This is a genomic window from Hymenobacter edaphi (assembly GCF_003258365.1).
GTDB classification, from domain to species: domain Bacteria; phylum Bacteroidota; class Bacteroidia; order Cytophagales; family Hymenobacteraceae; genus Solirubrum; species Solirubrum edaphi.
Genome location: NZ_QHKM01000010.1, coordinates 57672 through 160713, shown reverse-complemented (window position 1 = coordinate 160713; position 103042 = coordinate 57672). Strand labels below are relative to the sequence as shown.

General features: G+C 64.4%; 80 protein-coding genes (1 of these 80 running past the window's edge). 29 read left to right on the top strand and 51 right to left on the bottom strand.

Features of this window, described 5'->3' with window-relative positions; genetic code table 11:
• Positions 1 to 168: 168 nt before the first annotated feature.
• From ribH to pdhA, 3 genes are all read right to left on the bottom strand, one after another.
• A complete protein-coding gene (ribH, locus tag DLM85_RS22015) occupies positions 169 to 645 on the bottom strand; it encodes a 6,7-dimethyl-8-ribityllumazine synthase (RefSeq protein WP_111480338.1) in 477 nt (158 codons plus the stop codon).
• 216 nt (positions 646 to 861) lie between these two features.
• Positions 862 to 1635: a tetratricopeptide repeat protein gene (locus tag DLM85_RS22010; protein ID WP_111480337.1), complete on the bottom strand. Its 774-nt coding sequence runs from the start codon at positions 1633 to 1635 to the stop codon at positions 862 to 864.
• A gap of 60 nt (positions 1636 to 1695) precedes the next feature.
• Entirely contained in the window at positions 1696 to 2658 is a 963-nt protein-coding gene (gene pdhA / locus DLM85_RS22005) for a pyruvate dehydrogenase (acetyl-transferring) E1 component subunit alpha (RefSeq protein WP_111480345.1), read from the bottom strand.
• A 306-nt stretch (positions 2659 to 2964) separates the two neighbouring features.
• Between pdhA and recF the strand changes: the two genes are divergently transcribed.
• Together recF and DLM85_RS21995 are read left to right on the top strand one after the other, a co-directional pair.
• On the top strand, positions 2965 to 4074 hold the full coding sequence (gene recF, locus DLM85_RS22000) for a DNA replication/repair protein RecF (RefSeq protein ID WP_111480336.1): 1110 nt from the start codon (positions 2965 to 2967) through the stop codon (positions 4072 to 4074).
• 116 nt (positions 4075 to 4190) lie between these two features.
• The gene (locus tag DLM85_RS21995; RefSeq protein ID WP_243636087.1) at positions 4191 to 4463 is read left to right on the top strand and encodes a DciA family protein; all 273 of its coding nucleotides are present in this window, start codon (positions 4191 to 4193) and stop codon (positions 4461 to 4463) included.
• A gap of 403 nt (positions 4464 to 4866) precedes the next feature.
• Here DLM85_RS21995 and DLM85_RS21990 read toward each other — a convergent pair whose 3' ends face one another.
• Both DLM85_RS21990 and DLM85_RS21985 read right to left on the bottom strand, forming a co-directional pair.
• Positions 4867 to 5262 carry a helix-turn-helix domain-containing protein gene (locus DLM85_RS21990; RefSeq protein WP_111480334.1) on the bottom strand — a complete coding sequence of 132 codons (396 nt, stop codon included), beginning with the start codon at positions 5260 to 5262 and terminating at the stop codon, positions 4867 to 4869.
• 326 nt (positions 5263 to 5588) lie between these two features.
• A complete protein-coding gene (locus tag DLM85_RS21985; RefSeq protein WP_111480333.1) occupies positions 5589 to 6446 on the bottom strand; it encodes a glycerophosphodiester phosphodiesterase family protein in 858 nt (285 codons plus the stop codon).
• A gap of 120 nt (positions 6447 to 6566) precedes the next feature.
• On the opposite strand from DLM85_RS21985, the gene DLM85_RS21980 reads away from it, so the two are divergent.
• Positions 6567 to 7196, top strand: a complete 630-nt coding sequence (locus tag DLM85_RS21980; RefSeq protein WP_111480332.1) for a hypothetical protein — start codon at positions 6567 to 6569, stop codon at positions 7194 to 7196.
• Between the two features lie 95 nt (positions 7197 to 7291).
• Here DLM85_RS21980 and DLM85_RS21975 read toward each other — a convergent pair whose 3' ends face one another.
• From DLM85_RS21975 to DLM85_RS21935, 11 genes are all read right to left on the bottom strand, one after another.
• A complete protein-coding gene (locus DLM85_RS21975) occupies positions 7292 to 7573 on the bottom strand; it encodes a PLD nuclease N-terminal domain-containing protein (protein WP_207891082.1) in 282 nt (93 codons plus the stop codon).
• Positions 7574 to 7679: 106 nt separating this feature from the next.
• Complete coding sequence (locus tag DLM85_RS21970) at positions 7680 to 8327, bottom strand: rhomboid family intramembrane serine protease (protein WP_111480330.1); 648 nt, start codon at positions 8325 to 8327, stop codon at positions 7680 to 7682.
• Positions 8328 to 8365: 38 nt separating this feature from the next.
• On the bottom strand, positions 8366 to 9343 hold the full coding sequence (locus tag DLM85_RS21965; RefSeq protein ID WP_111480329.1) for a polyprenyl synthetase family protein: 978 nt from the start codon (positions 9341 to 9343) through the stop codon (positions 8366 to 8368).
• 543 nt (positions 9344 to 9886) lie between these two features.
• Positions 9887 to 12628 (bottom strand): ribonuclease R, encoded by a 2742-nt coding sequence (rnr, locus tag DLM85_RS21960; protein ID WP_243636086.1) that lies wholly within the window; start codon positions 12626 to 12628, stop codon positions 9887 to 9889.
• 472 nt (positions 12629 to 13100) lie between these two features.
• A complete protein-coding gene (locus DLM85_RS21955) occupies positions 13101 to 15125 on the bottom strand; it encodes an ABC transporter ATP-binding protein (protein WP_111480328.1) in 2025 nt (674 codons plus the stop codon).
• Positions 15126 to 15198: 73 nt separating this feature from the next.
• Positions 15199 to 15438, bottom strand: a complete 240-nt coding sequence (locus tag DLM85_RS26405; protein ID WP_481249165.1) for a DUF7831 domain-containing protein — start codon at positions 15436 to 15438, stop codon at positions 15199 to 15201.
• Complete coding sequence (locus DLM85_RS26120; protein WP_243636085.1) at positions 15435 to 15587, bottom strand: DUF7831 domain-containing protein; 153 nt, start codon at positions 15585 to 15587, stop codon at positions 15435 to 15437. Before DLM85_RS26120 ends, DLM85_RS26405 begins: the two co-directional genes overlap by 4 nt.
• A 52-nt stretch (positions 15588 to 15639) precedes the next feature.
• Positions 15640 to 16152, bottom strand: a complete 513-nt coding sequence (locus DLM85_RS25185) for a hypothetical protein (RefSeq protein ID WP_133257199.1) — start codon at positions 16150 to 16152, stop codon at positions 15640 to 15642.
• Between the two features lie 13 nt (positions 16153 to 16165).
• Positions 16166 to 16804, bottom strand: coding sequence for a lipoprotein signal peptidase (locus DLM85_RS21945; RefSeq protein ID WP_111480327.1), 639 nt, complete (start codon positions 16802 to 16804; stop codon positions 16166 to 16168).
• A 225-nt stretch (positions 16805 to 17029) separates the two neighbouring features.
• Complete coding sequence (ileS, locus tag DLM85_RS21940) at positions 17030 to 20434, bottom strand: isoleucine--tRNA ligase (RefSeq protein ID WP_111480326.1); 3405 nt, start codon at positions 20432 to 20434, stop codon at positions 17030 to 17032.
• Positions 20435 to 20581: 147 nt separating this feature from the next.
• A complete protein-coding gene (locus DLM85_RS21935; RefSeq protein ID WP_111480325.1) occupies positions 20582 to 23122 on the bottom strand; it encodes an efflux RND transporter permease subunit in 2541 nt (846 codons plus the stop codon).
• Between the two features lie 210 nt (positions 23123 to 23332).
• On the opposite strand from DLM85_RS21935, the gene DLM85_RS21930 reads away from it, so the two are divergent.
• Positions 23333 to 23737, top strand: a complete 405-nt coding sequence (locus DLM85_RS21930; protein WP_133257198.1) for a hypothetical protein — start codon at positions 23333 to 23335, stop codon at positions 23735 to 23737.
• Positions 23738 to 23810: 73 nt separating this feature from the next.
• On the opposite strand, the gene DLM85_RS21925 is transcribed toward DLM85_RS21930, so the two are convergent.
• The gene (locus tag DLM85_RS21925) at positions 23811 to 27536 is read right to left on the bottom strand and encodes a DUF7948 domain-containing protein (RefSeq protein WP_111480323.1); all 3726 of its coding nucleotides are present in this window, start codon (positions 27534 to 27536) and stop codon (positions 23811 to 23813) included.
• A 262-nt stretch (positions 27537 to 27798) separates the two neighbouring features.
• A complete protein-coding gene (locus DLM85_RS21920) occupies positions 27799 to 29319 on the bottom strand; it encodes a glycine--tRNA ligase (RefSeq protein WP_111480322.1) in 1521 nt (506 codons plus the stop codon).
• Between the two features lie 354 nt (positions 29320 to 29673).
• Here DLM85_RS21920 and DLM85_RS21915 point away from each other — a divergent pair, with 354 nt between their 5' ends.
• Positions 29674 to 31074: an inorganic phosphate transporter gene (locus tag DLM85_RS21915; RefSeq protein ID WP_111480321.1), complete on the top strand. Its 1401-nt coding sequence runs from the start codon at positions 29674 to 29676 to the stop codon at positions 31072 to 31074.
• Positions 31075 to 31273: 199 nt separating this feature from the next.
• Here the strand turns inward: DLM85_RS21915 and DLM85_RS21910 are convergent, their stop codons facing one another.
• From DLM85_RS21910 to DLM85_RS21850, 15 genes are all read right to left on the bottom strand, one after another.
• Positions 31274 to 31753, bottom strand: coding sequence for a hypothetical protein (locus DLM85_RS21910; RefSeq protein ID WP_111480320.1), 480 nt, complete (start codon positions 31751 to 31753; stop codon positions 31274 to 31276).
• 168 nt (positions 31754 to 31921) lie between these two features.
• The gene (locus DLM85_RS21905; protein WP_111480319.1) at positions 31922 to 32413 is read right to left on the bottom strand and encodes a DUF4385 domain-containing protein; all 492 of its coding nucleotides are present in this window, start codon (positions 32411 to 32413) and stop codon (positions 31922 to 31924) included.
• Between the two features lie 1017 nt (positions 32414 to 33430).
• Positions 33431 to 35059, bottom strand: coding sequence for an Ig-like domain-containing domain (locus tag DLM85_RS21900; RefSeq protein WP_165822247.1), 1629 nt, complete (start codon positions 35057 to 35059; stop codon positions 33431 to 33433).
• A complete protein-coding gene (locus DLM85_RS25180) occupies positions 35043 to 35348 on the bottom strand; it encodes a hypothetical protein (RefSeq protein WP_133257197.1) in 306 nt (101 codons plus the stop codon). The genes DLM85_RS21900 and DLM85_RS25180 overlap by 17 nt, the downstream gene beginning before the upstream one ends.
• Before the next feature lie 96 nt (positions 35349 to 35444).
• The gene (locus tag DLM85_RS21895) at positions 35445 to 36284 is read right to left on the bottom strand and encodes a class I SAM-dependent methyltransferase (RefSeq protein WP_243636084.1); all 840 of its coding nucleotides are present in this window, start codon (positions 36282 to 36284) and stop codon (positions 35445 to 35447) included.
• 740 nt (positions 36285 to 37024) lie between these two features.
• Entirely contained in the window at positions 37025 to 37402 is a 378-nt protein-coding gene (locus tag DLM85_RS21890) for a hypothetical protein (RefSeq protein WP_111480317.1), read from the bottom strand.
• 4 nt (positions 37403 to 37406) lie between these two features.
• The gene (gene mnmG, locus DLM85_RS21885; RefSeq protein ID WP_111480343.1) at positions 37407 to 39269 is read right to left on the bottom strand and encodes a tRNA uridine-5-carboxymethylaminomethyl(34) synthesis enzyme MnmG; all 1863 of its coding nucleotides are present in this window, start codon (positions 39267 to 39269) and stop codon (positions 37407 to 37409) included.
• A gap of 71 nt (positions 39270 to 39340) precedes the next feature.
• Entirely contained in the window at positions 39341 to 39613 is a 273-nt protein-coding gene (locus DLM85_RS25175; protein WP_133257196.1) for a hypothetical protein, read from the bottom strand.
• A gap of 280 nt (positions 39614 to 39893) precedes the next feature.
• Positions 39894 to 40619: an arginyl-tRNA--protein transferase gene (locus DLM85_RS21880; protein WP_111480316.1), complete on the bottom strand. Its 726-nt coding sequence runs from the start codon at positions 40617 to 40619 to the stop codon at positions 39894 to 39896.
• 211 nt (positions 40620 to 40830) lie between these two features.
• The gene (ybeY, locus tag DLM85_RS21875) at positions 40831 to 41316 is read right to left on the bottom strand and encodes an rRNA maturation RNase YbeY (RefSeq protein WP_111480315.1); all 486 of its coding nucleotides are present in this window, start codon (positions 41314 to 41316) and stop codon (positions 40831 to 40833) included.
• A 30-nt stretch (positions 41317 to 41346) separates the two neighbouring features.
• Complete coding sequence (locus DLM85_RS21870) at positions 41347 to 41784, bottom strand: ATP-binding protein (RefSeq protein ID WP_111480314.1); 438 nt, start codon at positions 41782 to 41784, stop codon at positions 41347 to 41349.
• A 42-nt stretch (positions 41785 to 41826) separates the two neighbouring features.
• Complete coding sequence (locus tag DLM85_RS21865) at positions 41827 to 45255, bottom strand: DUF4175 family protein (protein ID WP_111480313.1); 3429 nt, start codon at positions 45253 to 45255, stop codon at positions 41827 to 41829.
• Positions 45256 to 45406: 151 nt separating this feature from the next.
• Positions 45407 to 46171, bottom strand: coding sequence for an exodeoxyribonuclease III (locus DLM85_RS21860; RefSeq protein WP_111480312.1), 765 nt, complete (start codon positions 46169 to 46171; stop codon positions 45407 to 45409).
• Positions 46172 to 46256: 85 nt separating this feature from the next.
• The gene (locus tag DLM85_RS21855) at positions 46257 to 46622 is read right to left on the bottom strand and encodes a hypothetical protein (protein WP_111480311.1); all 366 of its coding nucleotides are present in this window, start codon (positions 46620 to 46622) and stop codon (positions 46257 to 46259) included.
• 3 nt (positions 46623 to 46625) lie between these two features.
• The gene (locus DLM85_RS21850) at positions 46626 to 47009 is read right to left on the bottom strand and encodes a carboxymuconolactone decarboxylase family protein (protein WP_111480310.1); all 384 of its coding nucleotides are present in this window, start codon (positions 47007 to 47009) and stop codon (positions 46626 to 46628) included.
• Between the two features lie 181 nt (positions 47010 to 47190).
• Between DLM85_RS21850 and DLM85_RS21845 the strand changes: the two genes are divergently transcribed.
• Positions 47191 to 47892 carry a ComF family protein gene (locus tag DLM85_RS21845; protein ID WP_111480309.1) on the top strand — a complete coding sequence of 234 codons (702 nt, stop codon included), beginning with the start codon at positions 47191 to 47193 and terminating at the stop codon, positions 47890 to 47892.
• Between the two features lie 226 nt (positions 47893 to 48118).
• On the opposite strand, the gene DLM85_RS21840 is transcribed toward DLM85_RS21845, so the two are convergent.
• Together DLM85_RS21840 and DLM85_RS21835 are read right to left on the bottom strand one after the other, a co-directional pair.
• Positions 48119 to 49399, bottom strand: a complete 1281-nt coding sequence (locus DLM85_RS21840; protein ID WP_111480308.1) for an SUMF1/EgtB/PvdO family nonheme iron enzyme — start codon at positions 49397 to 49399, stop codon at positions 48119 to 48121.
• Positions 49400 to 49470: 71 nt separating this feature from the next.
• Positions 49471 to 50541, bottom strand: a complete 1071-nt coding sequence (locus DLM85_RS21835) for a PorP/SprF family type IX secretion system membrane protein (protein WP_111480307.1) — start codon at positions 50539 to 50541, stop codon at positions 49471 to 49473.
• A 154-nt stretch (positions 50542 to 50695) separates the two neighbouring features.
• Here DLM85_RS21835 and DLM85_RS21830 point away from each other — a divergent pair, with 154 nt between their 5' ends.
• On the top strand, positions 50696 to 53791 hold the full coding sequence (locus DLM85_RS21830) for an AsmA family protein (protein ID WP_111480306.1): 3096 nt from the start codon (positions 50696 to 50698) through the stop codon (positions 53789 to 53791).
• 78 nt (positions 53792 to 53869) lie between these two features.
• Here the strand turns inward: DLM85_RS21830 and DLM85_RS21825 are convergent, their stop codons facing one another.
• Entirely contained in the window at positions 53870 to 54502 is a 633-nt protein-coding gene (locus tag DLM85_RS21825) for a response regulator transcription factor (protein WP_111480305.1), read from the bottom strand.
• A 265-nt stretch (positions 54503 to 54767) separates the two neighbouring features.
• Here DLM85_RS21825 and DLM85_RS21820 point away from each other — a divergent pair, with 265 nt between their 5' ends.
• The 3 genes from DLM85_RS21820 to DLM85_RS21810 all read left to right on the top strand — a co-directional run bounded on the left by DLM85_RS21820 (position 54768) and on the right by DLM85_RS21810 (position 61349).
• Positions 54768 to 56561: a sensor histidine kinase gene (locus tag DLM85_RS21820; protein ID WP_133257195.1), complete on the top strand. Its 1794-nt coding sequence runs from the start codon at positions 54768 to 54770 to the stop codon at positions 56559 to 56561.
• Positions 56562 to 56801: 240 nt separating this feature from the next.
• Positions 56802 to 60230, top strand: coding sequence for a tail fiber domain-containing protein (locus DLM85_RS21815; RefSeq protein ID WP_111480303.1), 3429 nt, complete (start codon positions 56802 to 56804; stop codon positions 60228 to 60230).
• A gap of 267 nt (positions 60231 to 60497) precedes the next feature.
• A complete protein-coding gene (locus DLM85_RS21810; protein WP_111480302.1) occupies positions 60498 to 61349 on the top strand; it encodes a DUF4382 domain-containing protein in 852 nt (283 codons plus the stop codon).
• A gap of 282 nt (positions 61350 to 61631) precedes the next feature.
• On the opposite strand, the gene DLM85_RS21805 is transcribed toward DLM85_RS21810, so the two are convergent.
• The 4 genes from DLM85_RS21805 to rsmI all read right to left on the bottom strand — a co-directional run bounded on the left by DLM85_RS21805 (position 61632) and on the right by rsmI (position 65200).
• Positions 61632 to 62438: an inositol monophosphatase family protein gene (locus tag DLM85_RS21805; protein WP_111480301.1), complete on the bottom strand. Its 807-nt coding sequence runs from the start codon at positions 62436 to 62438 to the stop codon at positions 61632 to 61634.
• 1 nt (position 62439) lies between these two features.
• Positions 62440 to 62787 carry a hypothetical protein gene (locus DLM85_RS21800; protein ID WP_111480300.1) on the bottom strand — a complete coding sequence of 116 codons (348 nt, stop codon included), beginning with the start codon at positions 62785 to 62787 and terminating at the stop codon, positions 62440 to 62442.
• A gap of 78 nt (positions 62788 to 62865) precedes the next feature.
• Complete coding sequence (gene lnt / locus DLM85_RS21795) at positions 62866 to 64533, bottom strand: apolipoprotein N-acyltransferase (RefSeq protein ID WP_111480299.1); 1668 nt, start codon at positions 64531 to 64533, stop codon at positions 62866 to 62868.
• Entirely contained in the window at positions 64502 to 65200 is a 699-nt protein-coding gene (gene rsmI, locus DLM85_RS21790) for a 16S rRNA (cytidine(1402)-2'-O)-methyltransferase (RefSeq protein WP_111480298.1), read from the bottom strand. Before rsmI ends, lnt begins: the two co-directional genes overlap by 32 nt.
• Positions 65201 to 65383: 183 nt before the next feature.
• Here rsmI and DLM85_RS21785 point away from each other — a divergent pair, with 183 nt between their 5' ends.
• Positions 65384 to 67099 carry a T9SS type A sorting domain-containing protein gene (locus tag DLM85_RS21785; RefSeq protein ID WP_111480297.1) on the top strand — a complete coding sequence of 572 codons (1716 nt, stop codon included), beginning with the start codon at positions 65384 to 65386 and terminating at the stop codon, positions 67097 to 67099.
• A 13-nt stretch (positions 67100 to 67112) separates the two neighbouring features.
• Here the strand turns inward: DLM85_RS21785 and DLM85_RS21780 are convergent, their stop codons facing one another.
• Complete coding sequence (locus DLM85_RS21780; protein ID WP_111480296.1) at positions 67113 to 67370, bottom strand: 4a-hydroxytetrahydrobiopterin dehydratase; 258 nt, start codon at positions 67368 to 67370, stop codon at positions 67113 to 67115.
• Positions 67371 to 67394: 24 nt separating this feature from the next.
• The gene (locus DLM85_RS21775) at positions 67395 to 67976 is read right to left on the bottom strand and encodes an NADAR family protein (RefSeq protein WP_207891079.1); all 582 of its coding nucleotides are present in this window, start codon (positions 67974 to 67976) and stop codon (positions 67395 to 67397) included.
• Positions 67977 to 68113: 137 nt separating this feature from the next.
• On the opposite strand from DLM85_RS21775, the gene DLM85_RS21770 reads away from it, so the two are divergent.
• From DLM85_RS21770 to DLM85_RS21755, 4 genes are all read left to right on the top strand, one after another.
• Complete coding sequence (locus DLM85_RS21770) at positions 68114 to 68716, top strand: hypothetical protein (protein WP_111480294.1); 603 nt, start codon at positions 68114 to 68116, stop codon at positions 68714 to 68716.
• 60 nt (positions 68717 to 68776) lie between these two features.
• Complete coding sequence (locus DLM85_RS21765; RefSeq protein ID WP_111480293.1) at positions 68777 to 68998, top strand: hypothetical protein; 222 nt, start codon at positions 68777 to 68779, stop codon at positions 68996 to 68998.
• A 214-nt stretch (positions 68999 to 69212) separates the two neighbouring features.
• On the top strand, positions 69213 to 69914 hold the full coding sequence (locus tag DLM85_RS21760) for a metallophosphoesterase (protein ID WP_111480292.1): 702 nt from the start codon (positions 69213 to 69215) through the stop codon (positions 69912 to 69914).
• Positions 69915 to 70437: 523 nt separating this feature from the next.
• The gene (locus DLM85_RS21755) at positions 70438 to 72981 is read left to right on the top strand and encodes an autotransporter outer membrane beta-barrel domain-containing protein (RefSeq protein WP_111480291.1); all 2544 of its coding nucleotides are present in this window, start codon (positions 70438 to 70440) and stop codon (positions 72979 to 72981) included.
• A gap of 446 nt (positions 72982 to 73427) precedes the next feature.
• Here DLM85_RS21755 and DLM85_RS21750 read toward each other — a convergent pair whose 3' ends face one another.
• A complete protein-coding gene (locus DLM85_RS21750) occupies positions 73428 to 74717 on the bottom strand; it encodes a tetratricopeptide repeat protein (protein ID WP_111480290.1) in 1290 nt (429 codons plus the stop codon).
• Between the two features lie 232 nt (positions 74718 to 74949).
• Between DLM85_RS21750 and DLM85_RS21745 the strand changes: the two genes are divergently transcribed.
• The 3 genes from DLM85_RS21745 to rpiB all read left to right on the top strand — a co-directional run bounded on the left by DLM85_RS21745 (position 74950) and on the right by rpiB (position 77859).
• Positions 74950 to 76245 carry a serine hydroxymethyltransferase gene (locus DLM85_RS21745; protein WP_111480289.1) on the top strand — a complete coding sequence of 432 codons (1296 nt, stop codon included), beginning with the start codon at positions 74950 to 74952 and terminating at the stop codon, positions 76243 to 76245.
• Positions 76246 to 76404: 159 nt separating this feature from the next.
• Positions 76405 to 77280, top strand: a complete 876-nt coding sequence (gene tatC / locus DLM85_RS21740) for a twin-arginine translocase subunit TatC (protein WP_341537786.1) — start codon at positions 76405 to 76407, stop codon at positions 77278 to 77280.
• A 144-nt stretch (positions 77281 to 77424) separates the two neighbouring features.
• Entirely contained in the window at positions 77425 to 77859 is a 435-nt protein-coding gene (gene rpiB / locus DLM85_RS21735) for a ribose 5-phosphate isomerase B (protein ID WP_111480287.1), read from the top strand.
• A gap of 152 nt (positions 77860 to 78011) precedes the next feature.
• Here rpiB and DLM85_RS25615 read toward each other — a convergent pair whose 3' ends face one another.
• A complete protein-coding gene (locus tag DLM85_RS25615) occupies positions 78012 to 79436 on the bottom strand; it encodes a hypothetical protein (RefSeq protein ID WP_165822246.1) in 1425 nt (474 codons plus the stop codon).
• A 268-nt stretch (positions 79437 to 79704) separates the two neighbouring features.
• On the opposite strand from DLM85_RS25615, the gene DLM85_RS21725 reads away from it, so the two are divergent.
• The 6 genes from DLM85_RS21725 to DLM85_RS21700 all read left to right on the top strand — a co-directional run bounded on the left by DLM85_RS21725 (position 79705) and on the right by DLM85_RS21700 (position 86111).
• Positions 79705 to 80118 (top strand): ribosome-binding factor A, encoded by a 414-nt coding sequence (locus tag DLM85_RS21725; RefSeq protein ID WP_111480286.1) that lies wholly within the window; start codon positions 79705 to 79707, stop codon positions 80116 to 80118.
• A 123-nt stretch (positions 80119 to 80241) separates the two neighbouring features.
• On the top strand, positions 80242 to 81051 hold the full coding sequence (locus DLM85_RS21720; RefSeq protein WP_111480285.1) for a class I SAM-dependent methyltransferase: 810 nt from the start codon (positions 80242 to 80244) through the stop codon (positions 81049 to 81051).
• A gap of 46 nt (positions 81052 to 81097) precedes the next feature.
• The gene (locus DLM85_RS21715) at positions 81098 to 81415 is read left to right on the top strand and encodes a hypothetical protein (RefSeq protein WP_111480284.1); all 318 of its coding nucleotides are present in this window, start codon (positions 81098 to 81100) and stop codon (positions 81413 to 81415) included.
• Between the two features lie 63 nt (positions 81416 to 81478).
• Positions 81479 to 82711, top strand: coding sequence for an ABC transporter permease (locus tag DLM85_RS21710; RefSeq protein ID WP_111480283.1), 1233 nt, complete (start codon positions 81479 to 81481; stop codon positions 82709 to 82711).
• Positions 82712 to 82919: 208 nt separating this feature from the next.
• On the top strand, positions 82920 to 85850 hold the full coding sequence (locus tag DLM85_RS21705) for a DEAD/DEAH box helicase (protein WP_111480282.1): 2931 nt from the start codon (positions 82920 to 82922) through the stop codon (positions 85848 to 85850).
• Between the two features lie 48 nt (positions 85851 to 85898).
• On the top strand, positions 85899 to 86111 hold the full coding sequence (locus tag DLM85_RS21700) for a hypothetical protein (protein WP_111480281.1): 213 nt from the start codon (positions 85899 to 85901) through the stop codon (positions 86109 to 86111).
• 116 nt (positions 86112 to 86227) lie between these two features.
• Here the strand turns inward: DLM85_RS21700 and DLM85_RS21695 are convergent, their stop codons facing one another.
• Positions 86228 to 87295 (bottom strand): aminotransferase class I/II-fold pyridoxal phosphate-dependent enzyme, encoded by a 1068-nt coding sequence (locus DLM85_RS21695; RefSeq protein WP_111480280.1) that lies wholly within the window; start codon positions 87293 to 87295, stop codon positions 86228 to 86230.
• 78 nt (positions 87296 to 87373) lie between these two features.
• Between DLM85_RS21695 and DLM85_RS21690 the strand changes: the two genes are divergently transcribed.
• Positions 87374 to 88039, top strand: a complete 666-nt coding sequence (locus DLM85_RS21690) for a hypothetical protein (protein WP_111480279.1) — start codon at positions 87374 to 87376, stop codon at positions 88037 to 88039.
• A 56-nt stretch (positions 88040 to 88095) separates the two neighbouring features.
• Positions 88096 to 88548, top strand: coding sequence for an SRPBCC family protein (locus tag DLM85_RS21685; RefSeq protein ID WP_111480278.1), 453 nt, complete (start codon positions 88096 to 88098; stop codon positions 88546 to 88548).
• Positions 88549 to 88646: 98 nt separating this feature from the next.
• On the opposite strand, the gene DLM85_RS21680 is transcribed toward DLM85_RS21685, so the two are convergent.
• On the bottom strand, positions 88647 to 89129 hold the full coding sequence (locus tag DLM85_RS21680) for a GNAT family N-acetyltransferase (protein WP_111480277.1): 483 nt from the start codon (positions 89127 to 89129) through the stop codon (positions 88647 to 88649).
• A gap of 122 nt (positions 89130 to 89251) precedes the next feature.
• Complete coding sequence (locus DLM85_RS21675) at positions 89252 to 89581, bottom strand: winged helix-turn-helix transcriptional regulator (RefSeq protein WP_111480276.1); 330 nt, start codon at positions 89579 to 89581, stop codon at positions 89252 to 89254.
• Between the two features lie 254 nt (positions 89582 to 89835).
• On the opposite strand from DLM85_RS21675, the gene DLM85_RS21670 reads away from it, so the two are divergent.
• Positions 89836 to 91029 (top strand): class I SAM-dependent rRNA methyltransferase, encoded by a 1194-nt coding sequence (locus DLM85_RS21670; RefSeq protein ID WP_111480275.1) that lies wholly within the window; start codon positions 89836 to 89838, stop codon positions 91027 to 91029.
• Positions 91030 to 91284: 255 nt separating this feature from the next.
• Here DLM85_RS21670 and DLM85_RS21665 read toward each other — a convergent pair whose 3' ends face one another.
• Positions 91285 to 95742 carry a DUF7948 domain-containing protein gene (locus DLM85_RS21665; protein ID WP_133257194.1) on the bottom strand — a complete coding sequence of 1486 codons (4458 nt, stop codon included), beginning with the start codon at positions 95740 to 95742 and terminating at the stop codon, positions 91285 to 91287.
• Between the two features lie 255 nt (positions 95743 to 95997).
• Between DLM85_RS21665 and DLM85_RS21660 the strand changes: the two genes are divergently transcribed.
• Positions 95998 to 96585, top strand: coding sequence for a Riean_0653 family protein (locus tag DLM85_RS21660; protein WP_481249164.1), 588 nt, complete (start codon positions 95998 to 96000; stop codon positions 96583 to 96585).
• 85 nt (positions 96586 to 96670) lie between these two features.
• Here the strand turns inward: DLM85_RS21660 and DLM85_RS21655 are convergent, their stop codons facing one another.
• The gene (locus DLM85_RS21655) at positions 96671 to 99739 is read right to left on the bottom strand and encodes a M16 family metallopeptidase (RefSeq protein ID WP_111480272.1); all 3069 of its coding nucleotides are present in this window, start codon (positions 99737 to 99739) and stop codon (positions 96671 to 96673) included.
• 326 nt (positions 99740 to 100065) lie between these two features.
• Between DLM85_RS21655 and DLM85_RS21650 the strand changes: the two genes are divergently transcribed.
• Positions 100066 to 101784 carry a M28 family metallopeptidase gene (locus DLM85_RS21650; RefSeq protein WP_111480271.1) on the top strand — a complete coding sequence of 573 codons (1719 nt, stop codon included), beginning with the start codon at positions 100066 to 100068 and terminating at the stop codon, positions 101782 to 101784.
• Between the two features lie 118 nt (positions 101785 to 101902).
• Here DLM85_RS21650 and DLM85_RS21645 read toward each other — a convergent pair whose 3' ends face one another.
• Positions 101903 to 102349: a hypothetical protein gene (locus DLM85_RS21645; RefSeq protein ID WP_111480270.1), complete on the bottom strand. Its 447-nt coding sequence runs from the start codon at positions 102347 to 102349 to the stop codon at positions 101903 to 101905.
• A gap of 135 nt (positions 102350 to 102484) precedes the next feature.
• Positions 102485 to 103042, bottom strand: the final stretch of a protein-coding gene (locus DLM85_RS21640) for a family 10 glycosylhydrolase (RefSeq protein WP_165822245.1). 1299 nt of this gene lie beyond the right edge of the window; only the last 558 of its 1857 coding nucleotides appear in the window; its start codon lies off the right edge, out of view; it ends in the stop codon at positions 102485 to 102487.

Sequence of the window (103042 nt, the reverse complement as noted above, 5' to 3'; positions counted from 1 at the left end):
GTGCGTCTTCGCGTACCAGGGCCAAATACGGCGCGACAAACATCCATTCCGCATCTGATACATCGCTGGGGTAGCCTTTGCGTTGAGCCATCCCCCAAATTACGCTACCAGTCCATAACAGGCTCTACGGGTTTGGTGGCACTCTAACCACTATGGTTTATCTAAGGTTCAGAAACCGAGCATGTGAATGGCCGTCACCGCCGCTTCCACACCTTTGTTGCCGTGCTTGCCGCCGGCCCGGTCCCAGGCCTGCGCCTCGTCCTCGGTGGTCAGCACCCCGAAGATGACCGGCTTGTTGAACTTCAGGCCCACGTGCATAATACCCTGCGCCACAGCGTGGGCAATGAACTCGTCGTGCCGGGTTTCGCCCTTGATGATAACGCCCAGGCAGATGACCGCGTCGATTTCCTCGTGCTGGGCCAGTAGCTGCGCCCCCAAGCCCAGCTCGAAGCTGCCGGGCACGGTGTTGCGGTAAATATTGTCGGCCTTGGCGCCGTGCTGCACGAGCGTATCGTAGGCGCCCTGGGCCAGCGTATCCGTGATGGTGCGGTTCCATTCGGCCACCACCAGCCCGAAGCGCTTCTCGCTGATGTCGGGAAACTGGTCGGAGGTGTAGCTGCTCAGGTTTTTCAGGGAGGTGGCCATGGGGCGTTGGGGTCGGGTTCTGGATGAAGCCGCAAATATCCACTTCTGCGGGCAGATGCGCCTTATGCTACGGGTGCGCGGCGGTACTCGGAAACGTCGCGCCTGAGCCGGCCTGGGCTGGCCGAAGCCCGGAACCCTGACCGGCGGATTGCGCCAAAAACAGCAGCGCCGCCCCCTGGTTCAGGAAGCGGCGCTGCCGGGGTTTCTGCGGTGGGCTTATTTGCCCGTCATGGCTTTGTCGCGGGCCTGGTAGATTTTGGCCTCGTTGGCTTCCGCCGACAGCGGGTAATCGTTCACGATTTTGTCGTAGGCGGTACCGGCGGCGGCGTAGTCCTTCTGCATTTCCTTGGCCACGGCCAGCTTCATCAGGTAGCCGGGCGTGAAGTACTCGTTGGCCTTGTAATCGGCCGCCTTCTGGTAGTAGTCGGCGGCCTCCTTGTACTTCTTCAGCTCCATGTTGGCGTCGCCGATGAGGGCGTAGGCACGGGCTTGCAGCAGCAGGTCGTCGGAGCTGAAGTCCTCCAGGTAATCGATGGCCTGCTGAAACTTCCCGTCCTTCAGCGAAGCGGCGCCGGCGTAGAAGTTGGCCAGGTTGCCGGCCTTCGTGCCACCATACTCGCTGGCTACGGCTTCGAGGCCGGGCGCTTGCCCGTCGCCCTTCAGGGCTTTGCGCAGGGAGTCGGCCTCCCAGTAGTTCACGGCCTGGAACATCGTGGCCTGGGCTTTGTCGTCCTGCGACTGGCGCCAGGTGTAGTAGCCGAAGCCCCCTACCACGACCAGCACGATTGCGGCCAGCAACCCGAACACGATGTTCTTGTTGCGGCGCACGAATAGCTCCGAGTCTTCCAGCCGGTTGGCCAGGGCGTTGGGGTCCTCCAGCAGCGGGTGCTGGTAGGGCGCATTGGGGTCCGGCTGACCCTCCTGGGGCTGCTGGGGCGTCTCGTTCTGGCGCGCCTGCGGCGTATTGCGCGTGTAGGGAATCTTCGACATGGGAAGGGAAAAGGAGGGCGGTCGGACTGCGCCGGCCGCCCGGCTTAGCGTAATCGGTGGTTACTCGCGGATGAAGGGGTAATCCGCCTGCACGTACACGTCCTGGTACAGTTCTTCGGCGGGCGGGAAAGGCGACTTCTCGGCAAACTCCACCGATTCGGCTACTGCGGCTTTGATGCGGTCATCAATGGCCTGCAGCTCGTCTTCGGTGGCGTACTGACGCTCCAGAATCACGGCGCGTACGTTCTCGATGGAGTCGCGCTGGCGGTAGCCCTCCACTTCTTCCTTGGTGCGGTACTTGGCCGGGTCCGACATGGAGTGGCCTTTGTAGCGGTAGGTCTTGAACTCGAGGAAGCTCGGACCTTCACCGGCGCGGGCACGCTCAGCGGCGCGGGCCACGGCGTTGTGCACGTCTTCTACCTGCATGGCGTCCACCGGCTCCGAAGGCATGTCGTAGGCTTCACCGATGGTGTAGAGGTCCGTCACGTTGGAGGTACGCTGCACCGAGGTGCCCATGGCGTAGCCGTTGTTCTCTACCACGAAGATGACCGGCAGCTTCCACAGCATGGCCATGTTGAAGGCTTCGTGCAGGGCGCCCTGGCGCACGGCGCCGTCGCCCATGTAGCAGATGCAGAGCTTACCCGTCTTGTTGTACTTCTCGGCAAAGGCCAGACCGGCGCCCAGCGGCACCTGCCCGCCCACGATGCCGTGGCCGCCCACGAAGCCGACTTCCTTGTCGAACATGTGCATGGAACCGCCCTTGCCTTTCGAGCAGCCGGTTTCCTTGGCAAACAGTTCGGCCATCAGCGCGTTGGGCGAGGTGCCCAGCGCCAGCGGGTGGGCGTGGTCGCGGTAGGCGGTGATGAACTTGTCCCCCTTTTCCAGCGCCGATACGGCACCGGCTACACAAGCCTCCTGGCCGATGTAGAGGTGGCAGAAGCCTTTGATTTTTTGCTGACCATAGAGCTGGCCGGCTTTTTCCTCGAAGCGGCGCATGAGCATCATGCTCTCGAACCACTTCATGTACGTCTCCTTGTCGAAGGCGGGCTCGGCAGCAGCGCGCTGCTTTTTGGCCGCCTTGCCGTTCGAGGAAGCCGTTTTGGCTTGTTTCGCCTGCTCAGCCACGGGCTGGGCGGCATCGTCCTGGGGCGGGGTAGCTACTTGCTGCTCCTCGGCCGTTTGCGGGGCCTTCGTTTTCGCCTTGCTGGCCGAATTGGATGCCTTCGAGGCAGCCTTTACCTTCGTATCCGCCATTAGTTGCTCTTCTAGTTCGGGTTTTGGAATGCGAAAGTACGTAAAAGCATGGCAACTCCGAAACCTCTGCTACGCATGACGCTGGACTCGCTACAACTGCTTTTTTTCAAGAATTACGACGAAGCCACCCTCACGCTTTCGCCTCACATCAACTGCTTTATCGGGGAGAACGGCAGCGGTAAGACCAACCTGCTCGATGCTATCCATTACCTGTCGATGACCAAGAGCGCCTTTGCCGCTGCTGATGCCCAGTGCATGAAGCAGGGCGCCGATTTTTTCCTGGTGAAAGGCCGCTTCGACCTCCCCTCTTCCACTACGCCCGATACCATTCAGTGCAGCCTGCGGGCGGGCCAGAAAAAGCTGGTCACCCACAACAAGCAGCCCTACGAGCGGCTCTCCGACCACATCGGGCGCTACCCGGTGGTACTCATCTCCCCCTACGATACCGACCTTATACGACAGGGCAGTGAGGAACGACGGAAGTATTTCGATAGCCTTATCTCCCAGCTCGACCACTCCTACCTGGAACTGCTCATCCAGTACAGCTTCGTCCTCAAGCAACGTAATGCCCTACTGAAGCAGTTTGCCGAGCGCCATAGCTTCGACCGCGACTACCTGCAGGTGCTCGACGAGCAACTGGTGGAGGCCGGCAGTCAGCTGGTGGTTATCCGGCAGCGTTTCCTGGAGGAGTTTGTCCCGGTCTTTCAGCGACACTACCTCGACCTGGCCGACGGCCGCGAAACCGTTACTCTCGATTACAAGAGCCAGTTGTCCGGCGAGGATTTTGCGCAGTTACTACGACAGCAGGAGCGCAAGGATATTGCGTTGCAGCGCACCTCCGTGGGCCCCCACAAGGATGACTACGTATTTCTGATGGACGGGTCGCCGGTCAAGGGTTTTGGCTCGCAGGGCCAGCAAAAATCGTACGCAATTGCCTTGAAATTGGCCCAGTTTGAAATCATGGCGAGCAAGAAGCAGCACAAGCCCCTGCTCCTGCTCGACGACATTTTTGACCGTTTGGATGAGCGACGGATCAAACGCCTGCTGCAACTGGTGGCCAATCACACCTTCGGCCAAGTGTTCCTGACCGATACCCACTTGGACCGCACCGATCAGGCGCTGGCGGGCCTATCCGAACAGGTCTCCCGCTTTCGGGTAGAAAACGGGACCGTTCACCCCCTATAGGCTCACAAGCTTCGTACCTTTGAAGCACGCGGAAGCCTCTGTCCTTTCGCGATATTATAGCCTTTTTTGCCTTGAAATCCCGCCCTAAAAACGAGTTTTCCCGCCAAGCGGAGGTCGTGTCCCTCAAGGATGGCATTCAGGCGTTGCTGAAGGCTTACCGGCTGCAGGGCAAGATGAACGAAGTCTACGTGGTGTCTTCCTGGGAGCGAATCATGGGCCGGGCCGTAGCGCTCAAAACCCAGGAGGTATACTTCCGCAACGGGAAGCTTTTCGTGCGCCTTACCTCGGCCCCGCTCAAACACGAGTTGTTCATGGCCAAGACGCGCGTTGCGGAAATCATCAACGCCGAAGTCGGTGAAGCTCTCGTTCAGGAGGTGGTGTTTCTGTAGAACTCCGGGTGACTTCTCGACTTGGGTTTAGCTCGCCCCGAGTTGCTCGTTGCTTCTGTCTTTGCCTGATCAAGCCTCTCCTACCGAGAGGCTTTTTTATGCATCCCTGGCTGGGCACAGCTGGTCTGTATGCTACCGGCTTCCCGCCCACCGGCGGACATCTTCACCCACTGGTTTCACCGCCTTTGGGCAACTACTTACGGACGTTTTGCTGCTCGCTGTACTGCCTTGTTCCGTGGTCTAAAACCACCGGTCCTTATGCCTTTCGAAGCGGGCTGTTGTCCACCGCTCCCTCCTCGCATTTGATTGGTCCTTTCAGCGTGTAGGCCATAGTAGCTGAGGCTCTGCTTAACGCTCACCCGTATCGAGCGGACACATAATGTTCCACGTGAAACATTACTGTTCACTTAGGGCCATACACTTTTAACAGGAGCTCATTATAGGCTTCCAATAGGGCAATGTACTTGGCCTGGAGTGCCATCAGGGCCTTCATAGGGTCCTGATCTACAGCTTGTAACACATTCTCTCTAGCAGGCGCGTTACGTGTTACAGATACACTAACTGGTGTTACACCTTGACTTGTAAAGGGCAGCTGAGACTGTACAGCTGTATCAAAATCATTTGTAAAATCATGTTGTATCACCTCACCAACGCGCTTAACAAAGCTGTAATCAAGCGTTGTCTCTTTGAATTTACGGTAAATCGTCGGCCGTGTAATACCCAGCTCCTGCACGATGCGACTAATGGAAATACCACTGTTTTTGATGGCTTCCTGCAGGATTTCGCCTTGGTGGGTCATGAACGGGGGCTGTAACGGAACTAAAGTGTAAAGATGACAAATTTGTTAGAGGATGCAAAATTATAGTACAACACTTGACTGTTACACATGACAGATACAGCAACAAGTGATACAGTGTATCATTGTTACAATTGTCACTTTACACGTACATTATTATATACTCGTTACACCTACTTGTAACAAAAAAACTGTATCAGTGCTTAACAACAGCGCGGAATACCGCCGCTAAACCGCTTGTAACACGCAGCCTTGGTTAATAGGTGTACGAAACGCTTGCCTGAGCAGGCTATTGGGAGGCAGTAGCGGGCCCAAAGCTGAGGTCGGTGTTAAGCGCTGAGTAATGTCCTGGCTCGGTCAGGATAGTCCGTTGTGATACCGTGTACGCCTAGCTGTGCGACATACTTTATAGCTTCTGGCTCATTCACCGTCCAGGCCACGATGGGCAGCCGGGCTTCCCTGCAAAAGCGCAGCAGTTCCTCGTCGAGCAAGTGGTAATCGGGGCCGAGCACGTCGGGCACGAAGCCGAGCCGCCGGATGTGCTCGGCAATGGGTAAGGTGTCTTCGATCAGCAGGCAGACCGGGTGAGCCGATACGGCCCGGGCTACCTGCACCACGCGGTGGTCGAAGGACATCAGCAGCAGGCGAAGCGGGAGCGGCAGCAGACACTGGGCGTCGGCAATTACCTGCTCAACCAGCGCCACGAACTGCGGTGGCGCGGGCTGGTAAAGTCCGTCGGCCTCGGGGATACTTTTCAGCTCGATAGAGAAGCGCGGGACGGGCCGGCCCAGCGTCGCGCAGCGGGCAGCCACAGCCTCCAACACCTCCGCCAGTTTCGGCTTATAGGCCGGCTCGGGCTGCTGCTCGGGAAAGCCCGGGTGCCGCCGACGGCCACAGTCGCAGCGGCGGATGGTGGCGTAGGGCAGCCGGAACAGGTTGAATGCGCGGCCCGCCTCGGGCGTGAGCAGGGCGCCGTCGGGGGCGGTGCAGCAGGCGGCATTCAGCCAGGGCTCGTGCGACACGACCACTTCGTTGTCGGCGGAGACTATCACGTCGAGTTCGAGCCCGTCGACGCCCCATTCGAGCGCGTGCAGGAAGGCCGGCAAGGTGTTTTCGGGCCGCAGGCCGCGGCAGCCGCGGTGGCCGTAGATAAGCGGCCTTTGGAGTGATTCAGGAGCTGGTAGCATGGAGAAGCATACGCAGATTATCGGGCCGGCAGGCAAAGCGGCGGACAAACTGGCAGGAGCAGCGCAAAGCGGTATTTTTGGCGACACTTTGCCTTGAACTCATCTTTTTCTGACCCCTACATGAAACGTTTACTCCTGCTTCTGGTACTGGCCGTGCTGCTGATCGGAGGCTATCTGTATTACCGCGAGGTGACGACCGGTCCCAAATTCGCCCTAGGCCAGGCGGTGAAAGCCCTGCACGACCACGACGTGAGCAGCTTCGAGAAGTACGTGGACGTGGAAAGCGTGACGGGCAGCCTGGTGGATCAGGTGGCCGACCAGGGCAAGGCGCTGGGCTTTATGCTGCCCGGCGGCGGCCTGGTGGCCAAGGGCGTGCTGGGGCTGGCCAAGCCGCAGCTGGCCAAGGCTGCCCGCAAGGAGATGCAGCACTTCGTGGAGACGGGCTCGTTGGAAGCCGCGGCCAGCAGCCAGCCGCAGCGCCTGGTGAAGGTGTCGATGGCCGGGCTGGCCAGCAAGGTCATCAGCCCGGAGAGCAGCTTCAAGGGCGTGAAGTACGTCAACGAGCAGGGCGAGCAGGCGCTGGTCGGGCTGGAGTTTACGCAGCCCAAGTTCGACACGACGATGGTGCTGGAAGTGAAGATGCGCGACCGGGGCGACTACTGGCAGATTACGGAAATCACCAACCTGGGCCAGACGCTTGGCCACGTGGCACGCCTGGAAAAGCAGCGCCTGCTGGGCGGCAAGAAGTAAGCCGACCGGACCGTTCCGCCCGCCACATCACCCAAAAAAAAGAGGCCCGCTGCATTGTGCAGCGGGCCTCTTTTGACTTAGCGGAGCGGCTTAGCTTAAGCCTTGCCGCGGCCCGAAAGCAGGTAGTAGAGAATCAGCCCCAGCACGGGCAGGAAGTAGATGATGGCAATCCAGAGAATCTTCTTGCCGAGCGACCAGGGCTGGCGCAGGGCATCAATCATGGCTACCACATCCAGGATCAGGATCAGGGCGCCCCAGATGGTGTAGGAACCGTAGTCGTCGCGGCGGCTGCAGCTGGTGAGCGTGAGCGAGGCGAAGAAGGCCATCAGCGCGGCGAGGGGCCGGAAGGGCGCACGGAGAGAGGTTACGCGGTTCATTGGTGGTGCTTGGGTTGGAGTAAGGAGAAGGGGTTTGTGCGTCTTCTTACGCAAGCATCGGCCAATGGATATACATTCGCCGTTTTTATCGAATTAACTAACTGATTTATAGATACTTATTACTGATTTGCTGCCAGAAACCGAGGACAACGGTCGGGTACAGGACCATCGTGAGCAGCACGCCGTAGAGGGCGCCGTAGAAGTGGGCGTCGTGGTTGATGTTGTCGCCGGAGCGGCGGCCCTGGTAGTAGGAATAGCCCAGGTAAAGGAAGCCGAAGACAAAGGGCTGGATGCGGAAGGGAATCGGGAAGATCATGATGCCGCCGCCTTCGGGGGCGACGGGGTAGAACAGGATGGCGGCGAAGACCACGGCGGCCACGCCCCCAGAGGCCCCCAGGCTGCCGTAGCGGGCATCCTTCTGGTGGCGCAGATACGTGGGAATATCGGAGACGACGATGCCGCCGAGGTAGAGCAGCAGGAAGAGCAGAATGCCGGTGAGGGTACCGGATTCGGCCATGAGCTGGTTCTGCACAAGCTGCCCGAAGGAGTAGAAGGCAAACATGTTGAAGAACAGGTGCATGAAATCGGCGTGGAGGAAGCCGCTGCTCAGGAAGCGGTACCACTCGTGGTGGCGGCGCACGCGGTAGGGGCTGAAGATCCAGCGCTCCATCACGCTATGATTGTTCCAGCCGTAGAAAGAGAGGCCGACCGTCAGGGCAATGAGAAGGATGACGGAGTCGATGGGAAAGGGCATCGTGGGCAGAAGGAAAGGTGGGAAGGAACGACGGGGCGCTAGCTTTCTCGCTCCATCAGCTGCAGGGCCAGGCCGCGCAGCAGGGCTTTGCGCTCGGCGGGCGCCTGCACCAGGTCGAGGTGGGCCAGGGCGTCCTGGAAGTAGTCGTTGATGAGGGCTTCGGTGCGGGGACGGATCTGGAGCTGGTCGTAAATGGCCGTTACGGCCCGCACCTTGGCCTCGGCGGTTTCGGATGAGTTCAGCCCCAGCCAGTGGCCCAGCGTGACTCTCTGGGCCTCGTTGGCGCGTTCCAGGGCGGTGAGGAGCAGGTAGGTCTTCTTGTCCGACACGATGTCGCCGCCGACGCGCTTGCCAAAGGTGGCCGCGTCGCCGTAGACGTCGAGCAAATCGTCGCGCAGCTGGAAGGCCAGGCCGATGTCGACGCCGAAGCGGCGCAGGTGGTCGGCATCCTCGGCGCTGGCCCCGCCGAGGCGGGCGCCCAGCTCCAGCGCGAAGCCCAGGAGCACGGCGGTTTTCAGGCGGATCATGTCGAGGTACTCGGCAATGCTGACCTGGGGGCGCGTCTCAAAGTTCATGTCGAGCTGCTGGCCTTCGCAGACTTCGGCGGCCGTCTGGCTGAAGCGTTGCAGGGCCTCGCGCAGCAGGGCGGGCTCGATATCGAAGAGCAGCTCGTAGGCGCGCACCAGCATCACGTCGCCGGAGAGAATGGCCACGTTGGGGTTCCACTTGACGTGCACGGTGGGCTGGCCGCGGCGCAGCGGGGCCTGGTCCATGATGTCGTCGTGGAGCAGGGTGAAGTTGTGGAAGACCTCGACGGCCAGGGCCGGGTTCAGCGCCAGCTGCTGCCAGTGGTCGGAGTAGAGGTAGGCGCCGAGCAGGGTGAGCAGGGGGCGGATACGCTTGCCGCCCATGCTCATGCTGTAGCGGATGGGTTCGTAGAGTTCGAGCGGCTGGTCGCCGTAGTGGCGGGCGGCCAGGGCCTCGGTGATGGGGCTCAGAAAGCGGGAAAGGTCCACAGGTTTTGGAGCGGCGAATGATGCCTTGCAAGGTACGGAGGGCAGGCGGCACCGGGCCGGTGGCGCCGGTAGCCGACGGGGATACGGCGCGACGGTTGCGTGGGTGGGCGGCTTGTGGTTGTTCGGCGTCAATTCGCGGCAGGGCATACGATAGCGCACGGGCGCCAATCCGGAACCACCCTGCGCAAGACCGGGGCGTGGCTTGCGACGACCGGGGCAGGCATGCAAACCGCCGTGACCGACATACGGACGATTGAAACCGACATGCGCATGACCGAAGCCGGCCTGCAACTGGCTGCGACCGGCCTGCGAAGCACCGAGGCGGGCCTGCGAACGATTGAACCTAGTATGCGGACGCCTGCGTCTGGCCTGCGAATAACCGCGTCCAGGCTTGGGATGATCGGAACCGGGCTCCGAGATTTTGAAAACGAAATGGGGCGTAACGAAAAACAGCCCCGCCGGCGCAGTGCCGGCGGGGCTGTTTGGGGGTTCGTTCAACGATAGGGGTCCTATGACTTGGAGTCGTAGGACCACTTCACGCTGCTAGCCGTGGAAGCGGCTGCGGCCCTTCTTGCCGCCGCCGGACTTGCGCGGGCGACTACCGCCGCTACCGCCCGACTTACCGCCCCCGCGGCCATCGGAGCGGCCACCGCCACCCGAGCCCGAGCGGCCCCGGCCCCCGCCGCTGCCCCGCTCGTCGCGGGCGGCGTAGCCGTCGGATTTCGCGCGGCCGGCGCGGCGCTGATTGGTGCCGGTGGTGGACGTCACCAGGTCCAGGTCGATGGTGCGGTCGAGCAGGTTGGCGGCTTTGATGACCACCTGCACCGTATCGCCGAACTTGATGATGCGGCCGGTGCGCTTGCCCACCATCTGCATCCGCTCCTTGTCGTACTCGAAGTAGTCCTCGTCGATGTCGGAAACGCGCACCATGCCTTCGCTCTTGGTTTCGCCCATCTCCACGTACATGCCACGCTCGTTGAAGCCCGACACCACGCCGGTGAACTGCTCGCCCACGTGCTCGGCCATGAACTCGACCTGCTTGTACTTGATGCTGGCGCGCTCGGCCTGGGCGGCCCGCTTCTCGCGCTCCGAGGAGTGCTTGCAGTCGGCTTCCAGCTCCACTGCGTCGGCGCTCTTGGCCCCGTGCAGGTAGTCTTCGAGCAGGCGGTGGGCCATCATGTCGGGGTAGCGACGGATGGGCGAAGTGAAGTGGGAGTAGTGGTCGAAGGCCAGGCCGAAGTGGCCCAGCGGCTCGGTGGTGTAGATGGCCTTGGACATGGCCCGCACCGCCAGCGCCTGAATCACCGACTGCTCCGGCTTGCCTTCCACGGCGGCCGTCAGCTGGTTCAGCTCCTTGCTCACATTCGCGTTTTCGCCGAAGTTGATGGCGTGGCCGAACTGCCGGGCAAACTGCGCGAAGTTCTCCAGGCGGTCGGGGTCGGGCGCGTCGTGGGTGCGGTACACCATCGTCAGGCGCGGCTTGCGGGGCTTCAGGCGGAACACGAACTCGGCCACCTTGCGGTTGGCCAGCAGCATGAACTCCTCGATGAGCTTGTGCGCGTCCTTGCGCTCCTTGATGAACACGCCCACCGGCTTGCCGTCCGCGTCGAGCTTGAACTTCACCTCCGGCGCCTCGAAGCTGATGGCGCCTTTGCGGAACCGCTCGGCCTGCAGCTTCTTGGCAATCGAGTTGAGCAGATTGATGTCGGCGGCGTAGTCGCCCTCGCCCGTTTCGATGCGCTCCTGGGCCTCCTCGTAGGTGAAGCGGCGGTCGGAGTGAATGACGGTGCGGCCGTACCAGCTGTCGTAGAGCTTGCCCTTTTCGTCGAGCTCAAACACGGCCGAGAAGGTCAGCTTGTCCTCGTTGGGGCGCAGCGAGCAAAGCCCGTTCGACAGCCGCTCGGGCAGCATCGGGATGGTGCGGTCGACCAAGTACACCGAGGTAGCGCGGTGCTTGGCTTCCTTTTCCAGCCGGGTGCCGGGCACCACGTAGTGGCTCACGTCGGCGATGTGCACACCGATTTCCCAGTGGCCGTTTTCCAGCTGCCGGATCGAGAGGGCATCGTCGAAGTCCTTCGCGTCGACGGGGTCGATGGTGAAGGTGGTGACGGGGCGGAAGTCGCGGCGCTTGGCAATTTCCTCCTTGCTGATGCTGGCCGGAATAGCGTTGGCCTCGGCTTCCACTTCCTCCGGGAATTCGAAGGGCAGGCCGTACTCGGCCATGATGGCGTTAATCTCGGCCTCGTGGCCGCCGGCTTGGCCGAAGCTGCGCACCACCTCGCCCACGGGCTGGCGGCCGGCCTCGGTGGGCCACTCGGTTACGCGCACTACTACCTTGTCGCCGTCCACGGCGCCGTTGAGCGCGTGGCCGGGCACGAACACGTCGAAGTAGAGCTTCTTGTAGTCGGGGTGCACGAAGCCGAAGCCGCCCTGTACCTGCAGGCGCCCCACGACTTCCTCTTTCACCCGCTCGATGATTTCGACCACGTCGCCGGTGGGTTTCCCGTCGCGGTTCTGGCCGAGGCGCACGCGCACCGTGTCGCCGTCCATGGCGAAGGCCAGGCGGTCGGTGAAGATGCGCAGGTCCTCGGGCAGCTCCTCGCTCACGATGAAGGCGAACTTGGGCGTAGCCAGGTCCACGGTGCCGGTGATGGTGGGGCCAGCCTGGTAGCCCGATTCGCGCCGCTCCCGGAAACCCGGGCGGTGGCTGCGGTCGGTGGTACCGGGCATGTCGAAGCCGGCGGAGCGGCGGCGGTGCACGATGGGGCCTTCCTCTAGGCCTTCGCCGGGCGACTCCATCGGGCGCTGTCGGCGGGGCTGGTAGCCGCCTTCGGGCGTGACGGGCGGGGCGGGCTTGCCGCGGCGCGGGGTCCGCTCACGCTCGGCGGCCGGTTCAGCCTGGGCGGCCGGTTGCTCCTGCTCGGGACGCGCGGGGCGTCTGGCAGCGGGCTGTTCCGGCTCAGCGGGCTGGTCGTGGTCGGGGCGTTGCTCGGCCGAGCTTCGGCCGGGAATTTCCACCAGGCGGTAGTCATCGTTCTGGAGCAGGGCGATGTGGCCGCTTTTCCGGAGGGACTTGAGCGTGTCGAACAGTTCGTCGCGCTGGTCTTTATCGACCACGCCGAGGCGGCGGGCGAGCTGACGGTAGTTGAACACCTTGCCGGGGTTGTCGGCGAAGATGCGGAAGACCATGGTCTTGTTGATGGTAGCCGGCTGAGCGGCCTGGTCGCGGCGGCGGGCCGGGTCGCGCTGAGGGCGCGGGGCGTCCGAGTCGTTATTTCTCTTCATGGTGAAAAGGGTCGCCGCCGGGCTGCTTTTGGGTATCTCTGACGGGCGGCGAGTTAGCGGGAAAAACGCAGGCGAATCGGCGCTCCGAAATGGGCGGGCCTGCGGGATGAATATGCGCGTCGGGCAGATTTTGTTGCGTCCGGCGCGGGGTGGTCGGCCTAGTGTTCGAGGGCTGACCGGGTTAAGTTGTGCGAAAGAAAAGAACTTCTGAATATATCAGCAGTAAGCAAGGTGCTGCGGTAGTGGATACGCGGGGGTAACGACGGTTGTATTAAGCGGTTTTCAGGCGCTATACGCTACGCTTGGGGTTTTAGGCGCGGCGGAATCAGGGTAAATGAATTGATGGGCTTAAACGGGCGGTAATGATGCAGCGCGAGCTTTCCGTTCGCGTTTTGCAGAAGAATAACCCCGGAACCACCGGCAGAGCGTGCGTGCCCTGTGTCAGCAACAAAACGCGAACGGAAAGTTCGCGCTACATCCGCCTTGCCACGGCGGCGCGGATATCCTCGGGCGTATCCTTCGGAATGGCGGCCAGTAGGCGCTGGGTGTACTCGTGCCGGGGGTTGGCGTAGATGTCGGCGGCGTTGCCCTGCTCCACGATCTGGCCGGCACTCATCACCAGCAGGCGGTCGGACATAAAGCGGGCTACCGACAGGTCGTGGGTGATGAAGAGGTAGGTGATGCCGAAGTCGCGCTTGAGGTCATTGAGCAGGTTGAGCACCTGGGCCTGCACCGAGACATCCAGCGCCGAGACGGATTCGTCGCAGATGATGCACTTGGGCTGCAGAGCCAGCGCCCGGGCAATGCAGATGCGCTGCCGCTGCCCGCCGCTGAACTCGTGCGGGTAGCGCAGGTAGTGTTCCTCCTTCAGGCCCACGGTACGCAGCAGTTCCAGCACCCGCGCTTTTTGCTGGGCCCTGGTACCGCCGACGTTGTGCACGCGCATCGGTTCAAGAATAGCCTCGCCCACGGTCAGCATGGGGTTGAGCGCCGCGTAAGGGTCCTGGAAGACCATCTGAAAGTCGCGGCGGCGACGGCGCAGTTCCCCGGTTGAGAGCTTCGCCCAGTCGTTGCCCTCGAACAGAATCTTGCCGCTGGTTGGTTCCACCAGCCGCAGCAGCGTGCGGCCCAGCGTGGTCTTGCCGCAGCCCGATTCCCCTACCAGCCCCACGGTTTCGCCCCGGCGAATATCGAAGCTCACGCCGTCGACGGCGCGCACGTATTCCTTCTGCCGGCTCAGGAAGCCCTTGCGGACGGGATAGTACACGCGCAAGTCCTGCACGCTTAGCAGCACCTCGCCCAGAGGCGCAACCGGCGCGGCCGAGGTGGTAGTACGGCTCTGCGTCGTACTACCACTATCGTTGAACGACGGGGCCGACGAATCGGCTGGTTCCGCAATTACGGGCGCATCGGCAGTTGGCGGCACCTGCCCGGTTTCCAGCAGCGGCGCGGTTTCGAAGCCGGTGAGCGTACCGTCGGGCCGTGGAACAGTAGAATGTTCCACGGGAAACATCTTGTCAATGTCACTCCCGTTCTGAGGGGACTCGATGATTTGCGCAGCTGTTTCGTTAGCAGAGCTTTGCAGCGCGGCACTTGGAGTGACGGAGAAGACCCCGGCGGCGTCTTCCTGCATGAAATCGGCTACCGTGGGAAGTTTTTTTCGGCCCAGCGAAAGTTTTGGGCGGCAGGCCAGCAGGCCCTTGGTGTACGGGTGCTGGGGATTAGTGAAGATGTCGAGCACCCGGCCCTGCTCTACCACTTTGCCGCGGTACATCACCAGAATGCGGTCGGCAATTTCGGCCACCACGCCCAGGTCGTGGGTGATGAAGAGGACCGCCGTGTTGCGCTGCCGGCGCAAATCGTCGATGAGCTGCAGGATGCGGGCCTGCACCGTCACGTCGAGGGCGGTGGTGGGCTCGTCGGCAATGAGGATGGCGGGCTGGCAGGCCATGGCCATGGCAATCATCACGCGCTGTTTCTGCCCGCCGCTGATTTCGTGGGGGTAGCTCTTGAATATTTCCGCTGGCCGCGGCAGCTGGGCTTCGGTAAACAGCTCGATGGTGCGCGCCTCCGCTTCGGTTTTGCTCAGCGTGGTGTGCAGCCGCAGGGCCTCCACCACTTGCGCCCCGCAGGTATGCACGGGGTTCAGGGAGGTCATGGGCTCCTGGAAGATGAACGATATTTCGTTGCCGCGCACCCGCTGCAGCTCGGCTTCCGAAAGGCGCAGCAAATCCACTTCGCCGCCCAGCGCCTCGGACTGAAAACGGGCCTCTCCCCCACTCAGCCGGCCGGGCGGCATCGGAATCAGCCCCAGCATGGCCAGCGAGGTTACCGACTTGCCCGAGCCCGACTCGCCCACAATGGCTACCGTCTCGCCCGCCCGCAGCTGAAACGACACGCCCTCCACCGCCCGCGTCAGGCCGTACTGCGAGGCGAAGTCGATGGTCAGGTCGCGGACTTCCAGAATCACGGATTTTTCGGATTTGACGGATTGCACGGATTTCGTGGACGATTGGTGGGGTGTGGCTTTGGTTGGCAGCTTTCGGGCGTCTGGCGGGTCTGAAAAACGCTTAGGCGGTGGCTTCCAGTCGCCGCAGCTGCTCCTGCAGGTAGGCAAAGGTACGCGGGGCGCGGGTTGGCAGCTCGGCCAAGCCGGTGCCGAGGCCGTCTTCGGGCAGCACAACAGGGCCACCGGCGCGCAGGTGGGCGAAAACCGGCGTCAGGTCCTCGTCGATAAAGCGGCAGTTCTGCCCGTAGGTGTCGTCGGTCCAGAATTCGTCGGGAGCGGTGCGGGCGAAAACCGGCGTCAGGTCCTCACTCCTACCTCGTTTGGCTCGCCGCGCATGGCTTTGGCCTGCCCGCAGTAGCCGCGCCGCCGCTCGTTGTCCCCGAAAACGTAAAGCGTGTCGGGGTTGGCTTGCAGGTCTTCGCGGCTGATGAATTTATGTTTGCGGAGCATGGGAATAGCTGACTATCTACAAGAACAGAAGAAACTAAATAAGGTCAGGATTTCATGGCATGGTAAACCGTAGAACATTGGCCTCAGCATGCCCTTTAAATGCCCTTTCAGGCAGACCATAACCAAGATATTCGTGGTCTATGCGCAGCTTAACGACGTAACAGTGACCGGATTTCAAGGCCGGATAAATACGACTCAGCCTGAGTTTTATCCGAAGTTGATAAGGTTGATGAGGAGTTAAAACAACGCTACTTTCCTTCGTAAGAATAACGCGGTCCAGATCCATCACGGCCTTACAGGGGAAATAATGCCCTTTCACTTTGCTGCGGCAGTCTTCAAAGCCAACGTAGATTAGGCTTGCGCAGAAATTCCATTCCTCGGGCTTGTAAAATACAACCGCTGAATCGGTAGTCGAAATCACAGCCGATAGCTCCAAGACTCGCTGCTTAGCGTTGTACTTCACTGCTTTCAAATCGAGCTTTATGGATGGCGTTTGTGCCCGTGCATAAAGTGAAAACGCCCATAACAGGGCAGTTATGAGCGTTTTCAATAATTGAGTAATCATTTTTAGATAGTGTCTACACCACCTCCGCCGCTTCCGCGTCCGGCCGGTGCTCGTTCGGCTGGGCTTTTTGCTCCTCGTGGTGCTGGAAAAACCGCGTCTGGTTTAGCAGGATGAAGACTACGCCCAGGAAAATGGCTGAGTCGGCGATGTTGAAGATGGGCCAGAGCGAGAGGTGCATGTTGCCCACCAGCGGCCAGGAATCGGGCAGGAAGCCCTCGTAGAGGTCGAGGTAGAGCATGTCGATAACTTGGCCGTGCAGCCAGGGCGTGGGGGCGCCGAAGGGGGCGTTGTTATAGATGACGCCGTAGAAAACGGAGTCGACCAGGTTGCCGATGGCCCCGCCCAGGATGGCGGCAATGCACCAGATCAGGCCTTTTGGCGCGCCGGTTTTCCAGAGGCGGTAGATGTAGTAAGCTATGCCCGTCACGGCCAGCAGGCGGAACAGGGTGAGGATGACTTTGCCGTAGGGCGGCGGCAGTTCCACGCCGAAAGCCATGCCGGGATTCAGGGTGTAGTGGAGCTTAAACCAGTCGCCTATCAGCGGGATTTCGCCCGGCATGCCCGGCTGCATGTAGGTGTGCACGGCCCACTTCGAGAGTTGGTCGATGGCAATTACGAGCAGGGCAAACAGGTAGTACTTCCAGTATTTCATGAATTCGCGGATTTGGCGGCCGGGATGAAATTGCACAATGCAAAGCACAACGCTCACCCCAATCTTATGCTGCCCCGGCACAAAACTCGGCGGGGATTTATGCTGATGGATTCGGCCTGGGCGGACCGGAAATGTGGATTTTGGACTGTTTCAGACTATTCCGCCGGCGTTTTGTGCGCCGGTGTACCGGGCGGCGAATGTACGTCGCCGCCCGGTACCTGTAGCTCAGCTTCTTACGACATCCACCCGCGCCGGTACCTTGTACTCGTCGAATTCGAGCACGGAACCTTCCGTGAAACCGCTCACCAGATCCAGCGACACGGCCTGCACTTCCGTGCGGATGTAGTCGCCGAAATTCTCGACGGCCTGCACCAGTTCGGGCTGGTCGGCGCCCAGGGTGACGCGGATTTTGTCCTGCACTTCTAGGCCCGAATCCTTGCGCAGGTTCTGCAGGCGGTTCACCAGCTCGCGGGCTACGCCCTCGTGGCGCAGCTCGTCGGTCAGGGTCACGTCGAGGGCCACGGTGAGCGGACCGTCGGTGGCCACCAGCCAACCGGGCAAATCCTCGGTGCGGATTTCCACGTCCTCGGGCGTGAGCGTGACGGGCTGACCGTCAACCTCTACCGCCAGCTGACCGGCTTTTTCGAGCTGGCTGATTTCCTCCGCGGTCATCTGCTGAATGCGGGCGGCCACGGCCTTCAGACGCGGGCCGAACTGCTGGCCCAGGCGCTTGAAGTTGGGCTTCACCGACTTCACCAGCACGCCGCTGGTATCGTCGAGGAACTCCACGTGCTTCACGTTCACCTCGGCGCAGATGAGGTCTTCCACCTTCCCTACCTGCTCCCGCGTCGTTTCCGTCAGCACCGGCACGAGGATGCGCTGCAGGGGCTGGCGCACCTTCAGCACCGATTTCTTGCGCAACGAGTGCGTCAGGGAGCTGATGCGCTGGGCCAGCTCCATGCGTTCCTCCAGGGCCTGGTCGATGAGGCTTTCCTCGGCCTGCACCAGCTCCGTCAGGTGTACCGATTCGTAGCGCAGGGGCGTGCCTTTTTCGGTGGCCTCGGCGCGCATGCCGTCGGTCATGTTCTTGTAGAGCCACTCGCCGAAGAAGGGCGCGATAGGCGACATCAGCTGGGCCACCACCACCAGGCACTGCTGCAGGGTCTCGAAGGCGGCTTTTTTGTCGGCTGTAAGCTCGCCCTTGCGGAAGCGGCCACGGGAGAGGCGCACGTACCAGTTGGAGAGCTGGTCGGTGACGAAATCCTGGATGGCGCGGGCGGCTTTCGTGGGGTCGTAGTTGTCGAAATGGCCGCGCACTTCGAGGATGAGCGACTGGAGTTTCGACAGGATCCAGCGGTCCAGCTCGGTCAGCTCGGCCACGGGCACGCGGTCGAATTCGCGGGCCTGGAACTCGTCGAGGTTGGCGTAGAGGGCGTAGAACGAGTAGGTGTTGAACAGCGTGCCGAAAAAGCGGCGCTGCACCTCCGTGATGCCGGCGAGGTCAAACTTGAGGTTGTCCCAGGGCTGGGCGTTGGCAATCATGTACCAGCGGGTGGCGTCGGGGCCGTACTGGTCGATGGTTTTGAACGGGTCGATGGCGTTGCCGAGGCGCTTCGACATCTTGTTGCCGTTCTTATCCAGCACCAAGCCGTTGGCAATGACGTTTTTGAACGCCACCGAATCCTCCAGCATCACGCCCAGCGCGTGCAGGGTGAAGAACCAGCCACGGGTCTGGTCGACGCCCTCGGCAATGAAATCCGCCGGGAAATTGCGCTGGAATTTCTCGTGATTTTCGAAGGGGTAGTGCCACTGCGCGTAGGGCATGGCGCCGCTGTCGAACCACACGTCGATGAGGTCCGGTTCGCGGTACATGGGCTGCCCCGACGGCGAGACGAGGAAAATATCGTCCACGTAGGGCCGGTGCAGGTCGGTCATTTCCCCGGTCTTGATGGGGTTATGCGTCATCACCTCGGCGGCCACGGCCTTGTCGATTTCGGCGCTCAGCTCGGCGATGGAGCCGATGCACAGCTCCTCCGAGCCATCCTGCGTGCGCCAGATGGGCAGCGGGGTGCCCCAGTAGCGGGAGCGGCTCAGGTTCCAGTCGACCAGGTTTTCCAGCCAGTTGCCGAAGCGGCCGGTGCCGGTGCTTTCGGGCTTCCAGTTGATGGTTTTGTTAAGCTCGATGAGGCGCTCCTTCACGGCCGTGGTCTTGATAAACCACGAGTCGAGCGGGTAGTAGAGCACGGGCTTATCCGTCCGCCAGCAGTGCGGGTAGGTGTGCTCGTACTTCTCCACCTTGAAGGCCCGGCCGCGCTCCTTCAGGCGCACGCTGATGTCCACGTCGAGGGTGCGGTAGTCAGCGGCCGATTCGTCGTGGCCGTCGTAGTTTTTCACCCAGCGCCCGCCGAATTCGCCCATCTGCGCCACGTAGCGCCCGGTGCGGTCCACGATGGGCCCGAGCTTGCCCTGGTCGTCGGCGACCAGCAAAGCGGGCACGTCGTTCTGCTGGGCGACCCGGAAGTCATCCGCGCCGAAGGTCGGCGAGATGTGCACGATGCCGGTGCCGTCCTCGGTGGTCACGAAGTCGCCCACGATGACGCGGAAGGCCCGCTCCTCCCCTTCGAAGGCCGGGAAACCGGCTTCGGTGCCGAACAGACGCTCGTACTTGATGCCCGCCAACTCGGCGCCGCTGAACTCGCCCAGCTGCTGCCAGGCCAGCACTTTGTCGCCGGCTATGTAGTCTTCGAGGGCCACCTGGGCACCTTTTTCGGTGAAGTAGCGGCTCACCAAATCCTTGGCCAGCACCACCACCTGCGGCTCGTAGGTGTAGGGGTTGAAGGTGCGGACGACGGCGTAGCGGATGTTCTTGCCCACCGCCAGGCCAGTGTTGGCCGGCAGGGTCCAGGGCGTAGTCGTCCAAGCCATGATGAACACGGGCAGGCCGTCGGCCAGCGCAAACAGCTTGTCCGACTGCTCATCCCGCTTCACCTCGAACTCGGCCACGATTGTCGTGTCCTTCACGTCCTTGTAGGTGCCGGGCTGGTTCAGCTCGTGCGAGGACAAGCCGGTGCCGGCGGCCGGGGAGTACGGCTGGATGGTGTAGCCCTTGTAGAGCAGGCCCTTGTCGTAGAGCTTCTTGAGCAGGGCCCAGCAGCTTTCGATGTACGCGGGCTCGAAGGTGATGTAGGGGTCCGAGAGGTCCACCCAGTAGCCCATCTTTTCGGTCAGCTCGTCCCACTGGTGCTTGAAGCGCATCACCGTCTCGCGGCAGCGCTGGTTGTACTCCTCGACGCTGATTTTCTTGCCGATGTCCTCCTTGGTGATGCCCAGCTCTTTCTCCACCTGCAGTTCGATGGGCAGGCCGTGGGTGTCCCAGCCGCCTTTGCGGTGCACCTGCTTGCCGTTGAGCGTCTGGTAGCGGCAGAAGATGTCCTTTACCGTCCGGGCCATCACGTGGTGGATGCCGGGGGCGCCGTTGGCCGAGGGCGGGCCTTCGTAGAACACGAAGGTGTCGCGGCCCTCGCGGGTCGACACGCTCTGCTCGAAGATGTGGTTCTGCTGCCACCAGCTCAGGATGTCGGAGCCGACTTTGGCGTAGTCGAAGGGCTGTTTGTATTCGGGGTATTTCATCGGGATTGGGGCCTCAGCTCCTGGCTTTTCTCCGGTTGAGAAAGGAAAAACCGGCGCGCAGAAGCGGCCGGAGTCAGGCTAGGAAAGTCGGTTATCGAGTGCAAACAAAGATGCGGGCAAAAAGGCTCACGAGCAGCTACTAAGCGGCTACGCCTGGTCGGGTTGGTTGCCCTGCGGCGCAGCGGGCGGCAGGGTGGCGCCGGGCTTCACCTTGATGCGGTTTAGGTTCAGCTCCAGGTCGTCGTCTTCCTCGTGGTACTGCTCGTCGTAGTGCTGAATCAGGGCGCTGTCGATGGTTTCGTCCTTGCCGTGCTCAAAGGTGACGAGCAGGGCCGGCAGCAGAATCAGGTTCGAGAAGTTGGTAATCAGCAAGCTGGCCGACATCAGCAAACCCAGGGCCTTGGTGCCGCCAAACTCGGAGAAGGCGAAGATGCTGAAGCCCACGAACAGCACGATGCTGGTGTAAATCATGCTGGTGCCAGCCTCCGACAGCGTGGTCGATATAGCGGCCCGGACGCGGCGGCCGTTGGCGGCCATTTCCTGCCGGAATTTCGCCAGCAGGTGAATGGAGTTGTCCCCATCAATACCCAGCGCAATGCAGAAAATCAGGGCGGTGGCGGGCTTCAGCGCAATGCCGAAAAAGCCCATGATGCCGGCCGTGAGCAGCAGCGTCACGAAGTTCGGCACCAGGGTGAAGAACACCGAGCGGATGGAGCGGAACAAGACCAGTACGATCAGGCCGACCAGCCCGAAGGCGTGAATCAGGCTGTTGCGCAGGGTGCCGATAACGTACTCGTTGCCCTTGGTGAAGAGAATGGTGGTGCCGGTCATCTTCACCTCCATGCCCGTGCCCTTGAAGATTTCGTTGATCTGCGGCTGAATCTTGGTCAGCAGCAGGGTATCGAGGTTGCGGGAGCCGATATCGGCGATTTTGAGGCTGATGCGGGCTTTCTGGCCGGTGCTGTCGGTGAAGGAGCGCAGCAGCTTGTCGTTCATGCTGGCGGCGGCTTTGGGCGCCGTAGCGACGGCCGTTTGGGTGCTGTCGGCACCGGTGGCGGCGCTGTCGGCGGCGGCCGGACCGGCGCTGCGCGAGCGGGCCAGGTAGCTCAGGATGAAGTTGCGCTCCGAGTTATCGGGCAGGCGGTAGTAGCTCGGGTCGCCGTTGTAGAAGGTCTGGGTGGCGGCCTTCAGGAAGGTCACGATGCTGATGGGCGAGGTGAGCTGGGGCTGGGTGCGCAGGTAGTTTTCCAGCCGGTCGATGCGCTCCAGGTTGCTCAGCTTCAGAATGCCGCGCTTCTTGCCCGTATCCACCACGATTTCCAGCGGCATCACCCCGTTGAAGTGCTCCTCGAAGAACTTCAAATCGGAGTTGACCGAGGAGTTTTTGGGCAGATCATCCACCATGTACGACACCGCCTGCAGGCGCGAAGCCCCCAGGGCGCCCAGCGCGCAGAGCACGAAAGCAATGCCGTAGACCGTGCCGCGACGCTCCAGCACCAAGTAGTCGAAGAACTCCAGCAGCTTGGTCAGCGGCTTGGCGTCGAGGTGCTCCAGCTGCTTGGGCGTGGGCGGCGGCAGGTAGGTGAAGACAATCGGGACGAGGATAATCGAGATGAAAAAGGCCGCGAAAATGCTCAGCGTAGCCACCCAGCCGAACTGGTAGAGGATGGCAATGTTGGTGAAGCAGAACACGAAAAAGCCGGTGGCCGTGGCCGTGTTGTTCATCAGGGTCACCAGCCCGATTTTGCGCACCACCCGCACCATGGCCAGCACTTGGTTGCCCGAAATGCGGTAGTCGTAGTGGTAGCGGGAGAGCAGGTAGGTGCAGTTTGGAATGCCGATGACGATGAGAATACTCGGAATCAGGCCCGTGAGCAGCGTGATTTTGTAGTCGAGCAGCACAATGGTGCCTACGCACCAGATAACGGCCACGCCCACGATGAGCAGCGGAAACACCACCGCCGACCAGGTGCGGAAAAATACCAGCAAGGTGGCGCTGGTTACCAGGGCGGCCAGCATCAGGAAGAACTTCATTTCGCCCGCCACCTTGGTGGTCATGGTGGAGCGCACGTAGGGCAAACCGGCGTAGTGCAGCCGGATGCCCGTTTTCTTGGTAAACCGCTCGGCGTGGTCGAGGATGTTTTTCATCACCGCCTGCCGCTTGGAGGAGTTCAAATACTTCGGGTCCATCGTCAGGGCCAGCAGCGTGGCCCCCGTGGTCGGGCTGATCAGCTGCCCTTTGTAGAACTCCTGCCGATTGACAATCCGCATCAGGGAATCCAATTCCTTTTGCGTCTGCGGGAAGGTGCGGAAGATGGGCGCCGCGGCAAAGCGCTGATTGGCCGTATCCTTGGTGAGCTGGATGAGCTTGGTCACCGACAGCACCCCGCTCACGCCTTCCTCCTTGCTGAGCGTGTCGGTGAGCAGGCGCAGCTCGTTGAAGTTGCCGAGCCGGTACACCGAGCTGTCCTGCAGGCCGAGCACGAGCACGTTGCCATCCTCCCCGAAGGTTTTCTTGAACTGCTGAAAGTACACCATGTCCGGGTCGTCGGGCGAGACAACCTGGGCAAAGTCGTAGGTCATTTCCACGTCCTTGGCCTTCCAGGCCATGAATGCGGTGATGATGGCCAACAGCCCGACGAGCAGGCGGCGGTTCTTGATAATCAGCAGGGCGAGCTTACTCCACATCGGCTACAGCAGGAAAATTGGGGCAAAGGTACGCATTGACATTCGGGGGAATTTTCCGGGGAAATAGCACCGCACCCAGAAAATCAGTTATTTATACAAGTATCTGTAACTCACTATGTTAAAATCCGCGTATATGGTCGTAGATTTTGCCGCCGCCATTCCCGCGCCCTGCCTACCACCGTTCACCGTTCCCGGCGGCTCCTGCCTTCGATGACACTTTACTACTCACCAGCGGCCTCGTTGACCTACGACGCGGCCGAAAAAACCCTACATCTGAGCTTCAGCGCCACGCACCTCGACCTCTCCTTCGGCCAGGCCTACCAGTGCGCCCTGCAGGAAATGCTCACCAAGAACGTGGGCAAGCTGCTGCTCGACCTGAAACGCAACGCCCCTTCCTCCGACGACCACGAGCGGTGGCTGGTAGAGCCCCTGCAGGCGCACCTGCCCGCCCGCGTGGCCCGGCCGGTGTTCATTGCGGCGGTGCTCAGCGAGGGGCAGTACCAGTACCAGATCAACAACTGCCCGGTGAGCGGCACCACGCTGATACCCGAGCAGGTGGAATTCAACTACTTCACTTCCCGCCGCGAAGCCGCCGCCTGGCTGAACGGCCAGTAAGCGGCACTTCTGCCGGCCACAAAAAAAGCCCCGATAAATCGGGGCTTTTTTTGTGGCCGGCAGCGGCGGCGGGCTAGCGGATAACTTCCACCCAGCCTTTCCAGACTTCGCCCTGGGAACTGCGCAGGTGGTAGTAGTAGGTGCCGGCGGGCGCGTCGGCGCCCCAGTTGCCGGTGTACTGGGTTTGCGAGAATACCTTGGTGCCCCAGCGGTTGTAGATGTCGACATCGACGCCGGCAAAGCTCACAAACGGCTTGAACGTGTCGTTCATCCGGTCGCCGTTGGGCGTGATGACGTTCGGCAGCTCAAACCGGCGCACCTCGATGCTGAGGCGCTGCTCGTCGACGCACTGGGCCGTGGAGCTGGCCACCAGCTGCACCTGGTACGTGCCGGGCTGCTCGTAGGCGTGGGTGGGCGTGGCGGCCGTGCTGGTCTGGGCGTCGCCGAAGTTCCAGGCGTAGGTCGTGGCGTTGGTGGTCGTGTTGTTGAACGTTATCAGCTGCCCGGTAAAGGCCTGCCGGAGCGTCGGCGCAAACGCGGCGCGGGGCTGCGGCGTCACGTTGACCACCACCGTGGCGCTGCTGGCGCAGCCCGTCGGGGCCGTGGCCGTGACGGTGTAGGTGGTCGTCGTGGTCGGGGCCGCCGTCACGTTGGCCCCGGTGGTCGAGCTCAGGCCCGCCGCCGGGCTCCAGGTGTAGACCACGCCCGGGGCGCCGGTACTGCTGGCGCGCAGCACCGTGTTGCTGCCGTTGCAGATGGTCTGGTTCGGGCCGACGGCCGCCACCGGCACCGGGTTCACCACCACGGTATCCACCGCGGTTCGGCTGGTGGGGCACGCGGCGGCGTCGTTCACCGTGAGGCGCACCACGTAGCGGCCCGGCTGGCTGAACGTGTGGCTGACAATGCCGCTTTGCGCCGAGGTGGTGCCGTCGCCGAAATCCCACAGCAGGCTGGTGCCGGCCTGGGGCGTGTCGCGGCGGAAATTCAGCTGCAGGGGGGCGCAGCCGGTTTTCTGCGGCACGCCGGTGGTCGACAAGGCGGTGTAGGCCACCTGCAGCTGCGGAATGATGCGCACCACCACGGTGTCGCGGGTGAAGCAGCCGCCGGGGGAAGTGGCCGTCAGCACGTACGCGGTGGTGGCCGTGGGCGTGGCGGTTACGCTGGCCCCGGTGGTCGAGCTCAGGCCCGCCGCCGGGCTCCAGCTGAAGGTGCTGCCCGCCACGCCGGCGCTGCCGGCCGTGAGCGTGGTGCTCGTTCCGGCGCAGATGCTGCGGTCGGCGCCGGCGGCAGCGGTCGGCGAGAGAAACACGTCCACCGTGTCAGTGGCAATCTGGTTTTGCAGGCAGGCGTTCGGGTCGATGACCGTCAGGCGCACCACGTAGCGCCCGGGCGTGTTGTAAGTGTGCGTGATGACGCCCGTTTGCGTGGTCACGGTGCCGTCGCCCAGGTTCCAGCTGCGGGCCGCGTTGCCGATCTGGCTGGCGGGCTGGAAAAACACCGTGAGCGGGGCGCAGCCGCGGCGCACGCGGGGCCCGTTAATCACCGTGGATTGCACGAACGCCGCCTGCAGGCGCAGGATATCCATCTTGAAGGCGGCGTTGTTGTAGCTGGCGCTGGTGGGCTTGGTCAGCGCGTAGGCGTTCGGGGTCGTTATCAGCCCCCCGCTCACGCACATGGCCTGGTAGATGATGCCGCGCTTGTCGAAGCGGGAAGTGCCCCCGTCGACGTGCGGGCCGCTGTTGCCGAAATACGAGCCGTACACCAGGCCCGCGGCGTCGGCCGAAAGCTGCATCAGGTAGAACGACCCGCTCGGCGCGGTGGTCTGGATGGCGTCGGGCGTGACGGGGGCCCCGGTGATGGTGCCCGAGCCCTGGCCGCCGCCGCCCCAGGCCGAGAGCAGAATCTGCCCGCAGTTATCGACTAGGAACGCGGTGGGCGAAAAGTTGACGCCCGACGTGGTGGGCGCCCCGATGCGGGTGGAAAACTGGGAAGTCGTCAGGCCGTTGTTCATCTTGTGAATGAACAGGCGGGAGTTGTTGACGGCGTATTTGCCGCTCGTGACCGGGTAAGCGCCATCCGACTGGCCGAGGGCGTACACGTTGCCGGCCCGGTCCAGCTGCACGAAGTAGGCCTGGTCGTACCCCGAGGTACCCAGGAAGACCGACCGGCGCAGCACGTTGCCGCTGGCCGCAATGGAGGCCACAAACCCGTCGGCGGTGCCGCCGTTGTAGGTCGCGTCGAAGCTGCCCGCCACACCTGGTAGGTTCGAGCTGGAGGTGCCCCCGCTCACGTACACGTTGCGCACGCTGTCGACCTGGATGGAATACGCCGATTCGGCCCCGGTGCCGCCCAGGTAGCTGCTCCACACCAGTGCGCTGAGCGAGGACGTGAGCTTGGTCACCACCGCGTCGCTGGTGCCGCTGAGCGCGGTCTGAAAGCCACCCAGCGTGGGGTAGTTGGTCGAGGAGGAAATGGAGGCGAAGTAGATGTTGTTCTGGTTGTCCACCTGCACGTCGCCGCGGTACTCGTCGCCGTAGTTTACATTCAGCGCCGCGGCCAGGGTTTGGCCGTCGGACCCGCTGCCGCCCACGTAGGTGGAGGCCAGCAGGGTGCTGCCGGTGCTGTTGAGCTTGCACACCACGATGTCGGTGCCGCCGTTGTAGGAGTTGTCGTACACCCCGCCGGTCACCGGAAACTGGTTGTTACTGGTCGAGCCCAGAATCACCAGGTTGCCGGTGCGGTCCACAATCATGCTGTGCGGGTGGTCGGTGCCGCTGCCGCCGATGTAGGTGGCGTAGAGGCGCGACGCGGCGCCGGTGGTGGCCGCCGGGTTGAACTTCATGATGCCCATGTCCTGGGTGCCGGCGTAGCTCACGTCGTAGGCGCCGGTGGTGACCGGGAACCCCGAGGCCAGGGCAATGCCCCCGGAGTAGAGGTTGCCCAGCGAGTCGTAGGTGGCCGTGTAGCCGTAGTTGTTGCCCGTCGAGCCGGAGTAGGTGGAGTACACCAGCACCGGGTCGATGACGAGCGGGCGCTGGTGGTCGTAGCCGGCCGGCAGCGCAAACGACACCACCCGACCCTTCAGCTGAAACTGGCAGGGCACTTCCTGCTTCTGCCCGTTGCGCAGCTGGTAGGCATACGGGCGCTGCTCGGTGATGTCGCCCACCGAGGTGGTGATGCGCAGGGAGCCGTCGGCAGCCACGCGCAGCTCGTCCACGCCTTCGTAGTGCATCCGGATGCGGCCGGCATCGGCCTTCGGAGCCAGCTCGAAGTCGTACTCCAGCGACGCGCCCTTGCTGTACACGCGCAGGTCGGTGCCCGGGTACAGCTGCTGGTAGCGCACCTCGGTGTAGGCCGGCACGTGCGAGGCCCAGCGCTGCGGGTCGCTGCCCAGGAAGTAGTTGCGCTCCATCGCCACCTTGCCCTCGCTGGTCACGACGGGGTTGGCGTTGGCGTGCTCAAACGACACGGTGTAGGCGTGCGCCTTCACCCGGGTGGCGGCCGGCGCGTGGCGGTGCTGCAGCTGCTCGATGTGGTGCACGTCGAAGAGAGAGTGCGTCAGCTGGTTTTTGCCCAGAAACAGCTTGCCCATGGGCACGTCGACGGCGTACAGCACCTTTTCGGGCCACTGGTTGCGGTTTGCCACGAACTCGCCCCCGGCCTCGACGGGCGCCACCACCCGCGGGCGGCCAACTGGTTGGGGCGGCGTGCCGGCCCCGGCCAGCAGGGGCTGGCTCAGCGCAAGCGTTGCCATGCAGAACGCCCCCGCCAGGGAGCGAACGATAGTAGATGTAAGCATGAAAAAAATAATGAGGATGAAAAGGTCAGGCAGTGATAGAACTCGCCGCCGGCCAGGCAAACAATAGCCGATTACTTCGCCGGGGGCCCAGGAGCCGTTAATTAAGCCCAGCAATAATGTCGCCACAGTAGCCTGGCCGCCGGCTCAGGAGCCCGGCAAACAAGCGGAATACAAAACCCATGAGCCCCGGCCAAACCTAAGTTCGGCCGGGGCTCATGGGTTTTGCGGCGACAATTTATCTGATTTAAAGCAGACTAGACTGCTACAGCTGCTCGAAGATGCGCGAGAGGCTCACCGCCTCGCCGATGTAGCCGCGCAGCTCGCTAATGGGCATGCGCGTCTGCTCCCGGGAGTCGCGGTGGCGCACCGTCACGGTGTCGTCCTCCAGCGTCTGGTGGTCGACGGCAATGCAGAAGGGCGTGCCGATGAGGTCCTGGCGGGTGTAGCGCGTGCCGATGCTGTCCTTTTCCTCTACCACTAGGCGGAAGTCGTGGCGCAGCGAGTTGTAGATTTCGTTGGCCTTTTCGGGCAGCCCGTCCTTTTTCACCAGCGGAAAGATGGCGGCCTTCACCGGCGCCACGGCCGGGTGCAGGCGCAGCAGCTTGCGGGTCTTGGTTTTCTGCTCCTCGCCTTCGCCCTCCACGATGGTTTCTTCCTGAAACGCCTGGCAGAGCGTGGCCAGGAACAGGCGGTCGGCGCCGACGGAAGTTTCCACTACGAAGGGCACGTAGTTGCCGTAGGGCTTGCCGGTTTCGGGGTTCACGTCGTTGTCGAAGTACTGCTGCTTTTTGCGGCTGTACTGCTGGTGCTGGGTCAGGTCGAAGTCGGAGCGGGAGTGGATGCCCTCGATTTCCTTGAAGCCGAAGGGAAATTCGTACTCGATGTCGACGGCGGCCTTGGCGTAGTGGGCCAGCTTCTCGTGGTCGTGGAAGCGCAGCTTGTCGGTGGGCAGGCCCAGCACCTCGTGCCAGCGGCGGCGGGCGGCTTTCCAGTGCTGGTACCACTCATTCTCGGTGCCGGGGCGCACGAAAAACTGCATTTCCATCTGCTCGAACTCCCGCATGCGGAAGATGAACTGCCGGGCCACGATTTCGTTGCGGAAGGCCTTCCCGATCTGGGCAATGCCGAACGGCACCTTCTGCCGAGCCGACTTCTGCACGTTCAGGAAGTTCACGAAGATGCCCTGGGCCGTTTCGGGGCGCAGGTAAATTTCGCTGGAACCCTCGGCCACGGCGCCCATCTGCGTGGAGAACATCAGGTTGAACTGGCGCACGTCGGTCCAGTTGCCGGTTTTGCTGATCGGGCACAGAATCTGCTCGTCGATGATAAGCTGCTTGACGCCGTGCAGGTCCTCGGCGGTGAGCAGGCGGCCCATTTCGGCCAGCAGGGTTTCGGCCCGGGCTATTTCACCGTTTTTCTCGTACTCGGCCGCTTTTTCCTCGATGAGCACGTCGGCGCGGTAGCGCTTTTTGCTGTCGAGGTTGTCAATCATCGGGTCCGAAAAGCCGTCGACGTGGCCGGAGGCTTTCCAGGTGGTCGGGTGCATGAAGATGGCCGCGTCGATGCCTACCACGTTCTGGTTGAGCTGGGTCATGGCCTTCCACCAGAGCAGTTTCAGGTTATTCTTCAGCTCCACGCCGTTGGGGCCGTAGTCGTACACGGCAGCCAGGCCGTCGTAGATTTCGGAGGAGGGAAACACGAAGCCGTATTCCTTGGCGTGCGAAACGATGTCGGCCAGGGTGCCTTCGGTGGTATTGGCGGCTTGCTGCGCGGGCTTGCTCATTGGATAAGGAGAAGTGGGAGCTTAGAAGCTAGAACCTGGATCCGAGAAGATAAACCGGCGGGCCAGAGAGCGGCCGGCTGCCTCTTGGTTCTCAACGCTAACCTCTGCGGGCTAAATCAGGGGCAAAAGTAGGGCGAAGATGCGAAGCGCCGCATGCGGCCGCCCAAGGCTCCGCCCGCGAAGTACGGGCGCGGGCCGCTACTATTGTTAAACTTTTTGCAGAACCTTTGGTACAAGGCCTGACCGCCGGCGCCGGGGGCAGCGCGCTCAGTAACAATTTCATAATCTTGCCCCCCTTTTTGCCGCCCGTACTTTTGGCGGCCCATTTCCCTTCGCTCACCAACCCCTTCCCTTATGCTTGGCTTAGAGCCTCAAGTGCTCCTGCTGCTGCTGGTGTGTCTGATTGCCGCTTGCGCGTTTGAATTCGTCAACGGCTTTCACGACACGGCCAACGCCGTGGCCACCGTCATTTACACCAACACCCTGCGGCCCTGGGTGGCCGTCATCTGGTCGGCGTTCTGGAACTTCATCGGCGTGTTCGGCGGCGGCATCGGGGTGGCCATGGGCATCGTGTACCTCTTGCCCGTCGAGAGTTTGGTCGACCAGAACATCTACCACGGCATTGCCATGGTGGGCGCCCTGATTCTGGCGGCCATCATCTGGAACGTGGGCACCTGGTACTACGGCATTCCGGCCTCGTCCTCGCACGCGCTCATCGGCTCCATTCTGGGCGTGGGCATTGCCTTCTCGCTGCTGCCCGGCGCCAACAGCGCGGCCGTCAACTGGAGCAAGGCCACCGAAACCGGCATTGCCCTGCTGGTCGGGCCGCTGTTCGGCTTCACGCTCACCATCATCCTGATGTTCGTGCTCAAGCGCTTCGTCAAGTCCAAGGCCATCTTCAAGGAGCCGCACAAGCGCAAGCCCCCGCCCCTCTGGATTCGCCTGATCCTGATTGCGACCTGCACCCTGGTGAGCTTTTTCCACGGCTCCAACGACGGGCAGAAGGGCGTGGGCCTGGTGATGCTCATCCTCATCGGCATTCTGCCCTTCAAGTTCGCCCTCGACGCCTCCAAGAACCCGCTGGACATGCGCGCCTCCCTGACCAAGGTGGAGCAGGTAATGAGCCGCGTGAATGCCAGCGAGCTGGCCCCCGACGAGCAGAAGGCCCTGCAGGAAATCAACCAGCAGACGGCCACGCTGGACCGCATCTTCGCCGGCAAGACCGACGTGAAGCAGCTGCCCGAAACCGACCGGTTTCAGATCCGCAAGGCCATTCTGCTCACTTACAGCCGCGCCAAAAAGCTCACCGGCAGCGAGCGGGTGAGCCTGAGCCCGCAGGACCGCAAAACCTACGACGCGGCCATCGAGGACATGCGCGGCTTCACCGACTACGCCCCCAAGTGGGTTATCCTCATCGTGTCCCTGTCGCTGGGCATCGGCACCATGGTGGGCTGGAAGCGCATCGTGGTGACCATCGGGGAGCGGATCGGCAAGGAGCACCTGACCTACGCCCAGGGCGCCTCCTCGGAGCTGGTAGCGGCCACCATGATCGGGCTGAGCACGCAGCTGCACCTGCCCTCCTCCACCACCCACGTCCTCTCGTCGGCCATTGCCGGCTCGATGGTGGCCAACCGCGGCATCAAGAACCTGAACCCGCAGATGGTGCGCAACATTGCCCTGGCCTGGGTGCTCACGCTTCCCGTGACCATGGTGCTGTCGGGCGTGCTGTTCCTGCTGTTCCGGGCGCTGCTGTAAACAGCCTGCCCCGCGCCGGCGCACAAAAAAGCCGCTCCCGTCGGGGAGCGGCTTTTTCATTTCAGGCCGGTTTGGCACGATGCCGGAGCTATACGAGACTTGTACTTCTCCGGTTGCATTTGCATTACGGAATCTTTATTATCAAGAACTTATCCACTTATCAACATTAAAAAGCGGCGTTTTTGTGGATAACCTGGGGCTAGCCGGGCCATTGCACGTCCAGGTCGTCGTTGATGAACACGCCGAAGTTGATAAACTGCAGCTCGTCCTCGTCGAAGTAAAGGTCAATCATTTCCTTTTCGTAGGAGAGGCGCACTTCGCCGGTGTCCACCTTTTCCATTTCGCCCTGCCCGTGACCGTGGCGGCGCATCAGCTCCTGGATAGCGGCCAGCGACTTGCTGTGAATCGGCTCGCCGTAGAGGCGCATGCCGGGGTGGTCGGTTTCGATGCAGGAGAGGCGGTAGTCGTCCTCGCGGTCGAAGTACAGCGAGTAGCCTTCCTCGAGGTAGTTCCAAGCCTGGTGCTCGAACTCGTCGTCGTCTTCCGACTCTTCAATTTCTTCCGGCTCCCCCATCAGGGTGCGGACTTCGTCCATGCTGGCGCCAAACTTAAGCGGGCCCATGCCTTGGCCCAGCACGATTTCGTTTTCGTCGGTGCTGCGGGGTTGGGGCGTATTCATATCGGGAGGAGGTTTGGAGGTTGGTAGCTGGGTAAAGGTAGGAGTCTGGTTCTTCGTTTTTCGTTGTTTGTTTTTCGTTGTTCGTGTTGGGCAGTTATCCACCTATGCACGTGGCCAGTGGTGGATAAAGGGCGTCGAAAAACAAACAACGCGTCACGAAAAACGAACTCATTTGCCGTAGCGCAGTTCGAAGGCTTCCTTCTGGCGCAGGTAGTCGGGGTGCTGTTTGGCCTCGTCCCACTTGGCCTTGAAGATGGCGGCGGCTTCGGCTTTTTCGGGGTCTTCCGGGTCGCGGGGGCGCTCGGGGCGGCCGTGGGCGCCGCTCTGGCCCTTTTTGTCGGCGGGCACGGGGCCTTCGTACTTTTTGCCGCCGCGGTGGTTGGCATAGCGCCGGGCCCGGGTAAAGCCCATCTGCAGAAACTTGCGGGCCATGTCGGCCCCCACGAAGTCGTCGGCCTTCAGATAGGCCAGAAACAGCCCGTAAATCGTCTCGGACGACTCGCGGGCTACGGCGGGACTCTTGAAGCGCCAGAAGGGCAGGATTTCGCTTTTATAGGGCTGCACCAGCAAGACGCCCTGCTCGCCCTTGCCCACCCGGTACCGCTCGGGGTGCTGGCGAAAATCGACGTGGCGAAAATCCTGGTCGTAGTTGAACGGCATACGGGGCTTCCGATGAACAGCGGCGGGCTGTATACGCACTGCCCGCGCCGGCGGGTGAAACCGGCAGCCTGCTCGCGCCGCGCCGGCCTGATCGAGCGGCCGGCTTTGCGGCCGGCCGCCGTTCGGGCTGGTCCGGCACCGGCAGCCGAATCGGAACGCACAGGTTTACAGGCATTCATCCTCCTGTGAGCCTGTGCGTTCCGACCCGGGTTATCCACGGGACTAATAACTTTTTACTGAAAAAAATTTAAAGATTCTTTTTTGTCTTCAGTTGTTAGGGCTGTTCATAAGTGGATATCTAACAGGCTTATACACAGGGCTTGATAACATGTGCACAAGAACCGGCTTATACACCGGCTATCCACATGGCATGTGCAAATTACAGGCGTGATTATCTGCCAATTAACAGGCTTTTCGACAATCCACACACTTGTGCACAACCCTGTGAATTAACACGTTAGTGGAAAGTGGAAAGCCCCAAAACCGTGGGGAAGTTGTCCACGGCTATCCACAGGCGGCGGACACTGCTACCGGCCCGACAGGACCAAAAAATCTTTTCCCCTGTTTATCCCCTGTTGCTCACAGGTTATCAGCGCGTTATCCACGCGTTATCCCCTGTCGACTGCCCGACCCGGTTTTAGGGGGTGCAGAATTCCACAATTGGCTGTGGAAACGTGGATAACCGCCTGTGAGCCTGTAAGAACCGGCTTGATAATCAGGGCATAGTTACTTGCGCGAATATGCTCGGATTGGTTTCAGGCGGTTGAAACCGGGGCTATGGCACAGGGTCACAGGTAGATAGCCGCTCGGGCCAAGCGGCGCGAATGGCGGGCCACTATACGCCGGTCCGGGGCCGGAGCCGACGCCGCATCGGGCCATCCGACCCTGGCCTATGAGCCGGGACAACCGGCGACAATGCAGACCGCAACGGCGGTAGTGCTAACGCAAGCGTCCACCACAAAGCCCCGGCGCGGGCAGCACCGGGGCTTTGTGGTGGGCTAAGCTCAGCAAGGCCGTTTAGAAGGTCAGCACCAGGTTTTCGATTTCCCAGTTGGCGCGCACCTGCTGCGTCTGCGGCAGCAGGTACACGGGTTCGGCCGGCACGCGCAGCTTCGGGTCGCCCCCGCGCCAGCGGCCGTCGTTGTCGGCGTCGATGAGCACGCGCAGGCGGTAGGTGCCCGGGTCCACGTTGTCGAAGCGGAAGGTGCGCGGTCCGCCGGCCACGGTGCGCACGATCTGGTAGTTCTGGTCGAGCAGCTGCAGCTCGAAGCCGCGGTACTTGGTATTGATGGTGCCCGAGATGGTGCCGGTGCTGGCCTGGTCCGTCACGCGCAGGCGCACCGGGCGCAGGCGCAGCGGCTGCCCGCCAATGGCCAGGATGGCGGTGGTATCGGGCACGAAGACGATGCCGGTGCGGGCCCGGGTGTTCAGGTTTACCGTCAGCAGGGTGCGGTCGGGGCTGAGGGTGCCATCGGCGGGCAGGCGCAGCGGGCGCCGCGTCACGGAGTCTTCCACCAGCCTGCCGAAGGGCTTATCGGTGGCTACGCGCACCGGGGCCAGAAACTGCAGCTTGAGCTGGCCCTGGCGGTACACGTCGCGCGGGTTGCCCACCACCTGGTACTGGGCGCCGCGGCGGCTGGTGGCGGGCGTCTGGCCCTCGAAGCGCACGTTCACCGTGTCGACGCCCCGGTTGCCGGCGCTGTCGATGGCCGTGAGCAGGTAGCGGCCGGCGGGCACGGCCGGGGCGCGCAGAATGTTGAGCGTGCGGCCCCGCTCCAGCAGGGACGCCGTTTCGGCCAGGGCCGGGGCGGGCGGCTGGCCCAGGGCTGCCAGCGTAAACTGCTGCAGGCCCTCGTTGAAGCCGATGCGGAACTGGTCGGGTCCGGTTTGCTGCGACAGAATCAGCGGGCGCCGCGAATCGGGCCGCACCGATACCAGGCGCAGCGTATCGAGGCGCGGGCGCAGCTCGATGGGCTGGGGCAGGTAGGCCACGCGCTCGGGCTCCTCGTAGCGGCTGTTGTTGTTCTTATCAACCAGCGCGTAGATGCGGTAGCTGCCCTCGCGCACGTTGCGCAGCTCAAACTGGCCGCCCTTGTCGGCGCGCGTCTGGTAGTAGGGCGGGTTGCGGAAGATGTCGGCCGTGTCGGCGGCGGGGTAGAGGGCAATGACGGCCTCGGCCTCGGGCTGGCCGTTGAGCAGCTGCGTGACCGAGCCGCGCACCCGGCCCGAATCCAGCGCCGCGCCGGTGCTGAAGGCCAGCACCACGTCGCTGGCGGGGTTGCTTTCGGTGATGTCGACCACGGCGCCGCGGAAGTTGAACACGTAGGTCGTGTTCGGCTCCAGCGGCTTCTCAAAGCGCAGCTCGATGGCGCGGCGCTCCTCGCGCAGCTTGTAGGGGTTTTTCTCGGAAATGGTGGGCGTGATGAGCAGGTTCTTGCTCAAGTCTTTCAGCTGCACCGATTCCGAAAACTCCAGCCGGATGTTCTGCTCCTTGACGTTGGTAGCGCCGTTTTTGGGGTTGCTGCTCACCAGCTTGGGCGCTTCCGTGTCGCGGGCCCCGCCTTCGGGCTGGCTGATGGCGGCGCACCCCGCGAGGCACAGGCCGGCGGGCAGCAAAAACAAAGCAGGACTAACGCGAACGAACATTGTAGAGCAGCAGCGTGGAAAGCGTAAGCAGGGCGCAGGCCCCGAGGATGGTCCAGCCCGCCCGCCGCGACACGGGACCGGGCGTGGGCTCGGCATCGGGCGGGGGCTCGGGCGGCCCTGCCGGAGCGCGCACCGAATCGGGCCGTACCGGCGCCGCCGGCGAAGGTACAACGACGGAATCGGGGCGGGCGGGTATGTCCTGGGCCATCGGCGGCGGGGCGCTCAGCGCGGCCAGGGCCAGCACCAGGCCCAGCCGCCGCAGCGGCCCCCGGAAAGAAAAACGTAGCAAGAGACGAGCGGTGCGCATGGCCGGAGCTTGACAATGAGCGGGTTGGGCCCTCCCCTACCCCACCGGGTAGCTTTAAAAAGCCGCCGGCGGCGCGGGCTACCGGGTCGCGCGTTCGGCCACGAAAATCAGGCTGGAATACTGCCCGCCGTTCTGCCCGGCCTGCCGGTTCGATTTGTAGCCCGAGCGCAGCGCGGCCAGAATGCCGCCGTCGCGCTCGGCGCGGTACTGCTCGCTGAGCAGGCTGATGTAAAACGCGTCGAGCTTCATGGGCAAGGTACGGCGCAGCTGCAAGTGATGCTTGCCGAGCAGGCGGCCCACGGTCTTGGCCGTGAAGTGATAGAGGTGGCGCGGCACGTCGTAGGCGGCCCACTGCTCGCGGTAGTACTGCGCGTCGGGGCTTTCGGCGTTGGGCACGGCAATGACGAGGATGCCGTCGGGCTTGAGCAGGGTGACGAGCTGCTCAAGCGTGGCGTTCAGGTCGAGAATGTGCTCCAGCACGTGCCAGAGCGTGATGACGTCGAAGGACGCGGGCGCGAACTGGCTCAGCTCGCCGTGGGCAATGGGCTGAGCGGTGTTCTGCTCGGCTAGGCGGCGGGCCGAATCGTTGGGCTCGAAACCCGCAATCTGCCAGCCGGCCTCTTTGGCGGCGTGCAGGAAGTAGCCGGTGCCGCAGCCGTAGTCGAGCACGCGGCCGCGGCGCGGGGCTTCGCGGGCGAGCAGGGCCACCTTCTGGCGCACGGTGAACTTGCGCGCCACTTTATACACCTGGTTGATCAGGCCCTGGTGGGTATCGGTGTGCGAAATGTAGGCCGGGCTTTCGTAGTAGCGGCCCAGGCTGGCTTCGTCGGGGCGCGGGTTGGTCAGCAGCAGGCTGCAGGCGGTGCACTGCGTGATGGCAAAGCTTTCGTGGCTCACCGAATAGTCTTCGACGACCATTTTGGGACGAAACTCACTATTCCCGCAAATCGGGCACTGTTCTACGCGTACGTTCGACACCAAGCAGCTAATCAGACAGCAAACAAAACAGCCGGGCACGGGCGCCGGCTGCGACTACAGATACAAAAATATGGGTAACAGCCGACAAGTAGCGAATCACCCGTAATGACGGGCGGGCATAATGTGGATAACTGCCCGCTTGGTATAAAACGAGCGTGAGGTTTATGCCGACGGACAAGCCTAGAAAGTGCGCCTGAAGCGCGCATTGCAGGCATAAAACAACTGCACCGGCTTTCCAGGCCTCAATAATCCGCGCAAACGTTTGCGCAAAATGACGCACTGAATTCGTACAAAGGCTGTTTGGAAAATTACTGGTAAGTGTCACGTTGTCATGCCGGGCTTAGCTACTGAGCAAGTCAATAAAGCTGGCAGGCAGATGCTCCAATAAGTTTCGTACGGTGGTTTGAAGACTTTCCAGACGACTTCGTAGTAAAGCGCGCTTGATCCATCTGTCGCCAAGCTGGCCACCAGCCCCGCCATGCCTGCAGGACTACCGTTGCCACGCGGCGCAGTGTGGACGTCAGTAGCCGAAGGTCAGCGCAGCTAACGGATGCCGCTGCGCTGCAGCTTAGAATCGTTTTATCAGCTATTGTCTACCGATACGGCGCCGCTACGCGGCTGAGGCCGACTCACGGTTGTTGCAGCATCGGCAAACTTCACCACCGGCTTCCTTACTGACGTTACATGCCCGGCCGCTCGTCAATGTAGGGCGTCCCGATGACCAGCACACCCACCGCAACGCTTCCGCCAACGAGCACCAGCAGTACCCAGGCGGTGAGCAGCAGCCACCCCAGCGCCCGGCCGAAGCGCCGATGCCAGGCGGCCCGTACCGTACCAACGAGGCCCCAGAGTGCCAAGGGGGCGTGCAGCGCCAAGGTCGCCGCGGCCAGATGATCCGACCAAGTAATGCTTTGGTGCAGGTGGCCCGACTGAGAAATCAGAATGTAAACCAGCGTCAGCCCGAAGATGGCGCCGGCACCAACAATCAGCCCGCCAAACCAACCCAGATGGTCGGCTTGGCGGGCTGGTGGCAGTGATGCCCTGGATGCTGCCACCACTATCCTACTTGCCCAGATACACCATCAGCACCGAAATATCGGCGGGCGAGATGCCGCTGATGCGCGAGGCCTGCCCGATGGTTTCGGGCTGGATGCGCAACAGCTTTTCGCGGGCTTCGTGCGAGAGGGCGGGCATGGCCTTGTAATCGAGCTTGCCCACGATGCGCAGGTCTTCCAGCTGGCCCATGCGCTCGGCCTGCTGGTGCTCCTTCTCGATGTAGGTTTCGTACTTGACGTGGATGCTGGCCTGCTCCAGCACCTCCGCGCCGTACTGGCTCAGGTACTCGTGCAGCTCGGGCAGGGCGCGCTGCAGGTCGGGCAGATCGAGCTGGGGGCGGCGCAGCAGGTTCACCACGCGGGTTTTCTCGTGGATGGGGGCCGAGCCCAGCTCTTCGAGCAGGCCGTTGATTTCGCCCGGCTCAACCGGTTTTTTGCTCAGGTAGTCGAGCACGTCGGCGGTTTGCTGGCGCTTCTGCTCCACCCGCTGCATCCGCTCATCCGAGGCCAGCCCGAGCTTGTGGGCCAGCGGGGTGAGGCGCAGGTCAGCGTTGTCCTGGCGCAGCAGGATGCGGTGCTCGGCGCGGCTGGTGAACATGCGGTAGGGCTCGTCGGTGCCCTTGTTCACCAGGTCGTCGATGAGCACGCCGATGTAGGCCTCCGAGCGGCGCAGAATGAACGGCTCCAGCTCGCGCACCCGCTGGTGGGCGTTGATGCCGGCCATCAGGCCCTGGCAGGCGGCCTCCTCGTAGCCCGTCGTACCGTTGATCTGGCCGGCGAAATAGAGGTTGCGCACCGGCTTGGTTTCCAGCGTCAGGTTGAGCTGCGTCGGCGGGAAGAAGTCGTACTCGATGGCGTAGCCGGGGCGGAACATCTTCGCGTTTTCGAAGCCCGCAATCTGGCGCAGCGCCTCGTACTGCACGTCCTCGGGCAGCGAGGAGCTAAAGCCGTTCACGTACACCTCCACCGTGCTCCAGCCCTCCGGCTCCACGAAAATCTGGTGGCGGTCCTTGTCGGCGAAGCGGTTGATTTTGTCCTCCACCGAAGGGCAGTAGCGCGGCCCCAGGCCCTTGATGCGGCCCTGGAACATCGGCGACTTTTCGAAGCCGGTGCGCAGAATGTCGTGCACCTTCTCGTTGGTGTAGGTGATGTAGCACGGCCGCTGCTTGCTGAGCTGCGGCGTGTCGAGGTAGGAAAACTTGCTCGGGTTTTCGTCGCCGGGCTGCTCCTCCATCTTCGAATAGTCGAGGGTGCGGCCGTCCACGCGGGGCGGGGTACCGGTTTTCATGCGGCCCGTCTCGAAGCCCAATTCCCGCAGCTGCTCGGTGATGCCGGTGCTTTTGCGCTCGGCCGCCCGGCCGCCGCCGAAGTTTTTCTCCCCGATGTGGATGAGCCCGTTCAGGAAGGTGCCGTTGGTGAGCACCACTGTTTTGCTCCGAAACTCGATGCCGAGCTGGGTGCGCACGCCCACGCAGGTGCCGTCTTCCACCAGCAGGCCGGTCACGGCCTCCTGCCAGAAGTCCACGTTGCGGATGCCTTCGAGCGTCAGGCGCCACTCTTCGGCGAAGCGCATCCGGTCGCTCTGGGCCCGGGGGCTCCACATGGCGGGGCCTTTCGAGCGGTTGAGCATCCGGAACTGAATCATCGTCTTATCGGTGATGATGCCCGACTGCCCGCCCAGCGCGTCCACTTCGCGCACAATCTGTCCCTTGGCCACCCCGCCCATGGCCGGGTTGCACGACATCTGCGCGATGGTGTTCATGTTCATGGTGATGAGCAGCACCGAGGAGCCAAGGTTGGCGGCCGCGGCGGCAGCTTCGCAGCCGGCATGGCCGGCGCCTACCACAATTACATCGTATTCCTGGGTCAGCATAGCTGGGGAGGGTTGTTGCTTCGGAGGTGAGTAACAGGCAAAGCCTGCGTTTTGTGCCCGAGGGGCGGTTATTCCAGAATCTGAGCGGTAGCGCCGATGATGTGCTGGTCGAGGAGTTCTTGGCGGGATGTGAACTGGTCTGGAATTAGCAAACCGAGTTTTTCGCTCTGATTTCTGATGTTGATGAGGTTGACGCCAATGATTCGCAGCACCAATCCACCAGGAAAAGCCAAGTAGTTATTACTGCCCACTTGGCCTGTAACCTCTCCTACCAAAGCCCAGCCGCGGCCGGTCAGGTGGAAAGCATCTTCGACGGTATAAGTGCCGACTTCTTTTTCCATTGGTAGTTGATGCAGTCCGTCATGCTGAGCGCAGTTGAAGCATCTCTACCGCTTTGCCAGATAGAAATTCACTACCTGCCATCAGCACGTGAGATTGGCTAGCGCCTTCCTTCGGTTCCTCGACTTCGCTCGGAATGACGTTCTGCTGCAGTCGTTCAAAAACAAAACCGTTTCCACGCTCAGCGGAAACGGTAGTCGAATTTCAGGCGAAATGCGAGGCTAACCCGCTCAGAACGTGGGCAAAGATACGCACTCCGGCGTTTTGCCGCGGCCCTCGGGCTTATTCGGGGTCGTAACGCTCGTTTTCCCGCTCCCGCCAGGCCGCCAGCAGCTCGGCCGAATGCTCGTCGACGGCCGGCCAGTCGAAGGGCAGCCAGTAGCCGCGGAAGCTGTCGAACACCTCCGTGGCGGGGCGGCAGGCGAAGAGCTTGTAGTCGAACTTGGGGTAACTGTGGACGAGGTAGCCGGGGTAGTAGTGCGTCAGGCCTTGCTGCCGGGCGTAGTTGATCTTAAGCATCATCAGGTACTTGCCCAGGCTGTGGCGGCGGTAGTCGGGGTCGTAGAAGTTCATAATGCCGGCCAGGCTCTGCTCACCTTGGTCAAAGATGCCGGCGGCAATGAGGTGCCCAGCGTCGCGCAGCTCGATGACGCTGGTCGGGAAAGCATTATGCCGGGCGCCGGCCAGCGTAAACGCCTCCACGGTTTCGGGCGCGTCGAAGTCGATGGCGGCGCGGTAGCGGGCGTAGAGGGCCTCATACTCGTTGGTGAGGCGGAAGGGGCGCAGCGCAATTTCAAACCGCTCGTTCAGGCGCAGCAGGCGGCGCTGCTCCGGTCCCCAGCTCACCTCGGCCAGCACCACGCGCAGCCAATGCACCGTGTAGAAGCCGCCGTCGATGGGCAGGAACTGGCAGGTAAACAGGTCCTGGTGCATGCGGTAGTAGCCCAGGCTGAGGTAGTAATCCAGCACGCGGCCGGGAATGATTTCCGGCTGATGGGAAGCGGTCATAGCGGCAAAAGGTGGCCGGCGGCGGCAAAAGGCTGACCACTGGCAACAGCAAGTTACGAACCGTAGCGCGGGCTCTGGCCCGCACCTGCCAGCACAAAATCGTTGAACAGCCATCCGTACGGCGCGGACGGAGGCAGGCTAAGCCCCTGCTACAAACGCAAAACGCCCGCACGGGGCGGGCGTTTTCGATTCATCAGCAAGCCGAAGCAGCCTAGAACGTGCGCAGCGAAAGGCAGTCGTCCTCCTTTTTGCGCATGGCCGTCTGGCTCAATAGGTCTTTGTCCTTGTAGCCGAGCAGGTGCAGCACGCCGTGAATCATCACCCGGTGCAGCTCGTCGCGGAAGGTGACGTGGTGCGTCTGGGCGTTTTCCTTGATGCGGTCCACCGAGATGAAAATGTCGCCCTCGATGATGTCCGCGTCGTCGGCGTTGTCGAAGGTGATGACGTCGGTGTACGTGTCGTGGTCGAGGTACTCCACGTTGACCTTGTGCAGGTACTCGTCGGAGCAGAAGATGTAAGTCAGCTGCACGATTTTGTGCTCGTGCACCGCGGCTACGCGCTCAATCCAGTCGGTCAGCTCCGTTGCGTTGCCCAGCTCGAAATCCACGTCCTCGACGACAAACTCGATGCCCGGCGCGTCGTGCAGGGGGTCGTACTCGTCGTGGTGGTCGGGCGGCAACTGGTCGGCTTCGGACATGGAGCTTAGCGGGAAAAAGTGCGCGGGTATTTAGGCGACGGCGTGGCCCTGGGCTTCGCCGTTGGCGGGCGGCAGGAAGAAGGTGAGTTCCACCTTGCGGCCATCCTTCGTGAATTCGACCTCGTCGGCCAGGTGGCGGATGAGGAAGATGCCGCGGCCGCCGGGATTCTCGAGGTTCTCGGGCGCCGTGGGGTCCTGCAGGTTGGTGAAGTCGAAGCCGGGGCCCTGGTCCTCGATTTCGAATTTCACGCGGTCCTGATCGATGGACAGGCAGAGCAGCACGGTCTTGTCCTTGTCGAACTTGTTGCCGTGGCGGATGGCGTTGTTCACCGCTTCGGTGACGGCCACCATGATGTTGCCGTAGATGTCGTCCTCGATGTGGAAGGTATCCTTCGAGTTGTCGATGAAGCTTTCAACGACGCGGATGTTCTCGACGAGGGACGGAATCTGAATTTTGACCTGCTTCATGGAGTGGTGAGAGGGGGCAACGGGTCGTAAAAATAGGCAGCGCTATTTCATTTTCTGAAAATACTCGCTCACCTCCCGCTGGTAGTACGGAGTGAGGGCCGGCGGTACCGTACGTAGCAACTCCGTCTGGCGGTTACGCTGCTCCCGATATTTCTCGAACGCAGGCGGAAAACCGGGCGGCACCACCTTGGCCGTTTCGGCTTCGCGCTTGTTGTCGAGGTCCCGCTCCCGGGCCGATTTCTCGGCTTCGAGCAGGCGGCTCAGGATCTGACGCTGGCGCATAACGGTTTGCTCCGTCAAGCGCTTGTTTACGAGGTCCTGCTCGGTTTGTTCCATCATCTTTTTCAACTCGCCCATGCCGCCCATGCCCTGCTCGCCCTTCTGCTGGCCGGGCTTGCCGTTCTTGCCTTCCTTGGCGGCCTGCTGCATTTTCTCCAGCTGCTGCAGGGCTTCGCGCAGCATCTGCTGCTGGGCGGCCATCTTGGCTAGGTCTTCGGACAGCTGCCGGCCCTGCTTGCCGCTCTGCTGCAGCTGCTGAATCTGCTGGTTGAGCTGCTGCTGCAGCTTGCCCATCTGGCCCATGCCGGGGCTGGGCTGCTGGCCCTTCTTTTTCTTCTTGCCCGGCTTGCCCTGCCCCGACTGTTGCTGCTGCGACTGGCGCTGCTGCTCCTGCATCTGCTGCAGGGCGTCGTTGAGCATCAGGGCGAGGTTGTTCATCGAGGTCATGGCCAGTTGCTGGGCGCCGGTGGCGCGGTCTACTTTGCGCGCCAACAACTGCTGCATGGCCTGGTCCATCTGCCCGTTCATCTCCCCCACCTCACGCGTCACGAAGGATTGTAGCTGAAACACGCGCTTGGCGAGGGCATACAGCGAGTCCTGAATCACCACGGCATCGTCGCGGAGCTTGCGCTGGTTCTGGCTCAGCTGCTGGTAGCGCGGGTCCGACTGATCCACCTGCCGGAACTGCTTCATCAGGTTTTCCTGGTCGAAGGAGAGCTTCAGGAGGTTTTCGAGGATGTCGCGCAGGTGGTCGATGTTTTCCTGCTGCTTATCCGACTCTTCTTCCTCCATCTGCTGACGCATCTTCTGCGCCATCTGCTTCATGTTCTTGGCCGCGTCCTTCTGGCTTTGGCTGGCTTTCTGGTTCTGGTTTTTCGAGAGCTGCTCCTGGCTTTCCTGCATCTGCTGCTCGGTCTGCTGCTGCTCCTGCTGCATGGGGTCCAGGTTGTTCTGGTTGTCGAGCTGCTGGTCCATCTTCTGCAGCTCCTGCAGCTCCTTCTTCACGTCCTCGAACTGCTTCTGCGCGTCCTGCTGCTGCTGCTTGAGCTGCTGGTTTTCCTGCTGGCGCTGGTCGTTGGGCTTGTCGGCGGCTTTTTCGGTTTGCTCGGCCAGCTTCTGCTCCTGCTCGGCCAGCTTTTCGAGCTGCTCGGTGGTGCTTTCCATTTTCTGCTCCAGCTGCAGCTGCTTGAAGAGGTCCATGGCCCGCTCCAGCTCCTTTTCCATGGTTTCCTCCTTGTTCTCCAGCTTATCGAGCAGCTTCTGCAGTTCGCCCTCGGGGGCTTTCTGCTGTTGCAGCAGCTTCTGCAGCTCCTCGTAGAGCTTTTTGGTTTCGGGGTCCATCATGGAGTCCATGAGCTTCTGCAGCTCCTGGGCTTTTTCGGCCAGCTGCTGGCTCCGCGGGTCGAGCTGCTCCTGTTTCTGCTGCAGCTGCTCAAACATCTGCTTCATCTGGTTGAGCTGCTGGTCCATCTGCTGCTTCTGCTCCAGCATCTGCTGCATTTCCTTGCGGTCGGAGTAGCTCAGTTCGCGCTTGGTCTTGAGTTTTTCCTCGGCCTTGGCCAGCTCCCGCTGCAGCTTTTTGCTCTGCTCCTGGGCGCTGGTCATCTTGTTTTGCATCGACTGCGCGTCGGCGTTCAGCTGCTCGCGCAGCTGGCTGCGGCTGGGCAGGCGGTAGGTAATAGGCCGGGTGCGCGCCGATTTGGGGCCGTGCACGCCGTCATTGTCCCACACCTCCACGGCGTATTCCAGCTGGTCGCCGGCCTTGAGGCGCAGCGGGGCCAGGTCCCACTGGTGGGTGTAGGTCTGGGACGGGCCGTTGGTGGCCAGGGCAATGGGCGCCGTGCGCCAGGTGCCGGGTCGCTGGGCCGTGCCCACGCGGTAGTGCAGCGCGAGGCGCGTCAGGCCGTAGTCGTCGCGCAGGGTGCCGGCCAGGGCCAGGTAGCGGCGGGTGGCCGTGTCGGCAAAGGCTTCCACGGTGATGCTGGGCGCTTGGTCGGGCACCACGGTGAGCTGGTACTCGATGGGGTCCCGGTTGGGGCTGATGCTGTTGCGCAGGTCCACGCGGTAAGGCTGACTGCGCAGGACCTGGCGGGTCACGGTGAACTGGTCGTCGTCGGCCGCCTGGGCCGTCACGGTTTCGCTGGGGTCGCGGAACAGCAGCTTTACCGATTCGGTAGCGGCCGTGTTGAAGCGCCAGGTCAGGCGGGTGCCTTCGGGCACGGTCAGGTTGCCGTCGTTGCTCAGGTCCTCGGCGCTGCGGCGCAGGTAGCTCGGGTACTCGGCGTGCACCCGGAAGTCGCGCAGGTTGGGCCGCTCCAGCACTTTCAGGCGGTAGTCATCGGAGGTGAAGCCCGCCGCGGCCAGCTGAAACTCGGTGCTGCGCTGGGGCTGACGGAACGTGAAGGCGAAGCGGCCCGGGGCCACCTTGGTCAGGCGCCGCTCCCGGCCGTCGTAGAGCACCGACACCTCGTTGGGCAGGGCGTCGCCCTCCACCTGCACTTCCAGCTTAAAATCCTCGTTTTTGAAGGTCTGCAGGCGCTTGCTTTTGTCGCCCAGCACGAAGCGGAAGGGCATGGGCCGGGCGTAAGCCCGCGAGTAGTGGAAAATGCGCTCCGTGCCCTGCACGAACAGGCTGGGCCACACCAGCAGCAGGCCGGCGGCTACCAAGGCCGGAATGGCCGCGTACTTCCACAGCGGCCGGGTATCGTCCTTGATGCGGATCCGCTCGGCAAACTCCAGCCCCGACAGCTGCCCGGCGCGCTGCTCCAGGCTGGCCGCAATCAGGGCGTTGTCGCGGGCCTGGCCCTGCAGCTGCAGGGCATTCAGCAGCTTGTCCTGCACCTCCGGAAACAGCTGGCCCACCCGCTCGGCGGCCTGCTCGTCGGAGAGCAGGCGGCGCAGGTTGCTGAGCGCCGCCAGCGGCTGCCAGATCCAGCGCACGAAGGCCCAGACCGTCAGGCCCAGAAAGCCGAACAGCAGGCCGCCGCGCACCCAGGTGGGCAGGTAGAGGAAGTATTCGAGCAGGTTGAACACGACGAAGAACGTCAAGAGCAAGCCGCCGGCCACCAGCGCGCCGCGTAGCAGCAGGCTGAGGTAGAACTTGCGCTTAAACGCCTCCAGGTGCTGCCGCACCTGCTGCCAGGTAGCAGTCTGCGCGGCAGAAGCAGCGGGTATAGGTTGGGTTGCCGGCATATCGGACCTCACAAAATCGAAACGGAGAAAGATACGGCGAAACCCGCAGCCGCAGCCACGCCGCCGGACGACCGTGCTTTGCTAACCACCAGCGGCCCGCAATAAGTGCCGAAGCGGCCCGGAGACTCGCTCCGCGCCGCTTCGCTGTGGGCTAGGCCAGCTCCACGAAAGCCGGGCAGTGGTCGGAATGCACCGCGTCGGGTAAAAGACCGGCCGCGGCCAGCCGGGGTTGCAGGCGGTTGTCGGCCAGCAGGTAATCGAGGCGCCAGCCCACGTTGCGCTGCCGCGAGCCGGCCCGGTAGCTCCACCAGGAGTACTGGTGCGGGGCGTCGCCGTGGTGGTGACGGAACGAGTCGGTAAAGCCCGAGGCCAGGAAGTCGGCAAACCAGGCACGCTCGGCGGGCGTGTAGCCGGGCGAGTTTTGGTTGGCCTTGGGGTTGTGCAGGTCGATGGGCGTGGGGCAACAGTTGAAGTCGCCGCAGATGATGAGCGGCGGCACCGTGGCCCGCAGCGACTGGACGTAGGGCGTAAACCACTGCAGCCAGTCGAGCTTGAAGGCCTGCCGCTCGTCGCCGCTGGTGCCCGAGGGCATGTACACGTTCAGCACCGACACGTCCTCGAAGTCCAGGCGCAGCACCCGGCCTTCGTGGTCGTAGGGCTCGTGCCCGCAGCCGTAGCTCACGGCCTTGGGCGCCAGCTTGCTGAAGGTGGCCACGCCGCTGTAGCCGGGCTTCTGGGCCGGAAACTGGTAGTAGTGGTAGCCCAGGGCCTGGAAGCCGGCCACATCCAGCGCCTCGCGTCCGGCCTTGATTTCCTGCAGGCACAGCACGTCCGGCTGCACCTCGCGTACCCAGTCCAGCAGGCCCTTGCTCACGGCCGAGCGCAGCCCGTTGACGTTGTAGCTGATGATTTTCAAAGTGTATGAATTGTCAAATGGCTGCCTGGTTAAGCGGCTGGTCGTTCAGGCGTCAGAACGACCAGCCGTTTAACCATTCAACAGTTTAACCATTTAGATCCTCCTGCTGCGCGAAGTACTCCAGGATGTGCCACTTCAGCATCCGCTCCTGCTCCTTGAGCGTGGCAAAGGGCACGGGCTGCAGCAGGCGGTAGTGCGGCCAGCCGTCCTCGTCCACGCGCTCCAGCTCGTAGTAGCCCGAGATGCTGAAGAGGCGGCAGGTGGCAATGTGCATCAGGTCCTGCTTCTGCTCCTTGGTGAACGGCCCCAGGCCCTGGCCCAGCTCCTGCACGCCGATGAGCAGCAGCAGCGCGTTCAGGTCGGGTTTTTTGCCGAAGCGCTCCTTCAGCTCAGTCATCAGCAGCCACCAGCGGTGCTCAAACTGCGCTTCGGTTTCCAGTGGGTCGAGCATGGCTTACTCGGCGGCGTGTTCGGCGTGGGGCGGGGCCGGCGTGGCGGCTTCCTCTTTCAGGGCCTCCCAGTACTCCACGGCCCGGCGGAAGTGCGGAATCACGATGCTGCCGCCGATGAGGTTGGCAATGGCGAAAACCTCGTATACCTCCGCGTCGGTCAGCTTTTCCTCGTAGCACTTGCCGAGGTGGTACTTGATGCAGTCGTCGCAGCGCAGCACCATGGAGCAGGCCAGGCCCACGATTTCCTTGGTTTTCACGTCCAGCGCGCCGGCCTGGTAGGTGTTGGTGTCGAGGTTGAAAAAGCGCTTGATAACCTTGTTATCCGCCGCCATGATCTTTTCGTTCATGCGCGAGCGGTAGTCGTTGAATTCAGTGACGAGGCTCATCCGGTGAGGTGGTGAGATTGTGAAATGGTGAGTAGTCGGTGGTCCGACCGGGTCCTGCAAAAGGGAATTTCCGCCGCAAAGGTTTACATTAACCAGCAATTAGCCGCTCCGCCGCCGCCCTTCCCGCGAGACGCCTCCTACTCACCTATTGCGTTTGGTTTTTCCCGATGCTGAACGCCCCATGCTACCCTCTGCCCTATCCGATTTTGTCGCGCTGATCTTTCCGCGCACCTGCCTGGCCTGCCAACAGTCCCTGGCCCGCGGCGAAACCCACCTCTGCACCGGCTGCCGCACCCAGCTGCCCTACACCGATTACCACCGCCTCGCTCCTACCGACAACCCGCTGGCGCGCCGCTTCTGGGGCCGCGTGCCCATGGAGTACGTGCTGAGCTACCTGCGCTTCCTGCGCCGCGGCCGCGTGCAGCACCTGCTGCACCAGCTCAAGTACCAGGGCCAGCGCGAAGTGGGCACCGCGTTGGGCCAGATGTACGGCCAGGAGCTGGCTACCCACGGCCTCGGCACCGACCTCGACCTGATCCTGCCCGTGCCCCTGCACCGCCGCAAGCTGGCCAAACGCGGCTACAACCAGTCCGACACCTTCGCCGAGGGCCTGGCCGCCGGCCTGCAGGTGCCGTGGTCGGCCGAGGTGCTGCGCCGCAACAGCTTTACCGCCTCCCAAACGCGCAAGAGCCGCGCCGAGCGGTGGCAGAACGTAGCCGAGGTATTCGAAGTGGCCCAGCCCGACGCCGTGCGGGGCAAGCACATACTGGTCGTCGACGACGTGCTGACCACCGGCGCCACCCTCGAAGCCTGCGCCATCAAAGTGCTGGACGCGGGTGCCGCCGCCGTGAGTGTAGCCACCATTGCCTGCGCCGAACACTAGACCACGGATTCGACGGATTTTTCGGATTGCACGGATTTCGTGGACGATTGTCGTTTACTCAACTACACTGCATTGGCTGTAGCCGTAAATGGACGATGGACGATTATCCATCAAGTCAGTAAAACAAGAAAGCCACCCCGAGAGGTGGCTTTCTTGTTTGAATCGTTCGGCTTTTTCGAATTGTCCACGAAATCCGTGCAATCCGAAAAATCCGTCGAATCCGTGGTTACTTGTTCGAGCCGGGGTTGATCATGGCGCAGCGGAAACCGATGGAAGCGGTAGCCGAGTCCTGCGTCATGAAGCGACGCGTGCCGGGCGAGAGCCAGTAGGCCACATCTTTCCACGAACCGCCTTTGTACACGCGCACCTTGTCGTCGATCAGCGACTGGTAGCCTTTCTTGTCGTACTTGCTTTCCTCGTCGAGGACGCCGTTGCGACGGAAGGGGTTCAGGTCTTCCATGTCTTCGAACGACAGCGGGCGGTATACGTCTTGCACCCACTCGTTCACGTTGCCGGCCATGTTGTAGAGGCCGTAGTCGTTCGGGGGGTAAGCGTACACGTACTCCGTAATCATGGCGCCGTCGTTGAGCGAACCGGCAATACCGGCGTAGTCACCGCGGCCACGCTTGAAGTTGGCCATAAACTGGCCCATCTTCTTGCCGTAGGAGTTACGCACCTGGCGGCCGTCCCACGGGTATACGCGCTTGTTTTCCTGGTTTTCGTTGCCCACTTCCTGGGTGCCGATCATAGCCTGAGCGGCGTATTCCCATTCTGCTTCGGTGGGCAGGCGGTAGTTCGGCAGGGTGTTGCCGTTCTCGATGGAGATTTTGGCTTTGCCTTCGCCCCCGGCGTCGGCCGTGCCCTCGGCACCGGCGTCGCCAGCGTCGCCGCCGTCATCACCACCTTTTTTCTTTTTCTTCTTCTTGGGAGCCGACGTATCCTCGGCGCTGCCGGCCAGGTTTTCATTCACCTTGGCCGTACGCCAGGTGCAGAAGTCGTTGGCCTGCAGCCAGCTCACGCCCACCACGGGGAAGAAGCGGAAGCCGGGGTAACGCAGGTAGTAGTCGACGTAGGGGTCGTTGAACGACAGGTCGCGGGCCCACACGGTGGTGTCGGGCAGGGCCGACTGGTAGAACTCCTCCGACGAGTCTTTCCGCACGTAGTGCAGGTATTCCAGCCAGTGAATGTTGGCCACTTCGGCTTCGTCCATGTAGAACGAGGCCACGGTCACGGTGCGCTCGAGGTTGTCGTGGGTCATGGCCACGTCCTCCTCGCCCGAACCGAGCACCGTGCGGCCGCCTTCGATGAAGACCAGGCCCGGGCCTTCCGGAATGCCTTGGTAGTCAGCCACCTTCATGCCTTCTTCGGTGTTGTACTCAATGCCCGTGGTGGACGAGTACTTGCCGGGCTTCTGAGCCGAGGGCGGACCGCTTTTGCAAGCCGACAAGGCGCAGGCGCCAACGACAGCCATGCCGATGTACTTGGGCAGGTACTTAGAAAGATTCATACTTGTTTACGTGGAACTCCTTGAGCGGAAAAGGCTTGAGAATGGCAAACTGAACGCAATGTTACGATTTTTCAAAAGGTTGGACAAGGGGGCGCCGCGTAATTTTTGCGCCGCAGACGGCGGTTCGCGGCTTCAAGCAAGTCAATCTTCTGTAAACACAATGTTAGCTCGTGGGCCCCGCCGACTTCGCGGCTGAACCGGCTGAGACTCACGTCGTAACTGTAAGCGAAGCGGAAACCGTTCCAGGCCACGCCGAGCAGCGCCACCAGGCTCTGCTGCGTCTTGCCGGGGCCGGGGGCGGCACCCCGCCAGCTCAGGCCGGCGGTCAGGGGAGTCCAGGTTCCGTACAGGCCGATTTCGGCGCGGTCGGAGCCGCCCTGGTAAGTGTAAGCCACGGTGGGCGAAAGACTTACCTCGCGGTACTGCCTCTTAACGGTGGTCTTCAGGAAATAGTATTTGTAGCCGCCGTGCAGCCCGAGGCGAAACGGGAGCACCGCGTTGTCGGCGCGGCCGATGACGGGCTGGTTCAGGTGCGAAGCTGCCACGCCGAACCAGGCCTGATCGGTGTAGAACAGCCCCCCGATGCCCAGCGTGAAGTAGCGCTTGGGCTCGTAAACCTGGGGCACCTGCTCGGCCGAGTTGCCCAGAAACTGCGCGTCGGCGTCGTACTGGTCGCTGAAGAGCAGGTTGCCGTAGCTGATGCGCTGCGAGCCGTAGGCGGCGTGGGCGCCGGCACTGACGTAGGCGCCCTTGGCCAGCTTGCCGTGGTAGGCGTAGGTGAAGCCGCCCTCGAAGCGCGTCATGTCGAGCCCGCCGCCGCGGTCGGCATTGATGAGCAGCCCGACGGCGCTGCGCTGGTTCTGCAGGCGGTAGTCGGCGGCGAGCTGGCTGGACTGCAGCGTGCCGATAAGGGTGGGGTACTGGTTGCGGTAGGCCAGCGTGACGCTGTAGTCGTCGAGCAGGCCGGTGAAGGCCGGGTTCAGGTGCAGCCGGGTGGCGTAGGGCTGGGAGTAGAACACATCCTGGGCCCGCGCTGAAGTAACTGCCAGCAAGCCGGTTAGAGCCGCGGCGAAGCAGGCGCACGGCGAGGCCAGCCGGGGGCGCCGGCGGGGCGAAAAGACGGGCAGGACGGGGGCGCGCATAGGTGGGTGGACTAACGGCCGCTGCGCCGCGTTTGGTGCGCGGCTGCCGGGTGGCGGAACTAAAATTGCAAATTCGCTCCTCTTTAAGTTGCCACCTCGACTGGCAGATTCGGCTCCTGTGAGAGTTGTACGCTAGTTGCCAACTACTTAACCCATGCGAAAATTTTTTCTGGGGCTGCTGATTTTCCTCGTGGTCCTCGTCGCGGCCGTGGCGCTGGCGCCGGTGCTCTTTAAAGACAAGCTCAAGGCGGCGCTCGACCAGCAGCTGGCCCAGAAGCTGGCGGCGCGGGTGGAGTACCAGCCCGACAACGTGAGCGTGAGTTTGCTGCGCACCTTCCCCGACCTCGACCTGAGCATTGAGGAGTTGCGGGTCATCGGCACCGACTCGTTTGCCCGCGACACCCTGGCCTACCTGCCGCGCCTCGACGTGGGGCTGGATCTGATGAGCGTCATCAGCGGCAACGAAATCAAGATCAACCAGGTGAACCTGGAGCGGCCCGACATTCACGCCCGGGTGCTCAAAAGCGGCCGCGCCAACTGGGACATTGTCATTCCGGACTCGGCGCTGGCCAGCAAGGGCGTGGACACGACGGCTTCGCCCAAAATTGCCATCAAGGGCTGGAAAATTGAGGATGGGCGGGTGCGCTACGAGGACCTGACAATTCCCTTCGGCATGGAGCTGCGCGGCATCAACCACACGGGCTCGGGCGACTTTGCCCAGGACGTGTTCGATATGAAGTCGACCACCACGGCCGAGGCGCTGACGATGGTGTACGACGGCACCACTTACGTCGACAAGAAGAAGCTGACGGCCGACATGACGATGGGCATGGACCTGGCGAAGATGAACTTCACCTTCAAGGACAACCAGGTGCGGCTCAACGACTTCCCGTTCAGCTTCCAGGGCCAGATCGGGCTGCCGAATGCCACCGATATTACCTACGACCTGACCTTCAAGGCGCTGGAAACGGACTTCAAGAACATCCTGAGTTTGGTGCCGGGCGTGTTTACCAAGGACTTCCAGAACATCGAAACCTCGGGCAAGGTGGCCTTCGACGGCTACTTCAAGGGCGTGCAAAACGACGTGAAAATGCCGGGCTACGGGGTGAACCTGCAGATTACCAACGGCATGTTCCACTACCCCGACCTGCCCCAGGCCGCCAAGAACATCAACGTGGATATGAAGGTGGACAACCCCTCGGGCTTCACCAACAACGTGGTGGTGGACGTGAAGAAGTTTCACCTCGACCTGGGCAAAAACCCGGTGGACGGCAACGTGCGCATCGACGGGCTGGAGCCGATGAAAGTGGACGGCCGGGTGAAGGCCAACGTGGATTTGGCCGAGGCCACCAAGGTGTACCCGGTGCCGGATATGGTGCTGCGCGGGCTCTTGTTCGTGGATGCCACGGCCAAGGGCACCTACTCCAAAACCCAGATGCCGGTGACCCGGGCCGCGCTGCGCCTGACCAACGGCTACGTGAAAGCCAAGGCCTTCCCGGCGCCCATCGAGAACCTGACGGTGAACGGCACGGTGGTCAACACCACCGGGCAGGTCAACGACACGCGCATCGACTTGCCGCAGTTTCGGATGCTGCTCGACGGGGAGCCGCTGGAGGGCCGCCTGGCCGCCCAGAATATCGACAAGCCGGTGTTTGATGCCAACGTGAAGGGCGTCATCGACCTGACCAAGATGACCAAGATTTTCCCGCTGGAGGGCATGACGGTGACGGGTCGCTTGAACGGCAACGTGGCCGCCAAGGGCAGCATGGCCGACATCGAGGCCGAGCGGTATCAGAACATCGTGGCTTCGGGCACCGTCAATGCCCAGAACGTGACCTACAAGAGTGCCGATTTGCCGCAGGGCGTGAAGGTGACGCAGGCTACGGCCGCGTTCAACAACGCCAGCATCACGCTGCAGAACATGACCGGCTTCGTGGGCTCCTCGGACGTGCAGGCCTCGGGCGTCATCAGCAACTACATGGGCTACCTGTTTACGCCCGGTCAGCCCCTGCGTGGCACGCTGAACGTCAACTCCAAGCGCTTCAACGTGAACGAGTGGATGGTGGAGCCCGACGGACAGGCTTCGGCCGGCGCCAAGAAGGCTACCCAGGCCCCCACCACCGCCTCGGCCGACGGGGTGCTGCAGATTCCGAAGTTCTTCGACCTGAAGCTGAACGCCGACGTGGACCAGGTGATTTACGACAACCTGAAGCTGGACAACCTGAAAGGCGCGCTGACGGTGAAAGACGAGGCGGTGAACATGAACGGGCTGACTTTCAACACCCTGGGCGGGCAGTTTGCCACCAACGGCAGCTACAACAGCCGCGACCTGCAGCACCCCAAGTTCAACTTCGGGCTGAACATCAAGAACCTGAACTTCCAGAGCGCCTTTGCCGCCTTCCCCGCGGTGAAAAAGCTGCTGCCGCTGGCCCAGCAGGTGGAGGGCATCTTTGGCACCAACTTCTCGGTGAGCGGGGAAATGGGCCAGGACATGATGCCGGTGTACAGCACGCTGACCGGCAAGGGCCTGTTTGAGGTGGTGCGGGCGGCCGTGGGCACCTCGCCGGTGTTTGCCAAAATCAGCAACCTGACGCAGCTGCAGGAGCTGAAGAACTTTGCCGTCAACAACAAGGACGTGGCGGCCGAAATGCTCAACGGCAACTTCATTGTGAAGCCCTTCGACTTCACCGTGGGTCAGATCAAGGCCACGGTGGGCGGCTCCTCGAACGTGGGCGGCGGCGTCGACTACGTCATGGCCCTGGACGTGCCCACCGGCAAAATTGGTAACGCGCTCAATGCCAAGCTGACGCAGCTGACCGGCGTGCAGGATATCAAGGGCACCGAGCGGGTGACGATGGGCCTGAAAATCGGCGGCTCCATCACCAACCCCGACGTGAAGCTGACCACCGCCGGCACCAAAGCCCAAGCCAAAGACCTGGCCAAGAGCCTGGTGACCAGCGTGGTGCAGAGCAAGGTGGACGACGCCAAGCTGAAGCTGGCGGCCAAGGCCCAGGTGGCCCAGGACAGCGCCCGCAAAGAGCTGGAAAAAAAGCAGCTGGAACTGCAGGCCAAGGCCGCCCAGGAACTCGAGAAGCGGCGCCTGGAAGCCGAGGCCAAGCTCAAGCAGAAGGCCAAGGAAGGCATCGGCAACCTGTTCGGCAAGCCCAAAAAGACCACCACGCCCGCTCCGGCATCCACGCCCCCGCCCGCATCGGCGCCGGCCGATACCGCCAAGGCCGGCGGCAATTAGGCTTGGAGTAGGCGGGTGTGAGGGCAGGAGTTATCGTGCTAACGACTCCTGCCCTCACACCCGCCTACCCTAAACACTCTAATTCCCCCGCACCACCCGGCTTACCAGCTCGGTGCGGCTGCTCACCTGCAGCTTTTTGTAGACGCGCTTGACGTAGGTGCGCACCGTTTCGGCCGAGAGACCCAGGCGGTGCGCCACCTGCTTGTCGCCCAGCCCATCGACGATGCCCTGCACCACGGCCTGCTCCCGCTCGGTGAGCAGGCCGGGCTGCGTCTGGGGCAGGGGTTTGAAATGAGCCAGCACCTTGCGGGCCACGGCCGGGCTCATGGGCGCCCCGCCCCGGGCTACGTCGAGCACGGCGGCCTTGTATTCCGTCAGCGCGGCGCTTTTGAGCACGTAGCCGGTGGCGCCCTGGCGCAGGGCCTGGAAGATGGTGTCGGCGTCGTCGAACACGGTTTGCATGAGCACGTCGGCCTCGGGCAGGCGCTGGCGGATGAGCGGCAGGGCTTCGATGCCGCTCAGGCCGGGCAGCTGCACGTCGAGCAGCACCACCTGCGGCCCCACGCGCACCTCGGTGAGCTGCTGCAGGAAATCTTCGGCCGAGCCGGCCACGATGACGCAGTCCAGCTCGGGCTGCTGGCACAGGTAAGCGTGCAGCAGGGCGCGTACTTCGGGGTCGTCCTCGACCAGGGCCAGGCGAATCTTCTCCATGCGGGCAAAGGTCGGCAATGCGCGGCGCCGGACCCAAACGCGGGCTGTACCGCATGTGGGTGACGGGCCGGCTGATGCGTCCCCGAAATGCGGTACAACACCCGCTTGCCGGCCAGCCGGGGCCAGCCGAACTTGGCTGGCTGATTGGGGTCGGGGCCGTCGGTACCGGCTCAAACCAGCCAGACGCCGGATTTCAGGCTTGAACTGTAGTTTTTGGTTGGCCGACGACCCTTCCGGTCCGTATTAGCGCCGTTGCCTCTTCGCCGTGAAAAACGCCTTATTGATCTGGCTTTTTCTTGCCTGCCTGCTGCCCGGCCGGCCGGGCGCAGCGCAGCCGGCTCCCCCGGACAGCCTGGCCCACCCCGACTTCGGCCGCTGGCCCCGCCGCACGCAGCTACGCCTCGCCGATCAGTGGCCAACCGCCGCCCGCCTGCCCGTGGCCGAGCGGCTGGCCAGCCGGCCCGCGCTGCCCACCAAGGTGCGGGCCCACCTGTGGATGACGGTGGGCCGCTACTACTTCTACCAGGAGCAGCCCAGCCGGGCGCTGAGCAGCATGCTCCGGGCGCAGCAGGTGCTTAACCCGGCTGCCGACTCGGCCCTTCGCTCGGAAGTAGCCGCCGAACTGAGCTACGCCTACACCATGACCAACCAGCTGGACCCCGCCCGGCGCTGGGGCGAGGCGGCCGCGCGGCTGGCCGGCGGCTCGGCCCGGCTGTTTCAGCAGGCGCGGGCCTACGATATGCTGGCCATGGTCGCCGGCAAAACCCACGACCTGCGCCGGCAACGCCAGTACCTGGAGCAGGTGGTGCGCATCTGCCGGCAGCAGCGGGCCTGGTTGTCCCTGGTCATCGGGCTGCACAACCTGGCCGAGTTTGCCCTGGCCCAGCACGACCTGCCGCTGGCCCGCGCCTGCCTGGATTCCATGCGCCCGGCCGCCGTCCGGCAGCATCCCGTACCGGTGTACCCCTCGGTCAGCGCCACCGATTTAACGCAGGTGTGCATCAACCTGACCGCCGGCCGGCTGCAACTGGCCGAAGGGCGCCCCGCCGCGGCGCTGCGGATTCTGCAGCCGTCCATTGCCGACGCCCGGCGCGTCGGCAACAAGCGCGTGGAGTGCGACTTTCTGACGCCGGCCATAACGGCGCTGAGCCAGCTGGGCCGCTACCGCGAAGCCCTGGCCTACCAGCAGCGCTTCACCAAGCTGAGCAGCCTGGCCTTCGACGAAAACGCCCGTCGCCAGGCCCAGGAGCTGGATGCCGTGTACGCCACCCGGCAGCGGGAACAGCAGCTGGCCCGGCAGCGGCAGCACATTCAGCAGCTGCAGGCCCGCACCCAGGCTCGCGAGGCCACCTTGCGGCAGCGCACCCTGCTGCTGGGCGCCGTGCTGCTGGGCGCCGTGCTGCTGCTGGTGGCGGTGGTGGTGTGGCTGCGGGCCCGGCACCTGCTGGCCACGGCCACGGCCACGCTGAACATGCGTCAGCGCCTGGCGGCCGATCTGCATGACGAAGTGGGTACGCTGCTTACCCGCGTGAGTTTGCAGGCCGAGCTGCTGGGCGCCGAGCAGCCGGCCCACTCCCCCGCCGTGGAGCGCCTGCTGACCAACAGCCGCACGGCCGCCCGCACCATGCGCGACGTGGTCTGGGGCCTCGATCCGCAGGCCGACAACACCACTTCCCTGCTCGACCGGATGCGCGACTTTCTCCAGCAGAGCACCGCCCCTACCGGCCTGGAAGCCGAGCTGCTGACCGAGGGCTGGCCCGACGACGAAGTGCTGCCCCAGCTGCTGCGCCAGCAGGTATACCTGGTGTTCCGGGAAGCCGTGACCAACGCCGTCAAGCACGCCCGCGGTGCCAGCTACGTGCGCGCCCGGCTGCGGCGGGAGCCCGGCCAGCTGCAGCTTACCATCGACGACGACGGCCAGCCGGCGGTGCGGCCCGCCACCGACGGGCTGGGCCTGCGCAGCATACTGCGCCGGGCCGAGTCGCTGGGCGGCCGGCTCACGGCCGGGCCGCGGCCTGAGGGCGGCTTTCGGGTGCAGCTGGAGGTGCCGTTGGGGTAGCCCGAGGGGCCGGCTGGCAACTGCCCGGCCGGACCGACTTCGGACCGCTGCACGAAACCGACCCCGGAAAAGCGCAAAAAAACACCGGCGCATCACCCACATGCGGTACAAGTGACGTTTGCCAGCGCCGCCGCACGGGCGAAGTTTTGTGGAGCTTTTCATCGGCTTCGGTTGCCTCTCGCCTGCGGGTGTAACGGGCGGACTGATGGAGGGCCTCGACCAGCTCTTTACCCCTGTTGTATGCACCCTTCTCTACGTTCTAGCACGCGCAGCGCCCTTGGTGGCGCCGTAGCGGCGTTTCTCACGCTGCTGGGCCCCGCCGCGCTGGCCCAGACCACCGGCTCGGTGGGCATTGGCACCAGTGCGCCCGATGCCTCGGCCTTGCTGGAGCTTAATTCGGTGACCAAGGGCCTGCTCACGCCGCGCATGACGGCCAGTGAGCGGGCTGCTATTCAGAGCCCGGCCCGGGGCCTGCTGGTGTACCAGACCGACGGTGTGCAGCTGGGCTTCTGGTACCACAACGGCTCGGCCTGGACCTACCTGAACCCCAGCTCGGCCGGCGACGACCTGGGCAACCACTCGGCCACCCGGGCGCTAACGATGAACGGCAACGTCATCAACTTCGGCAGCGCGCTGACGCAGCAGCTTAACCTGTGGGGCACCGACTATGGCATTGGTGTGCAGCCCTACACGCTGGCCTTGCGCTCGGGCGGGGGCTTTGCTTGGTACAAGGGCGGTACGTACGCCGGCAACCAGACGGACCCCGGCGCGGGCGGCAGCGTCCAGATGGTGCTCAGCGACGTGGGTTACCTGGGCCTGGGCCGGACCGCGCCCACCAACCGCCTCGACGTGGCGGTCGGCACCGCCCGCACGGGCTCCCACGCCGCGAACCGGCCGCTCTACATCACCGGCGACTTCAACGACGCGAGCAACGGAGCCGAGTTTCGGCACTGGAACGGCACCCAAGGCATAGGCATCGGCTACAACTCGCTCTATGCCGCGGGCTCCAACACTGATCAGTCCCTGAACCTGATGCCGAAAGGCAGCGCGGGCGTGGGCATCGGCACCACCAACCCGACGCAGAAGCTGCAGGTGGCCGGGCAGATTTACAGCAGCGCGGGCGGCTTCCGCTTCCCTGACAACACTGTGCAAACCACTGCCGCTACGGCGCCCGCGCCGCAGACGCTGACGCTGACCGGGCAGCAGCTGGGCATCTCGGGTGGCAACAGCATCACGCTGCCCGTGGGAGCCGACAACCTGGGCAACCACACCGCCACGCAGAACCTGAATCTGGGCACCAGCCAGCTGGTAGGCAACGGCGGCGGCAGTGGCCTGAGCATCAGCAACGGCGGCACTGTAGGCATCGGCGGCAGCGTGGGCATCGGCACCAGCACCCCGGCCGCCTCGGCCCAACTCGACGTAACGGCTACCACCAGAGGGTTTTTGCCCCCGCGCGTAACCCAGGCCCAGCGCGACGCCATTGCCAACCCGGCCGCCGGGCTGGTCGTGTTCAATACCTCGACTAACCACCTGAGCCTGTTCGACGGGAGCTACTGGACCGAAACCATCGGCACGACCCAGTCGCTGGAAGGCTCCCGCGCCTGGACGGTGCCCCCGGGCGTTACCAGCGTGCTGATCGACATGGCCGGCTCCGAAGGCCAGGCGCGGCAGTCGTTGAACCCGGTAGGCCCCCCGATCATTTCGCCGGGCGGCAAAGGCGGGCGGGTGCAGGCCACCCTGGCCGTCACGCCCGGCGCCCAACTTTACCTGACGGAGGCCACCGGAATTGGCAGGGCCAGCTCCGTGTCGTATGTAGCAGCCAACGGCACCGAGACCTTACTGCTGGTGGCCGGGGGCGGCGGCCAGGCGGGCAGCATCCAGTTTTACCAGGTTACCGGGGCTCCACCGGTGCAGGCGGGCGGCGCGGGCGGTGGCCTCACCGGCGCCAACGGCTCCCACGGCGCCGGCGGCGGCAGCCAGACGGCCGGCGGGGGCGTGGGTGGCACCGGGCACGGCAGCACTACTTCCGTTACTGCTACGGCCGGTAGGTTCCGCTACGGCGGCGACGGCGGCCAGACCCGGAGCTTTGGCGGCTCGAATACGACCATCTACAACGGCGGCGACGGCGGCGACGGCTACTACGGCGGCGGCGGCGCCCGGCCGATGGGCGGCGGCGGCGGCGGCAGCTCCTACGCCGACCCCACCGCCGCCACCAACGTGATTCACACCCAGGGCTACCAGACCGGCAACGGCTATATTCGCCTGACGCCCAACCGGCCCGCCGAAGCACCCGCCATCAGCCTGACCCAGGCCGAAACCGGGCAGGCCGACGGGGCCATCCTGTTCAGCGACAACAACCGGCTGGCCGGCAATGCCAATCAGCTGAGCTGGGACAAAGTCAACAACCGCCTGGGCGTGGGCCTCAACACCGCCGGCAGCAGCGCCACGCTGGCTTTCGGCAACACCACCCGGCAGATGCTGAACCTGTGGGGCACTGCCTACGGCATCGGGGTGCAGAACAGCACGCAGTACTTCCGCTCGGGCGAGTCCTTTGCCTGGATTGTGGGCGGAGCGCACAACGATGGCCAGTTTAACGCCGGGGGCGGCAGCATACCGATGGTGCTGAAGGGGGGTAAGCTCGGCATCGGCACCACCGCGCCCGTTGTGGAACTCGACGTGCCCAACGGCTCGGTGCACCTGCCCGGCGACTCGTGGATTCGCTTTTCCGGCGACAACAAGAACTACCTGCGCGGCACCACCATCCTGGCCGACGACGGGCAGGGCGGCCGCGTGGGCATCGGTACGAATATCCCCTCGTTTCCGCTCGACGTGCAGGGCTCGGTGACGCCCGGCAACTACGCCTACGCCTACTTCGCCGCCGCCGGCAACGGCACGGCCACCAGCGGCTCGACGGCCAGTAATACCGGCCCGGTAAGCATCCGCGCCACCGGCCGCGTGCTGGCCACCGAGTTCAACGCCACTTCCGACCGCCGCCTCAAGTCCATCATCGGCCTGAGCAACGCCGCCCAGGACCTGGCTTTGCTCAGCCAGATCCGCATCACCGACTATACCATGCGCGACCGGGTGCAGTACGGCAGCCGGCAGTTCAAAAAAGTTATTGCCCAGGAAGTGGAGCAGGTATTTCCGCAGGCCGTGAGCCAGCACAGCGGTTTTCTGCCCGACATCTACGCCCAGGCCGCCAACGTTGAAATGGAAGCCGATTCGCTGCTGCGCCTGACGCTGCCGGCCGCCCCGGCCACGGCCGCCAAAGCCGGGCAGCGCATCCGGCTTATCACGAAGGCCGGCGAAGTCGTCGGTACGGTGAAAGCGGCCCGCGGCACCACGCTGCTGGTGCGCGGCGCCCGGCAGCTGGCCGGTCAGCAGGTGTTCGTCTTCGGTCTGGAGCACCCGGACGTGCGCACCGTCGACTACGAAGCCCTGGCCATGCTGAACGTGTCGGCCACCCAGGAGCTGGCCCGGCAGCTGGCCGAGCTGCAGCAGCACAACGCCCGCCTGCAGCAGCAGGTAGCCACGCTGCAAGCCACCGCCGGCACCGCCCAGGCGCAGACCACGCAGCAGCTGCAGACGCAGGCGGCCCAGACGGCCGAGCTGCAGCAGCGCCTGAAAGCCCTGGAAGCCTTGCTGGGCGCCCGGGCCGAGGCGAAGTAAGCCGTCAGCCGGGCTGCGGCCGATGGCTAAGTCGCTATACCAATTTCGGTGCGGCCCGCCCGAAGAATTTTGATACGGCGCAAAAACGCCCGCCCGCCAACCGGGTGGGCGTTTTCGTTTCGGGGGTGTATCCATTCGGCCCGAAGCTGCGTTAGGGGAGAAATTTCGGTGTCGAAGTAAATGGTATATTTATTGTCGACTTCCGAAAAACCAGCCGTCTGAGCTGGTTTAAAGTTGTATTTTCTGACTAACAACTTTCCCCCGCCGATGAAAACGAACGTCCCATTCCTGACTTCTGCCCTGGCCCTGGGCGCCCTGCTTACCCTGGCCGGCTGCGGCAAGGACAACGATAAATCCGGCGCCGCCAAGCTGCGCATCAGCCTCACCGACGCCCCCGGCGACTTCCGCGCCGTTCGCCTCGACGTGCAGCGCATCGAGCTGCACCTGAAGCCGGAAAACGACCCCAGCGGCTGGGAAGTGCTGCCCTTCACGCCCCAAACCATCAACGTGCTGGAGTACGTGAACGGCCGCTCGGCCCTGCTCGTCGATACCGACTTCAACCCCGGCACGCCGCAGGAAATCCGGCTGGTGCTCGGCCCGAACAACTTCGTGGTGGGGCGCGACGGCAACACCTACGCGCTGAAAACGCCCAGCGGGCAAACCTCCGGCGTGAAGCTCAAGCTGCAGAACGTGACCCTGACCGCGGGCCAGACCTACCAGCTGCTGCTCGACTTCGACGTGGCCAAGTCCATCGTGGAGCGCGGCAACGGGAACGGCAACGGCAACCAAAACGAGCGGTACCTGCTCAAGCCCGTCATCCGGGTGGTGGCGCAGGATCTGAACGGGGCCATCCGCGGCACCGTGTCGCCTGCGGCCGCCGCGCCGCAGGTGCTGGCCATCCGCAGCAGCATCACCGTGCCCGATACCTTCAGCACCATGGCCGACGCCAGCGGCGCCTACCAGCTCTGGAGCCTGCCGGCCGGCACTTACACCGTGAAATACTTCCCGACGACCTCGGCCCCGAGCGGGCAGAACGCCTACCAGAACGCCACCAAGGGCGGCGTGACGGTAACCAACAACGCCGTGACGACCATCGACAACGTGAGCCTGCAGCCGTAAGCTGAGCGACACAGGAAAGCAGCGGCACCACCGGCCGTCATTGCGCGCGAACCGCAGGTCGACGTCGTCAAGCGAGGAACGCTTTCCGCTAGTAGCAGATACGGTACAACTGGCAGAAACCAACAACAGCACCGCCCGAAACCGGAGTTACTGGTTTCGGGCGGTGCTGTTGTTAAGGCTGGCCCGTGGGTCAGGACCGATTGGCTACGCCTTCCGGTGGTTGCCGCGCTTGACGACGTCGACCTGTGGTTCGCGCGCAATGACGGCCGGTGGTGCCGCTGCCTACTCCCAGAACGGGCGGATAATCTGCATCATCTCGTCGTGGACGTGGCCGTTGCTGGCAATGATTTCACGGTTGAAAATCGGGTCCCCGTCTTCCAGGAACTGCGTGACGCGGCCGCCGGCCTCGCGCACCAGCAGAATGCCGGCCGCCACGTCGTAGGAGTTGATGTTGAACTCGAAAAAGGCCTCGAAGCGGCCCGCGGCCACCCAGGCCAGGTCGATGGCGGCCGAGCCCACGCGGCGTACGCCGTTGGTTTCGCGCATAAACTCTTTGAGCATGCCCAGGTAGGGGTCGATGCGGTTGAAGTTGCTGTACGGGAAGCCGGTGGATACCAAGGACTTGCTGAGCGTGGGCGCGTCCGATACGCGGATGGGCCGCTCGTTGGCAAAGGCCCCGCCGCCGCGCACGGCCCGGAACGTTTCGTCCTGATTCACCTCGTACACCACCCCGACGACCAGCTCCGCGCCCTGCATCAGCGCGATGCTGACGGAGTAGACGGGCAGGCCGTGGATGAAGTTGGTGGTGCCGTCGAGCGGGTCGATAATCCAGGTGAACTGCTCGGCGCGGTTGGCCGGGCCGGCGGTGCCCTCCTCGGTGATGAAGCCGGCCTCGGGCAGCAGCGCGCGCAGCCCGGCCACCACAATGCGCTCCGACTCCTGGTCGACGTACGACACCATGTCGTGCAGGCCCTTGTTTTCGACGCGGCCGCGGTCGAAGCTGGCCGCTTCCTGGCGGATAAACTGGCCGGCCTGGCGGGCTACTTCGGCTACCTGGTGGCTGAGCTGGGTGAGTTGCTGGAGGTCCATATCAGAGTTGTTCGGGGTGAAAATCCACCCATTCGTTGTTGACAAGCGTTTCGAGCCGACCGTGCTGCGGGTTGCCGTCCGGGCTTCCTTTGGGGCGCACCGGCGCAATGCAGGTTTCGTAACAGTGCGGCAGCGGATCGGGAATGGGCTGCCAGTCGGCCGGCCCCACGCCGTAGTTGTGTTCTGCCGCTCCCTGGGCGTCTTCTGCTGTTTCGTACCACTCATCCCAGCGGCAGCCCGCATCCACCAGCGTGTCGAACCCGAACAGGTACGCGCCGACACCATCGTGGTAAATCATCAGCCGGACGATGTTGATCGTGGGCCGGGGCACGCGGGCTATCTGGCGCATGGCGGTTGGGGCGTGGCAGGGGGCTTGACTAGGTCGACCAGCGGTTCGGTGTGCGGACGAGGGATGCCCGGCGAAAAATCATTTCACGAAGCGCCGCAGCAGCGCCCAGCCCAGCAGCAGCCCGGCCAGCACCTGCGCGGCCGGGCCCAGCAGCTCGCCGTAGCGCACGTAGAAGGTCAGCTCGTCGTTGAGGTGCACCACGTAGCGGCTGGCGGCCTGGGTCCACCAGCCGGTTTGCTGCACGATGTCGCCGCGCTGGTTCACGAAGGCCGACACGCCGGTATTGGCGGCGCGGGCAATGTCGCGGCGCGTCTCGATGGCGCGCAGGCGGCCGTAGAGCAGGTGCTGCTTGTAGCCAGGCGAGTCGGACCACCAGCCGTCGTTGGTGATGATGCCGATGAGCGTGGCGCCGCGGCGCACGTACTCGCTCACGTAGTCGGAGTAGATGGATTCGTAGCAGATAACCGGGGCCACGCGCAGGCTGCTGTCGGTGGCGGGCGACTGGGCCCGGAATACGGTGCGCGTATCCTGGCTGCCGTAGGACCCCACCACGCCGCCGAGGTTGATGGTGCCCAGGGCCGAGTTCAGCCAGCCCGGCACCTTCTCCACGCCCGGCACCAGCTTCGACTTGTGGTAGACCTGCGTGGGGCCGGTGGCGCCGTCCACGTGCAGGGCCGCGTTGTAGACGTCGTAAAAGCCCACGTCGTCGCGGTAGCGGGCCGTTTCGGAGGCTTGCTCCTTGCTCGGGTACGTGCCGATGGACGTCATGCCCGATACCAGCCGCAGGCCCGGGTGAGCCGACAGCAACTGCCGGATGCGCAGCAGGTCCGGGTGGGCCGCCAGCTGATTTTCCCAGTGGTAGGTTTCCAGCGAGGTTTCGGGCCAGAGCACCAGCCGCGTTTGGGGCGTCACGGTTTGCTCCGTCAGCCGGATCATCCGCTCGCGCTGGGCTTCGGGCGAGAGGTAGCGCGCCCCGCCCTCAAACTTCTCCTCGAACGGGTCTACGTTGGGCTGCACCACCACCACCTCGGCCGCCGGCCCCCGCTCCTGCCAGCGGCTGCCGATGCCGAACGACACCAGCAGCGGCAGCGCTACGGCCAGCGCCGGCAACAGCCAGCGCCGGGCGGGCCGGACCGCGGGCCGCGCCACCACGAAAGCGTGCTGCGCGGGCAGCTCCACCCGCTCGGCCGCCCCGAAAGCAGCCCGGAAGATGGCCAGATTCGCCAGCAATACCCACACGGAGCCGCCGAGCTGGCCCGTGTACTCGTACCACTGCACCCAGCCCGGCACGGCCGCGAAGCCGTTGCCCAGCGTCAGCCAGGGCCAGGAAAGGTCCCAGGTGAGGTGCAGCTGCTCGAAGGCCAGCCAGTACACCCCGAACGAGAGGTAGCCCACTGCCCGGCCCGCCAGGCGGCGCGTGTGCCAGAAGGCCAGCAGCGGCAGGCTTTGCAGGGCGGCGTTGAGCACGTTGGCCGCAATGCCGCCGCCCACGGTGCTGTAGGCCACCCAGTAGGTGGTCAGCACGTTCCAGAGCAGCAGGTAGAGGTAGGCCCAGCGCCACCAGCGGCCGCCGCTGGCCCCCTGGGCGCGCAGCACCTGGGCCAGCCGCAGCAGCGGCACCAGCCCAACGAGTAGCAGCAGCGGCGCGGGGGCCGGGTGCACCGGCCAGCCTACCCACAGCAGCACGGGCCCCAGCAGCGTCAGCAGCCAGGGCTTATTCGCGAAGTCCTTGAACGACAATGACAATTTCTCCTTTAATGGTGGTGCGGCCCCCAAACTCCTGCGCCAATGCGCCCAGCGAGTCGGTTACCGTTTCTTCAAATAGCTTGGTCAGCTCCCGGCTCACCGAGGCCGGCCGCTCCGGCCCGAAGGCCTCGGCAAACTGCTCCAGCGTCTTCACGATGCGGTGCGGCGACTCGTAGAAAATCATGGTGCGCACTTCCGCGGCCAGCTCGCGCAGGCGCGTCTGCCGGCCCTTCTTCACCGGCAAGAAGCCCTCGAAGGTAAACCGCTCGGCCCCGAAGCCCGACTTGAGCAGCGCCGGCACGAAGGCCGTGGCGCCCGGCAGGCACTCCACTTTCAGCCCCCGGGCCAGGCACTCGCGCACCAGCAAAAAGCCCGGGTCGGAAATGCCGGGCGTGCCCGCATCCGACACCAGGGCCATCCGCTCGCCCTTTTCCAGCCGGTCCAGCACCCGTTGCACCGTCTGGTGCTCGTTGTGCAGGTGGTAGCTGAGCATGGGCTTCTTCAGGTTCAGGTGCTGCAGCAGCCGGCCGCTGGTGCGCGTGTCTTCGGCCAGCACCACGTCCACCTCGCCCAGGATGCGGATGGCGCGCAGGGTGATGTCCTCCAGGTTGCCGATGGGCGTGGGCACGATGTAGAGGGCGGCGGGCTCGGGAGTGACAGTCGACATAGTGCAAAGCTAACCCACAGATTACGCCGATGCCGCGGCGGCCCGTCGATTCTCGCGGCGGCCGGACGCTGAGCCAGGTGTATTGCACGCCTACGGACGAAACTATAGCTTTATCCGCTTTTACGCCGGGACCACCGGCCCGTCGGTTTTCGCCTCCTATTCATTCAACCTGTTCCATTACCCGTGACCTACCTCGTGCGCAAGCAACTCTGGTCTTTATTGCTGCTACTGCTGACGGCCCGCCTGGGCTGGGCGCAGGCGCCAGCCTGGCAGCAGGCCGTCGACCTGGGCCAGACCGGCAGCACCGACTTCTCTGAAATACGCGCTTCGGCTACCGATGCGGCCGGCAACGTGTTCATCGCCGGCTCGTTTGCGGGCGACCTGCACCTGGGCGGCATCACCCTCAGCGGCACTGGCACCAACCTGTTCGTGGCAAAATGGAACCCCGCCGCGGGCTTCGTGTGGGCGCAGGCCACCAACAGCACCATTGCCAGCGCCCGCGTGGACGTGCGCGGCCTAGCGGTGCAGGGCGGCAATGTGTTCGTGACGGGGTTTAAGTTCAGCTACCCGACGACCTTCGGTTCCATCACCGTCACCGGGCAGGGCATCAGCTGCGGGTTTGTGGCCAAGCTGGCTGACGCCGGCCCCACCGGCAGCTTTACCTGGGTGCATGCCCTGAGCGGCGCCGACGTGCTGCCACTGGCCGTGGCCGTACAGAGCAGCGGCGTGTACGTGACGGGTAATTTCAACGGCACGCTGACCGTGGGCGCGGCTACCTTGGTAAACCAGCGCCCCAGCGGCAGCGAAATGTTTGTGGCCAAGCTTAATGACGCGGGCAGCACCGTCGCCGAAGCGTGGGGGCAGCGGGGCGGTGGGGCGGTCCAGTCCCTGGCCGTCAGCGGGGCCAACGTGTACGTGGCGGGTACGTTTAGCTCGGCTCCTACCGATTTCGGGACCACCACGCTTACTAACAGCAGCTCGGGCTTTGCCTCCGACGTATTCGTGGCCAAGCTCAGCGACGCGGGCAGCACCGGCAGCTACGCGTGGGCCCAGGCCATCGGCGGGGGCGGCTACGAGTACGTGCGCGCTCTGGCCGCTCGTGGCACCGAGGTGTACCTGGCCGGCTCGTTTGGCAGCCCCACCACCACCTTCGGCGGCCTGACGCTGACCAATGCCCAGGGCGGCACCGGCACAACGCCTGCTCCAGTCGATGCCTACGTGGCCAAGCTGCGCGACGCGGGCAGCAGCGCCAGCTTCGTGTGGGCCCTGCGCGCCGGCGGCAGCGACGCGGAGGAAGTCCGCGCGCTGACCCTGAACGGGACGAGCGTGCTGGTTGCCGGCTACCAGCTCAGCTCTACCGCCGCTTACGGCAGCTCCGTTCTGACCAGCGGCGGTACGGGCGGACTGTTCGTAGCCAGCATAACCGACGCGGGCAGCTCGGCCCAGTTTGCCTGGGCCCAGGGCGCGGCCGCCAATGCCAACTTCCCGGCCGAATGCATTGCCGTACATAGCCCGCGAGTGTACGTGAGCGGCAACTTCCGCGGCACGGCCACCTTTGGCAGCCAGGTACTCACGACGGCTGCACCCTATCAGACCGGCTACCTGGCCGTACTGAATGACCCTACGCTGCTGCCCGCAGCGGCACCGGCCACCCCAGTGGCTTTAGCGGCATTCCCTAACCCGGCCCACGACATGCTGACGGTGCAGCTGCCGGCTCCGGCCGCCGCCCGCACTTCCCTCACCCTGCTCGATGCCCTGGGCCGGCCGGTACGTCATTACGCTGTGACGAGCGGCAGCACCCGGCTGCCCCTCGACCTGACGGGGCTGGCACCCGGGCTCTACGCCCTGCGGCTGACGGCCGCCGGCCGCCCGCTCATCAGCCGCCTGGTGGTGGAATAAGCCCGCGCAGCGGCTACGTCACCACCTGCCCGCCGTACTCCGCCGCCAGCTTGTCGATGGACTCGGCCAGCTTATGGTCGCGCTTGGTCACGGTGTTGCCCGCGTCGTGGGTGCGCAGCCGGAATTCCACCGTGTTGTACTCGTTGGCCCACCAGGGGTGGTGGTCCTGGTACTCGGCTTCCTCGGCCACGTCGGTCATGAAGCTGAAGGCCGCCTGAAAGTCCTTGAAGCGGAAGGTGCGGCGCAGCGCGTTGTCGGTTTCGGTCCACATAAGCAGGAAAGGCAAAGAATTAGGTTACGGCTGCCGGTGCAGACGGGCCCGCACTTCCATCAGGGCGAAGCCCAGCAGGTTCAGCCCGCGCCAGGCGGCCGGGTTCGGGGCCCGCGCATCGTGCTGGGCCAGCCCGATGCCCCAGATGGCGTCGACGGGGCTGGCTTCCACCAGCACCCGCGGGCCCGAGGCCAGCAGAAAGTCGCGCAGGGCCGGGTGCTGGCCGAACTTGGCCTCGTTGCCGCGCACCACGATGCCGAAGCGCGCCGCTTCCCACTGCTCCGCGTCGAAGCCCCGCACCAGCCTGCCGAACTTCTTGGCTTGGTCGGGGTGCGCGGCCTCGATGATGGCCTGCCGGTTCACTTCGTCGCCGAACAGGCGGGCTTTTTCGGCCATCATCCAGTGCTCAGTCGTGGGGTAGCGCGTGCCCTCGATGGTGAAGGGCGCCGGGTACCACTGGCTCAGGCACTCTTTGCCCACGCCGGCGGCGCCGGGCGCGGGCGTGTGGCCCCAGAAAAACAGGTACTTAACGGCGTGGCCCGCGGCCAGGTGCTGCAGCAGCTCGTCCAGGCTGCGGGTCGAAGCGGCGAGGTATTCGTGGTCCATGAGGGGCGGCGGCGGGCTAACGGAAGCCGGTTCGGCTGCCAACATACGCAGCGGGCGGCATTCGGCAACCCAAACGCGCCGGGCGCAGTACACCTTTCCAGAACCCGTTACTCCCTCCCAATCCACAGCCAACGCCCATGTCCATCGACCCGAAAAACCGCCCGGTGCGGGAAATACCCAACGATACCACCGACGAAGAGCTGCAGGCCGGCCACATCATCCCCGGCGCCGATCCGCCCAAAAACGAGGCCGCCCGCGGGGGCTTCGGCAACCGCGACGGGAAGCAGGGCTTCGGCACCGACTCCTCCGACGGCATTTCGGCCGTGTCGGTGAATGAAGACGCCGACAAGCCCGGCCACCCCGCCGACAACATGCGCGGCGACGACGAAGGCCGCCCCGTGGTACCCAACGAGGACATGCCTACGCCCGACGTGCTCGACCCGCGCCGCCTGCCTGACGCCCTCAGCGAAACGGACGGCGACTCGCGCCGCGCCCGCAATGCCGGCGAAGACCTCACCGATGCCGACGACCTCGACGCCGTGGACCGCCTCGATGACTTCGGCGACGATGAGGACGACGATATCGACGCCTCCGACTCGGACGGGGTGCGGGGCGGCCGTAGCGCCTCCACCGGCGGCGCCATCGACTACAACTCCAAGGCCTCCGACGCCCGCCCCGATACCAACGCCGACCTGACCGACCCCGATGCCCAGGAATCGGGCATTGCCAAGGGCTTCTAGGCCCGCGGCCCGCGGTGCCTCCGGGCGCCGTGCCTTTCCCCAACCAAAACACCACTAGCCATGTCACACAGCAATAGCAAGGGCAACGAGCCCTCGAAGCAGCAGCCCGGCGGCCCCACCGCCACCGAGCAACCCAAAGCCGCCGGCTTGCCCGTCAACCAGCGCGACGACCAGACCGAGGACCGCCTTGAGCAGGACGCCCAGGACGCGCCCCAGCGCCACCCGAACCGCAACCTGGAGAAGCCGGAAATTGACAAGCCCGGCTACGGCGGCGGCCACTAAGCCCCGCCCGATACTTAGCAAAAGCACCGCCCACCCGGCGGTGCTTTTTTGTTGGCGCCGAGCAACCACCCACAGCCCATGCCGCGTAGGCTCCTACCTCCTACCTCCTACCTCCTACCTCCTACCTCCTACCTCCTACCTCCTACCTCCTACCTCCTACCTCCTACCTCCTACCTCCTACCTCCTACCTCCTACCTCCTACCTCCCGAAGCTCATGCGCTACGCCACCACCGACCTGCACGGCTGCCTGCACTCGTTTCGCCACCTCGTCGAGGAGCGGCTGCAGCTCACCCGCGCCGATACGCTCTACGTGCTCGGCGACTTCGTCAACAAGGGCCCCGACTCGCGCGGCGTGCTCGATTACCTGATGCAGCTGCAGGCCGACGGCTACCACGTGCCCTGCGTGCTCGGCAACCACGACCTGGAGCTGCTCGAAGCCGCCCGCGGCCGGCGCCCCCTGGCCAGCTGGGCCTCGCCCGCCGACCAGAATATGACCCTGGGCAGCTTCGGCGTGACGCATACTCAGGACATTCCGGAGCCCTACCTGCGCTGGATCGAAGCCCTGCCCCTGTCGCTGGAGCTGCCCGATTTCGTGCTCGTCCACGCCGGCTTCAATTTTCGCCTGCCGCCCGACGAGATGCGCCACGACCAGCATTCCATGCTCAACATCAAGAATTTCGTCTTTGATGCCTCGCGGCTGCAGGGCAAACGCCTGTTGCACGGCCACCACCCCAAACCCGTGGCTCACTTGCGTGAGCAGGTAGCAAAGCGTAGCGGCGCCATCGACCTGGACACCGGCTGCGTGTACCGCCACAACCCCGAGCTGTGCCACCTGGCGGCCCTCCACCTCGATACCTGGGAGCTGACGCTGCAGCCCAACATCGAGCCGGCATACCCCATTGCGCGCCGGGGCTGATGCGGCGCGGCAAGCCCCCGGACGGGCTGCGGAAGCACTGAGTTTGATTTGATGAAGATGTTGGTGCAATTGGGGTGGTGTTTGATATTGTAATAGTTATATAGTTTCGCTAGAAGCAGCTTGGCCTTGCTTCCCAGCATCAGTAAATTTTGCCCCGAGGCGCACACGGTTGCTGAAAATGGAAACGGGGCTTGTAAAGGGCGTATTGAGCCCGGTTTTTTAGCTGCGAAGTGGGACGGTAAATCAATAATGTTAAAAAATATTATTCCCAATATAGGATTCGTAGAACCGCCCTTTATATTTGGTTAGTGACATTAGCTGTCATATGGTTATGGCAGTGACATAATGTTACTTTTCCGGTGTCTGCCTATGGTAGCTTAACTACTTTCCCCTCCGCTTTCTGGTGATTCCCGCTCCGGGCTGCGTGCTTACCACGCTCAGCCCGGCCGCTTCCGACGCGCTTTCAACCGTCGGCCGCTACCCCTTTGCCCTGACTGAACCTAGCCTCCTGCCCTTCTGAGCCATGAAACAAACGTTACCCTCTCCTGATAATTCCGGCCGCGCCGCTGGCGTCACCCGCCACCAGGCCTCGCTGGCCATGTGGCTGCTGCTGCTCTCGGCCCTGGTGCTGCTGCTGGTGCAGCGGGCCCAGGCCCAGGCCCCGGTGGTATACCGCGTCGGTACCGGCGGCACTTATGCCACCCTCACCCAAGCCCTGGCCGCGGTGCCCGCCACGCTCCCGGCCCCCTACGAGCTGCGGCTGACCAGCGGCAGCACCTTCGACGAAAACGTGCTGATTGCCCGCGTGGGCAGTGCCGTCAATACGCTCACCATCAAGCCCGAGGCCGGCGCTACCAGCGTGGTCATCAACGGCACGGTAACTTTCGGGGGCGGCACGCGCTACGTGACGCTGAGCGGGCACAACGGCAGCAGCTCCCGCCAGCTGACGGTGCAGCAGCCCGGCACGGCCCAGCCCGCCGTGGCCCTCACCGCCGACGCCCGCAACATCACCATCCGCGACGCCCGCCTGCTCGGCAACAACGCCTCGCTCGCGGGCGGGGTGGTCGAACTCGATGGGGGCAGCAGCCTCGGCAACGACGACAATACGCTGGTAAGCAACTACCTGGGCCAGGCCGGCAGCGGCCTGCTGCCGGCCAACCTGGTATACGCGGCCGCCGGCAGCGGCAGCGCGGCCAACGACCGGGTGGCCCTGCTCAGCAACGAGCTGGCCAACTACGCCCAGTGCGGCGTGAAAGTGAGCAGCGGCAACGGCGACGGGTGGATTATTCGCGACAACAGCTTCTACTACTCACTGCCCACGGCGCCCACTACGGCTCAGACGGCCATCAGCTTCCTGGCCGGCGCGGGCTCTGATAACAACGCCGTGAGCGGCAACTACATCGGCGGCACCGGACCGCAGGCGGGCGGGGCCGTGTGGGTGAATGCCGGCGCGCAGGACTTCAAGGGCGTGGTGGTGAGCTGCGGCGCGGGCACCGGCTCGGCGGCCAACGTGGTGGAAAACAACGTGGTGCGCAACATCAGCCTCTCGCAGCCCGGCACCCAGGCCTTCCAGGCCCTGCTGCTGACCGGCGGCCGCAGCGAGCTGACGGCCAACGCCGTAGCGGCCGTGACCAACAACGGCACCGACGGGGTGAATTCGTTGGTGTCGCAGGCCCAGACGGTGCTGAATAGCTTCACGGTGGCGCCCGGGCAGGTGATGAGCATTCAGAGCGGGCAGACGGTGGTGACGGGCAACCTCACCATTCAGGGCACGCTCAACCACACCGGCGGCGACATCATCGTCAACGGCGACTTCACCAACTCCGGCGCCTTTGCCCAGACGCTGGGCAATCTGGAAGTGAAAGGCGACCTGAACAACACCGGCGTATTCAGCTGCACCACCGGCGGCGTGCTGCTGACGGGCGCGGGCCCGCAGCTCGTGGGCGGCGGGCTGTACTACAACCTGGAAGTGCGCGGCGCGGGCGTGAAAACCCTCAGCGACGACCTGATCCTGGCCAACAACCTGGTGATGAACGGCGGCATACTCGACACGGGCCCCAACAAAATCCGCCTCAACGCCGACGCCCTGCTCACCGAAACGGCCGCCAGCTACGTGCTGGGCCGGGTGGAAGCCCGCCGCACGCCCCGCAGCGGCCAGGCCGAAATCTTCGGCAACGTGGGCCTGACGCTGACGCCCGCCGCCGGCTCCCTGCTGCCGGGCCTGACCACCGTGGTGCGTACCACCGGCCCGGCCGCCACCATCAACGGCACGCCTGCCCTCAAGCGCTACTTCGACATCACGGCGGGCATCAGCACCGGGCTGGACGTGGACATGCGCTTCGATTACCGCAGCAACGAGCTGAACGGGCTGACGGCCAGTGACCTGCGCTTCTTTAAATCGACGAACGGCGGCAGTACCTGGGAGTACAAGGGCATCAGCAGCAGCGGCCCGGGCTTTGCCCAGCTCAGCGGTGTCGACGGCTTTTCGCGCTGGACGCTGGGCGAGCAGAACGTGGTGCTGCCGGTGGGCCTGACGGCTTTTCGCGCCCAGCGCCAGCAGCAGGCCGCCGTGCTGACGTGGAGCACCGCCGTCGAGGAAAACAGCCGGGGCTTCGCCGTGGAAGTGTCCACCGACGGGCACCATTTCCGGCAGCTGGCTTTTGTGGCCAGCCCCACGCCCCACGCCACCGTGGCCCGCGACTACCGCTACGTCGACACCGAAACCAGCAAGCAGGGCCTGCGCTACTACCGCCTGCGCCAGCAGGACCGCGACGGGCGCGAAACTTACTATGGCCCGCGCACCGTCAGCTTCGACAACCGCCCGACGCTGGCCGCCTTCCCCACCGCGTTTGACCAAACTTTCGACGTGGAACTGCTGGCGCCCGGCTCGGGCAACGCCGTGCTCACCCTGACCGACGCCCTGGGCCGCGTGGTGTGGACGCAGCAGCAGGAGGTAATGGCCGGTCCGGCCCGCCTGCGCGTGGCCCCGCAGTGCCCCGCCGGCAACTACCTGCTCACCGCCTCCGTCGACGGGCAGCGCTACCAGCAGCGCGTGGTGCGGAAATAGAGTTGTCAGTTGTCGGTTACGAGTTGTCAGAACAGACCAACAACTGACAACTCGTAACCGACAACTATAATCTTGGTTGGTTGAAGGGAAACCCGTCCGGGGCATCTGCCGCTCCAGACGGGTTTATTGTTTTAGGAGGGCGCCGGCTGCAGCTGTGGCGGCGTGCCTGGCCACCGCGGAAGAAGAGCAAAGCAGCACCGAGGACCAGCCAGCGGGTATGGACCACCGGTTAAGCGCTGCGGAAGCTTCCCAAGGCGGCGCGGAACAGTAGTCAGAGGCTGCGTAAGGCCCCTAAAAGGCTGGGGAAGCCTTCTTAAACGCTACGCAGCAGCACTTAAAGGCTGCGAGCCATAGGGATGAGCCCTAAGACGACACAGAAGGCTGCTTAGGCCGCGCGCAAGCCCCGTAAAGCCGCGCGACGGTGTTGTTGGGGCCGTAGCGGGGCATCAGCGCAGGGCACCGCTGCGCAGGGCACCGCGGGCTTTGTCCCGATACGGATTGCCGGGGCTCTGGGCGGCTTGCTCCAGGGCGGCGCGGGCCTGCGGCAGCTTTTGCTGCTGCCAGCAGCTGAGGCCCAGGTAGTACTGTGCCCGGCCGGTCAGGGCCGAGCCGGGCAGGCGGCTCACGCGCCGGAAGTAGCTTTCGGCCTGGTCGGGCTGCTCCTGGCGCAGCAGCAGCAGCCCGTTGTAGTACAGGAAGGTGTCCTGGCCGAGGGCCGTGGCGGGCAGGCGGCGCAGCATGTGCAGGGCGGCGGGGTAGCTGCCCTGGCGGTAAAGCTGCATGCTTTGGGCCAGCAGGGGGCGGCCATCGGTTTGGGCGGCCGACAGTCCGGGGTCGGGCGCGTCGTAGGCTTGCCAGGCACGGGCGTTGTTGTCGCGGTGGGGCCAGAAGAGCACCCCGGCCGCAATCAACAGGGCCAGCACGCCCGCCCCGACCAGGCCCAGGCGCAGGCGCTGGCGCTGCTGGCGCTGGCGGATGCGCTGCTGGGCGGCCGTGCGCTGGGCCACGCGCCGGTCCAGGGAGTCGAGGCGCAGGCGCAGGTTTTCGCGGCCGGCCGCCCAGCGCAGGTCGGCGGTATACTGCTCATAGGCCAGGCAGGCCTGCCGCAGCTCCCCATCGACGAGCAGCTGGGCATCGAACTCGTCCTGCCCGGCGGGGTCGAGCACGCCGTCGGAGCTGCGCTCCACGGCGGGCAGGTGGGCCAGCAGCTCGGCGGTGCCGCCCGCGCCGGCGCGGTTCAGGGCTTCGAACAGCTTGCGCAGCGCTTCCGATTTCTGGCGGCGGGCCACGCCGGCGTTGGCGTAGCCGAGCTTGCCGGCCAGCGTCTCGAAGTTGGAGCCGCGGAAGTAGAACTGATGGAGCACCAGCTGGCTGTCGGGCGGTAGCTGCAGCAAGGTGCGCAGCACCAGTTGCCGCCGCTCGGCCTCGGCGGTGGGCAGCGGGGCCTCGGCGGGCAGGGCGGTGTTGGTGGCTCGGGCCGTGAGCACCTGCCGCGCGGCGCCGTAGAGGTGGGCGCGCAGGTCGGGGGGCCAGCTGGTGAGGCGCCCGTCGTTGACCTCGTCGTAGAACGTGAGCAGCCGCTCGCGCAGCACGGCGTGGGCTTGGTCGGCCGGGGTGCCGAACTGCCGCCGCGCCCAGCGGGCAAAAACGTCGCGCTGCTGCCCGTAGAAGTCGGTCAGGGGCGTGAGGGTGCCGGTGCGCAGGCGGGCCAGGTTGGCCGAGAGAGGGGTGCTCACGGGAGGCGAAGGAAGGTCAAGGTAGGAGGAACGAGATGCCCGAAACGGGGGCACGCGGCGGCGGGTCCGGCGTCATAACGGCTGAGGTAGGCTTTCGGTTAGCCAATAAGATACGACAGGGCGGGCAGCGGCCCGAATATCCGCGCTTTTTGATGGGCAATGGGCGGACGGGTCCGGCAATTGCTGCTGGCGGCGGCTTCGTTCCTCATCGGCGGCTGCCTACCTTTGGCGCATGGAAACCACGACCCGTACCCTCGCCCCCGATACCGTTGTGTTTGACCTGATCCGCCAGGAGAAGGAACGGCAAACCCACGGCCTGGAACTCATTGCTTCGGAAAACTTTGTCTCGGAGCAGGTGATGCAGGCGCAGGGCTCCATCCTGACCAACAAGTACGCCGAGGGCCTGCCCGGCAAGCGCTACTACGGCGGCTGCGAAATCGTCGACCAGATCGAGCAGCTGGCCATCGACCGGGTGAAGGAGCTGTTCGGGGTGGAGTGGGCCAACGTGCAGCCGCACTCCGGCGCGCAGGCCAACGCGGCCGTGATGCTGGGCATCATCAAGCCCGGCGACAAGATTCTGGGCTTCGACCTGAGCCACGGCGGCCACCTCACGCACGGCTCGCCGGTGAACTTCTCCGGCAAGCTCTACCAGCCCTCGTTCTACGGCGTGGAACGCGAAACCGGCCTGATCGACTGGCAGAAGGTAAAGGAAACCGCCCGTCGCGAGCAGCCCAAGCTCATCATCTGCGGCGCCTCGGCCTACTCCCGCGACTGGGACTACCAGGCCCTGCGCGAAGCCGCCGACGAGGTGGGCGCCCTGCTGCTGGCCGATATTTCGCACCCGGCCGGCCTCATTGCCAAGGGCCTGCTCAACAACCCGTTTGAGCACTGCCACATCGTGACGACGACCACCCACAAAACCCTGCGCGGCCCCCGCGGCGGCCTGATCATGCTGGGCAAGGACTTCGAGAATCCGCTGGGCCTGAAGACGCCGAAGGGCGAAATCCGCCTGATGTCGTCGGTGCTCGACGGGGCGGTGTTCCCCGGCACCCAGGGCGGCCCCTTGGAGCACGTCATCGGCGCCAAGGCCGTGGCTTTCGGCGAGGCGCTGACGGATTCGTACGCCGACTACACCCGCCAGATCATCAAGAACGCCCAGGCGCTGGCCAAGGGCTTCGTGGACCGCGGCTACCAGATCATTTCGGGCGGCACCGACAACCATCTGATGCTCATCGACCTCCGCTCGAAGGGCCTGACCGGCAAGCTGGCCGAAAACACGCTCATCAAGGCCGACATCACCATCAACAAGAACATGGTGCCCTTCGACGACAAGTCGCCGTTCGTCACCTCGGGCATGCGCATCGGCTCGGCCGCCGTGACGACCCGCGGCCTGAAGGAAGCCGACATGGACACCGTGGTGGACCTGATCGACCAGACCCTGATGAACCACGAAAACGACGCGCGCATCGCGGAAGTCCGCCGCCAGGTCAACGCCCTGATGAGCGAGCGGCCGCTCTTTACAGTTTAAGCGGGTAGGAGGGTATGAGTTTATGAGTTGAAGCGGGCGGGGGCCATCTGTTCCCCGAACCACTGCGTATCTACTCCGCCGAGAGCCGGACGCCGCAACTCACGACTTGGTATCCTCGGCAACTCCTACCCTCTTACCCTCCTTAACTCATAAACTCCCTTGGAGTCTCCTACCCAAAAATTTCAGCAGAACCGCGCCGCGGCCGAAGGGGCTGAAATGTCCTTTATCGACCACCTGGAGGCGCTGCGCTGGCACATCATCCGGGCCGCCATTGCGGTGCTGGTGTTTGCCACCGCCGCCTTTCTGGCCAAGGACTTCCTGTTTCACGACCTGATTCTGGGCCCCTCGCGGCCCGATTTCTGGACCTACCAGATGTTCTGCCGCGTCGGGAAGCTGATTAGCGCGCCCGACCTGTGCATGACGGACGTGGGCTTCGTGATTCAGAACCGCGAGATGAGCGGGCAGCTGGCCATGCACCTGAGCACTTCGTTTACGGTGGGGCTGGTGCTGGGCTTTCCGTACCTGTTCTGGGAGCTGTGGCGCTTTATCAGCCCGGGGCTGTACCCGCACGAGCGGGCCAACTCCCGCGGGGCGGTGTTCTTCGTGTCCATCCTGTTCGTGTGCGGGCTGCTGTTCGGCTACTACGTGGCCTCGCCGCTGAGCATCAACTTTTTGGCCGGCTACGTGGTCGACCCGACCATCGAAAACCAGATTGACCTGCAGAGCTACCTTTCCACGCTGACCACGATGACCCTGTCGTGCGCCTTCGTGTTCGAGCTGCCCATGATTGTGTTCTTCCTGGCCAAGGCCGGGCTGATTACCCACGAAATCATGCGCATGTACCGCAAGCACGCCATTGTGGTCATCCTCATCATCGCGGCCATCATCACCCCGCCCGACGTGTCGTCGCAGCTTATCGTGACGTTGCCCATCCTGGCCCTCTACGAGCTGAGCATCCACATTGCCCGCGTGGTGCGCCGCAAGGACGTGAGCCGGCTGAATCAGCAACTGGCCGATAATCAGGGCGTGGCCTGACGATTAATGTGAAAATGTGGTTGAATGTGAAAAATGTGCTGATGTGCTGGAGTCGATAAAACGGTCAGGCACTTCAGCACATTTTCCTTTTGATTCATTTCCCACATTCCGCACATTCCATCCCATTCAACCACATTTCATTCCATGAAACCTCTCGCCATCGGCTCCGACCACGCCGGGTTTGCCTACAAGGAACTGCTCAAGCCCTGGCTTGCCGAACAGGGCTACGATGTGAAGGACTTCGGCACCTACTCCGCCGAGTCGGCCGACTACCCCGACTTCGCGCACCCGCTGGCCGCGGCCGTGGCCCAGGGCGAGTTCGAGCAGGGCATTCTGATCTGTGGCTCGGCCAACGGGGTGTGCATCACGGCCAACAAGCACCAGGGCGTACGCGCCGCCATTGCCTGGCTGCCCGAGCTGGCCCAGCTGGCCCGCCAGCACAACAACGCCAACATCCTCTGCCTGCCCGCCCGCTACGTGAGCGAAGACGCGGCCAAGCAGATTGCCCACGACTTCCTGAATACCGCCTTCGAAGGCGGCCGCCACCAGACCCGCGTCGGCAAGATTGACGCGTGCTAGGTGGTGAGATGGTGAAATAGCGAACTGGTGAGTTGACGTCCCAGTGGCACGATTTCCCGGATAGCACCCGCAAAGCAAAGAGCCCCGGCAACAACAGTTGCCGGGGCTCTTTACGCATTTAGGATCATCAAAACGTCAAACGCACCCGCTCACTATTTCACCACCTCACCGCCTAGCCGAAATACCCGCGGCGTGCCGGTGCGCTCGTAGCGGCCGAAGATGTGGGGCAGCTTGTAGCGCAGCTCGGGCAGCAGGCCGGTTTCGTCGATGACGTAGGTGGGCGGGTTGGGCAGGTTCTGGGCCAGGCGCACCACGGCGGTGTACTCGTTGAGGTGGCGGAAGTCGCGGCGGGCCAGGGGCCAGTCCACGTAGGGCGTGCCGGCGTAGTTGTCGACGTAGATGCGGCGGTTCAGGCCCAGCACCAGCACCTGCTGCCCGCGCAGCACCGCGTAGCGCGGGTCCGGCTTGGCGGCGAAGTCGGCTTCCTTGGGCAGGTGCAGCAGCGCCTCCAGCGGCAGCACCGAGCGGTAGCGCACCGCCCCCACCGCCCCGATGACGGCCAGCAGCAGCACCTCGGCAATCCAGAGGCGCTTGGTGCGCTGCCACAAAAACAAACCGAAGTACGCGGCCGGCGCCAGCAGCACCGCCAGCAGCCCCGGCGCCAGCCCCCGCAGCGCCGCCCCGAGAACCAGCGCCACGGCCAGCCACACCAGCATCAGCTGCTGAAACTTCACCTGAAACACCAGGCCCAGCGAAGACGTGAACATGCGCAGCAACGCCAGCGCAATGACCACGCCCGGTACCACCAGCAAACCCAGCTGCAGCCGGGCGGGCAGGGCGTCGGCGGCGGCGGCCCAGTTGAGCATGGGCTCCAGGTGCAGCTGCCGAAATTGCGGCAGCGCGTCGGTGTAAAGGAAAAACGTGGCTACGGCCGCGTAGGGGAAGGCAAAACCGCAGAGCAGCAGCAGAAAGCTGCGGAAAGTGTTGGCCGCAAAGCTGATAACGGCAAACAAACCCAGCAGCAGCAGCCAGGCTAGCGGCAGAAAGCACAGCGCGGCCAACCCCAGCAGAAAGCCCGCCCGAAACAGGCGGCTGCTGTCGTAGCCCTCCCGCGTGGTGGGCAGCAGGGCGCTGAGGGCAAACACGGCGAAGGTCTGCCCGATCAGCAGCGGCGACAGCGTATCCAGCTCGGCCGACACGCTGGCCAGCAGCACGTAGGTGAGGGCCGCGAGGTAGCCGCGCTCGGGGTGCACGTTGTAGCGGTTCAGCACCTGGTTCAGCCGGATGCCCTGCGCCAGCACCAGCACCAGGGCCAGCAGGCGGTACAGAAACCAGGAGCGCGGCAGGGCCAGGTCGAGCAGGGCGTAGACGGCCGCGGCCAGCGGGGCCGTGTGGTCGTACACGTCGCGGTAGAGCAGGGCGCCGGCGTGCAGCCGCTCCCCCACCAGCCAGCCGCGCAGCTCGGCCAGGCTCAGCGGCACCTCGCCCAGCCACAGCAGCGGCAGGCGCAGGCCCAGGGCCAGCAAAATCAGCAGCACCAGGCGCGTGGGCAGCGTACTTCGGAAAAACTCGAGCAACGCAGTTTGGAAGTTAAAGAGTTTAGGAGGGTGTGAGTTGAGGGGACAGCCGCCCAGTCAGCGACGCCCGGCGGCTCACCACTCCGTCCACCAAAGGTAACGCCACCACTGCGCCGCGCACGCATGGCAGTCGGGCGGCCGACCAGGCCCGGCGCCCTCGTGGCGCCGGGCGCTGGCCCCGACTCGGCTCCGCAAGCGCTTCCCCCGTCGAAACTCGATAACTCCCAAACTCCTTAACTCTTAAACTCCTTTTACCTTTGCACATTCTATGGATAGCAAACGACAGCAGAAATTCGCCAGCCTGCTCACTAAAGAGCTGGCCGAGGTGTTCCGGCGCGATATGCCGCACCTTTTCGCCGGCACCCTGCCGCCGAGCATCACCGCCCTGCGCGTGAGCCCCGACCTGGGCGTGGCCAGCGTGTACCTGAGCGTGCTGCTGGCCCAGAACCCGCAGGAGCAGGTGCAACTGATTCAGGACCACACCAAGGACATCCGCTTCGCCCTGGCCAAGCGCGTGCGCAACCAGATGCGCGTAGTGCCCGACCTGCGCTTCTTCCTCGACAACTCGGCCGCCTACGCCACGCACATGGACAAGGTCATTTCGGACCTGAACATTCCGCCCGTGCCACCCGAAGACGACGACCAGCCCCAGCGCCCGCGCCTCTTCGCCGACGAAGACTAAGCGGCGAAATGGTGAGATGGTGAAATGGTGAGTGCCGTTCTGGCTGCGCAGTCTGCGCGGTACCGGCCTTCCGAACATCAAACTCACCATTTCACCATCTCACTATCTCACCATCTCCTCCCCTTGCACTACGACCCGATCAAACGCTCCCTGGGCAACGTGTTCAACCGCACGCCCTGGCTGCGCCGGCTGTTTTACAATCTGCTCGACCTGCTGCTGCTCCGTACCTGGCACGTACACCGCGAATTGCGCCAGTGGGCCCAGGGCCGCCACGACCAGCCCCAGAACATTCTCGACGCCGGCGCCGGCTATGGCCAGTACACTTACTGGCTGTCGGGCCTGAGTGAGAAGTGGCAGATTCTGGCCGTCGACGTGAAGGACGAGCAGGTGGCCGACAGCAACAACTTCTTCCGCCAGATCGGGCGGCGCAACGTGCAGTTCGCGGTGCAGGATTTGGTGCTCTACCAGCAGCCCAACTCGTTTGACCTCGCCCTGAGCATCGACGTGATGGAGCACATCCTGGAAGACGTGGAGGTGATGACCAACCTGCACGCCTCCCTCAAGGACGGCGGCATGCTCATCATCAGCACCCCCTCGGACCAGGGCGGCTCCGACGTGCACGGCGCCGACGACGCCAGCTTCATCGAGGAGCACGTGCGCGACGGCTACAACATCGACGAAATCCAGCAGAAGTTGCGCAAAGCCGGCTTCGACCGCATCGAGGCCATGTACTCCTACGGCCTGCCCGGCCAGATTTCCTGGCGCCTCTCCATGAAGTGGCCCATCCTGATGCTGGGCGTGTCGAAGGCGTTTTTCATCCTGCTGCCGTTCTATTACCTGGCCGTCTTCCCGCTCTGCCTGGTGCTGAACTGGCTCGACAGCACCTCCCGCCACGACTCCGGTACCGGCCTGATTGTGAAGGCCTGGAAGTAGGCCGCCGGGCGCGTATCTTGGGCGACCAACTAACGTACCCTATCCTATGGCCGAGCATCACGACTATTCCGAAATCATTGCTGACATTCTGACTCAACTGCAGCAGCACAGCGTCGAGTTGAAGCGTCAGAGCGAAATTCAAACGCAGGTGCTGACGCGAATGGAGCGTAGTGACGCAGGTTTCAACAACTTCGCCATTGCCGTGCTCAATCATCTGCAGGGCATCAAGGCGGAACTGGTGGAGGTGAAAACGGAAGTCAGTAGTGTGAAAACCGAGGTGCGGGAGCTGAAAGCTGCCGAACGGCTGGCCGACCACGAAGAACGCCTGCGCCGCCTCGAAGACTTTATGCGCCGCGCCAGCTAACCCGCCGGGCCGCTTGTCCGTTGACAAGCCCACTCTTAACTCCCGGTTTCGCCGCTCCCCACCTTGAACGTTCCCTTCCTGATAGCCTGGCGCTACTTCCGCTCGAAGAAAAAGCGCAACATCATCAGCATCATTTCCAACATCTCGATGATCGGGGTGGCCGTGGGAACGATGGCGCTGATCATCGTGCTGTCGGTGTTCAACGGGCTCGAAGACCTCGTCCGCTCGCTCTACGGCAAGTCGGACCCCGACCTGAAAATCACCGCCGTACAGGGCAAGTCTTTCCCGGTCGATGCCTTTCTGGTGGGCCGCCTGCGGTCCGTGCCCGGCGTGCAGCTCGTTACCGAAGTCATCGAGGACAACGCCCTGCTGCGCTACCACGAGCGGCAGATGGTGGTGAAGGTGAAGGGCGTGTCGGAGAATTACTACCAGCAAAGCGAAATTGACTCGGCCATCGTCGACGGCACCCACCAGCTGCGCCGCAACGGCGAGGACTTTGCCCTGATCGGGGCCGGCGTGCAGCACGAGCTCAGCATTGCCCTCGAAAACCGCTTTGCGCCCCTGCTGCTGCTTTACCCGCGCAACACGCCGGGCAAGAAAACGCTGAGCATCAACCCCGAAACGGCCTTCAACCAGGAGCCCATTCTGGCCGGTGGTGTCTTTTCCATCGAGCAGCACGTCGACGACAGCTACATCTTCGTGCCGCTGGGCTTTGCCCAGCGCCTGCTGCGCTACGACAACCGCCGCACTGCCCTGGAAGTGAAAGTGGGCCCGAAACGGCCCCTGGCCGACGTACAGGCCGAACTCAAGCAGGTGCTCGGCCCCGGTTACGCCGTGCTCGACTCCGACGAGCAGCACGTGTCGCTGCTCAAAGCCATCAAAGTGGAAAAGATGTTCGTGTTCATCACCTTCGCCTTTATTCTACTCATTGCCTCGCTCAATATCTTCTTCTCGCTCTCGATGCTGGTCATCGACAAGCGCAAGGACGTGGCCGTGCTGATGGCCATGGGCGCCACCCCCAACATCATCCGGCGCGTATTCCTGATGGAAGGCGCCATCGTGGCCCAGGTGGGCGCGGTGGTGGGCCTCTCGCTGGGCGTCGGCATCTGCTGGCTGCAGCAGCGCTTCGGGCTGGTGTCGATGGGCATGGCCACCAGCGTGGTCGACTCTTACCCGGTGAAAATGCAGGCCTCCGACGTGCTGTGGGTGGGCGTGGCCATCGTGTTCATTACCATTGCCGTATCCATCCGGCCCGCGCTGAACGCGCCGCAAATCGACCTGCGCGAGAATCTTTAGCCGCGCTGCCCGCCAAATTTCGGTGGCTGAAACGCAACCTTTGGGGCTTTTTTGGGGTAATTGGCCGGGATAACCTGTCTTTTACGCGGTGATAATCAGTAGCTTATGAAATTAATATAATTATTGTTAGAATTTATTTTACTTTTTCCGAAAAAGTCGGGATTTTAGCATTTGTTCCTACATTCGACGTTGCTTTGTTGCTGCTGCTATGAAGGTTTCTACCGCACAGCCTTTTCAAATAGTTTACTCGCTGCTTGCGCACGAGTATCTAGGCTACCTGTTTGAGTCTTACGTCGTTCAACTCAGCCCCAAGGGCCAGCTGACGCTGCAGCACCAGAATGTGTCGGCCATGAACGCGGCGGAATTTGCCGACGGCCTCGACGCGCGCGACTTCGAGCTGATTGCCCTGACCGACCAGATTCAGCAGGACGCGGTTATCAAGGAATTCTGGGCCAAGAAGACGACCCCGGCCGACTTCTTCCTCAAGCAGTACGACCAGGAGAAGGGCGACAAGGCGCTGCAGGAGCGCATCAGCCAGTACGTGCAGAACCGCATGGGCCAGATCCTGGAGCGGCTGCAGGGCAAGCTGGTGTTTATCATGGGCAAGGACGGCGAGCCGACCTGGAAGGAAATCCAGGTGGCGCCCGAACCGGCCTCGGTGCTCTTCCATTTCCGCCGCAACCCCGAGAATACCCACTACTTCCCCACCATTCAGTACCGCGGGCAGCGGCTCGACTTTCAGCAGCGCGACGCGGTAATGGTGTGCTGCCAGCCCGCCTGGATGCTGCTCGACGGGGTGCTCCACAACTTCCGCAACGAGGTGGACGGCAAAAAGCTGAGCCCCTTCCTGACGAAGAAGTTCATCATCATTCCGCGGCAGGTGGAGGACAGCTACTACCAGCGCTTCGTGGCGCCCCTGGTGGAGTCGTTCGACGTGCACGCCCGCGGCTTCGACATCCGCTCGGAGCGCTACCAGGCCAAGCCCCACCTCATCTTCTCCGACGTGCCCGCCGGCATCGGCTACGACGCGCCGGAGGACAGCCGCCGCAGCACCATCACCGACGCGAGCGGAGAGCAGATTCATTTCGACGTGGCCTTTCAGTACGGCAACCACATCGTGCGCAACCACGACAAGCGGGTGAGCGTGCAGCTGGAAAAAACCTCGGATTCCTACGTGTTTCACCGCCTGATTCGGGACCTGGAAAACGAGCAGGTGTTCATTCGGGAGCTGCAGGACCGCGCCCTGGAAGTGCGCAACGGCCGCGCCGTGCTCGAAAAAGCCACCGCCTTCAAGTGGCTGCACTCGCACGCCGAGGAACTGGCCCGGCTGGGCTTTACGGTGCAGCAGGGCTCCTCGTCGGGCAAGGACTACTTTATCGGCACGGTCACCGTCAACGTCGGCATCACCGAAAACAACGACTGGTTCGACATTCACGGCACGGTGCGCTTCGGGGAGTTTGAAATTCCCTTCGTGAAGCTACGGCCCTACATCCTGCAGAAGCGCCACGAGTTCAAGCTCCCGAACGGGCAAATTGCCATCATTCCGGAGGAGTGGTTTACGCAGTACCTGGAGCTGTTTGCCTTTTCGGAGGAGCATCATCACTCGCTCACGCTCAAGAAGCACCACGTCGCGCTGGTGTCGGACCTGGAAAACGGCAACCTGGCCACGGTGACCATGTCCAGGAAGCTGGAGAAGCTGCGCGGCTTCGAGGTGGTGGAGGACAAGCCGCTGCCGGCGGGCTTCCGCGGCACGCTGCGGCCCTACCAGCAGGCGGGCTACAACTGGCTGCATTTCGTGCAGGACTACCACTTCGGCGGCTGCCTGGCCGACGACATGGGCCTGGGCAAAACCATTCAGACGCTGGCCATGCTGATGCAGCGGGTGGAAAGCGGCGCGGCCGGCGGCGCGGCGTCGCTCTTGGTGATGCCTACCTCGCTGGTGTACAACTGGCTGAGCGAGGCGCAGAAGTTCACCCCGAACCTGCGCATCCTGACCTATACCGGCACCTACCGCGACAAGAACGTGGAGCAGTTTGCCGACTACGACCTGATCCTGACCTCGTACGGCATCGTCCGGCTCGACGCGGAGCTGCTGCGCGCCTACAAGTTCGATTACGTGATTCTGGACGAGTCGCAGGCCATTAAGAATCCCTCGTCGACGACCTCGCAGGCGGTGCGGCATCTGCACTCCCGCCACCGCCTGATCCTGACGGGTACGCCGGTGGAAAACAGCACCATGGACCTCTGGTCGCAGATGTCGTTTATCAACCCCGGGCTGCTGGGCTCTCAGGCTTTCTTCCGCAAGGAGTTTCTCAAGCCCATCGAGAAGGAAAAGGACGAGGTGAAGACCAAGCGCCTGCACGCGCTCATCAAGCCCTTCATCCTGCGCCGGCACAAGGCCCAGGTGGCCACCGAGCTGCCGGAGAAGATTGAGAACCTGAGCTACTGCCGCATGACCGAGGAGCAGCAAAGCTGCTACGAGGAAACCAAAAGCTACTACCGCAACAAGATTCTGCAGAGCATTGAGGAGCACGGCACGGCCAGCACCCAGTTTATGCTGCTGCAAGGGCTGACCAAGCTGCGCCAGATTGCCAACCACCCCCGCATGGCCGACGCGGACTACGAGCACGAGTCGGGCAAGCTGCGCGAGGTGGTGCGCATGATCCGCAATGTGGTGTCGGAGGGGCACAAGGTGCTCGTGTTTAGTCAGTTCGTGAAGCACCTGGAAATCGTGCGGCACGCGCTCGACGAAAAGCAGATCGAGTACGCCTACCTCGACGGCAACACCCGCGACCGGCAGAAGGAAGTGGCCCGCTTCCAGGAAACGGAGGACCTGCGCGTGTTCCTGATCAGCCTGAAAGCCGGCGGCGTGGGTCTGAACCTGACGGCGGCCGACTACGTGTTCATCCTCGACCCGTGGTGGAACCCGGCCGTGGAGGCCCAGGCCGTGGACCGCGCCCACCGCATCGGGCAGGAGCGCACGGTGTTCACCTACAAGTTCATCACCAAGGGTACGGTGGAGGAGAAAATCCTGGCCCTGCAGAACCGCAAGATTCAGCTGGTGTCGGATTTGATAACCACCGACGAGGCCATCATCAAGACGCTGACCAAGGAGGATATCGAGGAGCTGTTGGGGTAGAATGCGGCCGGCGTCGTAACTAGCAGGCCTATTAACTACTCTTTCCCGATGGGCTTATTCAGCGAATCCGAACCCACCAACGTGGCCATCAACGGGCAGCGCCTGCAGTGCCAGGTGTGCCGCCACGACGCCTTCTGGGGCCGCGACGTGCAGCTGCACACGGCCGTGGCCACCTTCTTCGACCTGGAATGGACCAACCCCTCGGCGCGCTGCTACGTGTGCGCCAGCTGCGGCTACATCCACTGGTTTTTGCCGCAGTAGCGGGGCATTGAGTTGTAAGGGCTTCGACACAGGTTGTCGGTAGAAACCAAGCCTGCAAACCTGGCCGCAACAGCATACCGGCGCAGCGCGCAAGCATGAACGGCTTTCCGTTACGGCTACCGTTGCGCCGTGAATTCCGCACTAAGCTCCGCTACCCGCGCTACATCTTCGCGGGTATGCAGGGCCGATAGCACTACGCGAGTAATCGGCGGGTCGTTCGGAGTGGGGTAGTTTAGGCTGGAAATCAGCACGCCGCGCTGCTCCATGAACGGCGCCAGCGCGGCATCCGAAGCGAAGAATACCGGGAAGCCGGGCGCCGACTGAAACAGCTTAAGCCCGGCCGTGGCCTCCCCGAACTGCTGCGCGTTGGCCATCAGCTGCACCCGCGCTGCGCGGTACAGCGGCTGGGCCTGCACAAAGGCATGCAGATAGGCCGGCACCACCGGCGAAGAGGCGCCGAAAAACGCACTGCGCCGCAGCTCCTCGATGAAGCGCTGATCGGCCAGTACCACGCCGCCGGGCACGCCGCAGGCCTTGGCCAGGGAACTGACGACAACCAGCCGCACGCTCGGCGGTACTTCGATTTCGCTCCGGATGCCCGCGCCGTCGGGGCCGATGACGCCCAGGCCGTGCGAGTCGTCGATGAGCAGGGTGACGGGGCGGTCGGCGGGCAGCTCGCGGGTCCACTGGAAGTCGTAGCGCTGCACCCGCAGCGGGTCCAGGGAATTGGTGACGATGACGACAGGCTCGGGCGTTTCGTGGCGCAGGCGGCGCAGCAGGTGCCGGGCCCAGTCGTCGAAGGAGCGGGTGGTGCCTACGGGGGCGGGGTGCTCGGTAAGCCAGGCGGCCGGGTGGGTGCCGGGGGCGTACTCAAAGCGGCCGGCGCGGGCCAGGGCCTTCACCGCCATCTGCCCCGCCAGATAACCCGACGATACCGTGAGGGCCGCCGGCAGGCCCACCCAGGCGGCCAGGAAGGCCTCGGCTTCGTCGTAGACGCGCAGCTGCAGCGGGCCGTGGCGCGAGGCGCCGTAATTGGTGCCGTAGCGGCTGAGCCCCTCGGCCAGCAGGGCAGCAAAGCCGGGGTTGCGGGCCGTGCCGAGGTAGCCAGTCCCGCTGCAGAACAGGTACTGGCGGCCATCGGGCGCCAGTAAGGTGCGGCCGGGCAGGTGGTCGACGGAGAGCATGGCAGGGCGGAAAAGCGGGACGTGGCCAAAACTAGGGCTTCGATGGTATACTTGCACAGGCCCTTTACCCGCCGCCCGATGGACGATTTGCGCAATACCGACCCGGAAGACCTCCACTACATGCTGCTGGAAGTGGAAAGCACCTTCGCCATTCTGTTTGCCCAGAATGAATTGGCGCGGGTGGCCACGTTCGGCGAATTCTGCGACGTAGTAGCCCGCCGACTCCGCCAGCCCCACGTCGATACCTGCACGTCTCAACAGGCATTTTATCGGTTGCGCGCCGCTTTCCGGGCGGTGGTACCCGCCGCCTCAGCCGACTTTGCGCCGACTACGCCCCTGGCTGCCCTGCTGCCTCGCTCGCAGCGTCGGCAGCAGGTGGCCCGGCTGGAACAGGCGCTGGGTCTATCGGTGCGGCTGCTGGAGCCGCGCGGCTGGATAGTGGCGAGTCTGTTGGGGCTGCTGTTACTGTCGATAGCTGGGCTGTTCTTCTCCCCGGTTGCTGGGCTGGCCGGGCTGGCCGGCGCGATTGGCGGCATCCGTCTGGCCTCCTGGCTCGGCCGGGAGCTGGCGGTAACGACAGTCCGGGAGCTGGTGGAGCAGTTGCTTACCACAAACTACGCGCAGCTTCGGCGGCAGCCCGGCACGGTCAACTATCAGGAGCTGCCCGGGATATTAGAGCGGATGTTTGTCGGGCGGCTGGGGCTGGAACCTCGGGCACTACGGCCGGATTCGCCGTTTCAGTAAGACGGCGGTGCCGCCTGGCCGCTGCCAATTCTGTGCGCTTTTCACCCGCTTGTACCATGCGCCTGCTCCTCCGCACCCCCGTTGCCCAGTCGCCCGCCGAGGTGTGGGCCGGCTTCACCCGCCAGCTCTTCCTCGACCTGGCCCCGCCCCTGCCCCGGATGCGCCTGCGGCGCTTCGACGGCTGCCAGCGCGGCGACGTGGTGGAAATCGAGCTGCACCTGGGGCCCTTGAGCTTCGGGCGCTGGACCTCGCTTATCACCGAGCACGGCGAGCTGCCCGGCGGCGGGCGCTACTTCGTGGATGAAGGCCAAGAGCTGCCCGGCCCGCTGCGCTTCTGGCGGCACCGCCACCTGCTCGAAGCCGGTCCAAACGGTGGCTGCGTCATTGTGGAAGACCTGGAGTACCGCACCTTCTCGCCCCTGCTCGATGCGCTGCTACGGCCCGCGGTGTGGGCGCAGTTTGCCTGGCGGCGGCCCATCTACCGGCGGTATTTCGGCGTGGGCCGGTAGGGCGAGCCGAAGGTCGATGCAGCGCGCCCTTTTAGCTCACGTATCCTGCTGACATTCAGGTGGCCATTGGGCTGAAATACGCAAGTTAAAAGGTCGCGCTACATCCCCCGCAGCGGCAGCACCATGCGGATGTCGGCGCGCTGGTACTCCGAGGCGGGCAGCGGCGCCTCCTGGAAGCCCAGCTTGCGGTACAGGCTCAGGGCGGGGGCCAGCTTGCGGTTGGAGAGCAGCTCGATTTCCTGGGCGCCGATGGCGCGGGCTTGGGCAATGGCCGCCTGCCCCAGCAGCCAGCCGATGCCCAGACCCTGCGCGGCGGGCGTTACGGCCATCTTGGCCAGCTCGTACACGCCCCCGTGCTCCTTGATAAGGGCGCAGGTACCCACCAGCTTACCCATGTGCCGGGCCATGAAGATGTGGCCGCCGGGCCGCAAGATGTAGCCCTCGGGGTCGTCGAGCATGCGGCGGTCCAGGTCTTCGAGCACGAAGTAGCGCGTAATCCACTCCACGTTCAGGTCGCGGAAGGCGGCCTGGTGGGCGGGCTCGTAGGGTAGAATTTCGACGGAAGCGTCGGGCGTGGTCATCGGCGGGAAAAATAAAATGAGGCCGCGAAGGACGGCCGCCGCCGGGCACCGCGCAAGAGCGCACCCCGGCGGCGGGCTACTTACAGCGGGGTAAGTTTTGGGCCGAAAGCGCCGCTGGGGCCTTAGTTGGCACTCACCGAGGCCGTCATTTTTCCGCGCTGGTGGCTGCGGCCCCAGTGCCACATCTGCTTGAGCACCGGGCACAGGGTGTAGCCGTGCGGAGTCAGGCTGTACTCGACGCGCGGCGGCACCTCCGGAAATACCTCGCGCTGCACCAGGCCGGCGGCTTCCAGCTCGCGCAGCTGCTTGGTCAGGATCCGTTCACTGACGGCTGCGCCCAGGTGGCGGCGCACCTCGCTGAAGCGGCGGGGCTGCGGGTTCAGGAAAATGAGGACGTCGGCCTTGTGCTTGCCCTTGATGCAATGCACCAGCGCGTCGATGGGGTTGTCCATGCCGCGAGTGTACGCAAAACGCCCGTGGCAGTGGCGGCCACCCGCCGAGCCCGTCACCCGTTCGGGCTGGTCCGAAATCGAGGGTCTGCCCCTCGAAATCGATCTGCTTTAGCTTGAAATCGAGGGTCCGACCCTGGAAATCGACTCTTTTTGGCTCAAAATCTGGGGTCTGCCCCCCGATTTCCGGTGGGCGGCGTGCTCGTCCGGCTGCGGTTGGCGAACTTTGCGGTCCTTCGTTCGCGTTTGCCTCGTCTATGCCTCAACCCGCTGCCTCCGTTACCCTCAAGCCCGGTAAAGATCAATCCCTGCGTCGCCTGCACCCCTGGGTGTTTTCGGGTGCCATAGCCCGCCTGCAGGGCGAAGTGGTGGAGGGTCAGGTGGTGACGGTGTACGCCCACAACGGCGAGCTGCTGGGCCAGGGGCACTACGCCCCCGGCTCCATTGCCGTGCGCATGCTCAGCTTCGGCGACGCGGCCCCCATCGACGAGGCCTTCTGGGTCGAGAAGCTGGGCAATGCCTACCGGCTGCGCCACAGCCTGGGCCTGACCGGCCAGGGTGCCACCAACGTGTACCGCCTCGTGCACGCCGAGGGCGACGGGGTGCCCGGCCTGATTATCGACGTGTACGGCGACGTGGCCGTGGTGCAGGCCCATAGCGCGGGCATGTACCAGGCCCGCCCGCACATTGCCGCCGCGCTGCAGCAGGTGGTGCCCGGCCTGCGCGCCATCTACGACAAGAGTAGCGAAACTGTGCCCGCCAAAGCCGCGCCCGGGGCCCAGAATGATTACCTCTTTGGCCAGAGCAGCGGCCAGGAGCACGTGGTGGAGGAGAACGGCCACCGCTTCGCCGTGGACTGGGAAACGGGCCAGAAAACCGGCTTTTTCATCGACCAGCGCGACAACCGTGCCCTGCTGGCCCGCTACGCCCCGGGTCGTCGCGTGCTGAACACGTTCTGCTACACCGGCGGCTTTTCAGTGTACGCCCTGCAGGCCGGCGCCGAGCTGGTGCACTCCGTCGATTCCAGCAAAAAGGCCATCGAGCTGACCAACCGCAACGCCGAGCTGAGCGGGCTGCAGGACAAGCACGAAGCCTACGCCCAGGACGTGTTCACGTTCCTGAAGGACCGCCACAACCAGTACGACCTCATCGTGCTCGACCCGCCGGCTTTTGCCAAGCACCTCTCGGCCCGCCACAACGCGCTGATGGGCTACAAGCGCCTGAACGTGGCCGGCATCAAGCAGATTGCCCCCGGCGGCCTGCTGTTCACGTTCAGCTGCTCGCAGGTAGTGAGCATGGAGCTGTTCGAAGGTGCCATCATGGCCGCCGCCATCGAGGCGGGCCGCCCGGCGCGCATTCTGCACCGCCTCACCCAGCCCGCCGACCACCCCGTCAGCCTCTTCCACCCCGAGGGTGAGTACCTGAAAGGCCTGGTGCTGGCCGTGGATTAGGGCGTAAAGCGGGTCGGCAAAACAGAAAGCAGGCAGGATGTAGCGCGGGCTTTAGCCCGCGTGCGCCCGAACAACGTCCTCCCAAACGACGTCGGCCAATCGGGCGCGGGCTAAAGCCCGCGCTACCCCGTGCGCGAACCAGTCTTTGCCGTTTGCCGGGCGCTCCAGCCCAGCCGGGCCGTCAGTTCAGGCCGACAAACAAACGGGGCGCAGCCGTCATGGCTGCGCCCCGTTTGCGTCAGGATTCAGGCCGGCTCAGCGCACGATTTCCACCCAGCCCTTGGCCGTGATGCCGCCGTCGGGGGCGCGGAGCAGGTAGTAGTAAAGGCCGTTGGGCAGCCGGCCGCCGTCCCATTCGCCCTGGTAGTCGCGGCGCTCATACACTTGGTTGCCCCAGCGCGAAAACACCTGCAGCTGGCCCGGGCAGCCGCCCACCCGCGGCCGAAAAGTATCGTTGTCGCCGTCGCCGTTCGGGGTGATGATGTTGGGCAGAAAAGCCGCCTGCACCGCTACCGGCGGCAGCGTGAGCTGGGTGGTGCAGGGGCCGGAGCCCGCCCCGGGCCGCCCGACGCGAGGCTGAAACGTGCCGGCCGTGAGGTATTGGTGCTCCACCACCGCGCCCGTGGCCGGGGGCGTGCCGTCGCCGAAGTCCCAGCTGAGCTGCCCGGCCGTGGGGCCGGTGGCTTCAAAGCGAATCAGGCGCGGGGCAACCTCCGTAGTCTGGCAGGCGGGGTTTGTCCAGCGGGCGGTAGGCGTCAGGTCGGCGGGCACCGTCACGCGGTAGGGCTGCGCGCCGCAGCCACCGGGCAGGGTGTAGGTCAGCACGCTGGTGCCGGGCGCGGCGGGCGGGGTAAACAGGCCCGCCGGCGTCACGCCCACTCCGCTCCAGGTGCCGCCGGCCGGCTGGGCGCGCAGCTGAAAGGGCTTCAGATCAAGGCAGAGCACGGTATCGGCGGGCAGGCTGATGGGCGACAAGAGCAGCACTTCCACTTCCTGCGTGACGGTAACCGGGCAGTCGATGCCGAGCAGGGCCCCGAAGTTGACCGCGTACGTGAGCGTGTGGCGGCCCGGCCCGGCCAGGGCCGGGTTAAAGCGGTTGCCGCTCACGCCGGGTCCGCTGAAGGTGCCGCCAACCGGCGTGGCCGCCAGCACCACCCCGTGCGGGGGCACGCCCACGCAGAAGCTCACCGGCGGCACAGGCTCGAACTCCACCGCGGGGGGCACGATTACGCCGATGGTGAGCTGCCCGCTGCCGGGGCACTGCCCGGGCAGGGAGGACGCGGGCCCGGCGTACGACAGCACCTGATTGCCGGCCAGCGCCGGGCTGGGCGTGAAGAAATACCCCGCCGCGGCCGAGCCCGACACGCCGGCGCCCGTCCAGGTACCGCCCGCCGGGGTGGCCTGCAGCGGCACGCGGCCCGAGTAGGCGCACACCAGGGTGCGCGGGGCCGACAGCGTTACCGCCGTACCCGTGCCAATCTGCACCAGGCGCACTTTCTGGGCCGGGCAGGTGCGCTGGCTGGTATCCGGGGCGGTGTACTTCAGCGGTAGCATCCCCGTCATGCCCGCGGTGGGCGTGAAGGTGAAGCCCGCGGCCACCGAGCCCGTCACGCCCGGGCCGCTCCAGGTGCCGCCCGCCGGCTGCCCGCCCCACAGCCGGATGGGGCCGCTGCTGGTACACAGCAGCGTATCGGGGGGCACGAGGGCCACGCCGCCGGGCGGGCGCACGTTGACGAGGAGCGTATCGGTGGGCATGGGGCAGCGCCGGTTGCCGGGAAAGGCATACAGCAGCACGTGCGTACCCAGGCCGGCCAGGTTGGGCGTGAAGTAGTAGCCCGAGGTGTTGTTGCCCGTCACGCCCGGCCCCGTCCAGATGCCCCCGGCCGGCGCGCCGAACAGCGGCGTCGGCGGGTCGTTCAGGCAGGCTTTGCGGGGCGGGCCGGCATCCACGAAGCGGCGCCCCAGCACCACAATGCGCTTGACGCCCACGGCCGGGCAGCGCCCGCCCGGCACGGTGTAGCTCAGCAGGTGCGTGCCCGGGCCAGCCGCCACCGGGTCGAAGGTGGCGCCGGTGACGGTGACCGTCACGGCCGGGCCGCGGTAGGTGCCGCCGGCCGGGGAGCCCTGCAGCGGCACCAGCGCCGGCGGCGGCCCCTGCGGCTGCAGGCAGATGGTATCGGCGGGGGCCGTGAGGCGGGCCAGGGACTGGGGCAGCACCCGTACGTAGCGGGTGCTGGTGCCGGCGCAAAGGCCTGTCAGCGGGCTGGTGTAGGTGAGCAGCTGGGTGCCCACCAGCGTGGTATCGGGCAGGAAGGTGAAGCCCGCGGCCACCGAGCCCGTCACGCCCGGGCCGCTCCAGGTGCCGCCCGCCGGCGAGCCGCCCAGCGGCACTTCGCCGCCGCGGGCGCACACCAGCAGCGTATCGGCCGGAGCGGTGCCGGTACCGGCCACGAAGGCGAGCTTGAAGGCGGCGTTGTTGCAGTGCGCCGAGCCGTTGGTGGTCTGGTAGGAATTGGCTCCGGCCGGTATCGGAATGCCGGTGCCCGCGCCCTGGTTGCAGGCGCACAGGGCCTGAAACAGCGTGCCCTGGGCGTTGAAGCGCGAGGAGCCGCCGTCCACGTGGTCGTCGGCCGCGGAGCCGTAGAACGAGGCGTAGTCCAGGGTGCGGGCCTCGTCGGAGAGCTGCATCAGGTAGAAGTCGTTGCCGTCGGTGGTGCTTTGCAAGGCGTTGCTGCTCACGGGCAGGCCCAGGGTCGAGCCGTTGTTCGGGTCGATGCCGCCGCCCCAGCCCGCCAGCAGCAGGCGCCCGGCGCAGTCCACATCGAAGGCCGTGGGCGAAATGTCGGTGGTGGGGCGGCCCGCGCCGAGCAGGGTGGCAAAGCCGGCCGTGCGCAGGTTGGGCGCCAGCTGCTGCAGGAAGAGGTGGCCGTTGCTCTGTCCGTAGCGGCCGGTGCTGGCCACCGGCCAGGTGTTGTTGCTCAGCGTCTGGCCCAGCACGTACACCTGATTCGTAGGCCCGCCGCGCCGCACGAAGTAGGCCTGGTCGTAGCTGCCGGTGCCCAGGTAGGTCGACTGCGTCAGCGCCCCGCCGGCCGTGAGCCGGGCCACGAAGCCGTCGACGCCGCCGGCCAGGGCGGGGCGGTAGCCGCCCGCCACGCCGCCCAGGTTGGGGCTGGTGGTGCCGCCGGCCACCAGCAAGTCGCCGGTGGCTTCTTCGCGGAACAGGGAGTAGGCCGCGTCGGCGCCCTGCCCGCCCAGCGGCGTGGCCCAGCGCACCCGGCTCAGGCTGGAGTCGAGGCTCATCACCACGCCGTCGGAGAGGCCGCCGCGGTAGGCGCTGCCCAGGCCCGGAAAGTCGGGGCTGCTGGTGGTAGTGGCCACGTACACGTTGCCCTGCGCATCCAGGGCCAGGTCGCCGCGAAACGGGTCGCCGTGGTTGTGGGCCAGGCGCGGGGCGGCGGCCAGCGGGTTGGTCAGGCCGTCGGTGCCCGAGCCGCCGAGGTAGGTACTGGCCCGCAGCCGGCCGCCGCTGGCACTCAGGCGCGTGAGCACCAGGTCGGTGCCGGCCGTGAGCGTGATGGAGAGGCTGGTGCCGTAGGGCGAAATGGCCGGGCCGCCGCGGAAGCTGCGCCCCAGCGCCCCGGTGGTGGTGGGGTAGGTGCCCGAGGCCGTGGAGCCGAGCAGCAGCAGCTCCCCGCGGGCGTTGACGAGCAGGCTGTGCGGAAAATCGGCACTGTTGCCGCCCAGGTAGGTGGCCCAGGCCCGAGCCGCAGGGCCGGTGCTACCGGCCACGAACTTCATCACCGCCACGTCGATGTTGCCGGCGAAGGTGGTCTGGTAGGCGCCGGTGGTGGCGGGGAAGCCCGGGTCGAAGGCCACGCCGGCGGTATAGAGGTTGCCCTGCGCGTCGTAGGTGGAGGCGAAGCCCCAGTTTTCCACTGCCGAGCCGGTGTAGCTGGCAAACTGCACCACCGGGTCGATGACCAGCGGGCGGGTGTGGTCGTAGAGGCCCAGGCGGAAGCTCACCGTGGTGCCCTGCAGCTGAAAGGCGCAGGCCACGGGCTGGGGCCGGCCCCGGGCGTCGAGCTGCCAGGCCCGGGGCCGCTGCTCGGTCAGCAGCCCGGCGGCGGTCTGCACGATGAGGTTGCCGGTGGCCGCGTCGAGGCGCAGGCTTTCGGCGCCGTGGTAGCGCAGGCGGGGCCGGGTAGCGTCGGCGCCGGCGGCCAGCAGCAGGTCGTATTCCAGCTGATGCGCGGCGTTTTCCTTCAGCACCACGTCGGTGCCGGGCCAGGGCTGGCGGTAGCGCAGCTGCCGCCAGGCGCGGGCGTCGGCGGCCCAGCGGCGGCTTTCGCTGCCGTGGATGAAGTGGTAGGTATCGGGGGCGGGCTCCTCGGCGGCCAGCGCGGCGCCGGCCACGGCATCCTCAAACTCCACCCGCACGGCGTGCACCGTCAGCGGCTGGTTGGCGGCGCCCGGCGGCTCCTGCCCCTTGCGCGGCGCGTGCTGGGGCAGCCCGGCGGCCAGCACGTAGGTCAGCCCGTCGGCCCGGGCAAACACGCGGGCGGCCGGGCTGAGCTGGGCGGCGTAGCGGGCGGGTTCGGCCCATTGCCCGCGGTTTTCGATAAAGGTCAGCCGCTCAGCCGGGTCGGCGGCCCGGGCCGTGAGAGGCCACAATCCAGCAAGCAGGAAAAAGCGGGTAATCGTTCGAATCATAAGCAGGTCAGGATGCAACAGGTGAGGCGGGCAGGACGAAACGAGCAGCGCTACGGAAGCATATGGAAAGAATTATGTTTCACGGACTGGAATTATACTATTGGTAATAAGCTGGTTGGCCTAGGGTAAACATATCTGCTGGGCGGCGCTTTTCAAACCGAAGTGCCGAAAGTCCTATACTTTAAGGCCGCAATATTCCTGCCACCAAATGGGCCACGCAGTAGTAGTCCGCAGTTACCATTCATTAGATAAGCATTGACTATAAAACCGCTCTGCCTACTTCCGCTTGCGTTGCTGCTCGGCGCGACTGGCTGCAAGAAAGACCCGCTCAAAACCCTGCCCAAGGCCACGCAGGAAGGCAAGAACACGATGGGCTGCCTCGTCGACGGCAAGGCATGGACGCCCCAGGGCAGCAGCGGTTGCTTGACCGGTTGTGGCGCCGTCGAGCCCATTTTTGCGCGCTGGCGGCGGCTACGAACCAACGGTTTGGGCGGCGGATTCACCCTTTCTTTCGATCGGATTAAAAAAGACGAAACGCAATCGTACCTGAGTTTTTTCGCGCCAAGGCTGGTCCAGGCCAGCACGGTGGCGCTGGATCAAGCCGCCGACCCATTCTTGAATGGGTCCAACCCGGCCTACGGGCGCTACATTCACTACAGCAGCCTGCCATACCCCGACTACCGCACCGGCCCGGACGCTAGCGGCACGCTCATCCTCACGCGCTTTGACACAGTAGCGTGCATTGCCGCCGGCACGTTCTCATTCACCGGCCGCCACGCCGCCAGCGGGCAAACGGTGCAGGTGACGGAGGGCCGCTTCGATGTGCGTTTTGCGAAGCAGTAACGCTTTATCAACCCCATAAAAAAATCGGGCGCTGCCGCAGTGGCAACGCCCGGTTTTCCGGGTTGGCGCGAGGCCGGCGCGGGGCTTACTTGCCCTGCTCGGTCTTGCTCTTCTCCTTGGAGCCGTCTTCGTCGGACTTCATTTTCTTTTTGTCCTTCTTGCCGTCCTCCTTCATTTTTACCTTGGTCTTCTTGTCGCTGGTGGTCGGCGCAACGGGCGTCATGGCCGGGGCGGGCTCGGCGGCCACGGCGGCAGCCACCGGGTTGCCGTCGGCGTCCAGCTCGATGACCTCGTAGCCCAGCTGCTTGAGCTCCGGCAGGTACTTCTTGTCGCCCACGGTCACGATGTACATCTGCTCGGGCAGGTACTTGCCGGCCAGCGCCTTCACGTCCTCCTTGGTGAGGTTGTTCAGGATTTCGGTCTGCTGCTTCACGTAGTCGGTGGGCAGGTCGTACTCCACCAGGCGCGAGAGGAACATGGCCTTCTGCTGGCCCGTTTCGTACTTCAGCGCGTCGCTCTGGCCGATGCTGGCTTTCAGGAAGGCCAGGTCCTCATCGGTGATGCCGTCCTTGCGGAAGGTCTCGATTTCCTTCATGAACTCCTTCACCGAGGCGGCCGAAGCGTCGGCGCGCACGCCGGCCTGGGCCGTGAAGGGGCCGGCGTAGCGGTTGCCCTGGAAGCCCGAGCGGGCGCCGTAGGTGTAGCCCTTGTCTTCGCGCAGGTTCAGGTTGATGCGCGAGTTGAAGGCGCCGCCCAGGATGTAGTTCATCAGGTACGCGCGGTAGTACTCACCCGTCGCGTCGTAGGGCAGGCCCACGTAGCCGATGCGGATTTCCGACTGCGGCGCGTTGTCCTTGTTGACGAAGTACAGCTTGGTTTTGTCGGTCTTGCTCGAGGCCACCGGCTTGGGCAGCTCCACCGGCTTGGTGGCCCAGCTGCCCAGGAAGCCCAGCTTGGGCGTAATGGCGGCCTGCGGCTGGTCGCTCACCACCACCAGGTGGCTGATGTTGGGCGCGTAGTAGTTCTGGTAGAACTGCTTCACGTCGTCGAGCGTGATGCTGCCCACCGTGGCGGCGGTACCCGAGGTGGGCACGGCCATGATGTCGTTCTGGCCGAAGAGCAGGCGGTTGTAGGTTTTGTCGGCAATGACCACCGGCTGGGTGTTCTGGTTGGCAATGCCTTCCAGGGCCTGCTTCTTGAGGCGGTCGAAGTCGTCCTGCTCAAACTTGGGGTGCAGCAGGCGCTGCTCCACCAGGGCCAGCGTCTTGTCCAGGTTCTTGGTCAGGCTCTGCACGTACACCGTGGTGGCGTCGCCGCTGGAGGAGATGCTGATGTTGCTGCCCAGCTTTTCCAGCTCGGCATCGAACTGCTCGGCCGAGTACTTCTCGGTGCTTTCCTCCATCAGGTTGGCCGTCAGCGAGGCAATGCCGGCTTTGCCGGGCATGTTGCTCTCGATGCGGTGGCCGCCGCGGATGGTGAGCAGCATGGTGGTGGTCGGCATTTCCGCGTTCTGCGTGCCGATAACCTTCAGCTTGTTGGGCATGTCGGCCTTCCACACCGTGGGCACGGCCACCATGGGGGCGGCCCCGGCCTTGGGCTGCTGGGCGCGGTCGAAGTTGTCCTTGGCCTTGTTGTACTTCAGGCCGGCGTACTCGTCCTTCGGGGCTTTAAAGCCCGAGGGGTCCACCTTGAAGTTGTCGGCTTTGGCAATCAGGTCGGGGTTGGCCTTGGGCACCACGCTGAGCACCACGGCCTTTTTGCCGAGCACGTACTGCTTGAACACGCGGTCCACGTCGGCCTTGGTCAGCGACTGAATGCGCTTCAGGTCGATGGGCAGGCGGTTGGGGTTGCCGGTCTGGTACTGGTAGCCGGCCAGGGTGCTCACCTTGCCGCTCACGCTCTGCAGGCGGTTGATCAGGTCAGCCTCGGTCGAGGCCTTGTAGCGGGCCACGTCCTCGTCGGAGATGCCGCGCTTGGCCACTTCCTCGATGGAGGCGCGCATGATGGTTTCCAGCTCGCTCAGCGGCTTGCCGGGCATGCCCAGGGCCACCATCGTGAATTCCCCGCTCAGCTCGGAGGTGGGGTGGTACGACTGCGCCTGCACGGCCTTCTGGGCCTTCACCAGGTTCTGGTACAGCGGCGAGGTCTTGGAGCCGCCCAGGATGGCGGCCAGCGCGTCGATGGCGGGCTCGTCGGGGTGGTTGCCGGGCACGGTCGGGAAGACCATCTGCAGCATCGGGAAGCGCACGTTGTCCTGGTAGCTCACGTACCGGTCGGCGGTCAGCGTGGGCACCATGGGCTTCATGTTCTGCACGGCCGGGCCGGCCGGGATGCTGCCGAAGTACTTCTCTACCAGCTTCACCACGTCGGCCGCTTTCACGTCGCCGCCCACCGTCACGGTGGCGTTGTTCGGGCCATACCAGCGCAGGAAGAAGTTTTTCAGGTCATTGACGTCCGAGCGGTTCAGGTCTTCCAGGTAGCCGATGGTCAGCCACGAGTAGGGGTGGCCGTAGGGGTACAGCGCCTTCGACACGTTTTCCGAGGCCAGGCCGTAGGGACGGTTGTCGTAGTTCTGGCCGCGCTCGTTTTTCACGGTGCTGCGCTGCACTTCGAATTTCTTCTCCGTCACCGCGTCGAGCAGGAAGCCCATGCGGTCGGCTTCCAGCCACAGGGCGGTTTCCAGCTGGTTCGAAGGCAGGGTCTCGAAGTAGTTGGTCCGGTCGCGGTTGGTGGTGCCGTTCAGGGTGCCCCCGGCCGACGACACAATCTTGAAGTGCTGCTCGTCGCCGACGTGGTCGGAGCCCTGGAACATCATGTGCTCGAAGAAGTGAGCGAAGCCCGACTTGCCGATGGTTTCGCGGGCCGAGCCCACGTGGTAGGTCACGTCGACGTGGGCAATCGGGTCGGAATGGTCTTCCGACACGATGAGCGTCAGGCCGTTGGGCAGCACGTACTTCTCGTACGGAATGGCGACTTCGCCGGGCTTGCGGGTCACCTTCTCCACCAAGCGGGTGCCCCCGGCGGTGGCTTTAGCGGCCGTGGCGGTTTTGGCAGCAGGTTTGGCGGCTGCCTTGGTCTGGGCCGAAGCGGCCTGCGGCGCGGCGGCCGTCAGGAACGCCCCGAAGCCGAGCAGCAACAGTTGGTTACGGGTCATAAGGGGACAGAGTGGGGGTAAAAGGAGTGAGGCAAGGTAAGGAGCCGCCGGCAAACGGCGGGAAATTCCCGTCAAGGACGCAACCTAAGTTATTGAGGCTGCGTACGGGCGCCCCAATCTACCAACCGGCCGGGCCACGGCCCCAAAACCGGCGTTGGCCCGCCCAACGCCGCCTGGGCCTGGGGCGGTTCCACAACTGCTTTTGGCGGTAGCCAGCTGCCGCTCCAAGTCCGCCCGCTCACCGCGCGGGCAACCCGCTTCCGCTGCGCATATTGCGGCCGTCCGGTCATCCGGCCGGGCGTCCTCTGCCAAACCCTACTGCTCTTATGCGTCTTTACCTTGCCCCGGCCGCCGCGCTGCTGGGCCTGCTGCTGGCCAGCTGCCAGGGCAACACGTCCCAGAATTCCGCCGCGGCTACCGACACGGCCGCGGCCGACACCACCGCCACCGACGGCATTTCCGCGGCCGTCATTGGGCGGCACCTGCAGCGGCTGGCTTCCGACGAGTTTCTGGGCCGCAAGCCCTTTACCGCGGGCGAAACCAAGACGGTGAACTACCTGGCCGACGAGTTCAAGAAGCTCGGCCTCAAGCCCGGCCCCGACGGCAGCTATTTCCAGCAGGTGCCCTTGGTCGAAATCAACACCACGCCGGCCGCGACTATGCTCGTCAGCGGCAAGGGCCAGCCACTGACGCTGCAGTACAAGGCGGACTTCGTGGCCGTAACCGAGCGGGAGCAGCCGCGCATAGACTTGAAAAACAGCCCCCTGGTATTTGCTGGCTACGGCGTGGTGGCGCCCGAGTACCGGTGGAACGACTACGCCGGCCTCGACGTGAAGGGCAAAACCGTGGTGGTGCTCATCAACGACCCGGGCTTCGTGGTGAACGATACCACGCTCTTCAAGGGCAAGGCCATGACCTACTACGGCCGCTGGACCTACAAATACGAGGAAGCGGCCCGGCAGGGCGCCGCTGCCGTGCTCATCGTGCACGACACCCGGCCGGCCTCCTACCCCTGGGCGGTGGTGGAAAGCAGCTGGAGCGGCTCGCAGCTGTTTCCGCAGTCCGACGACAAAGGAGCCTCTAAGTGCGGGCTGGAAGGCTGGGTGACGCTTGACGCGGCCAAGCGCCTTTTCCAGGCCGCCGGCCAGAACTTTGACGCGCTACAGGCCGCCGCCAACAAACCGGGCTTCCGGCCCGTGCCGCTGGGTCTGGGCCTGACGACTAGCCTCACGACGACGACCCGCCGCATGGCTTCCAAGAACGTGGTGGCCGTGCTGCCCGGCACCGAGCGCCCCGACGAGTACGTGCTCTACACCGCCCACTGGGACCACCTCGGCGTGGGTGCCCCGGTGGCCGGAGACTCCATCTACAACGGGGCCGTCGACAACGCTTCGGGCTGCGCGGCGCTGCTCAACATTGCCCAGGCCTTTGCCGAGAATAAGCAAAAGCCCAAGCGCAGCATGGTGTTTCTGGCCGTGACGGGCGAGGAGCAGGGCCTGCTCGGTTCGGCTTACTACGCCGCACATCCGCTGTTCCCGCTCAACAAGACTGTGGCCGACCTGAACATGGACGCGCTGGCCGATTTCGGGCCCATGAAGGATTTGACGGTGGTGGGCTACGGCCAATCGGAACTGGACGACTACGCCACGGCGGCGGCCCAGGAGCAGGGCCGCTACATTGTGCCCGACCAGACGCCCGAGCAGGGCCACTTCTTCCGCTCCGACCACTTCAGCCTGGCCCACGTGGGCGTGCCGGCGCTCTACGCCTCGGGCCGCTTCGAGAGCCGTGCCAAGGGCAAGGACTTTGCCCGGGAGCAAAACGAGCAGTACGAAGAAAAGCACTACCACCAGCCCAGCGACGAGTACCGCTCCGACATGAACCTGGGCGGCATGGCCGAGGACGCCCGCCTGCTCTACCGCATCGGCCGCCGCCTCGGCGACGAAACGACCTTCCCGCAGTGGAAGCCCGGCTCGGAGTTCAAGGCCATCCGGGAAAAGAGCTTGCAGGCCAGCCGCATCGTCAAAAGCACAAACGGTGATGCCTGAGCCTGCTGAACGCGACGCACTGCTGGCCTAGCAGGTTAGGCGCCAACATTTCGGTCCCGCCGCAGCCGCAGGTTTGTCCTGGAACTGCGGCGGGACCGAAGCATTTAGGGCCAGCGAACTAGAACGCGCGGTAGCGGAAGTACTTGGGCTTGAGCCGGCGGCGCACGTAGGCCGGTAGCGGCTCGCCTTGGGCGTAAGCCCCTACTACTTGCTCGTAGCGGGGGCGGCCGAAGCGCGCGGCGCGGAAGAGGCCGTAGCCCATCAGCGCGCTGCCCACCATCAGGTCGCTGTTGTTGTCGATGCGCTGGCCCTCCGCGGTGCTGTCGGTGCGCAGAGCCATGGCCACGGCGCCGGCGGTCAGGATGGTGCCGCCCGCGTCGGCGTAGCCCCCGGCGCCCCTGGTGCGGTGCTCGAAGAGGTGGCGCACGGCCCGGATGGTGTCGGCGGCGGAATAATGGGCGCTAGCCAGGCTGGGTGCGGCCGGCGCGGCGGCCGGCGTGGACGATTGGGCCGAAGCGGCCGGGGCGGCGGCCAGCAGCGCGGCCAGCAGGAATAGATGACGCATAGGACGCATTGGTATAACGAACGGCCCCCGGCGCAATAAGGCACCGGGGGCCGTCAAAGGTAGGATCCAGCGAGCAGCCGGCGGGTTGCACGCCCGGCCGCGTTGGGCGGCGGGCGGGTCCGGCACCGGCCCTTGCTAGCGGGTCAGCAGCACTTTCTGCTGGTAGGTGCCGCCCGCGGCGGTCAGGCGCACCACGTAGAGGCCCGCTGGCAGCGTGCTGGCGCTTAGCGTGAAGCTGTGGGGCCCGGCCGGCAGGCGGCCCTCGGTCAGGCGGCTAACCACGCGGCCCGTCACATCTAGCACCTGCACCGTTACGTCGCTGGCCGAGGCCAGGCGGAAGCTGATCTGGGTGCTTTCCGAGAAGGGGTTGGGGAAGGCCGGCTCCAGGGTAGCCGTGGCGGCCGCGGCTTTGGCGGGCAGCAGCACGGTGAAGCTGGTCACGGGCGCGCTTTCGTTGTGCAGGCGGTCCAGGGCCGTGATGGTGTAGTCGTAGGCCGGGTTGTTGCCCCGCCAGATGTCGCGGAAGCGGGTGCTGTCCTGAATGGCGGCAATGTTGGCCGGGTTGGCCAGGTCGGCGGCAGTGGCCGGGCCGGCGTGGCGCGGGTAGCGGTACACCACGTACCAGCGGGCCCGCTGCCCGTCGGCGGCGGCCGGGCCGGGCTGCCAGCTCAGGTACACGAAGCCCGAGCCCTG

What these genes read in the sequence shown, in the direction of transcription:
- DLM85_RS21835 (WP_111480307.1), bottom strand. Translation starts at nt 50,541, where the DNA reads ATGCGCGCCCCCGTCCTGCCCGTCTTTTCGCCCCGCCGGCGCCCCCGG.
- DLM85_RS21765 (WP_111480293.1), top strand. Translation starts at nt 68,777, where the DNA reads ATGTCACACAGCAATAGCAAGGGCAACGAGCCCTCGAAGCAGCAGCCC.
- DLM85_RS21970 (WP_111480330.1), bottom strand. Translation starts at nt 8,327, where the DNA reads ATGCCCTTTCCCATCGACTCCGTCATCCTTCTCATTGCCCTGACGGTC.
- DLM85_RS21810 (WP_111480302.1), top strand. Translation starts at nt 60,498, where the DNA reads ATGAAAACGAACGTCCCATTCCTGACTTCTGCCCTGGCCCTGGGCGCC.
- DLM85_RS25175 (WP_133257196.1), bottom strand. Translation starts at nt 39,613, where the DNA reads ATGGAAAAAGAAGTCGGCACTTATACCGTCGAAGATGCTTTCCACCTG.
- DLM85_RS21715 (WP_111480284.1), top strand. Translation starts at nt 81,098, where the DNA reads ATGGCCGAGCATCACGACTATTCCGAAATCATTGCTGACATTCTGACT.
- DLM85_RS21805 (WP_111480301.1), bottom strand. Translation starts at nt 62,438, where the DNA reads ATGGACCTCCAGCAACTCACCCAGCTCAGCCACCAGGTAGCCGAAGTA.
- DLM85_RS21865 (WP_111480313.1), bottom strand. Translation starts at nt 45,255, where the DNA reads ATGCCGGCAACCCAACCTATACCCGCTGCTTCTGCCGCGCAGACTGCT.
- ribH (WP_111480338.1), bottom strand. Translation starts at nt 645, where the DNA reads ATGGCCACCTCCCTGAAAAACCTGAGCAGCTACACCTCCGACCAGTTT.
- DLM85_RS21845 (WP_111480309.1), top strand. Translation starts at nt 47,191, where the DNA reads ATGCTACCCTCTGCCCTATCCGATTTTGTCGCGCTGATCTTTCCGCGC.
- DLM85_RS21745 (WP_111480289.1), top strand. Translation starts at nt 74,950, where the DNA reads ATGGAAACCACGACCCGTACCCTCGCCCCCGATACCGTTGTGTTTGAC.
- DLM85_RS21945 (WP_111480327.1), bottom strand. Translation starts at nt 16,804, where the DNA reads ATGAAATACTGGAAGTACTACCTGTTTGCCCTGCTCGTAATTGCCATC.
- recF (WP_111480336.1), top strand. Translation starts at nt 2,965, where the DNA reads ATGACGCTGGACTCGCTACAACTGCTTTTTTTCAAGAATTACGACGAA.
- DLM85_RS21650 (WP_111480271.1), top strand. Translation starts at nt 100,066, where the DNA reads ATGCGTCTTTACCTTGCCCCGGCCGCCGCGCTGCTGGGCCTGCTGCTG.
- pdhA (WP_111480345.1), bottom strand. Translation starts at nt 2,658, where the DNA reads ATGAAGTGGTTCGAGAGCATGATGCTCATGCGCCGCTTCGAGGAAAAA.
- DLM85_RS21775 (WP_207891079.1), bottom strand. Translation starts at nt 67,976, where the DNA reads ATGGACCACGAATACCTCGCCGCTTCGACCCGCAGCCTGGACGAGCTG.
- DLM85_RS21980 (WP_111480332.1), top strand. Translation starts at nt 6,567, where the DNA reads ATGAAACGTTTACTCCTGCTTCTGGTACTGGCCGTGCTGCTGATCGGA.
- DLM85_RS21925 (WP_111480323.1), bottom strand. Translation starts at nt 27,536, where the DNA reads ATGCTTACATCTACTATCGTTCGCTCCCTGGCGGGGGCGTTCTGCATG.
- DLM85_RS21830 (WP_111480306.1), top strand. Translation starts at nt 50,696, where the DNA reads ATGCGAAAATTTTTTCTGGGGCTGCTGATTTTCCTCGTGGTCCTCGTC.
- DLM85_RS21935 (WP_111480325.1), bottom strand. Translation starts at nt 23,122, where the DNA reads ATGTGGAGTAAGCTCGCCCTGCTGATTATCAAGAACCGCCGCCTGCTC.
- ybeY (WP_111480315.1), bottom strand. Translation starts at nt 41,316, where the DNA reads ATGTCCGAAGCCGACCAGTTGCCGCCCGACCACCACGACGAGTACGAC.
- rsmI (WP_111480298.1), bottom strand. Translation starts at nt 65,200, where the DNA reads ATGTCGACTGTCACTCCCGAGCCCGCCGCCCTCTACATCGTGCCCACG.
- DLM85_RS21895 (WP_243636084.1), bottom strand. Translation starts at nt 36,284, where the DNA reads ATGGTCGTCGAAGACTATTCGGTGAGCCACGAAAGCTTTGCCATCACG.
- DLM85_RS21690 (WP_111480279.1), top strand. Translation starts at nt 87,374, where the DNA reads ATGGACGATTTGCGCAATACCGACCCGGAAGACCTCCACTACATGCTG.
- DLM85_RS21915 (WP_111480321.1), top strand. Translation starts at nt 29,674, where the DNA reads ATGCTTGGCTTAGAGCCTCAAGTGCTCCTGCTGCTGCTGGTGTGTCTG.
- DLM85_RS21800 (WP_111480300.1), bottom strand. Translation starts at nt 62,787, where the DNA reads ATGCGCCAGATAGCCCGCGTGCCCCGGCCCACGATCAACATCGTCCGG.
- DLM85_RS21685 (WP_111480278.1), top strand. Translation starts at nt 88,096, where the DNA reads ATGCGCCTGCTCCTCCGCACCCCCGTTGCCCAGTCGCCCGCCGAGGTG.
- DLM85_RS21975 (WP_207891082.1), bottom strand. Translation starts at nt 7,573, where the DNA reads ATGAACCGCGTAACCTCTCTCCGTGCGCCCTTCCGGCCCCTCGCCGCG.
- DLM85_RS21695 (WP_111480280.1), bottom strand. Translation starts at nt 87,295, where the DNA reads ATGCTCTCCGTCGACCACCTGCCCGGCCGCACCTTACTGGCGCCCGAT.
- rpiB (WP_111480287.1), top strand. Translation starts at nt 77,425, where the DNA reads ATGAAACCTCTCGCCATCGGCTCCGACCACGCCGGGTTTGCCTACAAG.
- DLM85_RS21880 (WP_111480316.1), bottom strand. Translation starts at nt 40,619, where the DNA reads ATGACCGCTTCCCATCAGCCGGAAATCATTCCCGGCCGCGTGCTGGAT.
- ileS (WP_111480326.1), bottom strand. Translation starts at nt 20,434, where the DNA reads ATGAAATACCCCGAATACAAACAGCCCTTCGACTACGCCAAAGTCGGC.
- DLM85_RS21910 (WP_111480320.1), bottom strand. Translation starts at nt 31,753, where the DNA reads ATGAATACGCCCCAACCCCGCAGCACCGACGAAAACGAAATCGTGCTG.
- DLM85_RS21755 (WP_111480291.1), top strand. Translation starts at nt 70,438, where the DNA reads ATGAAACAAACGTTACCCTCTCCTGATAATTCCGGCCGCGCCGCTGGC.
- DLM85_RS21770 (WP_111480294.1), top strand. Translation starts at nt 68,114, where the DNA reads ATGTCCATCGACCCGAAAAACCGCCCGGTGCGGGAAATACCCAACGAT.
- DLM85_RS21850 (WP_111480310.1), bottom strand. Translation starts at nt 47,009, where the DNA reads ATGAGCCTCGTCACTGAATTCAACGACTACCGCTCGCGCATGAACGAA.
- DLM85_RS21665 (WP_133257194.1), bottom strand. Translation starts at nt 95,742, where the DNA reads ATGATTCGAACGATTACCCGCTTTTTCCTGCTTGCTGGATTGTGGCCT.
- DLM85_RS21655 (WP_111480272.1), bottom strand. Translation starts at nt 99,739, where the DNA reads ATGACCCGTAACCAACTGTTGCTGCTCGGCTTCGGGGCGTTCCTGACG.
- DLM85_RS21760 (WP_111480292.1), top strand. Translation starts at nt 69,213, where the DNA reads ATGCGCTACGCCACCACCGACCTGCACGGCTGCCTGCACTCGTTTCGC.
- DLM85_RS26120 (WP_243636085.1), bottom strand. Translation starts at nt 15,587, where the DNA reads ATGCTCCGCAAACATAAATTCATCAGCCGCGAAGACCTGCAAGCCAAC.
- DLM85_RS21985 (WP_111480333.1), bottom strand. Translation starts at nt 6,446, where the DNA reads ATGCTACCAGCTCCTGAATCACTCCAAAGGCCGCTTATCTACGGCCAC.
- DLM85_RS21725 (WP_111480286.1), top strand. Translation starts at nt 79,705, where the DNA reads ATGGATAGCAAACGACAGCAGAAATTCGCCAGCCTGCTCACTAAAGAG.
- DLM85_RS21840 (WP_111480308.1), bottom strand. Translation starts at nt 49,399, where the DNA reads ATGAATCTTTCTAAGTACCTGCCCAAGTACATCGGCATGGCTGTCGTT.
- rnr (WP_243636086.1), bottom strand. Translation starts at nt 12,628, where the DNA reads ATGAAGAGAAATAACGACTCGGACGCCCCGCGCCCTCAGCGCGACCCG.
- DLM85_RS21900 (WP_165822247.1), bottom strand. Translation starts at nt 35,059, where the DNA reads ATGTTCGTTCGCGTTAGTCCTGCTTTGTTTTTGCTGCCCGCCGGCCTG.
- DLM85_RS21870 (WP_111480314.1), bottom strand. Translation starts at nt 41,784, where the DNA reads ATGAAGCAGGTCAAAATTCAGATTCCGTCCCTCGTCGAGAACATCCGC.
- DLM85_RS21700 (WP_111480281.1), top strand. Translation starts at nt 85,899, where the DNA reads ATGGGCTTATTCAGCGAATCCGAACCCACCAACGTGGCCATCAACGGG.
- DLM85_RS21855 (WP_111480311.1), bottom strand. Translation starts at nt 46,622, where the DNA reads ATGCTCGACCCACTGGAAACCGAAGCGCAGTTTGAGCACCGCTGGTGG.
- DLM85_RS21645 (WP_111480270.1), bottom strand. Translation starts at nt 102,349, where the DNA reads ATGCGTCATCTATTCCTGCTGGCCGCGCTGCTGGCCGCCGCCCCGGCC.
- DLM85_RS25185 (WP_133257199.1), bottom strand. Translation starts at nt 16,152, where the DNA reads ATGATTACTCAATTATTGAAAACGCTCATAACTGCCCTGTTATGGGCG.
- DLM85_RS21930 (WP_133257198.1), top strand. Translation starts at nt 23,333, where the DNA reads ATGACACTTTACTACTCACCAGCGGCCTCGTTGACCTACGACGCGGCC.
- DLM85_RS21675 (WP_111480276.1), bottom strand. Translation starts at nt 89,581, where the DNA reads ATGGACAACCCCATCGACGCGCTGGTGCATTGCATCAAGGGCAAGCAC.
- DLM85_RS21670 (WP_111480275.1), top strand. Translation starts at nt 89,836, where the DNA reads ATGCCTCAACCCGCTGCCTCCGTTACCCTCAAGCCCGGTAAAGATCAA.
- DLM85_RS21705 (WP_111480282.1), top strand. Translation starts at nt 82,920, where the DNA reads ATGAAGGTTTCTACCGCACAGCCTTTTCAAATAGTTTACTCGCTGCTT.
- DLM85_RS21780 (WP_111480296.1), bottom strand. Translation starts at nt 67,370, where the DNA reads ATGTGGACCGAAACCGACAACGCGCTGCGCCGCACCTTCCGCTTCAAG.
- DLM85_RS21825 (WP_111480305.1), bottom strand. Translation starts at nt 54,502, where the DNA reads ATGGAGAAGATTCGCCTGGCCCTGGTCGAGGACGACCCCGAAGTACGC.
- DLM85_RS21990 (WP_111480334.1), bottom strand. Translation starts at nt 5,262, where the DNA reads ATGACCCACCAAGGCGAAATCCTGCAGGAAGCCATCAAAAACAGTGGT.
- DLM85_RS21920 (WP_111480322.1), bottom strand. Translation starts at nt 29,319, where the DNA reads ATGAGCAAGCCCGCGCAGCAAGCCGCCAATACCACCGAAGGCACCCTG.
- DLM85_RS21905 (WP_111480319.1), bottom strand. Translation starts at nt 32,413, where the DNA reads ATGCCGTTCAACTACGACCAGGATTTTCGCCACGTCGATTTTCGCCAG.
- DLM85_RS22010 (WP_111480337.1), bottom strand. Translation starts at nt 1,635, where the DNA reads ATGTCGAAGATTCCCTACACGCGCAATACGCCGCAGGCGCGCCAGAAC.
- DLM85_RS21680 (WP_111480277.1), bottom strand. Translation starts at nt 89,129, where the DNA reads ATGACCACGCCCGACGCTTCCGTCGAAATTCTACCCTACGAGCCCGCC.
- DLM85_RS21815 (WP_111480303.1), top strand. Translation starts at nt 56,802, where the DNA reads ATGCACCCTTCTCTACGTTCTAGCACGCGCAGCGCCCTTGGTGGCGCC.